Source organism: Paraburkholderia pallida (assembly GCF_004524855.1).
GTDB classification, from domain to species: Bacteria; Pseudomonadota; Gammaproteobacteria; order Burkholderiales; family Burkholderiaceae; genus Paraburkholderia; species Paraburkholderia oxyphila.
Map to the genome: position 1 here is coordinate 343,507 of NZ_CP038148.1, position 113,221 is coordinate 456,727.

The 113,221-nt window shown below is 66.8% G+C and carries 108 protein-coding genes (2 of these 108 running past the window's edge); 37 read left to right on the forward strand and 71 right to left on the reverse strand.

Annotated features, from left to right (window positions below; genetic code table 11):
- From ptsP (E1956_RS01450) to E1956_RS01495, 10 genes are all read right to left on the reverse strand, one after another.
- Positions 1-1,659: the 5' portion of a phosphoenolpyruvate--protein phosphotransferase gene (gene ptsP, locus E1956_RS01450; RefSeq protein ID WP_134746785.1), read on the reverse strand. The gene continues 987 nt to the left of window position 1, outside the view; only the first 1,659 of its 2,646 coding nucleotides appear in the window; it begins with the start codon at positions 1,657-1,659; its stop codon lies off the left edge, out of view.
- A 12-nt stretch (positions 1,660-1,671) separates the two neighbouring features.
- Positions 1,672-2,679, reverse strand: coding sequence for an SIS domain-containing protein (locus E1956_RS01455; RefSeq protein WP_134750251.1), 1,008 nt, complete (start codon positions 2,677-2,679; stop codon positions 1,672-1,674).
- Positions 2,672-3,775, reverse strand: a complete 1,104-nt coding sequence (gene nagA, locus E1956_RS01460) for an N-acetylglucosamine-6-phosphate deacetylase (RefSeq protein ID WP_134746787.1) — start codon at positions 3,773-3,775, stop codon at positions 2,672-2,674. Before nagA ends, E1956_RS01455 begins: the two co-directional genes overlap by 8 nt.
- Before the next feature lie 118 nt (positions 3,776-3,893).
- Entirely contained in the window at positions 3,894-4,628 is a 735-nt protein-coding gene (locus E1956_RS01465; protein WP_134746789.1) for a GntR family transcriptional regulator, read from the reverse strand.
- 639 nt (positions 4,629-5,267) lie between these two features.
- Positions 5,268-6,080 carry a MetQ/NlpA family ABC transporter substrate-binding protein gene (locus E1956_RS01470; RefSeq protein ID WP_134746790.1) on the reverse strand — a complete coding sequence of 271 codons (813 nt, stop codon included), beginning with the start codon at positions 6,078-6,080 and terminating at the stop codon, positions 5,268-5,270.
- A gap of 249 nt (positions 6,081-6,329) precedes the next feature.
- A complete protein-coding gene (locus E1956_RS01475) occupies positions 6,330-6,977 on the reverse strand; it encodes an SCO family protein (RefSeq protein WP_134746792.1) in 648 nt (215 codons plus the stop codon).
- Between the two features lie 4 nt (positions 6,978-6,981).
- Entirely contained in the window at positions 6,982-7,896 is a 915-nt protein-coding gene (gene cyoE, locus E1956_RS01480) for a heme o synthase (protein ID WP_134746794.1), read from the reverse strand.
- 11 nt (positions 7,897-7,907) lie between these two features.
- A complete protein-coding gene (locus tag E1956_RS01485) occupies positions 7,908-9,017 on the reverse strand; it encodes a COX15/CtaA family protein (protein ID WP_134746796.1) in 1,110 nt (369 codons plus the stop codon).
- 38 nt (positions 9,018-9,055) lie between these two features.
- Complete coding sequence (locus E1956_RS01490; RefSeq protein ID WP_134750253.1) at positions 9,056-9,751, reverse strand: SCO family protein; 696 nt, start codon at positions 9,749-9,751, stop codon at positions 9,056-9,058.
- A 159-nt stretch (positions 9,752-9,910) separates the two neighbouring features.
- Positions 9,911-10,669, reverse strand: a complete 759-nt coding sequence (locus E1956_RS01495) for an SURF1 family protein (RefSeq protein ID WP_134746798.1) — start codon at positions 10,667-10,669, stop codon at positions 9,911-9,913.
- A 105-nt stretch (positions 10,670-10,774) separates the two neighbouring features.
- Between E1956_RS01495 and E1956_RS01500 the strand changes: the two genes are divergently transcribed.
- Positions 10,775-10,984: a twin transmembrane helix small protein gene (locus tag E1956_RS01500; RefSeq protein WP_028220007.1), complete on the forward strand. Its 210-nt coding sequence runs from the start codon at positions 10,775-10,777 to the stop codon at positions 10,982-10,984.
- A 208-nt stretch (positions 10,985-11,192) separates the two neighbouring features.
- On the opposite strand, the gene E1956_RS01505 is transcribed toward E1956_RS01500, so the two are convergent.
- From E1956_RS01505 to E1956_RS01540, 8 genes are all read right to left on the reverse strand, one after another.
- Positions 11,193-12,050 (reverse strand): cytochrome c oxidase subunit 3, encoded by an 858-nt coding sequence (locus E1956_RS01505; RefSeq protein WP_134746800.1) that lies wholly within the window; start codon positions 12,048-12,050, stop codon positions 11,193-11,195.
- A 123-nt stretch (positions 12,051-12,173) separates the two neighbouring features.
- Complete coding sequence (locus E1956_RS01510; RefSeq protein WP_134746802.1) at positions 12,174-12,425, reverse strand: DUF2970 domain-containing protein; 252 nt, start codon at positions 12,423-12,425, stop codon at positions 12,174-12,176.
- Between the two features lie 35 nt (positions 12,426-12,460).
- Entirely contained in the window at positions 12,461-13,042 is a 582-nt protein-coding gene (locus E1956_RS01515; RefSeq protein WP_134746804.1) for a cytochrome c oxidase assembly protein, read from the reverse strand.
- Positions 13,043-13,104: 62 nt separating this feature from the next.
- On the reverse strand, positions 13,105-13,251 hold the full coding sequence (locus E1956_RS46780) for a cytochrome oxidase small assembly protein (protein ID WP_028220011.1): 147 nt from the start codon (positions 13,249-13,251) through the stop codon (positions 13,105-13,107).
- A 158-nt stretch (positions 13,252-13,409) separates the two neighbouring features.
- The gene (gene ctaD / locus E1956_RS01525) at positions 13,410-15,023 is read right to left on the reverse strand and encodes a cytochrome c oxidase subunit I (RefSeq protein ID WP_134746806.1); all 1,614 of its coding nucleotides are present in this window, start codon (positions 15,021-15,023) and stop codon (positions 13,410-13,412) included.
- A 129-nt stretch (positions 15,024-15,152) separates the two neighbouring features.
- Positions 15,153-16,817: a cytochrome c oxidase subunit II gene (gene coxB / locus E1956_RS01530; protein ID WP_134746808.1), complete on the reverse strand. Its 1,665-nt coding sequence runs from the start codon at positions 16,815-16,817 to the stop codon at positions 15,153-15,155.
- A 108-nt stretch (positions 16,818-16,925) separates the two neighbouring features.
- Positions 16,926-17,402: a DUF2244 domain-containing protein gene (locus E1956_RS01535; protein WP_134746810.1), complete on the reverse strand. Its 477-nt coding sequence runs from the start codon at positions 17,400-17,402 to the stop codon at positions 16,926-16,928.
- A 265-nt stretch (positions 17,403-17,667) separates the two neighbouring features.
- On the reverse strand, positions 17,668-18,672 hold the full coding sequence (locus tag E1956_RS01540) for a methyltransferase domain-containing protein (protein WP_134746812.1): 1,005 nt from the start codon (positions 18,670-18,672) through the stop codon (positions 17,668-17,670).
- A gap of 192 nt (positions 18,673-18,864) precedes the next feature.
- Here E1956_RS01540 and E1956_RS01545 point away from each other — a divergent pair, with 192 nt between their 5' ends.
- Together E1956_RS01545 and trmL are read left to right on the forward strand one after the other, a co-directional pair.
- Positions 18,865-19,668 (forward strand): ComF family protein, encoded by an 804-nt coding sequence (locus E1956_RS01545; RefSeq protein ID WP_134746814.1) that lies wholly within the window; start codon positions 18,865-18,867, stop codon positions 19,666-19,668.
- Positions 19,669-19,713: 45 nt separating this feature from the next.
- Complete coding sequence (trmL, locus tag E1956_RS01550) at positions 19,714-20,184, forward strand: tRNA (uridine(34)/cytosine(34)/5-carboxymethylaminomethyluridine(34)-2'-O)-methyltransferase TrmL (protein WP_134746816.1); 471 nt, start codon at positions 19,714-19,716, stop codon at positions 20,182-20,184.
- A gap of 35 nt (positions 20,185-20,219) precedes the next feature.
- Here trmL and E1956_RS01555 read toward each other — a convergent pair whose 3' ends face one another.
- The 5 genes from E1956_RS01555 to E1956_RS01575 form a co-directional block, all read right to left on the reverse strand.
- Positions 20,220-20,753, reverse strand: coding sequence for an O-acetyl-ADP-ribose deacetylase (locus tag E1956_RS01555; protein WP_134746818.1), 534 nt, complete (start codon positions 20,751-20,753; stop codon positions 20,220-20,222).
- 173 nt (positions 20,754-20,926) lie between these two features.
- A complete protein-coding gene (locus E1956_RS01560) occupies positions 20,927-21,925 on the reverse strand; it encodes an NAD(P)H-dependent glycerol-3-phosphate dehydrogenase (RefSeq protein ID WP_134746820.1) in 999 nt (332 codons plus the stop codon).
- 39 nt (positions 21,926-21,964) lie between these two features.
- Entirely contained in the window at positions 21,965-22,432 is a 468-nt protein-coding gene (gene secB, locus E1956_RS01565; RefSeq protein WP_134746822.1) for a protein-export chaperone SecB, read from the reverse strand.
- Positions 22,433-22,670: 238 nt separating this feature from the next.
- A complete protein-coding gene (gene grxC, locus E1956_RS01570) occupies positions 22,671-22,934 on the reverse strand; it encodes a glutaredoxin 3 (RefSeq protein WP_028220021.1) in 264 nt (87 codons plus the stop codon).
- On the reverse strand, positions 22,931-23,356 hold the full coding sequence (locus E1956_RS01575; RefSeq protein WP_028220022.1) for a rhodanese-like domain-containing protein: 426 nt from the start codon (positions 23,354-23,356) through the stop codon (positions 22,931-22,933). The genes grxC and E1956_RS01575 overlap by 4 nt, the downstream gene beginning before the upstream one ends.
- A gap of 237 nt (positions 23,357-23,593) precedes the next feature.
- Between E1956_RS01575 and gpmA the strand changes: the two genes are divergently transcribed.
- The 3 genes from gpmA to E1956_RS01590 all read left to right on the forward strand — a co-directional run bounded on the left by gpmA (position 23,594) and on the right by E1956_RS01590 (position 27,326).
- Positions 23,594-24,343 (forward strand): 2,3-diphosphoglycerate-dependent phosphoglycerate mutase, encoded by a 750-nt coding sequence (gene gpmA / locus E1956_RS01580; protein WP_134746824.1) that lies wholly within the window; start codon positions 23,594-23,596, stop codon positions 24,341-24,343.
- Between the two features lie 441 nt (positions 24,344-24,784).
- On the forward strand, positions 24,785-26,362 hold the full coding sequence (locus E1956_RS01585) for a S41 family peptidase (protein WP_134746826.1): 1,578 nt from the start codon (positions 24,785-24,787) through the stop codon (positions 26,360-26,362).
- Positions 26,363-26,570: 208 nt separating this feature from the next.
- Complete coding sequence (locus E1956_RS01590) at positions 26,571-27,326, forward strand: HesA/MoeB/ThiF family protein (RefSeq protein ID WP_134746828.1); 756 nt, start codon at positions 26,571-26,573, stop codon at positions 27,324-27,326.
- A gap of 110 nt (positions 27,327-27,436) precedes the next feature.
- On the opposite strand, the gene ptsP (E1956_RS01595) is transcribed toward E1956_RS01590, so the two are convergent.
- The 8 genes from ptsP (E1956_RS01595) to E1956_RS46015 all read right to left on the reverse strand — a co-directional run bounded on the left by ptsP (E1956_RS01595) (position 27,437) and on the right by E1956_RS46015 (position 35,870).
- Positions 27,437-29,176 (reverse strand): phosphoenolpyruvate--protein phosphotransferase, encoded by a 1,740-nt coding sequence (gene ptsP, locus E1956_RS01595; protein WP_134746830.1) that lies wholly within the window; start codon positions 29,174-29,176, stop codon positions 27,437-27,439.
- Between the two features lie 329 nt (positions 29,177-29,505).
- Entirely contained in the window at positions 29,506-29,775 is a 270-nt protein-coding gene (locus E1956_RS01600; protein WP_028220027.1) for an HPr family phosphocarrier protein, read from the reverse strand.
- 216 nt (positions 29,776-29,991) lie between these two features.
- A complete protein-coding gene (locus tag E1956_RS01605) occupies positions 29,992-30,531 on the reverse strand; it encodes a PTS sugar transporter subunit IIA (protein WP_134746832.1) in 540 nt (179 codons plus the stop codon).
- Between the two features lie 424 nt (positions 30,532-30,955).
- Positions 30,956-31,909 carry a glutathione synthase gene (gene gshB / locus E1956_RS01610; RefSeq protein ID WP_134746834.1) on the reverse strand — a complete coding sequence of 318 codons (954 nt, stop codon included), beginning with the start codon at positions 31,907-31,909 and terminating at the stop codon, positions 30,956-30,958.
- A 103-nt stretch (positions 31,910-32,012) separates the two neighbouring features.
- Positions 32,013-33,302, reverse strand: a complete 1,290-nt coding sequence (gshA, locus tag E1956_RS01615) for a glutamate--cysteine ligase (RefSeq protein ID WP_134746836.1) — start codon at positions 33,300-33,302, stop codon at positions 32,013-32,015.
- Between the two features lie 492 nt (positions 33,303-33,794).
- A complete protein-coding gene (locus E1956_RS01620) occupies positions 33,795-35,318 on the reverse strand; it encodes an ammonium transporter (protein WP_167759957.1) in 1,524 nt (507 codons plus the stop codon).
- 54 nt (positions 35,319-35,372) lie between these two features.
- Entirely contained in the window at positions 35,373-35,711 is a 339-nt protein-coding gene (locus E1956_RS01625; RefSeq protein ID WP_028217122.1) for a P-II family nitrogen regulator, read from the reverse strand.
- Complete coding sequence (locus E1956_RS46015; protein WP_167759958.1) at positions 35,712-35,870, reverse strand: hypothetical protein; 159 nt, start codon at positions 35,868-35,870, stop codon at positions 35,712-35,714.
- Between the two features lie 418 nt (positions 35,871-36,288).
- On the opposite strand from E1956_RS46015, the gene E1956_RS01630 reads away from it, so the two are divergent.
- Entirely contained in the window at positions 36,289-36,546 is a 258-nt protein-coding gene (locus tag E1956_RS01630; RefSeq protein WP_028217123.1) for an accessory factor UbiK family protein, read from the forward strand.
- A 180-nt stretch (positions 36,547-36,726) separates the two neighbouring features.
- Entirely contained in the window at positions 36,727-38,340 is a 1,614-nt protein-coding gene (locus tag E1956_RS01635) for a YifB family Mg chelatase-like AAA ATPase (protein ID WP_134746838.1), read from the forward strand.
- Positions 38,341-38,773: 433 nt separating this feature from the next.
- Here the strand turns inward: E1956_RS01635 and E1956_RS01640 are convergent, their stop codons facing one another.
- On the reverse strand, positions 38,774-39,367 hold the full coding sequence (locus tag E1956_RS01640) for a hypothetical protein (RefSeq protein ID WP_134746840.1): 594 nt from the start codon (positions 39,365-39,367) through the stop codon (positions 38,774-38,776).
- Positions 39,368-39,527: 160 nt separating this feature from the next.
- On the opposite strand from E1956_RS01640, the gene E1956_RS01645 reads away from it, so the two are divergent.
- Positions 39,528-40,058: a TlpA family protein disulfide reductase gene (locus E1956_RS01645; protein WP_134746842.1), complete on the forward strand. Its 531-nt coding sequence runs from the start codon at positions 39,528-39,530 to the stop codon at positions 40,056-40,058.
- A gap of 106 nt (positions 40,059-40,164) precedes the next feature.
- Here the strand turns inward: E1956_RS01645 and E1956_RS01650 are convergent, their stop codons facing one another.
- The 9 genes from E1956_RS01650 to E1956_RS01690 all read right to left on the reverse strand — a co-directional run bounded on the left by E1956_RS01650 (position 40,165) and on the right by E1956_RS01690 (position 50,975).
- The gene (locus E1956_RS01650; protein WP_134746844.1) at positions 40,165-41,526 is read right to left on the reverse strand and encodes a sigma-54-dependent transcriptional regulator; all 1,362 of its coding nucleotides are present in this window, start codon (positions 41,524-41,526) and stop codon (positions 40,165-40,167) included.
- A gap of 20 nt (positions 41,527-41,546) precedes the next feature.
- Complete coding sequence (locus E1956_RS01655) at positions 41,547-43,568, reverse strand: sensor histidine kinase (protein WP_472802073.1); 2,022 nt, start codon at positions 43,566-43,568, stop codon at positions 41,547-41,549.
- 394 nt (positions 43,569-43,962) lie between these two features.
- Positions 43,963-45,249, reverse strand: coding sequence for a dicarboxylate/amino acid:cation symporter (locus tag E1956_RS01660; RefSeq protein WP_134750259.1), 1,287 nt, complete (start codon positions 45,247-45,249; stop codon positions 43,963-43,965).
- A gap of 291 nt (positions 45,250-45,540) precedes the next feature.
- On the reverse strand, positions 45,541-46,317 hold the full coding sequence (locus E1956_RS01665) for an ABC transporter permease subunit (RefSeq protein WP_232071334.1): 777 nt from the start codon (positions 46,315-46,317) through the stop codon (positions 45,541-45,543).
- Between the two features lie 264 nt (positions 46,318-46,581).
- Positions 46,582-47,382 (reverse strand): taurine ABC transporter ATP-binding protein, encoded by an 801-nt coding sequence (locus E1956_RS01670; protein ID WP_134746847.1) that lies wholly within the window; start codon positions 47,380-47,382, stop codon positions 46,582-46,584.
- A gap of 33 nt (positions 47,383-47,415) precedes the next feature.
- Positions 47,416-48,513, reverse strand: coding sequence for a taurine ABC transporter substrate-binding protein (gene tauA, locus E1956_RS01675; RefSeq protein ID WP_134746849.1), 1,098 nt, complete (start codon positions 48,511-48,513; stop codon positions 47,416-47,418).
- A 196-nt stretch (positions 48,514-48,709) separates the two neighbouring features.
- Positions 48,710-49,714, reverse strand: coding sequence for a lipoyl synthase (gene lipA, locus E1956_RS01680; protein WP_134746851.1), 1,005 nt, complete (start codon positions 49,712-49,714; stop codon positions 48,710-48,712).
- 14 nt (positions 49,715-49,728) lie between these two features.
- Positions 49,729-50,589, reverse strand: a complete 861-nt coding sequence (lipB, locus tag E1956_RS01685) for a lipoyl(octanoyl) transferase LipB (RefSeq protein WP_134746853.1) — start codon at positions 50,587-50,589, stop codon at positions 49,729-49,731.
- 59 nt (positions 50,590-50,648) lie between these two features.
- Complete coding sequence (locus E1956_RS01690; protein ID WP_134746855.1) at positions 50,649-50,975, reverse strand: DUF2917 domain-containing protein; 327 nt, start codon at positions 50,973-50,975, stop codon at positions 50,649-50,651.
- Positions 50,976-51,074: 99 nt separating this feature from the next.
- On the opposite strand from E1956_RS01690, the gene E1956_RS01695 reads away from it, so the two are divergent.
- Positions 51,075-52,052 carry a transcriptional regulator GcvA gene (locus E1956_RS01695; RefSeq protein WP_134746857.1) on the forward strand — a complete coding sequence of 326 codons (978 nt, stop codon included), beginning with the start codon at positions 51,075-51,077 and terminating at the stop codon, positions 52,050-52,052.
- A 157-nt stretch (positions 52,053-52,209) separates the two neighbouring features.
- Here E1956_RS01695 and E1956_RS01700 read toward each other — a convergent pair whose 3' ends face one another.
- From E1956_RS01700 to E1956_RS01745, 10 genes are all read right to left on the reverse strand, one after another.
- A complete protein-coding gene (locus tag E1956_RS01700) occupies positions 52,210-52,509 on the reverse strand; it encodes a DUF493 family protein (protein ID WP_134746859.1) in 300 nt (99 codons plus the stop codon).
- A 29-nt stretch (positions 52,510-52,538) separates the two neighbouring features.
- A complete protein-coding gene (locus E1956_RS01705) occupies positions 52,539-53,534 on the reverse strand; it encodes a D-amino acid aminotransferase (RefSeq protein WP_134746861.1) in 996 nt (331 codons plus the stop codon).
- Complete coding sequence (locus tag E1956_RS01710) at positions 53,535-54,749, reverse strand: D-alanyl-D-alanine carboxypeptidase family protein (RefSeq protein ID WP_134746863.1); 1,215 nt, start codon at positions 54,747-54,749, stop codon at positions 53,535-53,537.
- A 374-nt stretch (positions 54,750-55,123) separates the two neighbouring features.
- Positions 55,124-55,756, reverse strand: coding sequence for an alpha/beta hydrolase (locus E1956_RS01715; RefSeq protein WP_028217136.1), 633 nt, complete (start codon positions 55,754-55,756; stop codon positions 55,124-55,126).
- 55 nt (positions 55,757-55,811) lie between these two features.
- Positions 55,812-56,138, reverse strand: a complete 327-nt coding sequence (locus E1956_RS01720; RefSeq protein WP_035524047.1) for a (2Fe-2S) ferredoxin domain-containing protein — start codon at positions 56,136-56,138, stop codon at positions 55,812-55,814.
- Positions 56,139-56,416: 278 nt separating this feature from the next.
- Positions 56,417-57,643, reverse strand: coding sequence for a VanZ family protein (locus E1956_RS01725; protein WP_134746865.1), 1,227 nt, complete (start codon positions 57,641-57,643; stop codon positions 56,417-56,419).
- 49 nt (positions 57,644-57,692) lie between these two features.
- Entirely contained in the window at positions 57,693-58,325 is a 633-nt protein-coding gene (locus E1956_RS01730; RefSeq protein WP_134746867.1) for an ABC-type transport auxiliary lipoprotein family protein, read from the reverse strand.
- Positions 58,326-58,409: 84 nt separating this feature from the next.
- Complete coding sequence (locus E1956_RS01735) at positions 58,410-59,375, reverse strand: MlaD family protein (protein ID WP_134746869.1); 966 nt, start codon at positions 59,373-59,375, stop codon at positions 58,410-58,412.
- Between the two features lie 241 nt (positions 59,376-59,616).
- A complete protein-coding gene (locus E1956_RS01740) occupies positions 59,617-60,498 on the reverse strand; it encodes an ABC transporter ATP-binding protein (protein ID WP_418789239.1) in 882 nt (293 codons plus the stop codon).
- A 35-nt stretch (positions 60,499-60,533) separates the two neighbouring features.
- The gene (locus E1956_RS01745) at positions 60,534-61,655 is read right to left on the reverse strand and encodes an MlaE family ABC transporter permease (RefSeq protein WP_418789240.1); all 1,122 of its coding nucleotides are present in this window, start codon (positions 61,653-61,655) and stop codon (positions 60,534-60,536) included.
- 457 nt (positions 61,656-62,112) lie between these two features.
- On the opposite strand from E1956_RS01745, the gene E1956_RS01750 reads away from it, so the two are divergent.
- The 3 genes from E1956_RS01750 (at position 62,113) to E1956_RS01760 (ending at position 64,299) form a co-directional block, all read left to right on the forward strand.
- On the forward strand, positions 62,113-63,033 hold the full coding sequence (locus E1956_RS01750; protein ID WP_418789241.1) for a biotin--[acetyl-CoA-carboxylase] ligase: 921 nt from the start codon (positions 62,113-62,115) through the stop codon (positions 63,031-63,033).
- The gene (locus E1956_RS01755; protein WP_134746875.1) at positions 63,030-63,986 is read left to right on the forward strand and encodes a type III pantothenate kinase; all 957 of its coding nucleotides are present in this window, start codon (positions 63,030-63,032) and stop codon (positions 63,984-63,986) included. The genes E1956_RS01750 and E1956_RS01755 overlap by 4 nt, the downstream gene beginning before the upstream one ends.
- 73 nt (positions 63,987-64,059) lie before the next feature.
- Complete coding sequence (locus E1956_RS01760; protein WP_134746877.1) at positions 64,060-64,299, forward strand: hypothetical protein; 240 nt, start codon at positions 64,060-64,062, stop codon at positions 64,297-64,299.
- Between the two features lie 106 nt (positions 64,300-64,405).
- Here the strand turns inward: E1956_RS01760 and rfaE2 are convergent, their stop codons facing one another.
- The 7 genes from rfaE2 to E1956_RS01795 all read right to left on the reverse strand — a co-directional run bounded on the left by rfaE2 (position 64,406) and on the right by E1956_RS01795 (position 71,995).
- Positions 64,406-64,891: a D-glycero-beta-D-manno-heptose 1-phosphate adenylyltransferase gene (gene rfaE2 / locus E1956_RS01765; RefSeq protein WP_134746879.1), complete on the reverse strand. Its 486-nt coding sequence runs from the start codon at positions 64,889-64,891 to the stop codon at positions 64,406-64,408.
- Positions 64,892-65,037: 146 nt separating this feature from the next.
- Entirely contained in the window at positions 65,038-65,907 is an 870-nt protein-coding gene (locus E1956_RS01770) for a ferritin family protein (protein ID WP_134746881.1), read from the reverse strand.
- A gap of 487 nt (positions 65,908-66,394) precedes the next feature.
- Positions 66,395-67,612, reverse strand: a complete 1,218-nt coding sequence (locus E1956_RS01775) for a patatin-like phospholipase family protein (protein WP_134746883.1) — start codon at positions 67,610-67,612, stop codon at positions 66,395-66,397.
- Between the two features lie 109 nt (positions 67,613-67,721).
- Complete coding sequence (locus tag E1956_RS01780; protein ID WP_134746885.1) at positions 67,722-68,459, reverse strand: PhaM family polyhydroxyalkanoate granule multifunctional regulatory protein; 738 nt, start codon at positions 68,457-68,459, stop codon at positions 67,722-67,724.
- A gap of 289 nt (positions 68,460-68,748) precedes the next feature.
- Positions 68,749-69,573: an enoyl-CoA hydratase/isomerase family protein gene (locus E1956_RS01785; protein ID WP_134746887.1), complete on the reverse strand. Its 825-nt coding sequence runs from the start codon at positions 69,571-69,573 to the stop codon at positions 68,749-68,751.
- 58 nt (positions 69,574-69,631) lie between these two features.
- Positions 69,632-70,822 carry an ABC transporter substrate-binding protein gene (locus tag E1956_RS01790; RefSeq protein WP_134746889.1) on the reverse strand — a complete coding sequence of 397 codons (1,191 nt, stop codon included), beginning with the start codon at positions 70,820-70,822 and terminating at the stop codon, positions 69,632-69,634.
- Between the two features lie 186 nt (positions 70,823-71,008).
- Positions 71,009-71,995, reverse strand: coding sequence for a fumarylacetoacetate hydrolase family protein (locus E1956_RS01795; RefSeq protein ID WP_134746891.1), 987 nt, complete (start codon positions 71,993-71,995; stop codon positions 71,009-71,011).
- Positions 71,996-72,077: 82 nt separating this feature from the next.
- On the opposite strand from E1956_RS01795, the gene E1956_RS01800 reads away from it, so the two are divergent.
- The 7 genes from E1956_RS01800 to E1956_RS01830 all read left to right on the forward strand — a co-directional run bounded on the left by E1956_RS01800 (position 72,078) and on the right by E1956_RS01830 (position 80,923).
- Entirely contained in the window at positions 72,078-73,004 is a 927-nt protein-coding gene (locus tag E1956_RS01800) for an IclR family transcriptional regulator (protein WP_134746893.1), read from the forward strand.
- 103 nt (positions 73,005-73,107) lie between these two features.
- Positions 73,108-74,610 (forward strand): DUF3108 domain-containing protein, encoded by a 1,503-nt coding sequence (locus E1956_RS01805; protein ID WP_134746895.1) that lies wholly within the window; start codon positions 73,108-73,110, stop codon positions 74,608-74,610.
- Between the two features lie 436 nt (positions 74,611-75,046).
- Positions 75,047-75,874 carry an alpha/beta fold hydrolase gene (locus E1956_RS01810; protein WP_134746897.1) on the forward strand — a complete coding sequence of 276 codons (828 nt, stop codon included), beginning with the start codon at positions 75,047-75,049 and terminating at the stop codon, positions 75,872-75,874.
- A gap of 162 nt (positions 75,875-76,036) precedes the next feature.
- A complete protein-coding gene (locus E1956_RS01815) occupies positions 76,037-76,294 on the forward strand; it encodes a BTH_I0359 family protein (RefSeq protein ID WP_134746899.1) in 258 nt (85 codons plus the stop codon).
- A gap of 264 nt (positions 76,295-76,558) precedes the next feature.
- Complete coding sequence (locus E1956_RS01820) at positions 76,559-77,641, forward strand: homocysteine S-methyltransferase family protein (RefSeq protein WP_134746901.1); 1,083 nt, start codon at positions 76,559-76,561, stop codon at positions 77,639-77,641.
- Between the two features lie 55 nt (positions 77,642-77,696).
- Positions 77,697-80,429 carry a methionine synthase gene (gene metH, locus E1956_RS01825; protein ID WP_256377768.1) on the forward strand — a complete coding sequence of 911 codons (2,733 nt, stop codon included), beginning with the start codon at positions 77,697-77,699 and terminating at the stop codon, positions 80,427-80,429.
- A gap of 266 nt (positions 80,430-80,695) precedes the next feature.
- Positions 80,696-80,923, forward strand: a complete 228-nt coding sequence (locus E1956_RS01830; RefSeq protein ID WP_134746905.1) for an acid-shock protein — start codon at positions 80,696-80,698, stop codon at positions 80,921-80,923.
- Between the two features lie 168 nt (positions 80,924-81,091).
- On the opposite strand, the gene E1956_RS01835 is transcribed toward E1956_RS01830, so the two are convergent.
- Entirely contained in the window at positions 81,092-81,418 is a 327-nt protein-coding gene (locus tag E1956_RS01835; RefSeq protein WP_043284148.1) for a DUF1840 domain-containing protein, read from the reverse strand.
- 416 nt (positions 81,419-81,834) lie between these two features.
- Here E1956_RS01835 and argS point away from each other — a divergent pair, with 416 nt between their 5' ends.
- The 5 genes from argS (at position 81,835) to E1956_RS01860 (ending at position 88,161) form a co-directional block, all read left to right on the forward strand.
- Positions 81,835-83,619: an arginine--tRNA ligase gene (argS, locus tag E1956_RS01840; RefSeq protein WP_134746907.1), complete on the forward strand. Its 1,785-nt coding sequence runs from the start codon at positions 81,835-81,837 to the stop codon at positions 83,617-83,619.
- A 186-nt stretch (positions 83,620-83,805) separates the two neighbouring features.
- Entirely contained in the window at positions 83,806-84,684 is an 879-nt protein-coding gene (locus E1956_RS01845) for an SPOR domain-containing protein (protein WP_134746909.1), read from the forward strand.
- Positions 84,685-84,889: 205 nt separating this feature from the next.
- The gene (locus tag E1956_RS01850; protein WP_134746910.1) at positions 84,890-85,528 is read left to right on the forward strand and encodes a thiol:disulfide interchange protein DsbA/DsbL; all 639 of its coding nucleotides are present in this window, start codon (positions 84,890-84,892) and stop codon (positions 85,526-85,528) included.
- Positions 85,529-85,542: 14 nt separating this feature from the next.
- Positions 85,543-86,328, forward strand: coding sequence for an SDR family oxidoreductase (locus E1956_RS01855; RefSeq protein ID WP_134746912.1), 786 nt, complete (start codon positions 85,543-85,545; stop codon positions 86,326-86,328).
- A gap of 237 nt (positions 86,329-86,565) precedes the next feature.
- Positions 86,566-88,161, forward strand: coding sequence for an ABC transporter substrate-binding protein (locus tag E1956_RS01860; RefSeq protein ID WP_134746914.1), 1,596 nt, complete (start codon positions 86,566-86,568; stop codon positions 88,159-88,161).
- A gap of 70 nt (positions 88,162-88,231) precedes the next feature.
- Here the strand turns inward: E1956_RS01860 and E1956_RS01865 are convergent, their stop codons facing one another.
- The 3 genes from E1956_RS01865 to E1956_RS01875 all read right to left on the reverse strand — a co-directional run bounded on the left by E1956_RS01865 (position 88,232) and on the right by E1956_RS01875 (position 90,825).
- Positions 88,232-89,371 carry a glycosyltransferase family protein gene (locus tag E1956_RS01865; protein WP_134746916.1) on the reverse strand — a complete coding sequence of 380 codons (1,140 nt, stop codon included), beginning with the start codon at positions 89,369-89,371 and terminating at the stop codon, positions 88,232-88,234.
- Positions 89,372-89,398: 27 nt separating this feature from the next.
- Complete coding sequence (locus E1956_RS01870) at positions 89,399-90,532, reverse strand: hypothetical protein (protein WP_134746917.1); 1,134 nt, start codon at positions 90,530-90,532, stop codon at positions 89,399-89,401.
- Positions 90,533-90,645: 113 nt separating this feature from the next.
- A complete protein-coding gene (locus E1956_RS01875) occupies positions 90,646-90,825 on the reverse strand; it encodes a hypothetical protein (protein ID WP_134746919.1) in 180 nt (59 codons plus the stop codon).
- A gap of 105 nt (positions 90,826-90,930) precedes the next feature.
- On the opposite strand from E1956_RS01875, the gene E1956_RS01880 reads away from it, so the two are divergent.
- Positions 90,931-91,215 carry a hypothetical protein gene (locus tag E1956_RS01880; RefSeq protein WP_134746921.1) on the forward strand — a complete coding sequence of 95 codons (285 nt, stop codon included), beginning with the start codon at positions 90,931-90,933 and terminating at the stop codon, positions 91,213-91,215.
- Between the two features lie 123 nt (positions 91,216-91,338).
- Here the strand turns inward: E1956_RS01880 and fabI are convergent, their stop codons facing one another.
- Together fabI and E1956_RS01890 are read right to left on the reverse strand one after the other, a co-directional pair.
- Positions 91,339-92,118 (reverse strand): enoyl-ACP reductase FabI, encoded by a 780-nt coding sequence (fabI, locus tag E1956_RS01885; RefSeq protein ID WP_134746923.1) that lies wholly within the window; start codon positions 92,116-92,118, stop codon positions 91,339-91,341.
- A gap of 187 nt (positions 92,119-92,305) precedes the next feature.
- Positions 92,306-95,353, reverse strand: coding sequence for a DUF3141 domain-containing protein (locus E1956_RS01890; protein ID WP_232071212.1), 3,048 nt, complete (start codon positions 95,351-95,353; stop codon positions 92,306-92,308).
- A gap of 593 nt (positions 95,354-95,946) precedes the next feature.
- Here E1956_RS01890 and E1956_RS01895 point away from each other — a divergent pair.
- Positions 95,947-96,888 carry a bifunctional enoyl-CoA hydratase/phosphate acetyltransferase gene (locus E1956_RS01895; RefSeq protein WP_134746925.1) on the forward strand — a complete coding sequence of 314 codons (942 nt, stop codon included), beginning with the start codon at positions 95,947-95,949 and terminating at the stop codon, positions 96,886-96,888.
- The gene (locus E1956_RS01900) at positions 96,885-98,147 is read left to right on the forward strand and encodes an acetate/propionate family kinase (protein ID WP_134746927.1); all 1,263 of its coding nucleotides are present in this window, start codon (positions 96,885-96,887) and stop codon (positions 98,145-98,147) included. The genes E1956_RS01895 and E1956_RS01900 overlap by 4 nt, the downstream gene beginning before the upstream one ends.
- Before the next feature lie 144 nt (positions 98,148-98,291).
- Here E1956_RS01900 and E1956_RS01905 read toward each other — a convergent pair whose 3' ends face one another.
- Positions 98,292-98,942 (reverse strand): RBBP9/YdeN family alpha/beta hydrolase, encoded by a 651-nt coding sequence (locus E1956_RS01905; RefSeq protein ID WP_134746929.1) that lies wholly within the window; start codon positions 98,940-98,942, stop codon positions 98,292-98,294.
- A gap of 213 nt (positions 98,943-99,155) precedes the next feature.
- On the opposite strand from E1956_RS01905, the gene E1956_RS01910 reads away from it, so the two are divergent.
- The 6 genes from E1956_RS01910 to E1956_RS01935 all read left to right on the forward strand — a co-directional run bounded on the left by E1956_RS01910 (position 99,156) and on the right by E1956_RS01935 (position 103,382).
- Positions 99,156-100,106, forward strand: coding sequence for a 2-hydroxyacid dehydrogenase (locus tag E1956_RS01910; protein WP_134746931.1), 951 nt, complete (start codon positions 99,156-99,158; stop codon positions 100,104-100,106).
- 66 nt (positions 100,107-100,172) lie between these two features.
- Positions 100,173-101,099 (forward strand): hydroxymethylglutaryl-CoA lyase, encoded by a 927-nt coding sequence (locus E1956_RS01915; RefSeq protein WP_134746933.1) that lies wholly within the window; start codon positions 100,173-100,175, stop codon positions 101,097-101,099.
- Between the two features lie 51 nt (positions 101,100-101,150).
- The gene (locus tag E1956_RS01920) at positions 101,151-101,672 is read left to right on the forward strand and encodes a YbaK/EbsC family protein (RefSeq protein ID WP_134746935.1); all 522 of its coding nucleotides are present in this window, start codon (positions 101,151-101,153) and stop codon (positions 101,670-101,672) included.
- The gene (locus E1956_RS01925; RefSeq protein WP_134746937.1) at positions 101,669-101,962 is read left to right on the forward strand and encodes a DUF1289 domain-containing protein; all 294 of its coding nucleotides are present in this window, start codon (positions 101,669-101,671) and stop codon (positions 101,960-101,962) included. Before E1956_RS01920 ends, E1956_RS01925 begins: the two co-directional genes overlap by 4 nt.
- Entirely contained in the window at positions 101,959-102,426 is a 468-nt protein-coding gene (locus tag E1956_RS01930) for a MaoC family dehydratase (protein ID WP_134746939.1), read from the forward strand. The genes E1956_RS01925 and E1956_RS01930 overlap by 4 nt, the downstream gene beginning before the upstream one ends.
- Positions 102,423-103,382 carry an MBL fold metallo-hydrolase gene (locus tag E1956_RS01935; RefSeq protein WP_134746941.1) on the forward strand — a complete coding sequence of 320 codons (960 nt, stop codon included), beginning with the start codon at positions 102,423-102,425 and terminating at the stop codon, positions 103,380-103,382. Before E1956_RS01930 ends, E1956_RS01935 begins: the two co-directional genes overlap by 4 nt.
- Positions 103,383-103,707: 325 nt before the next feature.
- On the opposite strand, the gene E1956_RS01940 is transcribed toward E1956_RS01935, so the two are convergent.
- On the reverse strand, positions 103,708-105,009 hold the full coding sequence (locus E1956_RS01940) for a DUF445 domain-containing protein (RefSeq protein ID WP_134746943.1): 1,302 nt from the start codon (positions 105,007-105,009) through the stop codon (positions 103,708-103,710).
- 322 nt (positions 105,010-105,331) lie between these two features.
- The gene (locus tag E1956_RS01945) at positions 105,332-106,231 is read right to left on the reverse strand and encodes a DMT family transporter (protein ID WP_134746945.1); all 900 of its coding nucleotides are present in this window, start codon (positions 106,229-106,231) and stop codon (positions 105,332-105,334) included.
- 133 nt (positions 106,232-106,364) lie between these two features.
- Here E1956_RS01945 and E1956_RS01950 point away from each other — a divergent pair, with 133 nt between their 5' ends.
- On the forward strand, positions 106,365-106,835 hold the full coding sequence (locus E1956_RS01950; protein ID WP_133195048.1) for an Lrp/AsnC family transcriptional regulator: 471 nt from the start codon (positions 106,365-106,367) through the stop codon (positions 106,833-106,835).
- Between the two features lie 83 nt (positions 106,836-106,918).
- On the opposite strand, the gene E1956_RS01955 is transcribed toward E1956_RS01950, so the two are convergent.
- Positions 106,919-107,818, reverse strand: a complete 900-nt coding sequence (locus E1956_RS01955) for an alpha/beta fold hydrolase (protein WP_134746947.1) — start codon at positions 107,816-107,818, stop codon at positions 106,919-106,921.
- Between the two features lie 260 nt (positions 107,819-108,078).
- On the opposite strand from E1956_RS01955, the gene E1956_RS01960 reads away from it, so the two are divergent.
- On the forward strand, positions 108,079-109,038 hold the full coding sequence (locus E1956_RS01960; protein WP_134746949.1) for an NAD(P)H-dependent flavin oxidoreductase: 960 nt from the start codon (positions 108,079-108,081) through the stop codon (positions 109,036-109,038).
- A 172-nt stretch (positions 109,039-109,210) separates the two neighbouring features.
- Here E1956_RS01960 and E1956_RS01965 read toward each other — a convergent pair whose 3' ends face one another.
- The 3 genes from E1956_RS01965 to E1956_RS01975 form a co-directional block, all read right to left on the reverse strand.
- Positions 109,211-110,188 (reverse strand): LysR family transcriptional regulator, encoded by a 978-nt coding sequence (locus E1956_RS01965; protein ID WP_134746951.1) that lies wholly within the window; start codon positions 110,186-110,188, stop codon positions 109,211-109,213.
- A 187-nt stretch (positions 110,189-110,375) separates the two neighbouring features.
- On the reverse strand, positions 110,376-111,473 hold the full coding sequence (locus tag E1956_RS01970; protein WP_134746953.1) for a porin: 1,098 nt from the start codon (positions 111,471-111,473) through the stop codon (positions 110,376-110,378).
- Positions 111,474-112,025: 552 nt separating this feature from the next.
- Positions 112,026-112,628 (reverse strand): hypothetical protein, encoded by a 603-nt coding sequence (locus tag E1956_RS01975; RefSeq protein ID WP_134746955.1) that lies wholly within the window; start codon positions 112,626-112,628, stop codon positions 112,026-112,028.
- A gap of 547 nt (positions 112,629-113,175) precedes the next feature.
- On the opposite strand from E1956_RS01975, the gene E1956_RS01980 reads away from it, so the two are divergent.
- Positions 113,176-113,221: the 5' portion of a bile acid:sodium symporter family protein gene (locus E1956_RS01980; RefSeq protein ID WP_134746957.1), read on the forward strand. Its footprint extends 998 nt past the window's final position; 46 of the gene's 1,044 nt are visible here — the first part of the coding sequence; it begins with the start codon at positions 113,176-113,178; its stop codon lies off the right edge, out of view.

A 113,221-nucleotide genomic window follows, 5' to 3' on the forward strand; every position in this document is an offset into this window, starting at 1 on the left:
GGCGCGTTCGACGTCCTGCGGGCTCGGCGCGAAAGCGAGGCTGCCAGCGCCCGCGTCCACCACCACCTGGGTGCCTTCTTCGATCTTGTGCAAGGCATCGCCGAGCGCGACGAGCGCCGGAATGCCCGCCTGGCGCGCGATGATCGCGGCGTGCGAGGTCGCGCCGCCGCGCGCCATCACGAGCGCGGTCACGCGCTTGCGGTCGAGCGAGGCGAGGTCGGAGGGCGTGAACTCGTCGGCGGCGAGCACGGCTTCTTCGGGCAGCTCGCGCTGGGCCGCACCCATCGCGTTGCCTGTGCCGTTCGCGTTCGCAAGCGCGCGCAGCACACGCTTTTCGAGGTCTCGCAGATCGGCGGCGCGCTCCGCGAGCAGCGGGTCGTCCACCTTGCCTAGCACTGCGATCTGCTCGCGGATCGAGGCGCGCCACGCAAAGCCCGCGCTCTTGCCGAGGCTGATGAGGTCACGCGCGGCGTCGATGAGCGTCGGGTCTTCGAGCAGCACGCGATGCATCTGGAAGATGCCCGCTTCGCCGATCGCGCCGCGCTGCGAGGCTGCGCGCACGGAGGCATCCAGCTCGCCGTCGACGGACGCAACAGCCTTGTCGAGCAAGCGGCTCTCCGCCGACGAGGGACCGCTCGCGAGCTCGGACGGCTCGAGTTCGGCGTCGTCCCAGCGCACCAGCTTGCCGACGGCCACACCAGGCGCCGCACATACGCCGATCAGCGTACCGGGCGCGCTTCGCGGGGCCTGCTGCGCGGCAACGCCAGCGCCAGCCGCGCTAGCCACGGGGGCAACCACCGGCGCCGGCGACAGTTGCCGCGCGGGCGCCTCGCCGCCTTCGCCCGGCGCTTCGCGCAGGAGCTCGTTAGCAACGGCATCGACAGCCTTCTGCGCCTCGTGGCCCAAGCCGACCAGTTCGATGGTCGCGCCCTCGCCCGCACCCAGCCCGAGCAGGCCCACCACGCTTTCGATCGCGGCCTTGCGCTCGCCGTAGCGCACTTCCACGCGCGCATCGATCCCGCGCACCGCTTCGCGCGCGCGCGCCGCGGGGCGCGCATGGAGGCCGCCCGCATGCGTGAGCGTCACGCTGCGGCGCACTTCGTTGGTCACCACCTCGGCGACGCTAGTGGCGGCCACGGCGCCCTCACGCGCACGCAACACGAGGAGCGGCGTCTCGCCGGCCTCGGCATGGCTTGCGTAGCCCGCGCGCTCGACCACTTCGAACGCATCGGAGTTCGCCACCGCGATCACGGAGACGAGGCTGGGCGCGTTGCACGCCACCACGTCGAGATCGAATTCGATCAGCAGGTCGCCGCGACGCACCTGGGCGCCCTGCTCGACCTTCGGCGTAAAGCCCTTGCCGTTCAGCTCGACCGTGTCGATGCCGATATGCACGAGCACCTGCGCGCCTTCGGCGGTCTGCAACGTGACGGCGTGACCGGTGCGCGCGAGGTGCATGACCGTGCCGTCGCACGGCGAAACGAGCCGGCCGACCAGCGGATCGACGGCGATGCCGTCGCCGAACAGGCCTTCCGAAAACACCGGATCGGGCACGGAGGCGAGCGGCACGACCGGGCCGCTCAGCGGCGCGATCAAAACGATACGACCTTCAGTGGCATTGTCCGGGCTCATCAGGCGGGACTCCTGGATGCGTTCCATCAGCGTTCCAATCTAGTGGGTTTCGGTGACTTTGTTCAGGTAGCGCGGCTCGTCCGGGTTGCGGCCGCGCGCGGCGGCGAGACTCGCCGCCATCACGTAGAACGAAAGAATGGCGGCGATCGGATCGAGCGCCGGGTCGGCCGTCGTCACGAGCGGCAGCGTGGCCTCCGGCACGTCGGTGGGCGCCGCGAGCAGCACGCGCGCGCCGCGCTTTTGCATGTCGCGCGCGAGCTGCACGAGGCCCGCCTGCTCCGGCCCGCGCGGGGCGAACACGAGCAGCGGATAGTCGCGGTCGATCAGCTCCATCGGGCCGTGGCGCACTTCGGCGCTGGAAAACGCTTCGGCCTGTATGCCCGAGGTCTCCTTGAGCTTGAGCGCCGCTTCCTGCGCAATGGCAAGACCCGGGCCGCGGCCGATCACGATCATCTGCGAGACGTCGCGCAGCTCGTCAACGGCCCGCGACCAGTCGAGCGCGCCCGCGCGGTCGAGCGCCGCCGGCAGTGCGCGCACGGCGTCGAGGAACGCGGCGTCGCGCTGCCAGAACGCCACGAGCTGCGCCGACATCGCGAGCATCGCGATATAGCTCTTGGTGGCCGCGACGCTCAGCTCGGGACCCGCGAGCAGCGACAGTTCGTTGCCCGCGGCGTCGGCGAGCGGTGAACCGCCCACGTTGACCATGGCCGCCGTGAGCGCGCCCGCGTCGTGCAGGGCGCGCATCGTGGCGACAAGGTCAGGACTCCTGCCTGATTGGGAAAAAGCAAGGGCAAACTGGCCCTTTACGCGTAATGGCGCCTGTTGCAGCGTCGCGATCGACATGGGAATCGAGGCAACCGGCACGCCGATGCGGCTCATGGTGAGCGAGGCGAAATAGCTCGCCGCGTGGTCCGAGCTGCCGCGTGCGACCGTGAGCGCGACGTGGCGCGGCTCGGCCTCGAGCGCGCGGGCGAGCGCCTCCACACGCGAGGTGTCGGCGAGCTGCGCGGCGACGACGCCGGCCGAGGCCAGCGCTTCTTTAAGCATATTCGACAATCGATTCTCCTTCGACGTAGGTCGCGGTAAGCGTGAGTTCGCGGTCGAACACATTGGCATCGGCCCATGCGCCGCGCGCGAGGCGGCCCCGGTCTTCGATGCCGAGATAGTCGGCCGCGTAGCGCGACAGGCGCGCTGAAACATCTGCGATCGGCAGGCCGAGCGAAACGAGATTGCGCAAGGCCTGGTCCATGGTGAGGGTGCTGCCAGCGAGCGTGCCATCTGCGAGACGCACGCCGCCGAGGCATTTGGTCACGTGCTGGCTGCCGAGGCGGTATTCGCCGTCCGGCATGCCGGTGGCCGAGGTGCTGTCGGTCACGACGTAGAGGCGCGGAATGGCGCGCAGCGCCGCGCGGATCGCGCCCGGATGCACGTGCAGCAGGTCGGGGATGATCTCCGCGTATTCCGCGTGAGCGAGCGCCGCGCCGACGAGACCCGGGTTGCGGTGATGCAGCGGCGACATCGCATTGAAGAGGTGCGTGAAGCCACACGCACCGTGCTTGAGCGCGGCGACGGCATCGTCGTAGGTCGCGAGCGAGTGGCCGAGCTGCACGCGCACGCCGCGCGCCGCCATCTCGCCGATGATCTCGATATGGCCCGCGATCTCCGGGGCCACGGTCACCACGCGGATCGGCGCGATCGACAGATACTTGAGCACTTCGTCGAGCACGGCGGACACGGCCGCGTCGGGTTGCGCGCCGAGCTTGCCCGGATTGATGTACGGCCCTTCGAGATGCACACCCAGCACGCGCGCGCCGCCCGGCGTGCGCCGGCGCGCCACGTCGCCGAGACCCGCGACCACGCTCATCAGTTCGTCGCGCGGCGCGGTCATGGTGGTGGCGAGCAGGCTCGTCGTGCCATAGCGCGCGTGGGTGCGCGCGATGGTTTCGATGGCGTCGCCCGCTTCCATGACGTCGGCGCCGCCGCCGCCGTGCACGTGCAAGTCGATGAAGCCCGGCAGGATGTACGGCTCGTCGTTCTTCGCCGGATCGACGGCCTCGCCCTCGATCGACGTGATGCGTCCGTTTTCGAACGTCAGCGTGCCGTTGATCCAGCCACCAGGGGTGAGAATGTTTCCGCTCAGCATGAGATTTTTCCGATTTTGCGCACGACAGTGTGGCGTGCGCGATGAGTCGTGACGATGACGTGCGTGAGAGATTCGTGGCGCGGCGTTCCGTTCCCGCGAGCCGCCTTCGTTACTTGGTTCATTGCCTGAGCTCCGCGACGAAGTCGTAAAAGCCGTCGCGGCAATAGGTGTCGGTGAGTTCGATGGCGTGCTGGTCGCGCGAAAAACCCACGCGCGTGATCACGAGCAGCGCCGCGCGCGGCTCCACGCCCATCAGCGTCGCGATTTCGCCTGTCGCGTTGACCGCGCGGAAGTGCTGGAGCGCGCGCACGACCGGCACGCCGCGCCCCTCGAGATACGCATAGAGCGAGCCGTCGATCGCCTGCGGGTCCGGCACGATGGACGCGGGCAGCGCCGAATGCTCGACGGCCATCACGATGCCGTCCGCGCGGCGCAGGCGCCGCAGGCTCGCGACCGACGCGCCCGGCGAGAGCCCAAGCTGCACGATCTCCTCGCGATGTGCGGCGCGCAACTCGCGTTCCAGCCACACCGAGTCGGGCGTGAAGCCGCGCTGCTCCATCTTTTTCGTGAAGCCGGTCAGACGCGAGAGCGGATCTTCCACCCGCGGCGTGATGAAGCTGCCGGCGCCGCGTGCACGCCGGATCAGCCCCTGCTCGACCAGCAGCTCGATGGCCTTGCGTGCCGTGATGCGCGACACGCCGATGGCGTCGGAGAGCGTGCGCTCCGAAGGCAGCGCCTCGCCCGCCGACCACACGCCGCAATGAATGGCCGTCGCAAGATTGCGCGCCAGCTGCAGATAGAGCGGCGTGACGTTGCGCGCATCGGGCATCAGGGCAGACCAACGGGTTTCCATGGAACTCCGGCCAGCGGTTGGACAGATCGTGGGGGCTTCCAGACAAACCATCTGACACTTTCAACGTTGCCGTCGTGGTTTTTGCCCGGTGCAAATTTGAGCCCATTATATAACCACAATAATACCAGTCAACATGCGCGGCGGCCGTATCTCTATCGGCATAAATTCCATAAAAATCAATTGGTTACATGATTTTCAAAGGCCCTGCGGGCAGCACACCGGGTATCGGTATTTTCCCTGGAAAGATACCTGTGGTCTCTTCTTGAGAGACCACCAGGCCTCTCTGAGCATCATTCAGACAGACCAAAGTGATACCAGATCAGGACCACTCACCCGTTTCAGAGACATAGCGACGATATCGCTGCGCCCTGACATCCCATACAGTGGTCACTGACAGGCATCGACAACAGTTGATCGACGCCGTGGAGCTCGTGCAGAAGCTGCCGGGATGACGGCGCCGCTCCGAGGAGCGTGGCTTTAGCGGGCCTCGCACCACGCGGCACCCGTCGTAGCGCCCGCCCGGCCACTCAGCAGGCGCAAAAAAGCCGCTTACAGGAAGCGGCTTTTCTTTTGCTGGATCGGCAGCAGGCGCGGCTTGTTTGCCGCACGCTGCGATCGGGAGCGAGGACTCGGCGTCGCTTAGAACGACGGAACCATCGAGCCCTTGAACTCGCTCTTGATGAACTGGCGCACGTCTTCCGACTGATAAGCCGCGACCAGCTTCTTCACCCACGGCTTGTCCTTGTCCTGGACACGCACGGCGATCAGGTTCGCGTACGGGCTGTGGATGTCTTCCAGCGCGATCGCGTCCTTGGTCGGCTGCAGGCCCGCTGCCAGCGCGTAGTTCGTGTTGATCACGGCGGCGTCCACGTCGCCGAGCGCGCGCGGCAGTTGCGCGGCGTCCAGTTCGACGAGCTTCACCTTCTTCGGATTCTCGGCCACATCGAGCGGCGTCGCGTTGTTGCCGTTCGTGCCCGCGCCAGCGCGCAGCTTGATCACGCCCTTGTTCTGCAGGAGCAGCAGCGCGCGGTTCTCGTTCGACGGATCGTTCGGCACCGCGACCTTCGCGCCTTGCGGCAGATCGTTCAGCGACTTGAGCTTCTTCGAGTAGACGCCGATCGGCGAGATGTACGTGAGGCCCGCGTTCACGAGCTTGTAGCCGCGCTGCTTGATCTGGCTGTCGAGGTACGGTCCCGTCTGGAAGCTGTTGGCGTCGAGGTCGCCCGAATCGAGCGCCGCGTTCGGCTGCACGTAGTCGTTGAATTCGATGACCTTCACGTTCAGGCCTTCGCGCTTGGCGACCTTCTGGACCACGGCCCAAACCTGGGCGTCCGGACCGGAAACGGTACCGACCTTGATGACCTTGTCGTCGGCGTGGGCGCCGAAGCTGGCGGCGAGCGTGGTGGCGGCGACGCCGGCGAGGAGAGCTTTAATCAGATTTCTGCGCTGCATGGAGAGGATGTTCCCGCTTGTTGCGTGTTTGTTACTGTCGTGTCCCGGCTGCGGCGGCATTGTGTGCCGCCCGCCAGGCGGACATAAATGGTCTCATATGGCACCGGCCGCGCGAAATATAGAAATCGCATACGGGTATACCAGCGGAAGCCAGTGAGGGGTGGTAGCTTGGGTCGCGCCTTCGGCGGCCCGCAAAGCGCCAGTGGCCTGGCCCGACCGGCCTGAACGACTTGGCTGGCCCAGGCGGCCTCAGTCGTTCGACGCGAGCAGGATCTTCAGATCGTGCAGCCAGGGCGTCACGCCCTGCCCGTCGCGCGCAAAGAGGCGCAGCTTGCCGGTGGTGTCGAACACGTAGCTCGCGGCGGTGTGATCCATCGTGTAGCTGCCGGGCGTATTGCCGGGCACCTTCGCGTAGTAGACGCGGAAGTCCTTCGTGACCTGCTTGAGTTGCGCCTCGTCGGCGGGGCGCAGCGCAATGAAGGTGGGATTGAAGGCGCTCACGTACTGGCTCAGGATGTCGGCGCTGTCACGCTCGGGATCGACGCTCACGAAGAGCACCTGCACGCGCTTCGCGGCATCGGGGCCCAGTTGCTGGAGCGCCTGCGAAAGCTCGGCCATGGTGGTCGGGCAGACGTCCGGGCAATGCGTGTAGCCGAAGAACAGCACGACCACCTTGCCCTTGAAGTCGGCGAGCGAACGCATCTTGCCGCTCGTGTCCGGCAGCGAGAAGTCCTTGCCGAACTGCGTGTTGCCGGTGATGTCGAGGTTCGAGAACGACGGCGGCTGCTGGCCGCAGCCTTCGAGCATCAAGGTGCCGCCGAGCGCGCCCGCCGCTGCGAGGGCAATGAGAGAGACACGCGCGGCACGCGCCGCGCGCGCGAACAGGGAGCGGGCCATTCCGTTACATCCCGATGAGTGCGTGCACGTAGTGATCGACGAGCAGCGCGCCGAACAGCACCGAGAGGTAAACGATCGAATAGCGGAAAGTCTTGCGTGCGAGCGCGTCCGAATACTCGAGGTAGATCTTCCACGCGTAGGCGAGGAACACCGCGCCGAGCAGGACCGCCGCGACGAGAAACAGCATGCCGCTCATGCCCGAGATATAGGGCATCAGCGTGACCGCGAACAGGATCACGGTATAGAGCAGGATGTGCAGGCGCGTGTACTTCTCGCCGTGCGTGTTGGGCAGCATCGGCAGGCCGGCGTTTTCGTAGTCCTTGCGGCGATAGAGCGCGAGCGACCAGAAATGCGGCGGCGTCCACACGAAGATGATGAGCACCAGAATCCAGGCGTCGCCGGGCACGTGGCCCGTGACGGCGGCCCAGCCGAGCGCCGGCGGCATCGCGCCCGAGGCGCCGCCGATCACGATGTTCTGGGGCGTGGCGGGCTTGAGCAGCAGCGTGTAGATGATCGCGTAGCCGATGAAGGTCGCGAACGTGAGCCACATGGTGAGCGGGTTGGTGAACGTGTAGAGCGTCCACATGCCGATGCCACCGATCACCGCGGAGAACAGCAGGATCTGCACGCTGGTGATCTCGCCGCGCGCCGATGGACGCCACGCCGTGCGACGCATGCGCGCATCCACCTTCTGCTCGACGAGGCAGTTGATCGCGAAGGCTGCGCCGGACGTCAGCCAGATGCCAACGGTGCCGCCGATCAGCTGCTTCCAGGGCACCATGCCCGGCACGGCGAGGAACATGCCGATGACCGCGCAAAACACGGCCAATTGGGTGACGCGGGGCTTCGTGAGCGCGAGATACTGCGAAATCCGGCTGCCGGGCCTGCCAGGATTTTGGGAGAGGGTTGTACTTTCCATAGGGGGCGGGATCACACCGCAGCGGTGTCGCGCGCAGGGAGGACGGCGCGGCCGGGGCGGCTACAAGCAATTCGAAAGTTTAGCACGACGACCAGAAGCAACAGGATCGCCGCGCCACCGTTGTGTGCAACTGCCACAGGCAGCGGCCACTGCAGCACGATGTTCGATAGTCCGGTCAAAAACTGGATCGCGATCACGATCAGGACCCAGTTAGCGGGGCGCCGCAGCGACGCATAGCGGCGCAACTTGAGGGCGAACCATACCAGATATGCGATCACGGCGAACGCAAACGTGCGGTGCGTCCAATGGATCGCAACGAGTGCGTCCTGGGTGATCACCTCGCCGTTGCCATCCATGCCGAGCGCGCGCCAGAGGTGGAAACCGTGGTGGAAATCCATCGGCGGGATCCACGCGCCATTGCAGGTCGGGAAGTCCGTGCAGGCGAGCACCGCGTAGTTCGTGCTGACCCAGCCGCCCAGCGCGATCTGCACGACGAGCAGCACGAGCGCCGCAAGCGCGGCCACGCGCCAGCGCGCGGCGTCGGGCTCGAACGTGGGCAGCGGCGTCATGCGCGCAGCGAGCCACGCGAGCGCGCCGAGCAGCGTGAGGCCAAGCATCAGGTGCGTGGTGACGATGATCGGCTGCAGCTTCATCGTGACCGTCCATGCGCCGAACACGCCCTGCACGACGATCAGGCCGAGCAGCGCCGTGGGCCACCACGGCGAGACGTGCAGCGGCATGCGCTTGATGCGCGCGCGCCAGGCGATGGCCGTCTGCGCGATGATCAAGACACCGATGGCCATCGCGAAATAGCGGTGAATCATCTCGATCCACGCCTTCGACATGCTCACGGGGCCGCTCGGCATGGCGAGATGCGCGGCCGCGATCTGTGCATGCGCAATGAACGGCGACGAAGTCCCATAGCAGCCCGGCCAATCGGGGCAGCCGAGGCCCGAATCGGTGAGGCGCGTGAAGCCGCCGAACATCACGAGGTCGAGCGTCATGAAGGTCGTGAGCCACACGAGCTTGCGGAACTTGTCGTCGTCGGCCTTCACCCAGACCCACGACAGCGGCAGCAACGCGATGCACAGGCCGATCAGGCCCAGCTCCAGGATAAACATCTCTCGTACTCTTTTCTGTCAGACTCGCGCTGCGCACCTTAACCGATACGCGACCACTTGAGGAGTTTGGTCACGTCTTGTTTGATCCTGGACGGATCTGGCTGCGTCGGGAACCGCATCATCAGGTTGCCGTTGGGATCGACCAGGTAGATGTGATCGGTGTCCTTCGTCGTGTTGGTGGCGGGCAGCCAGGCGCTTACCGAGGCCGGATCGGCGCGCAGCATGCGCGTATCCGGATAGGCGGTCTTCAAGGCAGCCGGCACGCTGGCGTCGTCGGTGCGCAGCCAGACCATGACGATGCGCTCGCGCTCCTGGCCCTGCGTCGCGCGCACCTGGCGCATGAAGTAGAGCTTCTTCGCACAGGCCTCGTCGCACGCGCCGCCGTCCACCGAGATCATGAGCCAGCGGCCCTTGAGCGCCGCGAGCGGGACTTCGCGGCCGTCGTCGCCGGTCACCATCAGCGCGGACGGAATCGTGCGCTGCGGCTCGATCAGCGTGCCGTAGCTCGTCGTGCCGCCCTTCGGCTTGATCACGTAGTACGTGAAATAGGAGATCGCGATCGGCGCGGCGCACATCAGCGCGATCAGCAGCAACATCCAGCGGCCGCGCTGCCATGAGCCCTTTGGCGCTGCGCCGTTTTGTGGCGCGCCCTTCGGCGGAGCGCCCTTCGGCGGAGCGCCGTTCTGGGGCGCGCCTTTGGGCGGAGCGCTGCGGGCCGTAGCGCCCTTCTGCAGCGGTGCGCTGCGCGAAACCTGCGATGAATCGGGAGAATGCGTCGACACTGCGTGAACCTCGTTTCTGTCGCTTCCAGTTATCCATGCGCTGCCATGTCGCAGCGAATCCTTGCGCCTGATGAACCGCCCGGCGGCGATCGGCCAAAAGCCGATCGATCGTCAGGCGTCCTTCGTGCTGGGCGCCGGCTCCTGCCCACGCCCTGTGCTGCGCTCTTTTGTCGCAGCCCGGCGAGCCGCGTAGAGGCCGAATCCGAGCGCCGCGGCCGCCATGCCCCACCACTGGAGCATGTAGCCGTAGTTGCGTTCGACGTCCGCGACCGGCACGGGCCAGTCGCGCACGAGGCCGTCCTTGTAGGCCGGCACGAAGCCCGTTTGCTGGATCACGAAGGACTGCAGCGGCAGCCCGGTTTCCGCTGCGTAGGAAGCGACGCCGAGATTCTGCCGTATCTTCTGATGCGCTGCAGAGCCGCCCGCACCCAGCTCGAAGGCACGCGAGGCGTCCGCGCGTGCAATGCCCTCCACTTCGACCGGCCCCGTGGGTGTCAGATAGGGCGCGATCCGCTCCCGGTCCTCGATGTTGCGCGGCAGCCAGCCGCGGTTCACGAGCACATAGCCGCCGCCTTCCAGTTTAAGCGGCATCACCACGTAAAAGCCTGGCTGGTCGTTATAGGGACGATTGTCGAGATACACCACGCGCTCGGGCATGAACGTGCCTCGCGCCCGCACGCGATGAAACTCGATGTCCTCGAGCGCGACCGGCGCGGCGCCCACCGGCTGCGGGTTCGCGTTCTCGTAGCGCGTGATCTGCGCCTGCAGCGCTTCCTTTTGATGGGCGCGATCGCGTTGCCAGAAGCCGAGGCGAATCGTTACGGCCATCACGATCAGGATGAGCAGCGCGGGAACGAGCCGGATCTTCATTGCGCCCATCCGATGCGGCGCATTCGAATGACCAAACCCCGTGCCAGGGAGCACGGTGCGATAATGAGACAGGCGTTTTCAGGCGTGCCAACTTCCGTGAACTTCATGCACATACTTGTCCCCATTGCGTTTGCGCTGATCATCACGAGCATGATCTCGGCGCTCTACTTCATGATGCACGACCGGGGCCGCACCAAGCGGATGGTCTGGTCGCTCGCGACACGCGTCGGGCTGTCCATCTCGCTGTTCCTCTTCATCCTCTTTGCGCACTGGATGGGCTGGATCCAGTCCACCGGGATTCCTTACGGCCGCTGAGCGCGGCGTCCGCAATCGAGCCGCCCGGCGCTCTGCCTTTCGCAACACCGCCGGGCCGCTTCGCCCCCTGCATCGTCCAATCGCGCAAAAGCCAAGGCGCCGCGCCGACAATGTCGGAGCGGCGCCCTGGTTTTTATTGTGCCCGCTGCGCTGCGGTGATCGTGCGCCGCGCGAATGGCCGGCGCTGTGCAGACCCTTCGCGGCCGCTTTACAGCCAGTACACGACCACGTAGAGGCCGAGCCAGACCACGTCCACGAAGTGCCAGTACCACGCCGCGCCTTCGAATGCGAAGTGGTGCTCCGCCGTGAAGTGGCCGCGAATCAACCGGATCATCACCACGGTCAGCATCGTGCCGCCGAGGAACACGTGAAAGCCGTGGAAGCCGGTGAGCAGGAAGAACGTCGAGCCGTAGATGCCCGATGCCAGCGTGAGATTCAGTTCGTTGTACGCGTGAACGTACTCGAAAACCTGCAGGCACAGGAAGCACAGGCCCAACGCGATCGTCGCCGCAAGCCACGCAATGGCCTTTTTCCGGTGATCGTCGCGCAGTGCGTGGTGGGCGACCGTGAGCGTCGCGCCCGAAGAGAGCAGCAGCGCCGTGTTGATGGTCGGCACGGGCCAGGGCGTCATCGAGCGGAAGTGCGAGACGAGCGCCGCCGGGCCGTTGTTCGGCCACACCGCCGTGAAGTCCGGCCAGATCAGCTTGTAGTCGAGGCTGCCGAGCTGATGCAGTGCGATTTGCCGCGCGTAGAAGAGCGCACCGAAGAACGCGCCGAAGAACATCACTTCGGAGAAGATGAACCAGCTCATGCTCCAGCGATACGACGCGTCGACGCGCTTGCCATACATGCCGCCTTCCGATTCGGAGATGGCGTCGCCGAACCAGTGCCAGAGCGTGAAGAGCAGCCACAGCAGACCCGCGGCCACGCCGATCGGCCCCCACGATTCGCCGTTGATCCACGAGGCGAGCGACGAGAGCATGACCAGCAGCCCAATGGACGCACTGATCGGATGCCGCGACGGGTGCGGAATGAAGTAGTACGGGCTATCGTTTTGGCCGCTCATGCCTGATTCTCCAATTTCCAGTTGCTCCGGACAGTGCCGGCTTTTGCCGACTTCTGCCGGCGGTCTGTCTTCGTTATTCGTTCTGCGTTCCCGGACGCAAGCGTCCTCATCGCTGCGCCCCGCTTATCCCACCACCGCGTGCACGATCAAGAGCAGCACGACGATGAACAGCACCGCGCCGATGAGACCCGCCGCGATCAGCGCCAGCGGATGCAACTGCGCGGCGTCCGCTTCGAGGTCGGCACGCTTGCGTATGCCGAAGAACGACCACGCCACAGCTTTCGCCAGTTGCAGCACGCCGCTCTTCTTTTGCTTCGCCGCGCCGGCGCCTTCTTTGGCGCCGCCGCTCTCATCGTTCCTGTCGTTGCCGCTCATGCGCGTCGTCTCACTGGCGTCACGCCTCACTCATCTCACGCGCCGGCCGACTGCTTCGGCGCCGTCTGTGTCGCAGGCTTGTTCAGCTCGAAGAACGTGTACGACAACGTGATCGTCTTGACGTCCTTCGGCAGCTTCGGATCGATCACGAACACCACCGGCATGCGCTTCGTCTCGTTCGCCTTCAAGGTCTGCTGCGTGAAGCAGAAGCACTCGATCTTGCGGAAGTACTCCGTTGCCTGCTTCGGCGCGTAGCTCGGAATCGCCTGCGCGTCGATCGTGCGTCCTTCGTTGTTCGAAATGTCGTACATCACCGTCATGACTTCGCCCGGATGCACGTCGAGGCTCGTCTGCTCGGGCTTGAAACCCAGCAGCCCGCGCGCGTTCGCGTCGAACTCCACCGAGATCGTGCGCGTCATGTCCACCTGCGTGTTGCGCACCTCGCTCTCGGAGGCGTCGCGCTTCACGAGGTTGTTGACGCCGCTGAACTGGCAGATCGCGCGATACATCGGGATGAGCGCAAAACCAAAACCGAACATCAAGAACGCGACCACGACGAGCTTGATGAGCATCGAGCGGTTGAACGCGCGATCGCTGCGAGAGTGCTGCGTAGACATCGGACTTCCTCGTACGAACAGCAGCGCTCACGCCGTTGCGTTGCGCCTCGCTGCCAATGGCTTCAATGCGCCAGGCCGCCGAAATACACCTGCTTCACAACGGCACCCAGAAAAAAGACGGCGACGATGGCCAGCAGAATCAGGCCGAGCCGCAGGTTGCCCGCGCGGATCTGTTCGGGCGTACGTCTTTTTTGTGGATTCCGGGTCATGCTTGCGTTGCCAGTGTTGCCTGTGGTGCCAGTGGCCGCGGGTTGCGTGCTCATGCTCGTGATCGCCTTCATGTCTACAACACCATGCTGAACAAAACGCGCAGCCGCGGCTTTCATCGGTGTCCGGCCGGTGTGGCCGGACACCCGGGACCGATGGCTTATTCGACCGTCGGCGGATTTTCGAACGTGTGGAACGGCGCCGGGCTCGGCACGGTCCACTCGAGGCCGGTTGCGCCATCCCACGGCTTGTCGCTGGCCTTTTCGAGCTCGCCGCCACCACGGTAGGCCGGCAGCGCCACGAAGAACAGGAAGTACACCTGCGAGAGGCCGAAACCGAATGCGCCGATCGTGATCACCTGGTTCCAGTCGGTGAACTGGGCCGGATAGTCGGCATAGCGACGCGGCATCCCGGCGAGACCGACGAAGTGCATCGGCAGGAACGCGAGGTTGAAGAAGAACAGCGAGCACCAGAAGTGGATCTTGCCGCGCATCTCGTTGTACATCCAGCCGGTCCATTTGGGTGACCAGTAGTACCACCCTGAGAACAAGGCAAAGAGCGACCCCGCCACTAGCACGTAATGGAAGTGCGCAACCACGAAGTAGGTGCCGTGGTACTGGATGTCGAGCGGCGCCATTGCGAGCATCAGGCCCGACAGACCGCCGAACGTGAACACGATCAGGAAGCCCACCGCCCACAGCATCGGCGTTTCGAACGAGAGCGAGCCGCGCCACATCGTGGCCACCCAGTTGAACACCTTCACGCCCGTCGGCACGGCGATCAGCATGGTCGCGTACATGAAGAACAGCTGGCCCGTGACTGGCATGCCGGTCGCGAACATGTGGTGCGCCCAGACCATGAACGAGAGAATCGCGATCGACGCCGTGGCGTACACCATCGAGCTATAGCCGAACAGCGGCTTGCGCGAGAACGCCGGAATCACCTGCGAAACGATCCCGAACGCCGGCAAGATCATGATGTAGACCTCGGGGTGGCCGAAGAACCAGAAGATGTGCTGGTACATGACCGGGTCGCCGCCGCCTGCCGCGTTGAAGAAGCTCGTGCCGAAGTGGCGGTCGAACAGCAGCATCGTGATCGCGCCCGCGAGCACCGGCATCACGGCAATCAGCAGGTAGGCGGTGATCAGCCACGTCCATGCGAACATCGGCATCTTCATGAGCGTCATGCCGGGCGCGCGCATGTTCAGGATCGTCACGACGATGTTGATGCCGCCCATGATCGACGACGCCCCCATCATGTGCAGCGCGAAGATCGCCAGGTCCATGCCCGGGCCCATCTGCGTGGAAAGCGGCGCGTAGAGCGTCCAGCCCGCGGCGGTCGCGCCGCCGGGCGAGAAGAACGAGCCGACCAGCAGGCACGCGGCAGCCGGCAGCAGCCAGAAGCTGAAGTTGTTCATGCGCGCGAAGGCCATGTCCGATGCGCCGACCTGCAGCGGCACCATCCAGTTCGCGAAGCCCACGAAGGCCGGCATGATCGCGCCGAACACCATGATCAGGCCGTGCATCGTGGTGAGCTGATTGAAGAACTCGGGGCGCATGATCTGCAGCCCGGGCTCGAACAGCTCGGCACGGATGGCGAGCGCCATCACACCGCCCGAAAGGAACATCACGAACGAAAAAATCAGATACAGCGTTCCGATGTCCTTGTGATTGGTGGCGAACAGCCAGCGCCGCCAGCCGTGGGGGGTCTCGTGGGCGTGATCGCCGTGAACGTGGCCGTGCCCACCGGCTACATCGTGTCCGATGCTAGACATGAGTCTCTCCTGAAGCGAATTGCTTTGCGTCTCTTACTGCAGCGTTGGCCTGCTCGACTGCCTGTTTTTCTTGCCTGCTCGTTGCGCGCCTCTTGCCTGCTTCGCGCGCAACGGCTCCGTTCAACCTGCTCAGGCTGCCGGACTGATCTCCACGCGCCGTGCTTCCTTCGCATCGGCGCCACCGGTGACCGTCTCCGGCTTCTTCAGAATGATGTGATCCTCGGCGATGCCCGCCGCCTTCAGCGCGTCGCGCACAGCTTGCGCACGATGCTTGGCGAGCTCCGCATTGGCGTCGGCCTTGCCGCTCGCGTCGGTGAAGCCCGAGAGCTCGAACTTCGCGTCCGGATGTGCCTTCGCATAGTCGGCTGCGGCCTGGATTGCGTCCTTCGCGTCAGCGGGCAGCGTGCTCTTGCCGACTTCGAAATAGATGCTGGCCGGCAGCGCCGCTGCGGCAGGCGCAGCAGCCGCTGTGCTTTGCGCAGCGCCCGAAGCCTGCTCGGCGCCGCTGGCCGCGGCGGGCGCCGCCGCGCTCGTGTCGCTGGCCGCGCCTGCCTGATCGGCGCCGCTTGCCGGCGCAGCGCCCGCGCCTGCCGTGTGGTCGCCGCCCTCCGGCATCTTGCCGTTGCGCGCATCGGTCACCTGGCGCGGTTGCAGCACGTCGCCGGTATGGTTGCCCCATGCGTTGCGCTCGTACGTGATGACCGATGCGATCTCGACGTCATTCAGCGTCGGCGCCCACGAAGGCATCGCGGCCTTGCCGTGCAGGACGATGCTCACGTGCTCGGCGATCGGGCCATTGGCGATCTTGCTGCCGTCGAGCGCCGGGAACGCGCCCGCACCCTTGCCGTTGGGCTGGTGGCACACCGCGCAGTTCGAGGTGTACACCTTCTCGCCGCGCTCCTTGAGCTCAACCAGCGTGTAGGTCTTGTTGGGGTCGTCGTTGGCAGCGGCCATCTTCGCCTTCTGCGTGTCCACCCACTTCGCATAGTCGTCGTCGGAGAGCACCTCGACCACGACCGGCATGAACGCGTGCTCCTTGCCGCACAGCTCGGTACAGAAGCCGCGATACGTGCCCACCTTCTCGGCCTTGAACCACGTGTCGCGCACGAAGCCCGGAATCGCATCCTGCTTCACGCCGAACGCGGGCACGTACCACGAGTGCACCACATCGTTGGCCGTGGTGATGATGCGAATCTTCTTGTTGACCGGCACGACGAGCGGGTTATCGACTTCCTGCAGATAGGTGTCGGTGATCGGCGCCTGGCCGTTCACTTCCGCGCGCGGCGTCGTCAGCGTCGAGAGGAAGCTGATGCCCTCGCCCGGCCCCTTCACGTAGTCGTAGCCCCATTTCCACTGGTAGCCCGTGACTTTCACGGTGAGGTCGGCGTTGGTCGTGTCCTTCATGGCGACGACAGCCTTGGTGGCCGGCAGCGCCATCAGCACGACGATGATGAACGGCACGATCGTCCAGATGATTTCGACGGTCGTGCTTTCGTGGAAATGCGCGGCCTTGTGGCCCTTCGATTTACGGTGCGCGTAGATCGAATAGAACATGACGCCGAATACACCGATGAAAATCACGGTGCACAACAACAGCATCATCATGTGCAGGTTGTAAAGCTCTTCTGCGATGCGCGTGACGGGCGGCTGAAAATTGATTTCATTCACCGCGGGGCCGCCCGGACTGTCTCCGACTGCGAGTGCCGCGCCGGCGACGAGGAGTCCGCTGCACGCCAGCACGCCCTGTAGGGCTCGCTTGATTGTTTTCATAGCTTCCTTACCCATAATTTCCATTCAAACCCTCGACCCCGCAGGAAGGTTCTGCAACCAGGTGACGCCCTGGGTGCGCGTCGAATGATGACGCGCACTTTGTTTGAACCACATCCTGCCACGCGCCGAGATTCAACCGGCGCGCGCGAGCCACGTGCGCAGTTCCCGCGCGAACTGCGCACGCCGATACTGCGGCAAATGCAAACCGACTGCGACCGTCTGGCCGCGGGCCACGAGACACACCGGGTCGCGTGGGGTCGCGCCCGGTTCGACCCGGACCCAGCGGGGATTGAATTCGAACTGCGTGAGCGCGTCGGCGCTCATCTGCTCGATCACCAGCCGGTTCGGATAAAGCTTGATACGTTCGTAATCGACAGCATGGCGCGCGTATATGACAAAGGCGCCCCCTACTACCAACAGATCGATGCCAGTGAACGGCAATACCAGCCAGGCGCCGCGGATCAACAACAGAACGGCGATCGCGATGGATACCAGCGCCAGCGATACATAGAACAACACGAATTGCCTGGGCGAAACCGAACAGTTGCGCTTCATGATCCAGTCTTTCAGGACCGGCTCCGGACTCGCCAGCAGATCAGGCGTCTGCATCGCTCGCTCCCCCCACCGCAACTTGCTCAGACTATCGCCGCTTCACGTCTTGCACAACTGCGGGAGATCTGGACTTGCTGCGTCAGATTTAGGGACGGCAATCACTGCAGCAACCGACGCATTATAGGCGCGATCTCAAGCACTCACAAGCAAGCTGCAAACTGCCTAAAACCCAATACCGGCGTGGCTTTGCGCGATTTTTCGATAATTTTTCGAGGGCTTTTCAGGCGCTAATTTCAGGCATAACGAAAGCCCCCTTACCACGTTAGCGATTCCTTGCCGGACCGTGCCCGATATCTTCGATGCGCACGATGCCGTGGCCTTCCGCCGTCGTGCGCGGCACGGCTTTCCACGCATGGCCATAGATGATTTCGAAGGTGAGAGGAATCGTACCGGCGTTCGGCCCGTCCTTCAAACGGCGTGCCTCGAGCGCGGCCGCGAGCGCGCGATAGAGGCGCCGCGATGCGAGCCCATCGGCCTCATCGCCTTCATTGCCTTCGTGTGAGAACGCGCGGTTGAACGGGTAAGCGCCCCAGCGGCGTACATCGGCGAGCAGCTTCTCGGGCGTCTTGTAGGTGACGGTGAGCGTCTCCTGGTCCATCACGGGAATCTCGAAGCCGTTCTCGACGAGCATGTCGCCGAGATCGTGCATGTCGACGAAATCGATTACGTGAGGCCGCGTGGGTACGCCGTGCGCCGCATCGACTTCGGCCCATGCGCCGCGCAACTCCTTGAGCGTGTCGGGGCCGAGCGTGCTGAACATGAGCAGGCCATTCACCTTGAGCACGCGCTGCCACTCGCCGAACACGAGGTCGGGACGCGGATGCCAATGCAAGGCGAGATTGGACCAGAGCAACTCGAACGCGCCGTGCGCAAACGGCAACTCGGCGAAGTCGGCCTGCGCGAAACGCGGACCGCGTGCGCCGAGCGCACGGCCGATGGAGGCAGGAAGAAAGCGCCGCCAGCTCGTGTCGCCGGCGTCGTGCGCACGGGCGCGCTCGAGCATGGCGAAAGAGAGATCAGTGCCGAATACGGGCGCTTCGGGAAAGCGCTCGCGCAGGGTGGGGAGATCGTCGCCGGGTCCGCAGCCCATGTCGAGCACGCTCGCTGGGCTCACCTTGATGTACTCGAGGCGCTCGCGCATGCGTTGCGCGATTTCGCGCGGCAGGAACGCGACCTCGTCGAACGTCGCCGCGCGACGGTCGAAAATCCGTCGCAGATAGCGGGAATCATAGGCCGGACGGCCGGGTCTTGGGTGAGACGGAGACATGTCGGTCGTATTGGCGAAGTCTGCGAAGTATACTCGCTCACTCCCATCCTTTCAGTCGCGAGCCCCGAACCCGCTTCGGGCCGTCCTTCAATGCCGCAGCAGAGCGCACCGCCCCCCACTTCGGCGTCAAGCCAGTCGTCCGCCTCGCGACGCGCAAATCTTGCGGCCAAGCCCCTGGCAAGTCTGCACGTCATGCGGCACGCAGCGGCGCGTGTCCACCGCAGCGTGCGAGCCCACTGGCCCCGGCTCGCCCAGTTCGTGCTGCCTGATCTGTGCCCATTATGCGGCAATTTGTCGCGCCAAAGTTGCAACGTGCGCAACGACGCGCGCGTCGTGCTCTGTGCGGCTTGCGATGCGGCGTACTGGAACGAGGCGCGCCTGCGTTGCAGCGTTTGCGCGCTGCCGCTCTCGGGCATGCGCCGCGCGATGCGGCACGCGCGCGATCGCTACCGATGTGACGCTTGCGTGAAAGCGCCACCGGCGTTCGACGCGACGTTCGCGCTTGCGGACTATCGCGCACCGCTCGATGCGCTCGTGCTCGGTTTGAAGTTTCGCGCCCGGCTCGCGCTCGGCGAGGAGTTCGCGCGGCGTCTCGCGCAAGCCGCTGCCGACGTTCTCGATGCCGCCGACGCGCCGCAACTGATCGTGCCGGTGCCGCTCTCGCGCGAGCGCTTGATCGAGCGCGGCTACAACCAGGCGTGGGAGATCGCGCGGCCGCTCGCCCGCGCACTCGGCACGCGCGCCGACGTCACGCTGGTGCGCCGCACGCTGCATACGGCGGCGCAATCGAAGCTCGACCGCGAGACGCGCCGCCGCAACGTGGGCCGCGCGTTCGCGCTCACGCGCGCGAGCCATAGTCTTTGCGGCCTGCATATTGGCGTAGTCGACGACGTGATGACCTCGGGCGCGACGCTCGACGCCCTCGCGCACACGCTAAAGGCAGCGGGCGCACGGCGCGTGACGAATTTCGTCGCGCTGCGCACGCCGAAGGACTGAACGCCTCTTTCTCGTTTTTACTGTTTTTTCAGGACTTTCATCGCCATGTTCAACGTCGTTCTCGTCGAACCGGAAATTCCGCCGAACACCGGCAACGTGATCCGCCTGTGCGCGAACACGGGCGCGCGGCTGCATCTGATCGAGCCGCTCGGGTTCCCGCTCGACGACACGAAAATGCGCCGCGCGGGCCTCGACTATCACGAATACGCGCAGATGCACGTGCATCGCGACTGGGATGCCTTCATCGCCGCCGAGACGCCCGATCCATTGCGCATGTTCGCGTTCACGACGCGCGGCTCGGGAAGCTTTCACGATCACGCGTTCTTGCCGGGCGACTGGTTCGTGTTCGGCGCGGAAACGCGCGGGCTGCCCGACGCGGTGCTCGAGCGCTTCGCGCCCACGCAGCGCGTGCGCCTGCCGATGCGGCCGGGCAACCGCAGCCTGAATCTGTCCAACACGGTGGCCGTCGTGGTGTTCGAGGCGTGGCGGCAAGCCGGCTTCGAAGGGGGCGCGTGAAAGACTAACGAGATGTGAATGGACGGGCGGACGCCTCAGCCGGAAGCGCGCGCACTCAACTCGCGTGCGTAGCGCGCGAGCATCGCCTCGTCGAAACAGGCGAACACGACGCGCTCGAGCGACGCATCGGCATTCAACTCATCGATCACGGTCTGCACCGCGATCTTCACGGCCTCGTCGGGCGGAAAGCGATAGACGCCGCAACTGATCGCCGGAAACGCGATGCTCTTCACTGCGGCCTCGCGCGCACATTCGAGCGAGCGCCGGTAGCACGACGCGAGCAAGAACGCCTCGTCGCGGCCGCCGCCGTTCCAGACGGGCCCGACGGTGTGAATCACGTGCTTTGCGGGAAGCCGGTAGCCGGCGGTGCGCTTCGCGTCGCCAGTCGGGCAGCCGTTCAGCGTCTCGCATTCGCGCAGCAGATCCGGGCCGGCCGCGCGATGGATCGCGCCGTCCACGCCGCCGCCGCCGAGCAGCGAGGTATTCGCGGCGTTCACGATGGCATCGACGTGCAGCGTCGTGATGTCGACGACTTGCGCTTCGATGCGGCAGTTTCCGATGGTTAGCATGACAGTCCTCCTGTCGACCGGAGTTAGCGCTAAAGCGCTTAATCCGGTCCCACGCACGGCGAGTCGATCCAGAGTAAGTGCTTCAGCACTTACTCCGGTCCCACACAAAACGAACGCTGGTCCGCAGGCGGCGGCGCACCGCCCTCCCACCGGAAGGCCGGCAGCTCTGCGCGCTACTCCGCCTTCGCGTCGCGCCTGAGCAGGGCGCTCACGGCGTCGCGCGCGGCCACGCCGTCGAACAGCACAGCGCATACCGCCTGGGTGATCGGCATGTCGATATTGTGCTCGCGCGCGATGGCGAGCACAGCGCGTGCGCAGCGCACGCCTTCTGCCACATGGCCGAGCGCGCCGAGGATATCGTCGAGCGTGCGCCCGCTCGCGAGCTGCTTGCCCACGGTGCGGTTGCGCGAGAGGTCGCCCGTGGCGGTAAGGATGAGGTCGCCCAGGCCCGTGAGACCCGTGAAGGTCTCCGCGCGCCCGCCGAGCGTCACGCCGAGGCGCGTCATCTCCGCGAGGCCGCGCGTGATGAGCGCGGCGCGCGCGTTCAGGCCGAGGCCGAGTCCATCGGAGATGCCAGTCGCGATCGCGAGCACGTTCTTGACCGCGCCGCCCACTTCCACGCCCACGACGTCGTCGCCGGTATAGATGCGCATCGCACGGTGATGGAAGGCGGCGAGCGTGCGCTCGCGGCAGTCGGCCGAGGCGCTCGCAATGGTGAGCGCGACGGGCAAGCCCTCGCCCACCTCGCGCGCGAAGCTCGGCCCCGAGAGCACGCCGTTGCTCTTGTGCTCGGGCAGCTCGGCCGCCACGACCTGATGCGGCATCCGTTGCGAGTCGGCTTCGAAGCCCTTGCAGAGCCACACGAAGTGCGCGGGCGCGCGGTTCATGCCGCGCATCGTGCGCAGCATGTCGCGCAGGCCCGCCACCGGCGTGCCGAGCACGACGAGATCCGCCTCGCCCGACGCATGGTCGAGCGCGGCGGCCAGATCCGTTTCGTAGTGGAGTTTTTTCGGCAGCGAGACGCCCGCGAGATAGCGGGCGTTCTCGTGCGTCTGGCGCATGGCGTTGACGAGCGCGGCATCGCGCGCCCACAACACCGTGTCGTGCGCCTGGGCCAGGTGCCCTGCCAGCGCGGTGCCCCACGCTCCGGCGCCGAGAACGGCGACTTTCATTCCGATACTCCGCACCGGTGGTTTCGTTTCAGCGCTCAATCAGTGCGTTGCGCTGCTGGCGCCTTCCTGCTGCTGCGCGATTTGCTGCAGACGTTGCTCGTAGAGCGCCTGGAAGTTGATCTCGGCCAGATGGATCGGCGGGAAGCCCGCGCGCGTGATGGCGTCGGCGATGTTCGAGCGCAGGTACGGGAACAGGATGGTCGGGCAGGCGATGCCGACGAGCGGATCGACCTGTTCGGCCGGAATGTTGCGGATGTCGAAGATGCCAGCTTGCTTGGCTTCGATCAGGAACGCGATCTTTTCCTTGACCTTTGCGGTGACCGTGCCGGTCACGAGAATCTCGAACACCGATTCCGCGAGACGCTCGGCCTTCACGTCGACTTCCACTTCCACCGAGGGCATGTCCTGCTCGAGGAAGATGGCCGGCGAGTGCGGCTGCTCGAGCGACAGATCCTTGAGATAGATGCGCTGGATGTTGAAGAACGGCTGGTTGTTCTCGTCAGACATGGTGTTTGGCTTCCTGATTAAATTGAGTTGCAACCGCACAGTATCGCGTCGTCTCGCAATGTCGAGACAACGCGATGCAGCCGCAATGAGCAGCAACAGACGACAACACGCCCGCGCGGGCCTTACCGGCTCGCGCGGGCGAAAAAACTGCGGCGCAGCGACGCGCCGCCAAAATCTACGTCAAAGCACGACGACCAGGCGCAACATCAAAGCGCGGCGTCAAGCTAGCCAGGACCGCTCAGGCTGCCGCTTCGAGCAGCGGCATCAGGCCGCCCGCGCGATCGAGCGCGGAGAGGTCATCGTAGCCGCCCACGTGCGTCTCGCCGATGAAAACCTGCGGCACGGTCCGGCGACCGGTGCGCGTCATCATCTCTTCGCGCCGCGCGGGATCCCGGTCGATCAGCACCTTCTCGACATGGTCGACGCCGCGCGACTTTAAAAGACGTTCGGCCATCTGGCAATACGGGCACACCTGGGTGCTGTACATGACTACCTTGCTCACTTCGAAGCTCCTTGTTTCACGACCGGCATGCCGGCCTGCTGCCAGGCGTTCACGCCGCCGTCCAGCACGTGGACCTCGGCAAAACCGGCATCCTTCACGACGCGCAGCGCCTTGTGCGACTGCTGGCCCGTCTGGCAGACCAGCAATACCGGGTTGCTCTTGTTCTTCACGAACTGGGCGACCTTGGCCTGCAGCTCGCCGAATTCCAGATGGCGTGCGGCGGGCAGATGGCCCTTCGCAAAGTCGTCCGCGGAACGCAGATCGATCACCACCGCGTTGCGGCGATTGATGAGCTGCGTCGCCTCGGCGGCGGAAACGCCGCCGCGCCCGCCGCGCTTGAGCGTCGGCCACAGTAGCAACCCTCCAGAGATGAGGACGATCGCGATGAGTACAAGGTTGATGTAATTGGTAAAGAACGTCACGGATGATCCGCCGGGAAAAAGAGAAATCGGGGGAAAACGGATTCAGGCAATCCGCTCATTATAAAATAACCGTTTGTCGCAGGGTTGCCGCCCCCCAGCCCGGGTGTGCAGCCGGGCATGCGACCCCGGGGCCGGACCGTCGCCGCGAGGCAGCCGCATGAGATGCGCGCCTGTGGCCGTATGCCAGACGGACCCCGTCCCCGATTACCGCTTCCTTCACTACCGACCGTCATCTTCATGTTCAAACTCGTACTCATCCGCCACGGCGAATCGACGTGGAACAAGGAAAACCGCTTCACCGGCTGGGTCGACGTCGATCTGACCGAGCAGGGCAACCGCGAGGCCCAGCAGGCCGGCCAGTTGCTCAAGGCGTCCGGCTATTCGTTCGACATCGCTTACACGTCGGTGCTCAAGCGCGCGATCCGCACGCTCTGGCACGTGCAGGACCAGATGGACCAGATGTACCTGCCGGTGGTGCACTCGTGGCGCCTGAACGAGCGTCACTACGGTGCGCTCTCGGGCCTGAACAAGGCGGAAACCGCCGCGAAGTACGGCGATGAGCAGGTGCTGGTCTGGCGCCGCAGCTACGACACGCCGCCGCCCGCGCTCGAGCCCACCGACTCGCGCACGGCCTACGACGACCCGCGCTACGCGAAGGTGCCGCGCGCAGAGCTGCCGCTCACCGAGTGCCTGAAGGACACGGTCGCGCGCGTGCTGCCGCTCTGGAACGAGTCGATCGCGCCGGCCATCAAGTCGGGCAAGAACATCGTGATCGCCGCGCACGGCAACTCGATTCGCGCGCTCGTGAAGTATCTCGACGGCATCTCGGATTCGGACATCGTCGGCCTGAACATCCCGAACGGCGTGCCGCTCGTCTATGAACTCGACGAGAACCTCAAGCCCATCAAGCATTACTATCTGGGCGACGCCGATGCCATCGCGAAGGCCGAGGCCGCCGTCGCGAACCAGGGCAAGAAGGCGGGCTAAGCCCTTCCTCATCCCGTTTTGCATCCCGAGCACCCGCCCCTGCAGCTGCACGGGGCCGGCGCCCGGGTCGCGGATCAGGCGCACGATGCGCGTGATCCGCGCAGCAATTGCGCTAAAAGCGTATCCATCCTTCCGCCTTTCCACCTTCGCTGACAAATCTGCCAACTCGCCGCCAACCCGCGGCCAGCGCAGCGTCAGTTTCGCGCCAGCCCCGCGCCCAGCAAGGCTTCGCGGCACGCAACGTGCGAACCCCGGCAGGTTCGGACTGTCGAACCCGCAACGTTCGTCCCCGCATCGCCGCTCGAATCGCCCTCGTGGGCGCCTGCTCCATCGGGATCGATCGCGCCTTATACACAGACGCGGCAGGTGTGCAGTTATACTTGTCCGTCGCTTTTCCATTAGACGCTGCCACGCGCCTTTCGACCGCACGCAACAACCTCTATGCGAAAGAACCTCAAAAACATCGGCCTGATCGCTGCTGGCCTCGCGACCGGCGTATTTGCCACCCTGCAGATTTCCGCTTCGGCGCAACAAACCCAGCAAACCGTGATCGAGCCGCTGCCGCTCGACCAGCTCCGGCTCTTCGCCGAGGTGTTCGGCCAGATCAAGCATGAGTACGTCACGCCGGTCGACGACAAGAAGCTCCTCACCGCCGCCATCAAGGGCATGGTCTCGAGCCTCGACCCGCACTCGTCGTATCTCGACAAGACCGACTATCAAGAGCTCCAGGAACAGACCAAGGGCCGCTTCGCGGGCCTCGGCATCGAGATTTCGTCGGAAGACGGCTTGATCAAGGTCATTTCGCCGATCGAGGACACGCCCGCGTTCCGCGCCGGCATCCGTCCGGGCGACCTCATCACGCGTATCAACGACAAGCCCGTGCGCGGCATGACGCTCGACCAGGCCGTCAAGCAGATGCGCGGCGACCCGGGCACGAAGGTCACGCTCACGATCTTCCGCAAGACCGACGACCGCACCTTCCCGCTCACCATCACGCGCGCCATCATCAAGGTGCAGAGCGTGAAGTCGAAGATCCTGGCGCCAGGCTATGCCTACGTGCGCATCACGAGCTTCCAGGAGCGCACGGTCCCCGACCTCGCCGCGAAGCTGCAAGACATCGCGCGCCAGGAGCCGAACCTGAAGGGCTTCATTCTCGACCTGCGCAATAACGGCGGCGGCCTCCTGCAGAGCGCCGTGGGCGTGGCGGGCGCGTTCCTGCCGCCGGACTCGGTCGTGGTCTCCACGAACGGCCAGATCCCGGACTCCAAGCAGGTCTATCGCGACACCTATGAGAACTACCGCCTGCCGTCGTTCGACGGCGATCCGCTCAAGGGCGAGGCGGCCGAGTTCAAGACCGTGCCGATGGTCGTGCTGACCAACGCCTATTCGGCGTCGGCGTCGGAAATCGTGGCCGGCGCGCTGCAGGACCAGAAGCGTGCGCTTATCGTCGGCAAGACGACCTTCGGCAAGGGCTCGGTGCAGACCGTGCGCCCGATGACGGCCGACACGGCGCTGCGCCTGACCACGGCGTACTACTACACGCCGAGCGGCCGCTCGATCCAGAACAAGGGCATCCGTCCTGACATCGCGGTCGACCAGTACGCCGACGGCGATCCGGACGACGCACTCGTCACGCGCGAAGTGGACTACCAGAACCACCTCGCGAACACGCAGGATCCGGACGAGAAGAAGGAGCAGGACGTGCGCGAGCAGGAGCGCATGGACATGCTGCGCCAGCTCGAGGAGCAGAACGACAAGAAGACGCCGGAGCAGCGCCAGAAGGACCGCGACCGCAAGCCGGTCGAGTTCGGCACGCCCGACGACTTCATGCTCCAGCAGGCGCTGAACAAGCTCGAGGGCAAGCCGGTGACGGAATCGAAGTCGCCGATGGAGCGCCGTCTCGCGCAGGAGAAGCCGCCTACCTCGGCTTCCGCGCCGATCGCCGTGAAGCCGTCTGCCTCGACGGTGCCTGGCGCTGCGGCCTCCGCTCCCGCTGCGGCTTCCGCACCGGCGAAGTAACGCGGGTAGCCGGCAAGCTGCCTGAGCGCAGCTTGCCCCGCCGCTTGCTCGCGGCTTGCTCGCTATTACCTGCCCCCTGCCTCGCGGCCCGCGCAACATGGGCCGCGAGAACGAAGCGCCCCGCGCCAGTACAATAAGCACTCTGTACTCACGGCGCGCGTCACGGCTCTTACGCCCGTCGCCGCGCCCAAGCCCCGTGCGCATCGCGATGAACGACGACCAACTCCTCCGCTATTCCCGCCATATCCTCGTCGACGAGATCGGCATCGAGGCGCAACAGCGCTTTCTCGACGCGCATGCGCTCGTGATCGGCGCCGGCGGCCTCGGCTCGCCCGCGGCCATGTATCTCGCGGCCTCGGGCGTAGGCACGCTCACCCTCGTCGACAACGACACCGTCGACCTCACCAACCTGCAGCGGCAGATCATGCACGAGACGGCGTCGGTGGGTCACGCGAAGGTCGAGTCGGGCCGCGATGCGATCGCGCGCCTGAATCCCGAGGTGAAGGTCAACGCCGTGCAGGCGCGCATTGACGATGCATGGCTCGACGCGCACGTGCCGGGCGCGAGCGTCGTGCTCGATTGCACCGACAACTTCGCCACGCGCCACGCCATCAACCGCGCATGCGTGAAGCACGGCGTGCCGCTCGTCTCGGGCGCGGCGCTGCGCTTTGACGGGCAGATCAGCACCTTCGATTTCCGCGATGCGGCCTCGCCCTGCTACGCCTGCGTGTTCCCCGAGGATCAGCCCTTCGAGGAAGTGGCATGCGCGACGATGGGCGTCTTCGCGCCCACGGTGGGGATCATTGGCGCGATGCAGGCGGCCGAGGCGCTGCGCGTGATCGGCGGCATCGGCACGCCGCTCATTGGCCGGCTGATGATGCTCGACTCGCTGCGCATGGAGTGGAACACGATGCGCGTCGCGCGTCAGCCCGATTGCCCGGTCTGCGGCGAGCGGCACGCCTGAGCACGCCTTGCTGGCGATAAATAACAAAAAGCCCCGGCTGAACTGCACCGGGGCTTTTTCTTGTCGAGCGTTGCAAGCTGACTGCGGCTCTTGCCAATGCTAAGGGTGAGCTAAGCGTGCGCGAGCCGCCCGAGCGCCGCCTCCAGCTCCTCCGGCTCATAGGCGGCCAGCACGTCGGCCACGGGCTTGTCCAGCGCCTTGAGCTGCGAGCGCAGGATCTCCTGTTTCACCACGAGCAGCTGGCTCGGATGCATCGAGAACTCGGTGAGCCCCATGCCGAGCAGCAAGCGCGTGAGCTGCGGATCGCCCGCCATCTCTCCGCACACCGAAACCGGCACGCCAACGCGCTTCGCCTCGCGCAGCGTATGCGAGATCAACTGCAGCACGGCAGGATGCAGCGGGTCGTAGAGATCGGCCACGGCGTTGTCGGCGCGGTCGATCGCGAGCGTGTACTGGATCAGGTCGTTGGTGCCGATCGAGAGGAAATCGAGGCGCCGCAGGAACATCGGCAGCGCGAGCGCCGCCGCCGGGATCTCGATCATCGCGCCCACCTGCACGTTCGGATCGTAGGCGAGCCCCGCGTCGTCGAGCTGACGCTTGGCTTCGCGGATCAGGTCGAGCGTCTGGTCGATCTGCTGCGCGTGCGCGAGCATCGGGATCAGGATCTTGACCGTGCCGAACGCCGATGCGCGCAGGATCGCGCGCAACTGCGTGAGGAACATCTGCGGCTCGGAAAGGCTCCAGCGGATCGCGCGCAGGCCGAGCGCCGGGTTTGCGGCGGTCTCGTAGCCGTCGCCGGCAGTCATCGCGTCGAGCGGCTTGTCCGCGCCCACGTCGATCGTGCGGATCGTCACCGGCAGCCCGTTCATCAGCTCGGCGGCGCGGCGATACGCGATGAACTGCTCCTCTTCCTCCGGCAACTGGTCCTTGTGGTTCATGAACAGGAACTCGGTGCGAAACAGGCCCACGCCCGTCGCGCCCGCGTCGAGCGCCGCCTGGGCGTCCTCGGGCAGCTCGATGTTCGCGTAGAGCTGGATCTTCGCGCCGCACAAGGTTTGCGTTGGCGAGAACTTCAGGCGCTGCAGCTTGCGCCGCTCGAGCGCCATCTCGCTTTGCCGGTAGGTGTACTCCTCGAGCACGATGGGCGCGGGGTCGACGATCACCACGCCGTGGTCGCCATCGACGATGATGAGGTCGTCCTGGCGAATCAGCGCGCTCGCCTGCTGCACGCCCACGGCGGCCGGAATGCCGAGGCTGCGCGCGACGATCGCCGTGTGCGAGGTGCGCCCGCCCAGATCGGTGACGAAGCCCTGAAACGTCTGCCCCTTGAACTGCAGCATGTCGGCGGGCGCGATGTCGTGCGCGACCACGATCATCTCGTCGCAGCCGCCGTGCAGCGTGGGCGGCATGGCCCCCGCGAGCGCCTTCAGCACGCGTTCGACCACTTGCTCGATGTCGGCCTTGCGCTCGCGCAGGTAGGCGTCCTCGATGTCGTCGAAGTGGCGCGTGAGGCGCTCGAGCTGCTCGGTGAGCGCCCACTCCACGTTGAAGCGCCGCGTGCGGATGAGGTCGATGGTCTCCTGAACGAGCATGACGTCGTTCAGGATCATCAGGTGCACGTCGATGAAGGCGCCCATTTCGGTGGGCGCGTCGGCGGCGAGGTCGGCGCGCAGCGTATCGAGCTCGCGCTCGACGAGCGCGAGCCCGGCGCGAAAGCGCTCGATTTCGCCTTCGATCTGCGGCGGCTCGATCAGGTAATGGTCGACGTCGAGCGCAGCCGGGGCGATCAGATACGCTCGCCCGATGGCAATACCGCGTGATACGGGAATTCCATGCAGCGTGAACGGCACGCGCACCTCCTCTGGTTATGTGATGCCGCGGCAAACCGCTGCAATGCGCTCTCTCAGACCCCGGGTTTCATTATAAATTCCGCAGCGTTCCGATGTTGCCCAACAGCCCTTGCCATAAGGGATTGCGAGCTTTCGCGCCGCCGCACTGCGCCTTACGCTTCGCGCACGGTATCCAGCAACGAAAACGCCGCGCGTAAGCGCGGCGTCATGGAGGTCGGGTGCGGCAGTCGATGCCGCGGCCGTTACCAGTCAGTAATGGTCAGTGACGCGAAATAAGCGTCAGGCCGGCGGCCAGCGCCGGGACGCCATGGCGCGCCGAAGCGCGCAGCTCACTGGCCTTCGCCGAATTTATCGGCGATGAGCTTGAGCAGCGCGCTCATGGCGTCGCCCTCGTCCGGGCCTTCGGTTTCGATCAGCACCGTGCTGCCGATGCCCGCCGCCAGCATCATCACGCCCATGATGCTCTTGGCGTTGATGCGGCGGCCATTGCGGCTCATCCAGATTTCCGACTGATAGTTGCCCGCCAGCTGCGTCAGCTTCGCCGACGCGCGCGCATGCAGGCCGAGTTTGTTCACGATGGTCGTTTCTTGTTGCAGCATAGTTCGTCGATCCAGGCGCAGTGTGTTGATGTGATGCTCAGTGATTGTGCGTCGCACGCGCGGGACACGCGCGCTGCATGTCCCTTCGCGTCGATGCGTTGATGATGCCAGTGGTGCCAACGGTGCGTTTTACCGTACGAGGGCGCTGCGCGCAGCCGCGGGCGGCGAAATCGCCGCGTTCCGCCCATGCGTCGGCTTGGCCCACTCAGCGCCCGCTCAAGCCGCGCCAGCGGGCTTGAGTGCGCCAAGCGGCAGGCAGGCCGCGGCCTGGCCGCTCTCCACCCCGCCTGCCGCGGCCTTGGCCAAGGCATCGGCGGCCGCTTCGGCGCACGGCGTAGGCGCGCAAGCGCATTCGGCGGGTGCCGGCGTGCTCGGCCCGATCGCCTGAACGCCCTTGCTCGCGCCTGCGAGCGCCTTTTCCACCAACACGTCGAGCGGCGTCGTACGGTAGCAGACGGCGCGCACGAGCATCGGCAGGTTGACGCCCGCCAGCACGCGTACCTCAGGCACGGTAGCAAGCCGGGCGGCGATATTCGAAGGCGTGGCGCCGAACATGTCGGTGAGCACGAGCGCGCCGTTCTCCTCGCGCAGACGCTCGATTTCGGCCGTGGCCTCGGCAACCACCTGGACGGGATCGCTATCGGGCAGCACGTCGAGCGCGCCGATGCGCGCAGGGCAGCCGCCATAGATGTGGGCGATGCACTCGCGCAGCGCGGTGGCGAGCGGTGCGTGGGCGATGATCAGAATTCCTGCCATGTCAGTACTCGCCGGGCCGCCCCAGGACGACTGACACCCCCTCGGGGGGCAGCGACCAAAAGGAGCATGAAGGTAGTTTCATTTCAGCCTGACTGCAATTAGCGGCTTCGGTTGATGCCGGACGCTTCCCGGCCGGCGCCGATCCCATCGATCCCATCGATCGTGTCCGGCAGCGCCGAGCCTGCGGCCAGCCGTGGGCCAGCAGGGTCGGAACCCGCGCCGCGCGGCCGTTCCGGCATGCCTCGCGGCACACTGGACAGCCAGCCCGGAACGCAGGCTCGCGGCATTGTAGCAGGGTCATTTTCGCGCAGACCATGCGATTTTGCTCACTGGATTTGCGCGTTCACATCGGCTAAATGCTGCCACAGCGGCTCGAATCAAGCGTGGCAAGCCGTGATTCGAGCCCACCCTCCACCCGTGGCGCTCAGGCCGCCGCGCGCTCCAGCGCGTCGACGAACATCGCGGCCACGTCGAAACCGGTCTGCTCCATGATCTCGCGAAAGCACGTCGGGCTCGTGACGTTGACCTCGGTGAGCCAGTCGCCGATCGCATCGAGCCCCACGAGCAGCAGGCCGCGTGCCGCGAGCGTCGGCCCGAGCGCCCTGGCGATCTCCAGGTCGCGCGCGGTGAGCGGCTGCGCGACGCCCAGCCCGCCCGCCGCCAGGTTGCCGCGCACCTCGTTGCCCTGCGGAATGCGCGCGAGCGAATACGGCACCGGCTCGCCGCCGATCAGCAGGATGCGCTTGTCGCCCGCCTTGATCTCAGGGATGAACTTCTGCGCCATCACGCTGCGCGCGCCGTCGTGGCTCAGCATCTCGATGATCGAGCCGAGGTTCATGCCATCCGCCTTCACGCGGAACACGCCCATGCCGCCCATGCCGTCGAGCGGCTTGAGGATCACGTCCTGATGCTCTTCGTGGAACTTGCGCAGGCGCGCCGCGCTGCGCGTGACGAGCGTGGGCGCGACGAACTGCGGAAATTCGCCGATGGCGAGCTTTTCCGAGTGATCGCGAATCGACTGGGGCTTGTTGAAGATCTTCGCGCCCGCGCGCTCGGCGATTTCGAGCAGCCACGTGGAGGTCACATACTCCATGTCGAACGGCGGGTCCTTGCGCATGATGACCGCGTCGAAGCCGGTGAGCTCGCGCGCGTCGGGCGTGGCCTTGAACCAGGTCTCGCGATGCAGGTCCGCCGTGTCGCCGACGATCTCGAAGCGCCGCACGTCGGCCTCGACGCGGCCGTTCACCCAGGCCAGATGCTGCGGCTCGCACGCGAACAGCGTGTGGCCGCGCTTCGCGGCCTCGGCCATCATCGCGTAGGTCGAGTCCTTGTAGATCTTGAACCGCTCGAGCGGATCGGCGATGAAGAGAATATCCATATCGTCCCTGCCTTGTCCCTGCTGGATGCCTGGTGTTATGACGGCAACGCCCGCTCGGGGCGGGCGCTGCGTTGAATTGTCCGAAAAGCGGTGCGCGCGGTGCTTACACCTGGATCGCCTCGGGGTCGGTCTTCTCCAGCTCGACCGACGCCGCAAGCAGCCCGAGACGCGCGACCACGCCGTACATGTAGAAGCGGTTGGGCGGCGCGGCGCCCGGCTTCGCGCGCGTGTCCGGCAGCGCGGTGTGCTCGAAGCCGAGCGGCACGTAGTGCATACCCGGCGCGTTCAGGTTCTGGTCGCGCTCGCGGCTGCCGTGCGCGCGGTAGAAGCCGCCCACCACGTAACGGTCGATCATGTAGACGACCGGCTCGGCTACTTCGTCGCCGATATGCTCGAACGTGTAGACGCCCTCCTGCACGATCACGTCGCGCACTTCCAGCCCGTCCTTCGTGGCCGACATCTTCGCACGTTCGCGCTTCGTGAGCGCGGCGACCTCGGAGGCGTCGTGCACGGTCATTACGCCACGGCCGTCGGTGCCGGCATCGGACTTGATGACCACGTAGGGCTTTTCGGTGATGCCGTACTCGCGGTACTTCTTCGCGATCTTCTTGAGCACCGCGTCGATGGAGGCGGCGAGCTTCTCCTCGCCCGTGCGCGCCTCGAAATCGACGCCTTCCACGTGCGCGAAGTACGGATTGATCATCCACGGATCGACACCGACCATCTTCGCGAACTTCTTCGCCACGTCGTCATAGCAAGAGAAGTGCGTGGACTTGCGGCGCACCGCCCAGCCCGCGTGCAGCGGCGGCAGCAGGTATTGCTCGTGCAGGTTCTCGAGCACCGGCGGAATGCCGCCCGAGAGGTCATTGTTCAGCAGAATCGAGCACGGGTCGAAGTTCTTGAGCCCCAGGCGCCGCTGCGAGCGCTCGAGCGGCTCGAGCACGATCTTCTGGCAGTCCGCGAGCGAGATCGTGACCGGCCCGGCGATGGTTTCGTCGAGCGTGCCAAAGCGCACGTTCAGACCGGCCTGGCGCATGATGGTGGCCAGCCGCGCGACGTTCTCCAGATAGAACGCGTTGCGCGTGTGCATCTCGGGAATCACGAGCAGGTTCTTGGCATCCGGGCAGATTTTTTCGATGGCCGCCATGGCGGCCTGCACGGCGAGCGGCAGCACTTCCTGCGGCAGGCAGTTGAAGGCGCCGGGAAACAGATTGGTGTCGACCGGCGCGAGCTTGAACCCCGCGTTGCGCAGGTCCACAGAACAATAGAACGGCGGCGTGTGCTCCATCCATTCAAGGCGGAACCAGCGCTCGATGGACGGCGTCGCGTCGAGGATGCGCTGCTCGAGCTCGAGAAGCGGACCGTTCAACGCCGTAACCAGATGCGGGACCATAAGGTAATACTCGCGGACAAAAGCTGATTGAGGGTAGGGAAACCGGGAGCTTATCTGGGGACGACTGCGGCGTTTGCAAGTCGGCTTTTCCCTTACTGGCCATAGGGTTACTCGACGTCCCGCCGGCCCCGGCTACGGGTCCCTCGCCGGGCGTCCCTCGCCGGGCGCCCCTGACCGGGCGTCCCGCACTATCCATATCGAATACCCATTCTGGACCGCGCGCGTGGTCCCGCGCAATGGAGACACACGAAAAGAAGGGACACTAAAGCTAACGCAGACGAAACCGGGGCTATTCCCGCAAGCCCGACGCCTGTGCCCGGAAAAAGAAAGGGCCCGCCATAAAGGCGGGCCCAAGTCGCTGTACTCCGTGCTACTCGTTACTGCTTGCCACTTCAAACTGGCTGCAAACCTGCGTCATGCGCTGCCAGACGTACGGTAAAGCGCACTGTGAATCGTACTGCGAACCGCGCGCCGGAGCGCGCGGCACGCTTGTTACTCCACGCGCTCGCCATGCAGCACCACGTCGAGGCCTTCGCGCTCTTCTTCTTCGGAGACGCGCAGACCCATCACCATGTCGATGACCTTGAGCAGGATGAAGCTCACCACGCCGCTGTAGACGAGAGTCGTCAGCACGCCCTTGGCCTGGAGGATGAGGCTGCCGTCGGCGCCGCCGATGTCCTTCACCGCGAACACGCCGGTCAGGAGCGCACCGATGATGCCGCCGATGCCGTGCACGCCGAATGCGTCGAGCGAGTCGTCATAGTTGAACTTGTGCTTGAGCCAGGTGGCCGACCAGAAGCAGACCACGCCCGCCACCACGCCGATCACGATCGCGCCCATCACGCCGACGAAGCCCGATGCCGGCGTCACCGCCACGAGACCCGCCACGGCGCCCGAAGCGATGCCGAGCACCGAAGGCTTGCCCTTGGCGATCCACTCCGCGAACATCCAGCCGAGCGCCGCGCAGGCGGTGGCGATCTGGGTCGTGAGCATCGCGAAGCCGGCACGGCCGTCTGCCGCGACTGCCGAGCCCGCGTTGAAGCCGAACCAGCCCACCCACAGCATGGCCGCGCCGATCAGCGTGAGCACGAGGTTGTGCGGCGCCATCACTTCACGGCCATAGCCCACGCGCTTGCCGAGCACGAGGCAGCACACGAGACCCGCGATGCCGGCGTTGATGTGCACCACCGTGCCGCCCGCGAAGTCGAGGATGCCCGCGCTCGCGAGCCAGCCGGTCGGCTCCCACACCATGTGCGCGATCGGCGAGTAGACGATGATCGACCACAGGGACATGAACACGAGCATCGCCGAGAACTTCATGCGGTCGGCGAACGCGCCGGTGATGAGCGCCGGCGTGATGATCGCGAACGTCATCTGATAGACGAAGTACACGGTCTCGGGGATGGTCGGCGCGAGGTGGCTCACGGTGAGCGTCGTCGCCTTGTCGCCGTGGATGTAGTTCATGCCGGCGAGGAAGACGCGCGAGAAGCCGCCGATGAACGAGCCGCCCGGCGTGAACGCGAGGCTATAGCCGACCACCGTCCAGATCACCGTCACGACGCAGGTGATCGCAAAGCTCTGCATGAGCGTCGCGAGCACGTTCTTCTTGCGGACCATGCCGCCGTAGAAGAGCGCGAGGCCCGGGATCGTCATGAACAGCACGAGGGCGGTGGAGGTGAGCATCCACGCGGTGTCGCCCGAATTGATCTTCGACGAGTCGACCGAGAACGGCGCGGTCGGCGCCGCGGGCGCGGCGGCGGCGGCTGCAGCCGAGGCGTCGGCCGGCGCGCTTGCGGCTGCGGCGGCGGGTGCTGAGGCGGCAGCGGCAGCCGGGGCCGATGCGGCGGCGGCTTCGGGTGCGGAGGCCGCGGCAGCGGCGGAAGCGTCAGGGGCGGACGCGGACGCAGTGGGCGCGGAAGCGGCGGCGGGCGCGGACGCATCGTCGGCCAGCGCCGCGCCGACGCCGCCGGCCATCAGCGAGCCGGCCATCAGCAGGGACATCAAATATTTGCGCATCTCGGTTTCCTCTTGTCTCTCTCGTATCGCTGTCTCAGGGACGCCGTCAGGCGATCACAGGGCGTCCGCGCCGGTCTCGCCGGTGCGGATGCGAATGACTTGTTCGATGGGGGTGACGAAAATCTTGCCGTCGCCAATCTTGCCGGTGCGGGCGGCGCGCTCGAGCGACTCGATGGCCTGCTCGACGATGTCGTCTGATACGGCCGCTTCGATCTTGACCTTGGGCAAGAAGTCCACGACATACTCCGCACCGCGATACAACTCGGTGTGGCCCTTCTGACGGCCGAAGCCCTTGACTTCGGTGACCGTGATTCCCGAGACGCCGATGGCCGATAGGGCCTCGCGCGCCTCATCGAGCTTGAACGGCTTGATGATGGCGGTGATCAGTTTCATTTAGTCCTCGCTGCGGTTGCTATTAATTGCTTTCATCCCGTTTTCAATCTTGCGACGGGCGCCGGCGGCGCGGGTCTCGCCCCGCTGGCGCACCGCGAGCCAGCCGTTTTTCGGTGCGCCCGGAGTATTAGCAACACGCGTGCCAGTTTGTTCCGGCATCTTTTCTGACGCGCCTCGATGCACGATCCGCACAAGCCGTGGACAATGCCGGTCCACGCGCGCCAACCCGCGCCACGCGGGCATGAGCGGCCGCCAGCGAAGTCCTGGCCGAACGGCCAGCGCTGGCGTTGCGCGGTGGCGGCGCCTGTCGATCGTTGCTAGAGTGTTTTCAGGCAGGCAAGCCCGGCGCTCAGGCATCGCACGCGCACACAAGGGCATGTGGGACAGGTGGCGGCCCGTGCGCGCGTGTTGCGGCGCCGCAGGCACGTGGCAGCCGCATCGTGCACCAGTTGCGTTCACGGGCAATACAAGCCTCGCGGGTCTCGCACCAAGATCGGTCACGATTCGAAGCGAGGCACAATCGAAACGAAGTCTGCACATCTTTTGTGCAGCGAATTGATGTAGTAAGGGGAACCGAATGAAACAGCCGAACGATGTGTTCAACGATCTGCAATCGAAGGTCAGCGAGCTTCTGAAGAATTCGCCGGCGCGCGACGTCGAGCGCAACGTGCGCGCCATGCTCTCGCAAGGCTTTTCGAAGCTCGAACTCGTCACGCGCGAGGAATTCGACGCGCAAACACAAGTGCTCGTGCGCACGCGCCAGCGCCTCGAAGAGCTCGAGCGCCGCGTGGCCGAGCTCGAACAGAAGCTGCCGGTGACTGGCCAGTCGTCCTGAACAATCCCATGCGCACCTGGAGCCCGTTCGCGCGAATGAGCGGCCCCGAGGCAAGCGAGCCGTAACCGTTCCGCAATGGAACCGTAAAGGGGCACGCGCCTCACCAGCCTGGCGCATGAAGGTTGTCCGCGGCAACCACCCGCCGCTGACCGTTCATGCGCCCCCTTTCCGGAGATCTCCATGTCGCTTGCCGTGGTGCGCAGCCGCGCGCCGGCTGCTGGCCGCGCGCCTGATGTAACCGTCGAAGTTCATCTCGCCAACGGGCTGCCGTCGTTCTCTATCGTCGGCCTGCCCGATCTCGAAGTCCGCGAAAGCCGCGAGCGCGTGCGCGCCGCGCTGTCGAATTGCGGCTTCGAGTTTCCCGTGCGCCGTATCACCGTCAATCTCGCGCCGGCCGACCTGCCGAAAGAGTCGGGCCGCTTCGATTTGCCCATCGCACTCGGCATTCTCGCGGCGAGCGGGCAGATTCCTGCCACGGCGCTCACGCATGCGCGCGAGTTCGCGGGCGAGCTCTCGCTTTCGGGCGCCGTGCGCCCGATGCGTGGCGCGTTCGCGATGGCGTGCGGCACGGCGCGCGCGCATGGCGGCGCCGATTGTGTATTGCATGCGCCTGAATCGCATGGCTCGCAGTCGGCACACACGCAAGCAAGCGCTGTTGCCCCTTGCCTGCGCACGCCCGAGCTCTACCTCCCCGCCGACAACGCCGCCGAGGCCGCGCTCGTGCCAGGCGTCGATGTCTATGGCGTCGCCGACCTGCGCGCGCTCTGCGCTCACCTCGCGGGCGAGGCGGACGCGCGGCTTGCGCCCATGCGCGCCCCGGCACTCGGCGCGGCGCCCGGCATGCCGCAGCCCGACATGGCTGACGTCATCGGCCAGCGCGGCGCGCGCCGCGCGCTCGAAGTCGCGGCGGCCGGCGGCCATCATTTGTTGATGGTCGGGCCGCCCGGCGCGGGCAAGTCGATGCTCGCCGCACGCCTGCCCGGGCTCCTGCCGCCGATGACCGACGCCGAGGCGCTCGCCAGCGCCGCGCTGCTGTCCTCCAGCGCGCTGGGGTTCTCGCCCCAGCAATGGCGCCGGCGGCCGTTTCGCGCACCGCACCACTCGTCCAGCGCGGCGGCGCTGATCGGCGGACGCAATCCGCCCCAGCCCGGCGAGATCACCCTCGCGCATTCAGGCGTCCTATTTCTCGACGAGCTGCCCGAGTTCAACCGTCACGTGCTGGAAACCTTGCGCGAGCCCCTCGAAACGGGCGCCATCACCATTTCGCGCGCGGCATGGCAAACCGACTTTCCCGCCGCTTGCCAACTCGTCGCCGCGATGAATCCGTGCCCGTGCGGCTGGCGCGGCGATCCCTCCGGGCGCTGCCGCTGCACGCCCGAAGCCGCGGCGCGCTACCGACGCAAGCTCTCCGGACCGCTGCTCGACCGCATCGACATCCAGATCGAGATTCCCGCACTGCCGCCCGTCGAGATCGCGTCGCGCGCGAGCGCGCCCGGCGAGCCGAGCGCGGTTATCGCCGCGCGCGTGGCGGCGGCGCGCGAGCGCCAGATCGCCCGCCAGGGCAAGACTAACCGGGAGCTGAGTGGCCGCGAAACCGACGCGGTCTGCCACCCCGACGCCGCGGGCGAAGCCCTGCTGCGCGAGGCTGGCGAGCGTTTCGGCTGGTCGGCCCGGGCGTACTACCGCGCGCTCAAGGTGGCACGCACGATCGCCGACCTCGCAGGTGCGCCCACGCCCGAGGCCGCGCACGTCGCGGAAGCCGTGCAGTACCGGCGTGCGTTCAGTGATCAGTAGTGCGCACTAGCGGCGCGGATCGACCGTTTCACGACGGCTGATGCTCGCCATGGCCACGCATTGCGCGCGGCCACCGCCGAATCCCGAATTCCAACCTTCAGACGGATCAAAAAAAGGATGTCAAGACTTGACTTATGCACACATCGTCGTGTTGGCGTCTTTTTCATGCACGATTGGCATTTAGCTTTGACCCAAAACGCAAGTCATTGATTTTTATACATTTAACGATTTGCCGGGAAACACGCCAAACTAACAAAAAGCCCACAGCGCCGCCATTTGCGGGCGACGAAGCCTCTTTTTCCACAAAGTTACCCACAGGACCTGTGGGTAACCGGCAAACCCTCAATGAAATCCGGGTTTTAGCCCGTAAACCCAGGAGAGCACATTCACTTCCAGCCGTAATCGGCTGTCGCTCCGTAATCCTAAGAGGCACTCAATAGAGCTTGAACGATTGGAAGAACTGATCGACTTGCTCAGGCGCCGGCTGCTCGCGGCCCACGATCGCCAGCTGGTAGACATGGGGCCCTTTGGCGACGAGCCGCGCGTGGATCGTGCGCGGCTCGTCCTTCGCACCGGCCTTGCCGGCGAGCTGCATGTCGACGCCCTCGACGGAGCCCCCAGCCTCGAGCGGCACGGCCACCGTGCGCGCCTCGGGCGCCGCGCCCACGTTGCGCGCGAGCCCCGCGCGCAGGAACGCCAGCGCTTTTTGCTGCGTGGCCGGCTGCGCGTCGGGCAGGTCGAGCGTGCCGATCACGAACACCGCGCCGCTCACCTCGGCGGTCTGGACCCGCATGCGCATCGGAGTGCCGTCCACGTCGATGCGGCGCTCGTCGGCGCCGGGCTTGGCCGGCAAATCGACGCTATAGCCGCTCGCGCTATTCGAAATCGTGCGCCAGTCGTAAGTGGGCGAACAGGCGATGAGCAGGCCCGCAAGCAGGCCCGCGGCCGCCGCGCGCGCGAGGGGCGAGCGCCGGGACGACGGCAGAATCTGCGAAAGATGGGCGCGGGAGAGAAAGTTGAAGAGCATGGGGCGCGAGCGTGGCGGCTGAAAAGTGTGAGGAATTGGCTGCGCGGGACATTATCCTTTGCTTATGCCCGGCCGTGCCGCCACAACCGCTATGCCGGGAAATTCGGCGCTACAATACTCCAGCTCATTTCCGCGCCCTGAGGCGCCCGAGGCTTCATCCATGTCCGCATCCCCGACTCCCCCGAAGGCGCGCTCCGGTGCGATCCGCACTATCGGCACCCTGGTCGTTGTCGCCGCGTTGGCGATTGCCGGCTACTTCGCGTTCTTCGGCAGCCAGCAGCGCGTGCCCGATGCCACCTTCACGCTGCTCTCCGGCCAGAAGGTCTCGACCGCCGATCTGAAGGGCAAGGTCTATCTCATCAACTTCTGGGCGACGAGCTGCGCCACCTGCATGCAGGAAATGCCGCAGATGATCCAGACCTATAACCGCTTCAAGGGCGAAGGCCTCGAATTCGTCGCGGTGGCGATGAACTACGACGCGCCCATGTACGTCGCCAATTACGCGCAAACGCGCCAGCTGCCGTTCAAGGTGGCGATGGACGACGGCTCGGCGGCCAAGCAGTTCGGCAACGTCCAGCTCACGCCCACCACCTTCGTGGTCGACCGCAACGGCAAGATTCTCAAGCGCTATGTAGGCGAGCCGACGTTCGCGGAGCTCGACGCGCTGCTGCAGAAGGCGCTTGCGACCTGACGCCAATTAAGAGCCGCGCCTCACCACACCAGGCGGCGCCTCAAAAGCAAACGGCAGCGGACAATCCGCTGCCGTTTTTGTTTGCCCCGCCTCACCGCATGGGTCATCACCCACGCGCGTCGCTCTCCCCTCGCGCCACCAGCCCGTAGCGGCGCATCTTCTCGTAGAGCGTGGCCTTCGCCATCTGTAACCGCTCGGCGGCCTGGGCGACCGCACCGTGCGTCTGCTGCAGCGCATCGGCAATCAGCGCGCGCTCGTACTGCTCCACACGCTCCTTGAGCGGCAGGGACTCGTCGGCGCCGCTTGCGGCCTGCGGCGCGACATCGTCGGGAATGCCAAGCACATAGCGGTCCGCTGCGTTGCGCAGCTCGCGCACGTTGCCTGGCCAGTCGCGCTGCGCGAGGCGCATGCGGTCGCGCTCGGTCAACAGCGGCGCGGGTCGCTGATAGCGCACCGCCGCGTCCAGCAGGAAGTGCTCGAACAGCGGCACGATGTCTTCGCGGCGCTCGGCGAGCGGCGGCAGCGCGATCGTCACCACGTTGAGCCGGTACAGCAGGTCGCGCCGGAAGGTGCCCGCCGCGACGTGCTCCAGCATGTCGCCCTTGGCCGCCGCGACCACGCGCAGGTCGACGCGCACCGGCTGATTCGAGCCGAGGCGCTCGAGCACGCCGTCCTGCAGCACGCGCAAGAGCTTCACCTGGAGCGCGAGCGGCATGCTCTCGATCTCGTCGAGAAAGAGCGTGCCACCTGCCGCGTGCTCGAGCTTGCCGATGCGCCGCTTGGCTGCGCCCGTGAACGCTCCGCTCTCATAGCCGAACATCTCCGATTCGAACATCGGCTCGGGCAGCGCGCCGCAATTCACGGCCACAAACGGCTTGTCGCGGCGCGGCGAGAGCTCGTGCAGGCTGCGCGCGATCAGCTCCTTGCCCGCGCCGGTGTCGCCGTTGATGAGCACGGATGCGTCGGTGGGCGCGACGTTCGCGATCAGCCGCCGCACCTGCTCGATCGCCGGGCTCTTGCCGATGATGCGCGGCGCGAGCGTGTTCTGCCCCGCCAGTTCGCGGCGCAGCGCGAGGTTTTCGAGCATCAGCGTGCGACGCTCCAGCGCGCGCCGCACCGTCTCGATCAGGCGCTCGGAGGCGAACGGCTTTTCGATGAAGTCGTAGGCGCCGTCGCGCATCGCCTGCACGGCCATCGAGATGTCGCCGTGGCCCGTGACGAGGATCACGGGCACGTCGGGCGCGCGCTCGTGGCATTGCGCGAGCAGATCGAGTCCGCTCATGCCGGGCAGGCGGATGTCGCTCACCACGATGCCGGCGAACTCGGCGTCCACGAGCGGCAGCGCGGCCTCGGCGTTCGCGAAACCGGCCGCGTCGAAGCCCGCGAGTTGCAGGCTCTGGACGCCGGCGCGCCGCACCAGTTCGTCGTCCTCTACGTAGAGCACCCGGCCGGGCATCGAGCTGACCATATTCGTTCGTCTTCCTTATTTCAGTGGTGTGCGTCATTCGCGGGCGGTGTCGGATTTCCCGCCGACGGATTTCCCGCCGCCGCCGTGTTTCCTGCCGCATTCGCCTCGGCGGGCGACATCGCGCTTCCGTTGGTGGCCGCGAGCGCTGCATTCACACGCGTGCGCCGCAGCGTCAGCACGAAACAGGCGCCGCCATCCGCCACATTGTGCGCCGCGAGCGTGCCGCCGCAATCGCGTGCGATCGACGAGGAGATCGCAAGCCCAAGGCCCAGCCCCTGCCCCATCTCCTTCGTCGTGAAGAAGGGCTCGAAAAGTCGTGGCATGACATCGGCGGGGATGCCAGGCCCGTTGTCGCCCACTGAGATCTCGATCGTCGCGGGCAGCGCGCGCACGTCGATCGCGATGCGCGGCGCGCTCATCCCCGCCACCGCGTCGAGCGCATTGCCGATCAGGTTGATGAGCACCTGCTCGAGCCGCAGATCTTCGCACTGCGCAACCAGCTCGGGATACTCGCCGTGCGGGTCGAGCGGCGCGCTCGCGGCGTCGCCATCGGTGATGGTGAGCGCGATGCCCACGCCTTCGAGGCGCTTGCCGAGCAGCGCGAGTGCGTTGCGCAACGCGCGCGCCACGGGCGAGCGCTGGCTCTTCGGCTTCGCGCGGCCCACGAAGAGCTTGAGCTGATTGACGATCTTGCCCATGCGCTCGGTGAGCGAGCCGATCGCCTCCAGATTCTCGTGCGCCGCATCGTACTGGCCGCGCTCAAGAAACACACGGGTGTTGTCGGAAAAGCTGCGCAGCGCCGCGAGCGGCTGGTTCAGCTCGTGCGTGATGCCGGCCGCCATCTGCCCGAGCGCCGCCAGCTTGCTCGCCTGAATCAGCTCGTCCTGGGTCGCGCGCAGCTCCGCTTCCGTGCGCGTGCGCTCGGCCACCTCGCGCTGCAGCCGCTCGTTGGCCTGCGAGAGATCGGCGGTGCGCTCGGCCACGCGGTCGTTGAGCATCGCATAGGCCTTTTGCAGCATCGCGCGGCTGCGCAGCACCTCCCGCACGCGCGCGCGGCGCATGCGCCAGTAAAACGCCAGCAGGCACACCGAGACGTAGCCGAAGCCCGTCATGATCGTCACGTTGCGCGCGGCGTCCAGCACCGGATCGACCGGCGACATCGTCACGAGATGCCAGTCCGGTTCGCCTAGCCCGCGGCGCGTCTCCAGGTAACGCGGGGCGCGCAGGCCGCTGCCGATGCGCACGATATCGGCGCCGCCCTCCAGCACGCGCTCCACGCTCACGGGCAAGGGCGCGATGTCCTGGCGCGCGTACTGACGCGTCTCGTCGATGGACGCCACCACGTCCGCTTGCAGCGGGCGCACCGTGCGGTACTTCCATGCAGGCACCGAGGAGAGAAAAATCACGCCGTGATCATCGGTGACGAGCAGCGGCTCGGACGCATCCGAGCCCGGAAACCATTCGAGATTGAGCTTCACCACGGCCACGCCGACGATCTTGCCGTTGCGCCGCACCGGTTGCGAAATGTAGTAGCCCGGATCGTGCGAGATCGTGCCGATGCCGAAGAAACGCCCCACGCCGCCTTTCGCCGCCTCGATGAAGTACGGCCGGAAGCGGTACTCCACGCCCACGAAGCTGTCCGACCCGCGCCAGTTGCTCGCGGCGATGCACAAGCCATCGGCGCGGATGATGTAGGTCGTGGTGGCGCGCGCGTGGCGATTCACGTCCTCGAGATAGCGGTTCGCCTGCGCCACCCAGTCGGCTTTCGGATCGGCGAGCACGTCCTGCACGAGCGGATGCGCGCCCACCAGATACGGCAGCGACTCGTAACGCTCGAGCGTGCTCTTGAGCGCGGCGGTCGTGCGGTCGTTGCGCACGGCGGCGTTGCGGCGCAGCGCGTCGACGCCGGTCTGCCACGAGAGCGACCACGCGAGCATGCACACCGCCGCGAGCCCGACGGCGAGCGCGAACAACAGGATGAGGCGACGCGTCACGAATGAGGCTTCCGGATGATCGTGCGGGGATGGCTGGAATTGTGGCACACGCTTACCGTGCGAGGCGGCCTACGGTGAGAAACGGACAGTGCCGGGGAACAGGGCTGGGAAAAACGGGAAGGTCCTGGCGGGCGGATCGCCACGGCAGACGCAGAGAAAGCCGCGGGCGCCGCCCAGTGGCGCGCGCCGCGAAAGCTGGTACGGCGGAGCTTGCGAGCGGCGGCGGCACGGCACGGCACGGCACGGCACGGCGCGGCGGCGGCGGGCGGGCGGTGCGGTGCGGTGCGGCGCGGCGCGGCTCGGCTCGGCCCGGTGCGGCGCGGCGCGGCTCGGCCTGGTGCGCCGGCAACGCGGTGCGGTGCGGCGGCCACCGCCACCTTGCACACCGCGCCGCCTGCGCTTAATCACACGGGCTTAAGTGCGTCGCCTTGAACGCACGGGCTTACGCGCCCGCGCTCTCCTTCATTTCCTCGGCCTGGCCCGAAAGCGCGGCGCGCAGCTTGTTGCGGTCGAGCTCCTTCTCCCATGCCGAGACCACGACCGTCGCCACGCCGTTGCCGACGATGTTGGTCAGCGCGCGGCACTCGCTCATGAAGCGGTCGATGCCGAGGATCAGCACCATGCCCGAGAGCGGGATGGTCGGCACCACGGCGAGCGTGGCCGCGAGCGTGATGAAGCCCGCGCCGGTCACGCCGCTCGCGCCCTTCGAGGTCAGCATGGTCACCGCGAGCAGCGTGAGCTGCTGGGTCCACGTGAGGTCGGTGTTGGTCGCCTGGGCGATGAAGAGCACCGCCATCGTCATGTAGATGTTGGTGCCGTCAAGGTTGAACGAGTAGCCCGTGGGCACCACGAGACCCACCACCGAGCGCGAGCAGCCGAGGCGCTCGAGCTTCTGCATGAGCTGCGGCAGCGCCGACTCCGACGAGCTCGTGCCCAGCACGATCAGCAGCTCTTCCTTGATGTAGGAAACGAAGCGGATGATCGAGAAGCCCGTGAAGCGCGCGATCGCACCGAGCACCACCAGCACGAACACGATCGACGTGAGATAGAACGTGCCGATCAGCTTGAGCATCGGCACGAGCGAGCCCACGCCGTACTTGCCGATCGTGAAGGCCATCGCGCCGAACGCGCCGATCGGTGCAAGCTTCGTGACGATCTTGACGACGCCGAACAGCACGCCCGAGACGCTGTCGATGAACTCGGTCACCACGCGGCCGCGCTCGCCCAGCTGCGCGAGCACTGCGCCGAACAGCAGCGCGATCAACAGGATCTGCAGGATCTCGCCTTGCGCGAATGCCGAGAACATCGTGTCCGGAATGATGTGCATCAGGAAATCGACCGTGCTCTGGCCGTGCGCCTTCTCCGCGTAGCTGGCCACGGCCTTGGCGTCGAGCGTGTGAACGTCGACGTTGAAGCCCGCGCCCGGCTTGAGCACGTGCGTGGCGATCAGGCCGAGCAGCAGCGCGAAGCTCGAGACAATCTCGAAGTAGAGCAGCGCCTTGCCGCCCACGCGGCCCACCTTCTTCATGTCCTCCATGCCGGCGATACCGGTCACGACGGTACAGAAGATGATCGGCCCGATCACCATCTTGATGAGCTTGATGAAGGCATCGCCGAGCGGCTTCATGTCGATGCCGATGGCCGGCCAGTAGTGGCCGAGCACCACGCCGATGACGATCGCCACGATCACCTGGACGTAAAGGACTTTGTGCAGAGGTTTCTTCACGATGGAATCCCGCAAATAGGTTGAGCCGATGGCCGTGCAAGGCCGCGACAGGTCGAAACGGGGGGATCAGCGAAACCGGGAATAGGGATCGGACATCGGCTGTCTCCTTACTGTTTTTTTGTCGCGGCTGGGGTTGCCGCGCGCTTTCTATTTCGCAAGGTTGATGCCAGCGACGCACAACGCCAACAGCCTTGATTTACAAGGCTTTTTTGTCTCAGCAACGTGCGGTGAATCTGGGTTTCCAGAAATCCGGCCCGGGTGGTGTCCGGGTTTCCGGATTCTGGACGCGCAACGTCAGCCGCGCCCCTTCCACGGCACGAGGCGACGCTCGAGCGCGCGCATGCCGAGATCGAAGCCCCAGGCGATCAGCCCGATCAGCACAATGCCCATCACGACGACGTCGGTGCGCAGGAAGCTCGACGCGTTGAGCACCAGCTGGCCGAGGCCCGCCGTGGCGGCCACCATCTCCGCGGCGACAAGCGTGGTCCAGCCAAAGCCGATGGCGATGCGCAGGCCCGTGAGGATCTCAGGCAGCGCGGCGGGCAGCACGACAAAACGGACGATCTGCGTGAAGCTGCCGCCGAGCGAGGCCGCCGCGCGCAGTTGCTCGACGCTGGCGCTCTTCGCACCGGCGCGCGCGGCCATCGCGATGGGCGCGAAGCAGGCAAGCCAGATCACGACGAGCTTGGCGGTCTCGTCGATGCCGAACCAGATCACCACGAGCGGCAGGTAGGCGAGCGGCGGCAGCGGCCGGTAGAACTCCAGCGGCGGATCGAGCAAGCCGCGCGCGACGCGCGACACGCCCATCAGGATGCCGACGGGAATCGCCGTCACCGCCGCGAGCGCGAACGCGCCGAACACGCGCAGCGTGCTCCAGAACAGGTGCTCGGAGAGCGGCAGGCCGCCCTGGATGCGGCCGTGCCAGGCGTCGACGAAAGCCTGCCAGACCGCCTCGGGCGTGGGCAGGAACAACGGCGGCAGCCAGTGCAGATGCGTGGCCAGCCACCATAGCAGCGCGAGCGCGGCCACCGAGGCGGCGCTCAAGCCCGCTGTCGGGCCTTCGCCGGGCATGCGGCGGATGCTCGCGCGCCGGGCGGCGGGCGCGGTCCGCGGGCGATCAATGGACGTGCCCCGGCCGGCGGATGCCAGCCGCGCACGATCCGAAGACCCTGCCAGCGCTTCGGCCTGGACTGCGGCCACTGCGGCATCGAAGGCCCCAACCCCGCTCGCCGCCAACGCGACGTCCCCATGCGCCTCCTGCGGCACGCTCATGATTTCACCTTTCCCTTCAACATATTCAGCAAGTTCGCGGCCCCTGCGCACGTCGCGCCAAGGTCACGAGAGCGCCGGCTCGCCGGCATCGGCATGAAGCAACCGCACGAGCCGCTCGCGCCATTCGATGAAATCGGGCGACGACTTCACCGCACGCGCATCGCGCGTGCGCAGATAGCGCCGCGCGAACGGCACTTCGTACTCGTGCTCGATGCGGCCGGGCCCCGGCGTCATCACCACCACGCGCGTCGCGAGAAAGAGCGCCTCCTCGACGCTGTGCGTGATGAAGAACACCGTCTTGCGCGTGCGCGCCCAGACGTCGAGCACGAGCGTCTGCACCGACTCGCGCGTCATGGCGTCGAGCGCGCCCATCGGCTCGTCCATCAGCAGCACTTCGGGGTCGCTCGCGAGCGCGCGCGCAATGCCCACGCGCTGCTGCATGCCGCCCGAGAGCGCATAGACGCGCGAGCGCGCGTGGTCCTCGAGCCCAACGAGCGCGAGTTGCTCGCGCGCGATGCGCTCGCGCTCGGCCTTCGCCACGCGCCGAAAGTGCAAGCCGAGCGCGACGTTATCGAGCACGTCGAGCCACGGCAGCAGCGCGTGCTTCTGGAACACGACGCCGCGCTCCGCCCCAGGGCCGACCACGCGCGCGCCGTTCACGCGCACTTCGCCCTGCGCCGGGTCGACAAAGCCCGCGATGCAGTTCAACAGCGTGGTCTTGCCGCAGCCCGAGGCGCCAAGCGCGACCACGAACTCGCCGCTCGCCACCTCGAGATTGACGTTGGCGAGCGCCACGTTCGGCGCGTCGCCCCGGTGCGCGCCCTCATAGACGACGCTCAGATCGCGGATCTCCAGCGTGCTCATCGTTGCTCCTCCTTCGCGTATCCGGCCGATGCGTCAGTGCGCGGCGGCGCGCTGCACGAATTGCGGATCGACGCCCACCGAGTAGTCGGGCAGCACGGTCTGGATCGTGCCCTGCGCCTTGAGGAAGGTCGCGGTCGCGAGCAGCGACTGCGCCGCGCCCGATTGCGCGCCGCCGCCGAGCCAGGTTTTCGAGGCCTGCTCGGCGGGCGTCGGGAAGGCATAGAGCGCGAGGCTCGCCGGCACGTCCTGCGCGTCCGCGCCCGACACCTTCGCCACGGCCTGCACCTGCGGCGACGCCGCGTTCCAGGCGGCCCGGTGCGCGCTGTAGTCGGCATCGGCGGCGGCCAGCACCTGCACGAACTTCGCGACAAATGCTTCGTTATCCTTTGCAAAGCGCCGGTCGACCACGAAACCGTCGAAGGTCGCCTTGCCCGTGGCTCTCGCCACCTGCCCCGACGTGATCAGCACCTTGCCGTTCTTCTTCACCTTCGCGAGCACGGGGTCCCAGATATAGGTCGCGTCGATGTCGCCGCGCTGCCACGCCGCCGCGACCTCGGGCGGACGCAGGTTGACGATCTTCACCGCGGCGGGATCCACGCCCGCGTTTTGCAGCGCAACGAGCGTGTGAAAGTGCGACGTCGACACGTACGGCACGCCGATAGTCTTGCCCTTGAGGCCCGCGACGCTCGTCACGCCCGAGCCGTCCCGCGCGACGAGCGCTTCGGCGTCGTTGATGTTGTCGAGGATCCAGAACAGCGAGAGGTTCACGCCCTGCGAAAGGCCCGCTGCGATGGGGCTCGAACCGGCCTCGCCGAGCTGCACGGAGCCCGAGGCGAGCGCGCGGACCACATCGGCGCCGCTTGCGAGCTTGCGGTAGGTGACCTTGTAGCCCGTTGCCTGCTCGAGCGCACCGGTGGCCTGCGCATAGCGCCAGGGCACCACCATGTCCTGATACGCGATCACGACCTCGTGCGTTTCGGCGTGCGCGCGCGGCGCGGCGAACGCGGCGGCCAGCAGGGCCGAAGCCGCGGCAAGCGCGGGGATGAGCGCACGGGAACGGCGCGCGGCGCTCACGCGCTCGAAGGCGTGGGCGCGCGTACGGTGCAGTGAGGAAAGGACGCGATGGCTCATCGGGAGACTCCGGCGGAACGACGTTCGAGTGATAGAAGGTTCCGACTATAGGGAGTCTGGCGGCGCGCGGTTCTAATTTATCCGCGATAGCTAATGACGCCGCTGGAGCATTGCTTTTCGTGCGGGAGTGGATGCAACGGACGAAAAAAAGCCCGCTTTTCAGCGGGCTCTTTATGTGCGATACGGCGGCGGCTAATCAGACCACGCCAGCCCCATGCGCCTGCACGTCGGCGTGATAGCTCGAGCGCACCATCGCGCCCACGGCCGCGTGCGTGAAGCCCATCTTGTAGGCCTCTTCCTCGTACATCTTGAACGTGTCGGGATGCACGTACTCGCGCACCGGCAGGTGATGCTCGGAAGGCTGGAGATACTGGCCGATCGTCAGCATGTCGACGTCGTGCTCGCGCAGGTCGCGCATGACCTGAAGAATCTCTTCCGGCGTCTCGCCCAGGCCCACCATCAGGCCCGACTTGGTCGCAACCTCGGGATGCAGCGCCTTGAAGTCCTTCAGGAGCTTGAGCGAGTGCGCATAGTCCGAACCGGGGCGCGCTTCCTTGTAGAGGCGCGGCACCGTTTCGAGGTTGTGGTTCATCACGTCGGGCGGCGCGGCGTTGAGGATCGAAATCGCGCGATCCAGACGGCCGCGGAAATCGGGCGTGAGAATCTCGATGCGCGTTTCCGGCGACTGCTCGCGCACCTGGCGGATACATTCGACGAAGTGGCCGGCGCCGCCGTCACGCAGGTCGTCGCGGTCCACGCTCGTGATCACGACGTACTTGAGCTTGAGCGCGCCGATGGTGCGCGCGAGGTTCGCCGGTTCGTCCGGGTCGAGCGGATCGGGACGGCCGTGGCCGACGTCGCAGAACGGGCAGCGGCGCGTGCACTTGTCGCCCATGATCATGAACGTCGCGGTGCCCTTGCCGAAGCATTCGCCGATGTTCGGGCAGCTCGCCTCTTCGCACACCGTATGCAGGTTGTGCTCGCGCAGGATGTTCTTGATCTCGTAGAAGCGCGAGTTGCCGGTGGCCGCCTTCACGCGGATCCACTCGGGCTTCTTGAGCTTCTCGATGGGGATGACCTTGATCGGAATGCGCGAGGTCTTGGCCTGCGCCTTCTGTTTCGCGGTGGCGTCGTAGGGAACGGCGTCGGCGGGAGTGCCTGCAGCAGGATTAGCAGCGGTGTTCGCGGTTACGTCAGTCATTCGTTTCGATCCAGTCAGGCCGCCGGGGTAACGCCGGCCTGCGGTTGATGCGGTTGCCCGCTTACTGCCGCGTCAGCGGCCGTTTCCCTTTCAGCCGCTTCGGCTAAAGGGTCTGAGGCAGCCGCTTCGGCCACCGAAAGCGTTGCTGCAAGGGTCGAATCCCAATGTGCCGCGAGATTCGCCTCGAGTCGGGCCGCCAGCGTGGCGGCCACGTCGTGCCAGGGCGCCTGAGCGCCCAGCGTGGCCATGTCGACGGTTTCGAGGCCAGCGTAGCCGCACGGATTGATCGCGAGGAACGGGCTCAAGTCCATCGAGACGTTCAGGCTCACGCCGTGGTAGCTGCAGCCGTGGCTGATCTTCAGGCCGAGCGCCGCGACCTTGGCGCCCACATGCGCTGCGCTGAGCCCGGATGCGCCTTCTGGCACGTAAATCCCGGGGGCTCCCGCCTTGCGCTCGCCCGCGAGATTATACGCCGCCAATGTTTCGATCACGGCCTGCTCGATGAGCGTGACGAGCTCGCGCACCATCAGCTTGCGGCGCCTGAGGTCGAGCAGCAGATAGGCCACCACCTGGCCCGGCCCGTGATAGGTGATCTGGCCGCCGCGGTCGATCTGCACGAGCGGAATGCCGCTGTCGGCAATGAGCAGATGCTCGGGCTTGCCGGCCTGGCCGAGCGTGAAGACGGGGGGATGTTCGACGAGCCAGAGTTCGTCAGGCGTTTGCGCGTCGCGCTGCGCGGTGAATTCGCGCATGGCGTCGAAGCTCGCCTGGTAGGGCTCGTTGCCGCGCCAGCGCACGATGGGCGGCGCGAAGCGCTCACCCGGCAAGGCGGGGTCGGATGAAACTGGGGGGACTGAAACCGGGGTGGCGCACATGATCCCCGAAGTTTACCTAATTCAGGACAAGCGCGCCGAGCCCCTTGAGCGACCTTCGCTCAAACGGTCCGCCACCCGTCGCGCGCATGAATCCCCCAGCGCGCCGCGAGACGCGTGGCCCAATCGACGATGCGCTCGCTCACGCGCGCCGGCGCCGCGAACGCCACCCAGGCCGCGCCGCCCTGCTCCGCGCCGATCCACAGGCGCTCGCCGCGCCGCAGCCGCAGCGTGTGGCCCGGCTCGAGCCAGTAGTCGGCGGTGTCGTCGCTGCGCGTGACCCATACCGCGCCGCAGCGCACGGTCAGACGCGTGCTGCGCGCCACGAGCACCGAAGCGACCTGATCCGCCGCCACCTCAAAGGTGATATCCGAAGAAATCTCTCTCATTTTCGCCTCCGAAAGTCCTGCACCAATGGCTACAATCGTAGGCGCAGCAAGGGATCGGGCAAAACGATCAATTTTCACGGCTATGTGAGAAAAACTACGATGGATCTGCGCCAGCTTCCGGCGCTCAACGCCCTCAAGGCGTTCGAGGCCGCCGCCCGCCACGAAAGCTTCTCGCGCGCCGCCGACGAGTTGTTCGTCACGCACGGCGCGGTCAGCCACCAGATTCGCGCCCTCGAAGGCGAGCTCGGCATCGCCCTGTTCGCCCGCGACGGCAAGCGCGTGCGCCTCACCGACACGGGCCGCCGCTACGCGGGCCAGGTGCGCGACGCGCTCACGCAACTGGCGCTCGCCACCCATGAGATCCGCGCGGGCGACCGCGACCGGCGCCTCGTGGTGTCGATGCTCTCGTCGTTTGCCGCGCGCTGGGTCACGCCGCGCATCGGCCGCTTCATCGAGGCCCATCCGCAATGGGACGTCGAGCTGCAATCGACGAACTCGCTCGTCGACTTCGCGCGCGACGACGTGGACGTGGCCGTGCGCTTCGGCTATGGCCATTATCCGGGGCTGCACGCCGAGCTGCTGCTCGACGAGATTTTCTTTCCCGCGTGCTCGCCGGATTTCAACGGCGGCAAGCTGCCCGAGGATCCGCGCGAGCTCACGAAACTGACGCTCTTGCGCTCCGACGACGAGCTCTGGCGCCCGTGGTTCGACGCCGCCGGCATGCAGGACATACCCGAGCCCAAGCGCGGCGTGCTCTACCAGGATTCGTCGAATCTGCTGCAAGCCGCCATGGACGGCCAGGGCATCGCGCTCGTGCGGCGCTCGCTTGCGATGCACGAGATCACGCGCGGCCGGCTCGTGCGGCTCTTCAAGGACGTCGACGGGCCGAGCCCCTGGCGCTACTACTTCATCTGCACGCCGCAGCGCCTCGAGACCGAACGCGTGCAGGCATTTCGCAATTGGGTGTTCGACGAGGTCGCGCGCTTTCGCAGGCTCTACGAAGACGCCTGCGAGGCGGGCCCGCTCATGACGGCGGCCGCAGCGGCGCTGCGCGTGCGCGAAGACGACACGCTTTGATTGCGCCGCTCTGATTGCGCCGATCGGATCACGCCGGGCGTCGCGCGAAGGCGCGCTAGCGAGCGAAGCGCACCAACGCGTACCGACGTTCAAACGCAACAAGGGCCGCCCGAAAGCAGCCCTTGTGAGAACACGCGCGCACAACCCTCGGCGAGCGTTACAGCACGATCTTCACCATCGGATGCCCGGTGAGCGCGCGATAGATATCGTCGAGATGCGCCTGGCTCGTCGTGCGCACGGTCACGGTCAGGCCCGTGTAGTTGCCGCCGCTCGACGGACGCGATTCAATCGTCGCCGCGTCGAAGGTGCCATCGAATTCGCGCAGCACCGCGACGATGGTGTCCTGAAACTCCGGATGCGTCTTGCCCATCACCTTGATGGGGAAATCGCAGGGGAATTCGATCAGGGACTCTTTTGCGGGCGCCTGAGCGCCGCCATTCAGTTCAGATGCAGTCATAGTTTCACTTCCTGTAGCGAGGCCCGAGTTTACTTGCAAGCCGCTACCTGATCACGCGCCGCGAACACCGCGCGCGCCTCGCGCGCTTTCGCGCGCTGATAAGCCTCGTAGAGCGCGGCATAGACCGGGCCCGGCTTGCCGCTGCCCACCACCTGTCCGTCGAGCTCGACCACCGGCAGGATCTCCTTGGTCGCCGAAGTCACGAGCAGCTCGTCGGCGGCGCGCAGCGCCGCTTCGTCGATCTCGCGCGCTTCGAAGCGAATCCCGCATTCCTGCGCCAGCTCCTCGACGAGCCCGTAACGGATGCCTTCGAGAATCCTGTTGCTGCGCGGCGGCGCGTAGAGCGCGCCGTCCTTCACGACCCAGACGTTCGACGACGACGCTTCCGTGAGCCAGCCATCGCGCAACTGGATCGTCTCGAACACGCCGTGGTCCGCCGCGTTCTGCGCCATCAGCACGTTGCCGAGCAGCGAGGTCGACTTGATGTCGCAATTGAGCCAGCGGCGGTCCTCGGCCGTGACGCAGGCCACGCCGCTCGCGCGCTGCGCGGCGCCCGGCATCACGAGCGGATTGACCATCACGAACACGGTGGGCGTCACGCCCACCGGGAACGCGTGGCCGCGCTTCGCGACGCCGCGCGTCACCTGCAGATAGACGTTCGCGTGCGCGTCGCGCGCGAGCGTCCCGGCCGCCTCGTTGGCCTCGATCACGCGCGCAATGAGCGCGCGCCAGCCGGCCTCGTCAAACGGATTCGCAATGCCGACCTTGTCCAGCGAACGCGCGAGCCGCGCGAGGTGCTGCGCGATGCGAAACGGCACGCGCAGCGTGCCCGCGCCGGGCTCGGCGCCCTCGGCTTCGAGCGCATAGACGGGCACCACTTCGTAGATGCCGTCGCCGAAGATGAAACCACGGTCGAGCACCGGCACGCGCGCTTCGGAAAGCGGCGTGAGCTCGCCATTGAGCCAGACGATGGGCTCCGCGGCTTCACCCGCATGCGGATTCGAAGTCGAGGTCGGTGCGTTCATTTACTTCTTCTTGTTGAACATGAGCATGAGCGAATCCCACACGCGGCCCGCGATGCCCGCTTGCGGCACCGGCTCGAGCGCGACGAGCGGGAATTGCGTGAGCACCTTGCCGTCCGCGCCGACGAACTTCGCCGTGCCGACCTGCTGGCCGTCCGCAAGCGGCGCGATCAACGGGCTGGTGAGCTCGATCTGCGGCTTGGCCTTGTCGGCGGCGCCCTTGGGCAGCGTCACGTACTGATCCTTCTTCACGCCCACCTTCACGGCGTCCAGCGCACCCTTGTAGACGCGCGGCGTGGCCACGACCTGGTTGGCCCCATAGATGCGCGTGCTGTCGTAAGCGCTATAGCCGTAGCTCAGCAATTTCATGCTGTCCGCCGTGCGATCGCGCTCCTTTTGCTCGCCCATCACCACAGACACAAGACGGCGGTTGCCGCCGCCCGCGAGCGGACGCTTGGCCGAGGCGATCAGGCAGTAGCCCGCCGCCTGGGTGTGGCCGGTCTTCAGGCCATCGACGGTCGGGTCGATCCACAGCAGGCGGTTGCGGTTCGGCTGCTTGATCTTGTTATACGTGAACTCCTTCTCCGAGAAGATGCTGTAGTACTCGGGATAGTCACGGATCAGGTGCGCGGAGAGCGTGGCAAGGTCGCCGGCCGTCGTGTAGTGATTCGGGTCGGGCATGCCGTTCACGTCGGCGAAGTGCGTATGCGCCATGCCGAGCTTCTGCGCCTCGGCGTTCATCATGTTGACGAAGTTCGCCTCGCTGCCGCCCACGAGCTCCGCCAGCGCGATGGCCGCGTCGTTGCCCGACTGGATGATCATGCCGTAGACGAGATCGTGCACCGAGACCGGCTTCTCCGCCTCGATGAACATGCGCGATTCGTCGTTCTTCACGCGGCGCACGGCAACGCTCGGCGTGACGATCTGGTCCATCGAGATCTTCTTCGTCTGCAGCGCCTCGAAGACGAGATACGCGGTCATCAGCTTCGTGAGCGAGGCCGGCTCGACGCGCTCGTCGGCGTTGCCCGAGGCGAGCACCTGGTTCGCGGTGGCGTCCACGAGCACCCACGAGCGCGCGTTCACCGCGGGCGGGGGCACCTGCGCGAAAGCCGTCGCGCTCGCGAGGAGCGTGGCGGGCAGCAGTGCGCCGAGCGTGACGTTGCGGACGATGGAGGAAGAAACGAAAGAGGATTGCTGGCCGGAGGAGAGAAAACGCATAGGTTCAGGTCGAGCGAATTGGGGTCGGGAGAACGTTGTGCGCCATCGGGCGCACGTGTCGGGAGGCCGAACTGCGGCGCCTCGCTCACACGCCAGAACACAACGAAAACAGGCGCGGCGATGCGCAAAAAAGACCGCCCATTATACGCATCACGTGATGGCGTTTTTCGAACTGGGTACACGTTTGCGCCTACCTGTCGCGCATTTTTCACGTATGCCGCGCGGAAGACACGTGTTTTTGGCTTGTTTTGGCCGCGCGCTTGCCTCGCGTTTACGTATTGCTTCGTCTGGCTCGCGATCGTCCGACACAGAGCTTGCAGTGGACCACGCGGGCGACGCGGACACCGCGTGCGCGCCCGCCCCGCGTGCACCGTTCAGCGCCAGGCGTCGACGATGATGCGCTTGAGGATATGCAGCTTGCGATGCAGGAAGTGCTCCGCCCCCGGAATCACGACGACGGGCAGCTCCTGCGGCCGCGCCCAGTCGTACACCGAGAGAATCGGCACGGTCTCGTCGAGCTCGCCGTGGATCACGAGCGTGTCCTCGCGCACGGGCGCGACTTCCCAGCGGCTAGCCGCGGTACCGACGAACACCATGCGCTCGATCGCGCCGCCCGCTTCCTGATAGCGCTTCGCGACATGCGAGAGCACGAAGGTGCCGAACGAGAAGCCCGCGAGCACGAGCGGCATGTCGGCCTGGCCCGGCTGCGCGCGCATGTAGCCCAGGAGCTCGAGCAGGTCGTCCTGCTCGCCGATGCCGTTGTCGTGCGTGCCCGACGTCGTGCCGACGCCGCGAAAGTTCGAACGGTAGGTCACGTAGCCGAGCTGCACGAGCGTGCGCGCGAGCGTCTGCGCGACCTTGTTGTCCATCGTGCCGCCAAAGAGCGGATGCGGATGCGCGACGAGCGCGATGCCGCGCACCGGTGTGCCTGCGTCGGGCCTGTCGAGTGCGCATTCGATCTGGCCCACGGGACCATCGATGTGGAATTTTTCGGTTTGTGCGTTCATCGTTGCGGCTCTTGCGGGTCCTTGCGTGGTTCTTTCGAGGTGCCTGAGTGGCGCTTTAGCGGTCGATCTTCAGGCGCTCGACCACCTGGCCGTTCTGCAGATGCGAGACGACGATCTCCTCGATGTCGCTCTCGTCGACATAGGTGTACCAGGTGCCCTCGGGGTACACGACGACGGTGGGGCCTTCCTCGCAGCGGTCGAGGCAGCCGGCCTTGTTGATGCGCACCTTGCCCGGGCCCGCGAGGCCCAGCTCCTTCACGCGCTTTTTCGCGTATTCCTGCATCGCCTGCGCGTTGCAGTTCGCGCAGCTCGGACGATCGGCGCCGGGGTCGCGCTGGTTCAGGCAGAAAAAGACATGGTGTTGATAGAACGAATCGGTCATGGCGGGAGATACCGGTGAAGTGTCGGGCGCGGCGCGCAGGCCGTACGGCTCGCGTTTCTCGCGGCGCGGTCGATGCAAGGCGGTTGAGGGGATGCTGTCAGTGCAATGCGGTCGATTATAGCGAGCGTGGCGTGAACGCTCCGTGTGCTAGCGGAGGCCGGTACGGCGTCCGCTGCGATCCGCTGCGCCCGCATAGCGAGCCGTATCGCAGCATTTGCCGGTCGCATGTGTCGGCCGCATGTGTCGGCCGCATGTGTCGGTCGCATGTGTCGGTCGCATCAGCGGCCCAATCGCATCCGGCTGCGCGCGCGCCGCGCTAGCCACGCGCGCTCCAGCGAGAACGCCGTCCAGCCGAGCGCCGCCCATGGCCACGTCCAAGCGAGCCAGCGCGCCAACCCGTTGAAGTGCAGATAGCGGCCCTGGCGCCAGTCGGCGAGCAGGACATCGAAATAGGGACTCACCGGCAGCACGTTCACGAGCACTAGCGAGACGGCCAGCGCCACCGTCGCGGCGGCGGCGCGCGCCGTGCGCGGCAGACGCAGCGCGACGAAAGCCGCCAGCGTGCCCCATGCGAGACCCGCAAGCGCGCCGGGCGTCGCCCAGTCGAACAGGAGGCCGCTTTGCGATTGCAGGAAAGTCGCGCCGGCTTTCACCGCGAGCGTCGTCACGATCAGCAGCACGATGAGCCGCGCACGCGGCGCGCGAGCGCGCATCGGCAGCGAGGCGAACGCGGCCGCGGCGAACAGGTTGAGCGCGGTCACGAGCGCCTCCCAGTCGGTCTCCGGCAGCCGCGCGGCCAGCGCGCCGGGCCACGCGCTCAACTGCCAGGCGGCGGGTGCCCAGGCGAGCACGGCGCCCTGCATCGATGCGTCGAAGCGCTCCCAGAGCGCGCGCGGCCAGTCGCCCATGCCGAACAGGCGCGGCACGGGAAACATCGTCGCGAACGGCCAGAGCGCGGCGAGCACCATCAGCGTGCCGGCGTCGCGTTCGAACCAGCGAAAGCGCAGACGCCGCAGGAAGCCGCGTTCGAGCAGCGCTCCCGTGGCGGGCGCCGCGATGGCCGCGCCCAGCAGCGCGCCAAGTACGTTGGTGGCGAGGTCGAGATTCGAGGCGACGCGCGTGGGCAAATACGTCTGCACCGCCTCCATCACGCCCGAGAGCAGCGTGCCGCCCAGCGTGGCGAGCGCGATCGCCAGCAAGCCGCGGCAGCGCGGCCAGACGGCGAGCACGGCCAGCGCGCCAAACGGCATATAGCCGAGCACGTTGGTGACGACGTCAAAGACCGTCCAGTATTTCGGAAAGGGATCGCCGAGATAGTCGAAGGGGCCGAGCCCGAGCGAGCGCCAGCCCGAGAACGGATACCACGAAGCGTAGACGATCAGCGCGGTGTAGAGCGCAAACGCCTGGCGAGAGAGCGTGGAAGGCTGGCGCAGCGGCGATTCGGGTGTGGGAGGCGTGGCGCCGCGCTCCGCCTCGTCCGAATCACCCTTGCCTGCGCCACTCATGCCGCCAGTCCCGCCTCTGCTGCGTCCGAAGCGCCGGGCGCCGCGTGGCTCAAGGCGTGCCGGCGAACGCCTGCGCGCCCAGCCACGCGCCAATCTGGCCCGCGAAGTCGTCGCTCGCCGCACGCAGCGCCGCTACGCCGCCTGCGGCGTCGGGCGTGCTCGCGGGTGCGCGCGCCACGAAGGAGCGCTGCGCGATGACCTTGCCGCCCTGCATGAGGGTCGCGCGCGCGGCCAGCACGCCGGCGCTTTGCGTTGACGTATCGAAAACCTGCTCGAACTCCGTGAGCTCGACTTTCAGCATCGGCGCCGGCACGGCGTCGGCGCCCGAGAGCACGGTGGCGCGCGCGGCGAGCGCGGTGCGCAGGCGCTGCGTGAGCAGGCGCGCGGGCGACATCGTCCAGCGGCTCTCCGCGTAGCGCCCCGAGCGCTGCGAGTCGCCGTTCAGGCGATAGAGGATGCCGTCGTGGTCGAGCGTCGGGGGCGCGCTCACTTCGAGCACCTTGAGCGGCGGCAGCGACGCCGATGCGCTCGCCGCCTCCTGCTGCGGCCCGAGGTCGTAGCGGATATCGGAGAGCGCGGCGGACCTGCCGGCGCACGCCGCCAGCGAGCCGATGGCGAGCGCCGCAAGCGCGGCGCAGCAGAGCCTCTGGAGCGAGCGTGACGAAGTGGCTTGGCGTGACATTGCGGTTCCTTCCTGCGATTCCTTCCAGTTGATGCGACTCATGCGGCGCTTGGTGCCTACGTTGGTGCCTGGCCGGCAGCGGCGCTACTTCGTGCCCGCGCCGGCGGGCCAGGCGAAGCCCGGCTCGCCCGGCCCCGGCGCGGGCAGCGGCGCGCCGCCGAACAGCAGGCTGCTCGGGCTCGTGCTGAAAGCGCCCGCGGCCTTGTCGACCGAACGCATCGCCGAGCGCACGTCGTCGGTCAGAGAGTCGACGCGCGGCAGCGTGTCGTAGCCCACGCGCGCCGAAAGGTCCTGAATCGACGCATCGATCGAAGTCAGCGCCTGCCCGGCCTGGGCCGCCGCCGTGCCGGCCTTGTTCAGATTGGTCTGGAACGGACCGTCCGGCCGGTTCATGCTCGTGATCAGCTGATTGGTCGATTGCAGCGTCTTCTGCAGTTCGGCGACCGCGCCCGGCAGGCGCTGGGTGGTCGGCTGCAACTGCTGCGCGAGCGCGTTCGCGCTGCTCGCGGCCTGCTGCAGGCTCGACACGGTCGCCATGATCTGCTTGCGGTTCTCCTCGTTCAGCATCTCGTCGACGTCGCCGGCGATGTTGTCGAGCTTGCGCAGCAGCGCATCGCCGCGCCGCTGCAACTGGTCGAGCAGGCCCGGGCGCAGCGGAATCTCGGCCACGTGCTTCTCGGAAGAAGGCAGCGGCGAAAGATCGAGTCCGTTGTCGTCGAGCTGCACGAACGCGATGCCCGTCACGCCCTGCAGTGCGAGCGTGCCGAAGGTGGAGCGCGTCATCGGCGCTTTCTGGTCGACCACCACGCGGATGCGGATCTGCCCCGGGTGGCTCGGATCGAACCGGATCGACTGCACCTTGCCGACGTCGAGCCCGCGATAGCGCACGGCGGCATCGGGGTAGAGCCCCGTCACGTTGCTGCGCGAGATGAGGTCGTACGGCACGCGCACGGTATGGTCGGCGCTGAAGAAGACGACCGCGAACGCGATCACGGCCAGCAGACCGATCGTGAAGGCACCCGCCCAGAACGCATGCGCTTTGTTTTCCATCGTCAGATTCCCTCGTTGGCGGCCACGGATGTGGCCACACGGGCGGCTACGAATGCGGCCACAGGCGCGACCCCGAATGCGGCCGCAAGCGCGGCTGCACGCCCCGCCACAAGCGCGGCCGCAGACGCGGCTACACGCCCGACCACAAGCGCCGACGCAGACGCGGCTACACGCCCGGCCACAAGCGCGGCCGCAGACGCGGCGGCGCGGCGCTCGCGCGCGCAGTCTCGCGTGGCGCGCATCAACACGGCTTCGCGCCCACCGAAGCCGGCGCGAGCGCCGCCGGCGGCAGCTTCGCGCGCCGCTCGGGCGGCAGCGCCTGCAGCGCACGCCGGCCGCGCATGCCCAAAAAATATTCGCGGATGAACGGATCGTCCACGCACGCGGCCTCCTCCACGGGGGCCGCCACCAGCACCTTGCGCTCGGCGAGCACGGCCACGCGCGTGGAGAGCGCGACCATCGCGTCGAGGTCGTGCGTGATCAGCACGACGGTGAGGCCTAGCGCGCGGTGCAGCGTGCTGATGAGCTCCACCACTTCGTCCGACGAGCGCGGGTCGAGCCCGGCGGTAGGCTCGTCGAGAAAGAGCAGCTCCGGCTCCAGCACGATCGCGCGCGCGAGGCCCACGCGCTTGACCATGCCGCCCGAGAGCGCGGCCGGCATCTTCGAGGCGTGCTTGCACGGCAGGCCCACCATCTCGAGCTTGAGCATCACGATGTCGCGCAACAGGTCGCCCGGCACCTTGCCGAGCTCGCGCACCGGCTGCGCGACGTTGTCGAACACCGAGAGCGACGAGAACAGCGCGCCGTGCTGAAACAGCATGCCCGTGCGCGTGCGCATGAGGCGGGCGCGCTCGGGCTCGATCGTCGAGATGTCTTCGCCGAACAGCTTGATCGTGCCCGATGTCGGTTTTTCGAGGCCGAGAATCTGGCGCACGAGCGTGGTCTTGCCCGAGCCCGAGCCGCCCACGATCGTGACAATCTCGCCGCGGCGGATGTCCAGGTTCAGATGCTGATGGACGATGTTGCGCCCATAGCGCTTGCTGAGATTGCGCACTTCGATGATGGGCTCGCCGATGGCGGGCAGCGGCAGGTCCTCGGCCACCTCCTTGAGCGGCGTGGTCAGGGTGCCCGTCGTGGTCATCGTGCCGGTCGTCGTACTCATGACAGCCCCACGTTCTGAAACAGGATGGCGAACACGGCGTCGGCGAGGATCACGATGGTGATGGAGGTCACGACCGAGGTGGTCGTGCCTTCGCCGAGGCTTTGCGAGTTCGCCTTGATGCGAAAGCCGAAGTGACAGCCGACGATCGCTACCAGCATACCGAATGCCACGCCCTTGCCGAGCCCGATCCACAGGTTCGCGATCGGCACCACGCTCGGCAGCGAGCGGATGAAGTACGAGATGTCGATGCCGAGCACGGCCTTGGCCGCGAGCGCGCCGCCCAGCAGCGCGATGATGTCGGTCCACATCACGAGCAGCGGCATGGCCACGCCCAGCGCGATCACGCGCGGCAGGATCAGGCGCAGGCCGTGCGAGATGCCCATAACACGCATCGCGTCGAGCTCTTCGGTCACGCGCATCACGCCGATCTGCGCGGTGATGGCCGAGCCCGAGCGCCCCGCGACCAGGATGGCCGAGAGCACCGGCCCGAGCTCGCGAATCACCGCGAGGCCCAGAATGTTCACGATGAACTGGTTCGCGCCGAACAGCCGCAACTGCTGCGCCGACAAATACGACAGCACGATGCCGATCAGAAACGCGACGAGCGCCGTGATCGGCAGCGCGCGCGTACCTGCGTTATAGACGTTGGCGGAGATCTCCACCCAGGGCGTGACCTTCGGCTTGCGCAGCACGAGCAGCAGATCGAGCATCACGCGGCCGAGCATCGCCAGCCCGCCGTACAGATGGTCGCCAAACGAGAAGATCGCGAGGCCCAGCCGGGTGACGGGATCGACACGCACCACGCGCTCGGCCGGCTCGCGCGCCGAATCGAGCAGCGCGATGCGCTCGAAGATGTCGCGCTGCGTGTCGGAGAGCGCCACCAGGTCGGCGGGCAGCTTGTGGCCCCAGACGCGCCAGAGCGCCTGGCCGCCCACGTGATCCATGCGCTCGACGCGCGAGAGGTCCCATTGGCCGATGCGCTCGTCAACGAGCGCGCGCAGGCGCCGCGCCGCGCCGCCGTTGTCGCGGTCGCGCGCGAGGGCCAGCGCGGTCCATTGACCGGACAGGCGCACGATCTTTCCATGGGTGCCGGCCGCAATTTCGAGGCCGGGCGGCATCTCTTGAGTCAAGGCGGGGCGCTCGGACGGGAGGAATGATCAATCATTGTAACGAACGCGCCCCGTTTCGGCGGTCCGGGCGCGCACCAATTCGTCTGCTGGAGCAAAGCCCAGGTTGCGCCCTGGCGCGCTGTGGATAATTCTGTGGATGACCTGTTGGCAGCCTGTGGGCGCGCTGTGGAATGCGTAAGCCCCGAATACGGATCGGCGCAATGCCGTCTGCATCCGCCATGCTGGCGCCTGTGGATGATTCCGTGGATAACCTGTGGGCCAGCTGTGGGTTAGCTGTGAATTGCCTAAAGAACAGGCAAAATTTGGACGACTTCCGCGCAAGCGCCACCCCGGAGAGCCCATCGAAAAAACCGGGGAGCCACGCGGAACGGACAGGCTCCACGCCGATGGCAGCACGCGGCGGCCTGCCGATTTGCGCCCGTCAGCGCCAGTGGCAGCCACTACAATACGAGACATGAATACTCCTACCCCAGATACCCCGAGCGCCGACGACTGGCGCATCGACCGCGCGCGCGCGGTGACGCTGTTCGGCCCGGCCGCGCACGACTGGCCCATCGAGATCGTCGAGGAAACCGGCTCGACCAACGCCGACCTGATGGCGCACCTGAAGGCATTGCCGCATCGCGCCGACGCCCTCGCGCGTCCGATCGTGCGCGTGGCCTATCTGCAGACCGCGGGCCGCGGCCGGCGCGGGCGCAGCTGGATCGCCCAGCCCGGCGACGCGCTGCTGTTCTCCATCGGCTGCGTGCTGCCGCGCCCGGTCGAGGGGCTTGCGGGCTTGAGCCTCGCCGTTGGCTCGGCGCTCGTGGACGGGCTGCGCACGCTGCCCGTGGCCGCGCCCGGCCAGATCGCGCTCAAGTGGCCCAACGACGTGCTGCTCGAAGGCGACAAGCTGGTGGGGATCCTGGTGGAGAGCGCGTGGAGCACGGCCGACGCCTCGGCGGTGGTGATCGGCATCGGCACGAATGTGCGCCATCCGGAAGCGCTCGCCGCGAAGGTCGAGGCGCTCAACGCCGACCCGGCGAATCAACAGGCGGCGCCCGTGCCCGGTACGGCACCCACCGCGCTCTCGCGCGTGTGGCCCGCCGCCAATCTCACCGACGTGCTGGCCGCCGAGCTCAATGCGCTCGAAGGCGCGCTGCAGCGCTTCGGCACGGCGGGCTTCGCGCCGTTCCAGGCGCGCTGGAACGCGTGCCACGCCTACGCGGGTCGCGAAGTCGCGCTCTATGAACAAGGCGCCGAGCTGCTGCGCGGCGTGGCCGTGGGGGTGGACGAGCGCGGCCAGTTGCTCCTCGACACCGCGAGCGGCCGCGAGGCCGTCACGACCGGCGACATCTCGCTGCGGCTCGCAGGCAACGGCGCATGAGCCACACGAGCAGCGCCCAGCGCGCTTGCCCGCCGCCGTTTCTGCTGATCGACGCCGGCAATAGCCGGATCAAGTGGGCGCTCGTGGCCGCCGATGGCACGCGTTTGCACGCCGGCGCGTCGAGCCACGACACCGCCCCAGGCAACGCGGCGCCCGACACGGCCGCCGCGATCCCCCCCGCTGCTGCCGCACGCGACTTCGCCGACTGGTCGGCGCTGCCCGTGCCCGGCAGCGCATGGATCTCGAACGTCGCGGGCGCGGCCGTGGCGCAGCGCATCGACGCCGCGCTCGACGCCCACTGGCCCGGCCTCGCGCGCTCGGTGATCCGCGCGAGCCGGCAGCAATGCGGCGTGACGAACGGCTATACGACCCCCGACGCACTCGGCAGCGACCGCTGGGCCGGCATGATCGGCGCGCGCGCGGCGTTTCCGGACGAGCCGCTGCTCATCGCCACGTTCGGCACCGCGACGACGCTGGAGGCGCTGCGCGCCGACGGCACCTTCGTGGGCGGCCTGATCGCACCGGGCTGGACGCTCATGATGCGCTCGCTCGGCGAGCATACGGCGCAGTTGCCCGTGCTCGACGCGCAGCACGCGCGCGGCCTGATCGGCACGGCGCACGGCGAACGCAATGCCGGGCAAGACGCGGAATCGACGATGGGAACGGCGCTGGGAACGATGGTGGGAACCGCGGCGGAATCGGCGGGAGCGTTGGGATTAGGCCCGCTCTTTGCCACCGACACGAAGCGCTCGATCTCGACGGGCTGCGCGCTCGCCCAGGCGGGACTGATCGAGCGCGCGTGGGCCGATTTGCAAGATGCGTGGAAAATGCCGGTGCGGCTGGTGGTGAGCGGCGGTGCAGCCGCCGAAGTGACAGCGGCGCTGAAGGTGCCGCATACTCGCCACGACGCATTGGTGCTCGCGGGCCTCGCACTGATCGCGACGCAATCCTGAGCGCGCCTTGGGCGCGTGCCGCCGCACGGCGCGGCGGCGAACCTCACGAACGATATCGACGGAGTCTCACACGATGCTGCGCGGGCTGATCGCCATCCTGATTCTCGCCAACCTGCTCGCCTTCGGGGCGATCCGCGGCCTGTTCGGCCCCGCTCCCCTGACGGGCACGAACGGGCACAAGCAACTGAACCGGCAGATCCATCCGGAAGGCCTCATGGTGCGGCCGATCAAACCCTCGGAGTCCGTGGACGTGCCCGTGGTGGGCGGCCCGGTCGCCGATCCGGCCATTCAGGCCTCTACGCTCGCGCAGTAATAGCGGCAGGCCGCGCGAGCGTTGCGAGTTGCGCGGCGCGTGCGCGACGCCTGAACGCTCGATTGCCGCGCGGGTCGAGCGCAGCGCTCCGGGTCGAAGAAACCGCTCAGCCCTGCTGGTCGCGCACCTTCTGCAGCAGCTTCGTGGTCGAGCGATCGTGCTCGAACGCGATCGCGAGCGCGCGGCCGCCCCAGCTGCGCACGAGCGCCGACTCGGGCAACGCATCCATGTCGTAGTCGCCGCCCTTCACGAGAATGTCCGGGCGCACGGCCTCGATCAGCTCGATCGGCGTGCGCTCCCCGAACTGCACCACCCAGTCCACGCTTTCGAGCGCCGCCAGCAGCGCCATGCGGTCGTTCTCGTTGTTGATCGGACGATCGTCGCCCTTGCCGAGCATCTTCACCGAAGCGTCGCTGTTCACGCCGACGATCAACGTCGCGCCCAGCGCCTTCGCGTCGGCGAGATAGGTGACATGCCCGCGATGCAGGATGTCGAAGACACCGTTGGTGAACACCACCGGGCCGCTCAGCGAGGCGCGCCGTTGCGCGAGCGCTTCGCGGGTCGTGATCTTGCGTTCGAAGGAAGCGGGCATGGAATGAGGCTCGAGTGAATCGCGGCGGACGGTGTCGTCGGAAGCGCCGCCGATGAAAAAACAGCCCGTCACGCGCGAGCGCTCCGGGCCGTCGGGTTCGCCTCAGCGCCGCGAGGGGCGCGAGACGAACGAGCGGTGGACGGGCATCAGGCCGGCTGCTGCGCGCCCTGTTCGCCCTGCAGACGCTGCACCACTTCCTTGCGGTAGCGGTTGAGCTCCTGCGCGGTGGTGAAGGTGCGCTCGAACAGGATCGACAAGTTGTGCAGAATGCGCTCGACCACCTTCTTTTCCCAGCCGTCGTCGAAGCGGATCTGCTCGTCGAGCCAGCGCTCGAGCCATTCCGGATCGGGCAGGCGCGACTGCACGGTGTCGCGCGGGAACAGCGCCTGGTTCACGTGCAGGTTCGTGGGGTGCAGCGGCTTCTCGGTGCGGCGCGCCGAGGCCATCAGCACGCCGATCTTCGCGAACGCCGCGCGCGCGCCGTCGCCGAAATTGTTGAGCGCCTTCTTCATGTAGCGCAGATACGCGCCGCCGTGACGGGCCTCATCGCGCGAGATGGTTTCGTAGATGGCCTTGATGACCGGCTCCGTGTGCCATTCGGCCGCGCGGCGATACCAGTGGTTCAGGCGGATCTCGCCGCAGAAGTGCAGCATGAGCGTCTCGAGCGGCGGCGCCGGATCGAACGTGAAGCGCACGGCGTGCAGCTCTTCCTCGGTGGGCACGAGCTCCGGCTTGAAGCGGCGCAGGTACTCCATCAGCACGAGCGAGTGCTTCTGCTCCTCGAAGAACCACACGCTCATGAACGCGGAGAAGTCGCTGTCATGATGGTTGTCGCGCAGGAACATCTCCGTGGCCGGCAACGCGGACCATTCGGTGATGGCGTTCATCTTGATGGTCTGAGCCTGCTCGTCGGTGAGGAGCGACGCATCGAACTTGTCCCAGGGAATATCCTTTTCCATATCCCATCGGACCGATTCGAGCGATTTGTAAAGTTCCGGATAAAGCATCGTGTTCATAGTCCCGCCCCTGTTCTGCGCATGACGACTTGTATCGTGCTGCCCGCGGCCGCGTCGGTTTGACATCTCTCTACGGCACACAGGCGAAAACATTTAATTTTACGCGGTAACCGGCCGCCCGGACGCAATTACACCCCCGCTAAACAGATTACTTCCTGTCGAGCGGCAATCTGCAATGCCGGATTGGAGGCGCCGTTGTGGATTCTGGGTAGTTGCACCATGCCTTGAATCCGGCTGCCGGATAATTCGCGGGATTCCGCCCGCGTCGTTTGGCCGCCCGTCCGCCCCGTTCACGCGAGGCGCGGCGGCCCCGACGGACCGTTCGGCGAGCATCGCGTCAAGCTGCGGCAGATTGCCGCAGCTTGCAGCCAAACCGCCGCTCGGCCGCCTCACCCGCGCCCGCCGCTGGCCCGCCCGCGTTGACGCGTCCGAGCCTCCGACAGCGGGCGGTCGGAAAAACCTTACACGATGATAGCACGCCGATCTTTCAGTTCCGGCGCGCTTCCGGGTGCCCGTGCGCCACGCCGGAAGGCTCGTCCGACGGTTGTTTGAGCCATTCCAGAAGCAGCTCGCGTTGAGCCAGCGTGTCGCGGTAACCGAGTTCGACCAGCTCGCGGGTAAAAGCGCTCTCGAACAGCAGATAGCTCGCAAATGCCGCACCCGACGCGCGATTGCCGCCCACCGCCCCCAGCAGCGTGCGCACCGAGAGCGGCAGCTGCTGCAAATGACGGGCGGCGATCAGCTCGATGCGCTCGCTCGGCCCGATCGCGAGCACGTCGATATGGCGCCAGCCGCTTTCCGGCTCGACGGTGTGCGGCAGGTGCAACACCATGCGGTTCACGTGCTCGATGCGCTCGATGTCGGCGCCGAGCGCGTCGAGAAACACGCTCGCGAGCACCTGCTGGCCGATCTGCGCGAGCGTCGGATAGACGTCGATGTCGGGGCGCGCGGCCGGCACCTCGGGCGCGCTCGCGTTCGCGCCGATCACGACGATGCGCTCCGCGCCGAAGTGGATGGCCGGCGAAAGCGGCGCGATCTGCCGGATCGAGCCATCGCCGAAATATTCGTGATGGCCGTCGAGCTCGAGGCGCACGGCGGGAAACACATAGGGAATCGCCGCCGAAGCGAGCAGATGCGCGGGCGTGAGCGCGACCATCCGTGCCGTACGCTGCGCGCGGCGCCACGCGCTGATGGGCTCGCTCGCCTGATAGAAGGTCAGATGCCGCCCCGACGAATAGCTGAGCGCGGTCACGGAGAGCGCGTGCAGCAGGCGCTCGTCGAGCATCTGCTCGATGCGGTGGAAGTTGAGCGTGCCTTCGAGGAAACGGGCGAGCGGCGCGTTGTCGAACAGCGTGCGCGGCGTGCGCCGCGCCGCGAGCCCGAACGTGGCCCAGCCGAATGCGAGCGCGGCGAGCCAGCGCGCCCCCGCCGCCGCGACGCCGGGCAAGTCGGTGCGATAGACCTGGCCGGCGCTCAGATTGGACCAGATGTCGACGAGGCGCTGCGCGCCGTGCAGAAAGTGGTCGGCATGACTGGCGATCGAGGTGGCGTTGATCGCGCCCGCCGAGGTGCCGCAGATCACCGTGAACGGCATCGCGCGCCGCGCCGGCTCGGCCTGCCCGGCGAGTTCCGCGAGCGCGCGCAGCGCGCCGGCCTGGTAGGCCGCGCGTGCGCCGCCGCCCATCATCACGAGCGCAAGTCTCATGACGCCGACACTCCCCGTGTGCTGCGTCCCGCAGGACGGATTTGCCTTCGACTACCTTTAACCGTTGGCGCCGACCGCTGATCGACGCCCCTCGCCAGCAGCCCCGGCGCTACTCGGGCTGCGCCGACGAGCGCTTCGCGCTGCGCGCAGCCGGCTTGCCGCCCGCACCGCCGCCGTTCGCGCCACCGCTGCCGCCGCTGCGCTTCGCCGCCGGCTTCGCGCGCGGCGCAGCCGCTTCGGCCGCGGCCTGCGCCGCCTCGGTCGCCGCCTCGGCCGCCGCCTCGGCCGCCGCCTCGGCCGCCGCCGCGGGCTGAACCATCGCGAACTGCGCGAGCTGATTGAACTGCGACTGCAGCAGGTTCCACCACGCCGAGGCGTCGAAACCGGCCGGCGCTCCCGCTGCGGCATCGGCCGCTTCCGCCGATGCGGCGCCTGCTTGCGCGCGTGCGTCGCGCGGCTCGGGTTCCGGCGCACTCTGCGTGCTCGACGGACTGATCGACTGCGCGAACGCGCCGAACGCGCGCAAGGTGGAGAGCGTCGCGCGCTGCACTTCGAGCGCCTGGATCGCCGACTGCAGCATGCTCAGGTTCAGCTTGAGCCACTGCTCGACGGCACGCAGATCGGTGATGCGCTTGTCGAGCTCCTCGATATTGGTGAGCGGCGTCATCATGTCGGACATCATCGAAAGCGACGGCCCGAGTCCCTGCCCCGCGCCCGGCTCGCTGCCGGGAAACGCGCTGCCGAACGGCGTGAGGCGCATCATCCCCCACATGCGGTCGAGCATCTCGGCGGGCGGAAAGCCGGGAAAGCCCGGGAACGGCGGCACGGTGCCTGCTGAATCGGTCATGCGGATTCTCCCTCGCAAAGTGGGTCGGCCACGCTGAGCGGCCGGCTGGATCGCCGGCTACCCGGATCAGGCGGGCCTCAGGATTTGGCTTGCGCCGGCTTGCGGCTCGCAGCGACATGGCGTGTGCCGCTGCAGGCCGCGCGCACAAAAGCGCAGATGATTACGCTTCGATCATACCGCGCGGGCCGAGCCACCGGGCGCGCGAAGTTCAGGGCTCGCGCACACAGCCAAAGCGCGGCGCGCATGCGGTTGCCGGCGCGCTCGAGCAACGCGCGCCGCCACGGACCCGTTAGAACGGATCGCCGCCCGGAAATTCCGGCGCGCGCCGCTCGCGCAGCGACTTCACGCCCTCATGCACGTCGGGCCCGGCAAAGCCCATGAATTCGAGCGCGAGCGAGGTATCGAAATTCGGCCCCGCCTGGCGCAGCCAGTTGTTGAGCGCGTACTTGGTCCAGCGCAGCGCGGTCTGCGAGCCGTTGGCGAGGCGCTTCGCGACTTCGAACGCCTTGGGCAGCAAGTCGTTCTCGTCCACCGCGAGCGAGACGAGGCCGATGCGCTCGGCCTCCTCGCCGCTCACCGGCTCGCACAGCAGCAGGTAGTACTTCGCCTTCGCCATGCCGCACAGGAGCGGCCAGACGATCGCCGCGTGGTCGCCCGCCGCGACGCCCAGGCGCGTGTGCCCGTCGATGATGCGCGCCGACTTCGCCGCGATCGAGATATCGGCGAGCAGGCCCGCCACGAGCCCCGCGCCCACCGCCGGGCCGTGCATCGCCGAAACGATGGGCTTGCTGCAGTTGATCACGTTGTAGACGAGGTCGCGCGCCTCGCGCCAGACGCGCGCGCGCACGTCGAAGTGCGTGGCCATGTCCTCGACGAGCGCAAGATCGCCGCCCGCCGAAAAGCCCTTGCCCTCGCCGCGGATTACCGCGACGCGCGCGTCGGGGTCGCGGTCCACGTCGCGCCAGATTTCGGCAAGCTCGCGGTGCATATTGGCGTCGGCCGTGGCGAGGCCGCTCTTGTTCGCGCCCTCGCCGCTCATCACGATCTCGACGATGCCGTGCTCGTGCCGCCGCACGCGCAGCGCGTCATAGTGGGCGTAAAAAGGATCGTTCATGGGCGGCTCCTAAATTGCTTCGGATTGCAGAATCATTGGGCGGTACATCAAGGAAACATCAATGCGGCTGGTAAACCCATTTGCCGTCCTGGATCTCGACCATCACGCGTGCACGCGCGTCGAGCCCCAGGTGGTCCGTGGCACTCATGTTGACGATGCCGTTGGTGGTGTGCAGCCCGCGCGTCGATTCGATGGCATCGCGCAGCGCGTGACGAAACTCCTTCGTGCCCGGCGCCGCCGACTGGAGCGCAATGGGAATCGCGCTGCCGAGCAACAGGCCCGCGTCCCACGTATAGGCGCCGAACGCCGAAACGGAACCGGCGCCGTAACGTGCTTCGTAGCGCGAAATATAGTCGAGCGCGAGGCGCCGCTCCGGCTCGCCGTCGGGCAGCTGCGAGGCCACGAGCACGGGACTCGCGGGCAGGAAGGTGCCGTTGCAGTCGGCGCCGCACACGCGCAGGAAGTCGCGGTTGCCCACGCCGTGGTTGTGATAGATGAGGCCCTTGTAGCCGCGCTCCTTGAGCGCCTTGGGCGGCAGCGCGGCGGGCGTCCCGGCCGCGCCCACCACGACGGCGTCGGGATTCGCGGCGACGATCTTCAGCGCCTGCCCCGTCACGCTCGGATCAGTGCGATTGAAGCGCTCGCTCGCGACGATCTTGATGCCGCGCGCCTGCGCGGCCTTGGCGACTTCGGCGTAGAAGGCCTCGCCGAGCGCGTCGGCCTGGCCGATATAGGCGATGGTCTTCACGTTGTGCGCGGCCGCGTGCTCGGCGATCGCGCTGGCCATCATCGCGTCGGTCTGCGGCGTCTTGAACATCCAGTGGCGTTTGTCGTCCACGGGCTCGATGATCTTCGCCGACGACGCCAGCGAGATCGTGGGCGTCTCGCCCTGCGCGACCACGTCGAGCATCGCGAGCGTGTTGGGTGTGATCGACGAGCCAATGATGGCGTCCACGTGCTGCTCGTCGATCAGCTTTCTCGTGTCCTGCACTGCCTGGGTGGTATCGGAGGCGTCGTCGAGCACGATGTACTGCACCTGTTGGCCCGCGATCTGCGTAGGGAACATCGCCGCGGTGTCGCGTGCCGGAATGCCGAGCGACGCGGCCGGGCCGGTGAGCGAAAGCACGAGGCCGATCTTGATTTGTGCGAGGGCGAAAGTGGGCGCCAGGATGCCGGCAAGTGCCGCACACGGGGCGGCCGCTCTGGATGCGAGCGAGCAGGCAAAACGACGTGGGCGAAAGGGCTTCACGGTGTCTCCAGACTATTGGTATGTCGAGCGTATTCTGCGTACGGCTTCGATGCGGTCCGTGTACTGCCCATGATGCGCGGACCGCCTGCGCGCGGCGTGAGCGCTTGAAGGCGCCACGCGCACGCGCGTTCGCCAGTGTAGCCGCACGCGGCGCATGCGGCATCCGGCGAAACCCTCTCGGATGGCTCAGCTGGCGCCGGGCGCCACAGCCTGATCGATCGCGCCGAAGATCGAGTGGCCGGCTTCGTCGAGCATCTCGATCTTCACGCTGTCGCCGAACTTCATGAACTCGGTGCGGGCCTCGCCGTGCTCGATCGTCTCGAGGCAGCGCTTCTCGGCGATGCAGCAGTAGCCGCGCTTCGCATCCTTGTTCGAGACCGTGCCCGACCCGACGATCGCGCCGGCGCGCAGGTTGCGCGTCTTCGCCGCGTGCGCAATCAGCTGGCCGAAGTGGAACACCATGTCGGTGCCCGCGTCGGGCTGGCCGACCTTCTTGCCGTTCCAGTACACGAGCATCGGCAGGTGCACGCGCCCTTCGCGCCAGTGCTCGCCGAGTTCGTCGGGCGTCACGACGACGGGCGCGAACGACGTGGCCGGCTTGCTCTGGAAGAAGCCGAAGCCCTTCGCGAGCTCGGCGGGAATGAGGTTGCGCAGCGAGACATCGTTCGCGAGCGTGATGAGGCGCACGGCCTTGAGCGCGTCCTCGGCGCTCGCGCCCATCGGCACGTCGCCGGTGATGACGGCGACTTCGGCCTCGAAGTCGATGCCCCAGGCCTCCGATGCGCAGACGATGTCGTCGGTCGGGCCGATGAAGTCGTCGCTGCCGCCCTGGTACATGAGCGGGTCGGTCCAGAACTCGGGCGGCATGGGCGCGCCGCGCGCGCGCCGCACGAGCTCGACGTGATTCACATACGAGGAGCCGTCCGCCCACTGATAGGCGCGCGGCAGCGGCGCCATGCACGCGCTGGCGTCGAAGCTGAAGGCGTTGCGCGCGCGGCCATAGTTGAGCGTCTCGTAGAGATCGAGCAGTTGCGGCGCGTAGAAGCGCCAGTCGTCGAGCACGCGCTGCAGCGTGGGCGCGATCGCGTCGGCCATGGCGGCACTGCGCAGGTCGCGGGAAACGACGATCAGCTGACCGTCGCGGGTGCCGTCCTTCAGCGTGGCGAGTTTCATGTAGTGAGACGTGGATGACGATAGAGGAAATGTATTCTACGATGGTGAATCGAAATCCGAACGCCAGGACCCGCACGACTCCATGCCGCCTTCCCGATCCGCCCGCTCCGCCACTACACCGGCCGCACTGTCCGCGGCTGCCGCCCGCGACGCCGAGGACGCCGCCGACCTCGATGACGCCCACGAGAGCGGCGACACCGGCGAGAGTAGCGACAGCGGCGAAGAAAAGCTGCGCTCGGGCATCCAGTCGATCGAAGTGGGCTTCCGGCTGCTCGAAGTGCTGACCAATGAGCCGCGCGCGATGATGCTGCGCGACCTCGCGCAGCGCGCCGGCATGAGCCCGGCCAAGGCGCACCGCTATCTCGTGAGCTTCATGCGTCTCGGCATGGTCGCGCAGGACGCGCTCTCGGGCCGCTATGAGCTCGGCGGCTTCGCGTTGCAGCTCGGGCTCGCGCGCCTCGCGCGCGTGGACGGCGTGAAGCTCGCGCGCATCGCGCTTGCCGAGCTGCGCGACGCGCTCGACATCACCGTGGGCATCGCCGTCTGGGGCAATCAGGGGCCGACCGTCGTGCACTGGATGGAATCGAGCCATCCGGCCAAGGCTTCGCTCAAGCTCGGCGACGTCATGCCGATGCTCAGCTCCGCCACGGGCCTGCTGTTCGCCGCTTACCTGCCGCGCAGCAAGACCGGGCCGATGATCGAGCGCGAGCTTGGCAGCGCGCAGCACTATTCCTCGGGCTCGACGCCGCGGACCGCCGAGGAACTCGAGCGCGCGCTCTCCGAGGTCCGCGAGCATGGCGCCGCGCGCGTGGAAGGCATGCTGCTGGCAACCATCCACGCGTTCTGCACGCCCGTCTTCGATGCGACAGGCGACCTCGCGCTCGGACTCATCGCGCTCGGCCACGAAGGCGCATTCGATATCGCCTGGAACGGCGCCGTCGATTGCGCGCTGCGCGCGTGCGCACAGAAACTCTCCTATGAATTGGGGTACAGCCCTGTTGAACGCTGACGCGTCACGGCAGTCGAGGCTTTCTGCAGGCAAGGCGCGTGTCGTGTCACAGTAACGGTCTCCCACGCGCAAGCGCCTTCGCTTTAAGTCTTATTTGAGCCCGATGTCCACTTCCGCCGCCGACCACCAGGCCGATCGTGCCCGCCTCGCGCCACCGCGCCGCTCGCGCGCGTGGCGCTGGGTGGCCGTGTTCGTCGCGGTGAGCGCGCTGCACTGGGTCGCGGCGGAATGGTTCGCGCGTCATCACGGCGCGCCGCCGCCGCTCGCTCAGGTGCGCGTGCCCGTGCAGGTGGCGCTGCTCAAGCCCGAGCGCATCGAGCAGCAGGCGCGGCCCGCTGCGAGCGCGCCGGCAAAATCAAAGCCCGCGGCACCCGCGCGGCCAAAGCGCGCGACGAGCGCGCCGCACACGCTGCAGGCCGTGGCGCCGCCCGCGCCGCATCCCAAGGCCCCCGCTGCGCCTGAAGCAGCGCAGGCCGCATCGAGTCCTTCTACTGAAACTGCGTCGGCAAGCACCGCGAATGGTGCAAGCGGCACAACGGCCGCTGCCGCGCCCGGCAACGGCAGCCATCCGTCCGCACAGGCCCAGCAAGCCTCGCATGGCGTGAAATTCTCCGTGCCGCCTTCGGGCGAGCTCCAGTACGACACCTTCTTCAACGGCGCGCGCAATCAGCCTGGCACGATCCACTGGAAGAGCGACGGCAAGCGCTACGAGATGGTGGTGTCGATACCGCTGCCCTTCGTCGGCACGTTCAGCTGGACGAGCCGCGGCCACGTGGATGCCTTCGGCCTCGCGCCCGAGCAGTACATCGAAAAACGCGGCCGTCGCCCCGAAGACTTCACGATCTTCAATCGCAATGAGAAGCAGATCGTTTTCACGCGCACGCCCAACTCGCTCGCGTTGCCCGATGGTGCCCAGGACCGCTTCAGCATGGTGATGCAGCTCGCGAGCCTCGTGCGCGGCGACCCCGATGCCTACAAGCCCGGCGTCACGCGCGAGTTCTACGTGGCCGACAACGACAGCGGCGAGACCTGGCCCATCACCACCATCGGCGACGAAACTGTGAGCACGGATCACGGCTACGTCACGGCGCGCCACTTCATGCGGTTGCCGCGCCACGCAGGCGACAAGCGCCGCATCGACGTGTGGCTCGCGCCCTCGCTCGGCTGGCTGCCGGTACGGCTCGTGCAGACCGAGCCGAACGGCACCGAGGTCGAACTGCTGTGGCGCGGCGCGCTCAGCGTGCCGACTGCGTCGAACGATATGAGCGATGCGGCACCGGGCGCGAGCGGTGCTGCGAATGGTGCTGCGAGCGGTGGCGCGAACGGCGCTGCAAATGGTGGCGCGAACGGCGCAGCGAACGATACGGCACAGGGCACGCCCAATAACGCCATGACGTCCTCGCCGGCACCGCTCGAAGCGGCGCCGGCCCCCACAAGCGCAGCACCGGCCGATGGCAATGGCGGCATGCCGCCAGCGGCATCGCCGTCCGCAACGCCTTCGCCCACGTCGCCATCGTCGGCACAATCGACACAGTCATCGGCACCTCAAATGGAGCCGCAACCGGCGCAGCCAACGCCTGCCGCCGACACGCCGATGCATCCCTGAGCGCCCTGGCGCACACACGCCCACAACAACAAAGTCGCCCACGCGCGACGATGGCGGCCCTTCTCCCTACACGTTTGCGTGAAATGGCGCATACTCAAAATCATCGAAGCGCCGCGCATCGAACACACTTGAAGGCGGCGATGCACCATTCTTCGAAGCGGGACGGAACACCCGTGGCAACACGCTGCAGGCGGCAAAGAACGAAACAACGAATCCACTGAGGAAAAGCTTCGAACGAATCCGCTGATGCGCCCGCCACGAGACACCGCGCGCAGACAGCCCGGCAGCACATGACGATGCAACACGGATAGCGCCACGAACGTCGCGCGCCGGCACTCACGGCCCCTTCGGGCGTGCCGTTTGCGATGCAGGAACGACGTTCACGCAGGAACTCGCAATCGCCTGGACTCCCGACCCCAAGGTCAAGGAGGAACGCATGCAAGCGACTGTCAACGGCATCGATACGCGCTACGTCTTCGAAGACCGCAGCGGCGGCCCCGTGTTGACGTTCATCCATCAACTCGGCGGCGACCTCACCGTATGGGACACCCTCGCGGGACATTTCCGGCATCGCTATAGCGTGCTGCGCTACGACGTGCGCGGTCATGGCGCGAGCGCCGTCTCGCGCGTCGCGTTCGGCCTTCGCGATCTCGCCGCCGATCTCGCCGCGCTACTCGACGCGCAAGGCATCGACCAGACGCATCTCGTCGGCATGTCGATGGGCGGCATGATCGCGCAACAGTTCGCACTCGACCATGCAACGCCCGACACGACATCCGGTACTGCAGCAGGCACGCACTCGCGCGCGCGCTCGCTCACGCTGTGCGATACCGCGAGCCGCACGGCGCCCGACGCTCGCGCGACCTGGAACGAACGCGCCGAACTGGTACGCCGCGAAGGTCTCGCGGCACTCGCCGATACGACACTGGCGCGCTGGTTGACCGCTGGCTTCCGTCTTACGCATCGCGATACCGCCGCACAAATATGTGACGTTTTATTACGGACGCCTGCGGAAGGTTACGCACGCGCATGCGAAGCGCTGCGCGATTTCGACGTTCACGAACAACTCGCGCAGTTGCGCGTGCCGACGCTCGCCGTGGCTGGACGCCACGACAGCGGCACGCCGCCCGCGCTGACCGAGGCGCTGGCGCAAGCGATCCCCGGCGCACGCTTTGAATTACTCGATGCCGCACATCTGGCCCCGGTAGAGGAATCTCACAGTTTCGCGGCCCTGCTTGAAACGTTTCTTGGGCAGCATGTCTAAATGTTGCACCCGGTTTGTTGCACCCTGAAAAAAGGAGAAAAACGGAAATAGGGAAGGCAGTCGGAAAAAGAGGTGATGTGGGACCCACCCCTTGAATTCCCGAACGAACGCTCCATGTATCGATACAAGCAGTGAGGGAGCACAGGAAAAAGGAGTGTCGCCATGCAAATGATCTACAACAGTCCCAACTATTGCGTCGTCGAGTTTCCCCCGCAGGATGGCCACGTCGCCATGCGCTCGGGAGGCTACGAGATCGTCGATAAAAATGCGCGGCGTGAAATTTTCATCGACGGCGCGATGGCGGCACGTTTTCGCGAAGACGTGCAGAAGTTGATGGATGAAGAACAGTCGCTGGACGAGGTGGATGAATTCCTCGGACAGTTCGACAGCCTCATGCAGCAACCCGTAGTGCTCCACTGACGCTGCCCGGCTCACGTTGCAGCGCAAGGAGCCACGCAAGCAGCACCTCACCGTCAAACAGGCAACACCCCACTCAGGGAACCCCGTCCGGCCACAAGCCGCGCGGGGTTTTCATTTTGCGGGTCCGGCCAGATCGGCGAGCGCGGCGATCGCACGCCATGCACCCGCGCCGCCACGTCAAGCTGCACGCCAGCGCTGCGCCCCGGCTGCCGCTACAATAACGGGTTTCCCAGTCCAATCGGCGCTTTTGCCCGCCCGCCATCCATGAACCAGCCTGCCGAACACGCTTCGCGCCCCGCCGGGGCCGTCCCGGGCGCCACCCCGTACACGCGCGGCGCCGCGCTCCCCGCGCTGCTCGCTTCGCGCATCCTGATCCTCGACGGCGCGATGGGCACGATGATCCAGCGCTACAAGCTCGACGAAGCCGCCTACCGGGGCGAGCGCTTCAAGGACTATGGGCGCGACATCAAGGGCAACAACGAGCTGCTCTCGATCACGCAGCCGCAGATCATCAGCGAGATTCACGAGCAGTATCTCGCCGCGGGCGCGGACATCATCGAGACCAACACGTTCGGCGCGACCACCGTCGCCCAGGACGACTACGGCATGGGCGAGCTCGCCATCGAGATGAACCTCGAATCGGCCAGGCTCGCACGCGCCGCGTGCGACAAGTACTCGACGCCGGATAAGCCTCGCTTCGTCGCGGGCGCCATCGGACCGACACCGAAGACCGCGAGCATCTCGCCCGACGTGAACGATCCGGGCGCGCGCAACGTTACGTTCGAAGAGTTGCGCCGCGCGTATTACGAGCAGGCCAAGGCGCTGATGGACGGCGGCTGCGATTTGTTCCTCGTCGAGACGATCTTCGACACGCTCAACGCCAAGGCCGCGCTCTTCGCGCTCGATCAGTTGTTCGAAGATACGGGCGAGAATCTGCCCATCATGATCTCGGGCACCGTCACCGACGCCTCGGGCCGCATTCTCTCGGGGCAGACCGTCGAGGCGTTCTGGAATTCGCTGCGCCATGCGAAGCCGCTCACGTTCGGCCTGAACTGCGCGCTCGGTGCGGCGCTCATGCGCCCGTATATCGCCGAGCTCGCGAAGCTGTGCGATACCTACGTGTCGTGCTATCCGAACGCGGGCCTGCCCAATCCGATGAGCGACACGGGCTTTGACGAGACGCCCGCGGATACGTCCGGTCTCCTGAAGGAATTCGCGACCGCCGGCCTCGTGAACGTGGCGGGCGGCTGCTGCGGCACCACGCCCGAGCACATTGCCGCGATCGCGAAAGCGCTCGCCGAGATCAAGCCGCGCCGCTGGCCGGGGCAGTATCGCGACGCGGCGTAACGCCATATCGCCATAACGAAACGCCCACACGCCGACTCACCCCGACACTCAGACGATCCGGTCCCACGCCATGACTGACCATACCCTGCGACTCTCCGGCCTCGAACCCTTCAACGTGAACGAAGGGTCGCTCTTCATCAACGTGGGCGAGCGCACCAACGTGACCGGCTCGAAGGCCTTCGCGCGCATGATCCTCAACGGCCAGTTCGACGAGGCGCTCGCCGTCGCGCGCCAGCAGGTCGAGAACGGCGCGCAGATCATCGACGTCAACATGGACGAGGCGATGCTCGACTCGAAAGCGGCGATGGTGCGCTTCATGAACCTGATCGCCTCCGAGCCCGATATCGCGCGCGTGCCGATCATGATCGACTCGTCGAAGTGGGACGTGATCGAGGCGGGCCTGCAGTGTGTGCAGGGCAAGGCGATCGTCAACTCGATCTCGCTCAAGGAAGGCAAGGAGCCGTTCATCCATCACGCGAAGCTGATCCGCCGCTACGGCGCGGCGGCCGTCGTGATGGCCTTCGACGAGCAGGGTCAGGCCGACACCTTCCAGCGCAAGACCGAGATCTGCAAGCGCTCGTACGACGTGCTCGTGAACGAGGTGGGCTTCCTGCCCGAAGACATCATCTTCGACCCGAACATCTTCGCGGTGGCCACGGGCATCGAGGAGCACAACAACTACGCGGTCGACTTCATCGAAGCCACGCGCTGGATCAAGCAGAACCTCCCGCACGCGAAGGTGAGCGGCGGCGTCTCGAACGTCTCGTTCTCGTTCCGCGGCAACGACCCGGTGCGCGAAGCCATCCACACCGTGTTCCTCTACTACGCCATTCAGGCGGGCATGGACATGGGCATCGTGAACGCGGGGCAGCTCGGCGTCTACGCCGATCTCGACCCCGAGCTGCGCGAGCGCGTGGAAGACGTGGTGCTCAACCGCCGCCCTGACTCCACCGACCGTCTGCTCGAGATTGCCGACAAGTTCAAGACCGGTGCCGCGAAGAAGGAAGAGAACCTCGAGTGGCGCAACCAGGAGGTCGAGAAGCGACTCGCGCACGCACTCGTGCTTGGCATCACGAACTTCATTGTCGAGGACACCGAAGAAGCGCGCCAGAAGATCATGGGTGGCGGCGGCCGCCCGATCAACGTGATCGAAGGCCCGCTCATGGACGGCATGAACATCGTCGGCGACCTGTTCGGCCAGGGCAAGATGTTCCTGCCGCAGGTCGTGAAGTCGGCGCGCGTGATGAAGCAGGCCGTCGCGCACCTGATTCCGTTCATCGAGGAAGAAAAGCGTCTGATGGCCGAATCGGGCGCCGACGTGCGCGCGAAGGGCAAGATCGTCATCGCCACGGTGAAGGGCGACGTGCACGACATCGGCAAGAACATCGTTTCTGTCGTGCTCCAGTGCAACAACTTCGAAGTGGTCAACATGGGCGTGATGGTCCCGTGCAACGAGATCCTCGCGAAGGCGAAGGTCGAAGGCGCGGACATCATCGGCCTCTCAGGCCTCATCACGCCGTCGCTCGAAGAGATGGCCTACGTGGCCTCCGAAATGCAGCGCGACGACTACTTCCGCGTGAAGAAGATTCCGCTCCTGATCGGCGGCGCGACCACCTCGCGCGTGCACACGGCCGTGAAGATCGCGCCGAACTACGAGGGCCCGGTGGTGTACGTGCCGGATGCTTCGCGCTCGGTGTCGGTGGCCTCGAGCCTGCTCTCCGACGAAGGCGCGACGAAGTACATCGAAGAACTCAAGACCGATTACGACCGCGTTCGCGAGCAGCACGCCAACAAGAAGGCGCAGCCGATGGTGACGCTCGAAGAAGCGCGCGCGAACAAGACGAAGATCGACTGGGCGAACTTCCAGCCCGTGAAGCCGAAGTTCATCGGCCGCCGCGTGTTCAAGAACTACGACCTGAACGACCTCGCGCAGTACATCGACTGGGGCCCGTTCTTCCAGACCTGGGACCTGGCCGGTCCGTACCCGCAGATCCTCAACGACGAGATCGTCGGCGAGTCGGCGCGCAAGGTGTTCTCCGACGCCAAGTCGATGCTCGCGCGCCTGATCCAGGGCCGCTGGCTCCAGGCCAACGGCGTGATCGCGCTCTTGCCGGCGAACACCGTCAACGACGACGACATCGAGATCTACACCGACGAGTCGCGCACCGAAGTCGCGCTCACGTGGCGCAATCTGCGCCAGCAGTCGGTGCGTCCGGTGGTCGATGGCGTGATGCGCCCGAACCGCTCGCTCGCCGATTTCATCGCGCCGAAGGAGTCGGGCGTGGCCGACTACATCGGCATGTTCGCGGTCACGGCCGGCATTGGCGTCGACGTGAAAGAAGCGCAGTTCCAGAAGGATCTCGACGACTACAGCGCGATCATGCTCAAGGCGCTGGCCGACCGCTTCGCTGAAGCGTTCGCCGAGGCAATGCACGCGCGCGTGCGCCGCGACCTGTGGGGCTACGCGGCCAGCGAAACGCTCGACAACGACGCGCTGATCGCCGAGAAGTATTCGGGCATCCGCCCGGCGCCGGGCTATCCGGCCTGCCCGGACCACCTCGTGAAGCGCGATATGTTCGAGGTCCTGCAGGCCGGCGAGATCGGCATGAGCGTGACCGAATCGCTCGCGATGCTACCGGCGGCGAGCGTCTCGGGCTTCTATCTCGCGCACCCGGACAGCACGTACTTCACGCTGGGCAAGATCGGCCAGGACCAGCTCGCCGACTTTGCGCGCCGCATGTCGCTCTCCGACCAGGATGCGCGGCGCGCGCTCGCGCCGCTGCTCTAAGGCACCGGCAGGCACAGGCCGGGCGCGCCGGAGCGCCCGCCCGGCCCCTGCTCGCGCCGCGCCGGCCCATCGCAAGCATCGCCGGCACGGCCTGACATACGGAAATCGATAGCCTGAATATTTGGCGCACGCGAATTCTCGGCGTTTTTTCGGCTTTGTAAGATGGCCGCGCAGCACCCAAGGCCCAACGCGGCACGCATCGTCCGGCGCCGCGCCGGCTTCATCAGCAAGTCCTTAATAAATTGCCGTCCTCCGGAGAAAATCGTATGAAGAAGCTGATGTTGATGTTGACCGCATTCGGCGTCGCGGCGCTCGCCCAGACGTCGTTCGCCCAGCCGGCATCCCAGCCCGCCGTCGTCCATCAGGAAGCAAGCGCCGTGTCGTCGTATTCGGCGCCCACCCAGAAGCACGTGAAGAAGCCGAAGAAACAAAAGGTCAAGAAGGGCGCCGCCTCGGCTGCGTCCATGGCCGAGCCGGCTGCCGCCAGCCAGTAAGCTGCGCGACGGCGCGCGCCGCAGGGCGCGTGGATCGTGAGCATCAAAGCAAAGAGCCCGCACAGCTAACCGTGCGGGCTCTTTGTTTTTCGGCATGCCGGCCTGGGGGCGCGCTGCCGCCACGCAGAGCCAGCGCGCGACAACGCGCGCTACCTGCTCCGCTACGACTCAAACGCCCCAGAGGACGTCGTTATCTTCCTGCTTCGCGAGGCGCAGCATATCGAGGAACGGAAACGCGCGTTGCGCGAGGCCCGGGGGCAATTCGTGATGGTCGTGGCCTTCCTCGCCTTCGTGGAAATGACCCTCGTGCTCGGCGCGTTCCTTCTTGTCGGTGGCGATGGCGGCTTCGAGCTTGCTGATGGCCGTGTCGAGCTCTTCGTGCGTGATGACGCCGCGCGGACCGAGCCGCTTGCCGATGATGCCGAGGAGGTACTGAGCGAGGTTTTCCAGCATCGTCACGTCTGGCGACGCATGACATTTGAATGTAACCAGCATGTCTGTTTCCCTTTCTGTTTTTTGAGGTCCGCTTTCACTCTCGAGCCCACCACGCGCCGTTGCGGACCGTGCCGCAACCATGACGGGCGCCAGTGGCATCGGCGGCACACCGTGGCGTGCGGCCCAGGCGGGCTTCTCATTGCACATATTAGCACCTGCTAAAATCCGTCTGGACGGAATTACCCGCAGGGCGCGGCGGCGCGCCGGGTGTGCAAAAAACGGTGCCAGGCGCGATGCCGAAACGTCGCCGCCGGCCTTTGCCCGCCTTGCGCGCCGAGGCGCCCGGCAACGCCCGCGCGTGGCCCCGCCCATGAAACGGCTAACCGCACGACAACGCGCACGACGGCGCGCACGCCGGCCACGCCGCCACGGCTGCCAGCCCGCCCCCCATTACCCGCACAGGACCTGCAACAAGCATGCTGCCCGCACAGAAACTCACCCTGGAGACCCTGCTCGCCGACGCCGTCGCCCAGGTCGCCAACGCCACCGAAGGCGCCGCCGAAGCCGCATTCGTCGTGCCCGCCATCGCGCTCGAGCGCCCGAAGGTCGCCGCGCACGGTGACGTCGCCTGCAACGTGGCGATGCAGCTCGCCAAGCCGCTGCGCGCCAACCCGCGCGCGCTCGCGACGCAAATCGTCGATGCGCTCAAGGCGCTGCCCGCCGCCGCCGGCCTGATCGCCGACGCCGAAGTGGCCGGCCCCGGCTTCATCAATCTGCGCCTCACCGCCGACGCCAAGCGCGCCGTGCTCGGCGCCGTGTTTGCCGAAGGCGCCGCGTTCGGCCAATCGCAGCGCGAAGCCGGCAGGCACGTGCTGGTCGAGTTCGTCTCGGCCAACCCCACCGGCCCGCTGCACGTCGGCCACGGTCGCCAAGCCGCGCTCGGCGACGCCATCTCGAACGTGCTCGCCTCGCAGGGCTACGACGTGCACCGCGAGTTCTACTACAACGACGCGGGCGTGCAGATCGGCAATCTCGCGATCTCCACGCAGGCGCGCGTGCGGGGCCTGAAGCCCGGCGACGCGGGCTGGCCCGAAGCGGCCTATAACGGCGAATACATCGCCGACATCGCGCGCGACTACCTCGCGGGCGAGACCGTCGCGGCGAAGGACGGCGAGCCCGTGAAGGGCGCGCAGGATCCCGAGGACCTCGAAGCGATCCGCCGCTTCGCCGTGGCGTATCTGCGCCACGAGCAGGATCTCGACCTGCAGGCGTTCGGCGTGAAGTTCGACCGCTACTACCTCGAATCGTCGCTATACACGGAAGGCCGCGTCGAGAAGACCGTCGAGGCGCTCATCGCCTCGGGCCAGACCTACGAGCAGGACGGCGCGCTGTGGCTCAAGACCACCGACTACGGCGACGACAAGGACCGCGTGATGCGCAAGTCCGACGGCACCTACACGTACTTCCTGCCCGATGTCGCCTATCACGTGACCAAGTGGGAGCGCGGCTTCACCAAGGTCATCAACATCCAGGGCTCGGACCACCACGGCACCATCGCGCGCGTGCGCGCGGGCCTGCAGGCGCTCGGCGTGGGCATTCCGAAGGGCTACCCCGACTACGTGCTGCACAAGATGGTCACCGTGATGCGCGATGGCCAGGAAGTGAAGATCTCCAAGCGCGCGGGCAGCTACGTGACGGTGCGCGACCTGATCGAATGGTCGGGCGGCGCGAACCCGGGCAGCGAAGTCGCGCCCGACCTGCTCGACGAGGCGACCATCCGCCGCGGCCGCGACGCCGTGCGGTTTTTCCTCATCTCGCGCAAGGCCGACACCGAATTCGTGTTCGACATCGACCTCGCGCTGAAGGAAAACGACGAAAACCCGGTCTATTACGTGCAGTACGCACATGCGCGCATTTCGTCGATTCTCGGCGACTGGCAAGGCAAGCACGGCGGCAAGCTGGCCGCGCTGCCCAAGGTCGACCTCGCGCCGCTCGATAGCGAGCGCGCGCTCGCGCTCATCGCGAAACTCGCCGAATTCCCCGACATGCTCACGCATGCCGCCACGGAGCTCGCGCCGCACGCCGTGGCGTTCTATCTGCGCGAACTCGCGGCTGAGTTTCACTCGTTCTACAATGCCGAACGCGTTCTCGTCGACGATGCCGCCGTGCGCGACGCACGCGTCGCGCTGCTCGCGGCCACGCGCCAGGTGCTCGCGAACGGCCTCGCCGTGATCGGCGTTTCGGCGCCCGAGCGCATGTAACACGACTCGCGTGCCGCACGGTGCGCCGGGCGCGCAAGCGCTCCGGTGCGCCGTGTGCGGCAGCACGAGTCAGCGCACGCAGCGACTTACGCAACTGAGCACAAAACCGCGCACGAAGCAGCGCGCGAAGCGACATGTTTGGGGCGCGTCCGCACGCGGACACGCGCCGTTCCAGAATTCTCTTGTTTGCAGGTGATTCAGACGATGGCAAAACCGCGCCGCACTACAAAGCAGCAGTCGAAACAGTCCGGGGGTACCTTTCTCGGTGTCGTGCTGGGCCTGATTGTCGGCCTCGCGATCGCGGTGGTCGTGGCGCTCTACATCACGCGCTCGCCCACGCCGTTCGTCTCGAAGGTCGCGCCGCCCACCGACGCCAGCCAGAGCGAGCAGTACGATCCGAACCGTGTCCTGCAAGGCAAGACGCCGGGCCAGCCCGTGACGCCGCAGGCCGCGCAAAGCACGCCGCCGAATACGGCGCCGGGCCAGACCACGAACCAGTCGCAGTCCTCGGGCATGCTCGAAGAGCCGCAGATCGTCGAAGTGCCGCCGTCGGGCTCCACCGACAACGGTGCGGGCAATGAGGCCAACACTGGGGCCAACAGCGGTGCCAACAGCGCGAACAACAACGCCGGCGCCAACAACGGCGTCGCTGTCGCGCCGCGGCCCTCGACCAACAGCAACGCAACGCCCGCCGCGCCGAAGCCGCAGGCCCCCGCGCAGCAGCTCGCCAACAATCAGCCGCAGAAGGCCCCCAACGCCATCCCGGCGCCCAGCGCGAGCAACATGAAGCCCGCGCAGCCCGGCGCACCCACGGCCACCGACGCCAACACCGGCTACTTCCTGCAAGTGGGCGCGTACAAGACCTCGGCGGACGCCGAGCAGCAACGCGCGCGTCTCGCGTTCCAAGGCTTCGAGTCGAAGGTGACGCAGCGCGACGCAGGCGGCATCACGTATTACCGCGTGCGCATCGGGCCGTTTTCGAAATTCGACGACATGAACTCGACCCGCCAGCGTCTGTCTGACGCCGGTATCGACACCGCTGTCATCCGTTTCACGAAGCAGTAACCGTCGTTCGCCTCGCCTGCGCTGCGCGTGCTGCCCGCCTCGAGCGGCGGCCCGCGGGCACAGGCCTGGCCCGCGGCGCGAGTCCGCACACAACGCAACACGAAGACGCATCCCCAGGACGCAACCTCCGCGCGAGCGCGCACACGACGTACTCGCGCATTGCCAGGCCGGACGCCGCCGGCCCCGTACATTGGAATAACACGCTATGAAACGACTTCTCGGAACGCTTTTGGTCTCGCTCTCGATGCTGGCCGGCGCGGCCCACGCCTCGCCCGCCGCACCCGTCGCCGGCAAGGACTACACGGTCCTCCAGGCCGCACAGCCGCTCGACGTGCCCGCGGGCAAGATCGAAGTCATCGAGTTCATGTGGTACGGCTGCCCGCACTGCAACGAGTTCGACCCGTACCTCGAAGACTGGCTCAAGAAGCAGGGTCCGGACGTCGTGTTCAAGCGCGTGCCCGTGGCGTTCCGCGACGACTTCATCCCGCATTCGAAGATGCTCTACGCGCTCGACGCGCTCGGCCTGACGCAGAAGCTCACGCCGGCCGTCTTCCATGAGATTCACGTGAACAAGGACTACCTGCTCACGCCGGAAGACCAGGCGAAGTTCCTCGCGACGCAAGGCGTCGATCCGAAGAAGTACATGGATGCGTACAACTCGTTCTCGACGCAGAGCTCACTCCAGCGCGGCAAGGCCATGATGGACGCATACAAGATCGAAGGCGTGCCGACCATCGCCATCCAGGGCAAGTACGAGACGGGCCCGGCCGCGACCAACAGCCTGCCGGGCACGCTCCAGGTGATGGATTTCATCATTTCGCAGATCCGCGCCAAAAAGATGTGAGCCCGCGCGCCGGAATGACACAGCCCCTGAAGGTCTTCATCACCGGCGCGTCGAGCGGCATCGGCGCCGCACTCGCCGCCGAGTACGCGCGGCGCGGCGCCATCCTCGGGCTCGTCGCGCGCCGCGCCGACGCGCTCGAGGCCCTTGTCGAGACCCTCAGCCAGTCCCACCCGCAGCCCCCCGTTTCCCTCTATTGCGCCGACGTGCGCGACGCCGATGCACTCGCGGCCGCCGCGCGCGCCTTCATCGCCGAGCACGGCCTGCCCGACGTGGTGATCGCCAACGCCGGCGTGAGCCGCGGTGCGGTGACCGGCCATGGCGACCTCGCGACGTTCCGCGACGTGATGGACACCAACTACTTCGGCATGGTCGCCACCTTCGAGCCGTTCGCCGAAGCGATGGCGCAAGCGCGGCGCGGCACGCTGGTGGGCATCGCGAGCGTGGCCGGCGTGCGCGGGCTGCCGGGCTCGGGCGCCTACAGCGCCTCGAAGGCGGCGGCGTTCGCGTATCTGGAGTCGCTGCGCGTGGAGATGCGGCCATTCAAGGTGAGCGTCGTGACGATCGCGCCCGGCTACATCCGTACGCCCATGACCGCGAAGAACCCGTACCGCATGCCGTTCCTCATGGACGCCGACCGCTTCGCGGCCAAGACCGCCGACGCCATCGCGCGCGGCACGGCCTTCGCGGTGTTCCCGTGGCCGATGCGCGTGGTCGCGGCGCTGCTCGGCGCCCTGCCGCGCTGGCTCTACGACCGCGCGTTCGAGCGCGCCCCGCGCAAGCCGCGCGCCGCCCAGCATTGATCCGCGGACGTTGAGCCGCCGCCGGCTGATCCACCGTAGTTGAGCCACCTCCACTGATCCACCCCGGCGCCCCACTCGGGCGCCGCCCCCACCTGCCGCCCCCCTCGCACGCCTTTGCCCAGAGCCGCCGCGGCGGCTCGCCCGATCGCGCCCTCATATGGGTATGCCGATTATGTTGTTGTCTGCGCAATGTCCCTTCGATAAGCTTGGCCGGCTATAAGGCCAATCGGAGACCCCATGCGCTTCTTCTCGCCCGCTCCCGTGCTCGCCGCCGCGCTCGCCTGCGCGGCCCTGCCCGTGCTCGCGAAACCGCTCACGGTGTGCACGGAATCGAGCCCGGACGGCTTCGACGTCGTGCAGTTCAACTCGCTCGTGACCACCAACGCGTCCGCCGACGTGATCTTCAACTCGCTCGTCACCTACGACGAAGCGCAGAAAAAGGTCGTGCCCGCACTCGCGCAGTCGTGGGACGTGAGCGCCGACGGCCTGACCTACACGTTCCATCTGCGTCCGAACGTGCAGTTCCAGACCACCGAATGGTTCAAGCCCACGCGGCCGCTCACCGCCGACGACGTGGTCTTCACCTTCGGCCGCATGCTCGACCCCGACAACCCGTGGCACAAGGTGGCGGGCGCGAGCGGCTTCCCGCACGCGCAGTCGATGGGGCTCGCGAAGCTCATCAAGTCGGTCGAGAAGGTCGACGCGAACACCGTGAAGATCGAGCTCAACGAGCCGAACGCCACCTTCCTGCCGATCCTCACGATGGGCTTTGCGTCGATCTACTCGTCCGAGTACGCCGACCAGTTGCTCAAGGCCGGCAAGCAGGTCGACCTGAACGCGAAGCCCGTGGGCACCGGCCCGTTCGTGCTCAAGAGCTACACGAAAGACGCCGTGATCCGCTACGACGTCAACCCCACGTACTGGGGCCCCAAGCCCAAGGTGGACCGCCTCATCTACGCGATCACGCCCGACGCCACGGTGCGCGCGCAAAAGGTGAAGGCCGGCGAATGCCAGATCGCGCTCTCGCCCAAGCCCCAGGACGTGGCCGATGCGAAGACCGACAAGGCGCTCAAGGTCGTTCAGACGCCCGCGTTCATGACCGCCTTCGTCGCGCTCAACACGCAGAAGAAGCCGCTGGATAACCCGAAGGTGCGCCTGGCGTTGAACATGGCGTTCGACCGCACGACCTATCTGAAGACGGTGTTCGACAACACGGCCACGCCGGCGACCAACCCGTGGCCGCCCATCACCTGGGGCTACGACAAGTCGATCCAGGCGTATCCGTACGACATCGCGAAAGCGAAGCAACTGCTCGCCGAGGCGGGCGTGCCCAACGGCTTCGCCACGACGATCTGGGTGCGCCCGAACGGCAGCGTCCTGAACCCGAATCCGCGCGCGGGCGCGGAGCTGCTGCAGGCCGATTTCGCGAAGATCGGCGTGAAGGCGGACATCAAGGTGATCGAGTGGGGCGAGCTCATCAAGGAAGCGAAGCAGGGCCAGCACGACACGCTGTTCATGGGCTGGGCCGGCGACAATGGCGACCCCGACAATTACCTCTCGCCGCTCTTTAGCTGCAACGCGGTGAAGTCGGGCATCAACTTCGCGCGCTTTTGCGACCCGCAGCTCGACAAGCTGATCGCCGACGGCAAAGCGACCGCCGACCAGGCGCAACGCGCGAAGGACTATGAGGCCGCGCAGAAGATCATCCACGATCAGGCGCTGTGGATTCCGCTCGGCTATCCCACGGCCGCGGCCATCACGCGTACGAACGTGAGCGGCTATCAGGTGAGCCCGTTCGGGCGGCAGAACTTTGGGAGCGTTGCGGTGCAGTAGTACGGGCAAACTGCACACTTCGCGCTGCACGCGAAAAAATGCCGGGGCATGTCCCCGGCTTTTTTTCGTCTCAAGGCAAGACCGACGTCCCCTTCACAAACCGCTTGAGCGCATCCGCGGCGTGCTGCCACCACAGCATGCCCATGCGCCGGCGCTCGCGCCAGGCGTGATCGTGCAGCGCCACGGCCCGCCATTGCTCCGCATGCGTGCGAAAGCGCGGCACGCCGAAGGTCTCCGGCGCCTCGTACAGATCGAGATACGCGCGCCGGTAATGTGCGACGAGCGTGCGTTCGTCGTAGTGCGTCTCCATCCAGCGGCGCGAAGCCAGCCCGATCTCGTCGCGCAGACGCTTGTCCGCGAGCAGCCCGCGCAGCACGGGCTCCGCTTCCTCGAGCCGCACGTCCACCCAGGGCAGCTCCACCGCGCCCGTCATCGCGCGCAGTTGCGCCTCTACGCGCGCATCGAGATGCCCGATGGTCGGCTTGCCCTGCGAGAGCGATTCGAGCCCGCTCAGGTGGTAGTTGCCGGTCACGCATTCGTCGACGGCCAGCGCCGCGCGCTGCTTCAGACGCAAGCACGCGTCGTGCGGCGTGTTCATGATCGTCTGCACGCGGCACAAGCCACGGCGTTCGAGACGGCGCAGCAGCGCCAGCGTCTGCGGCGCGCCCTTGGTCTCCCAGCGCGTCTTCCAGGCGCTCCGGCCGCCGCTCGGCGCGTAGACGACGATGGGCGGGCCGTCGTCGGCTTCGGGCGCGGGCAGGTAGCGCGCGTCGTGGATCGGCACGAGGTTCGGCACCACGCGCGCGAGCGGATAGTAGCGCTCCGGCCCCTGCGCGATCACGAGCTGCGGCACCGGGTCGGTGATGATGCGCGTGAGCAGATCGGGATCGTGCCGCGCCCACAGCGAGGGCGCGGAGTGATATTGCCGGATGAGCTTGCGCGTGCCGAAGCGGCGCGGCAGATCGGCGCCGAAGGTCGCGTCGAACGAGAAGTACTGGTGCAGGTGGATGACATCGGCGGCGTCGATGGCGGCTAGCGCCTCGTCGCGCTGCGTGCGCCAGTCGATATCGACCGCGAACGTGCGCGCGCCGTAGGCCGACGCGTCGAACACCACGTGGCGCGCCTCGATGTCGGTGTGCCGGTTCAGCGCCGCGACGATGTTGCCGGGGCTGCCCGCCACGGGTGTGTTCGAAATGTGGACGACGCGCATGAGGGTACGGGAACGGTTGCGTGGCGCTCAGGCGAGCGCGGACGCGCGAGCCGGCGTTGGGGCCAGTGTTGCGGCGGCCGCGAAGCCCGGCATGGCTGCGCACGAAGATTCGGGCGCGCAAGCTCGCGCGGGCTCGCCCGCGCACGCGGCGTCTCGCACGAGCGTCTGCCAGCGCAGCTTGCGAAAGATGTCTTCGCCAAGCGCGCTTTCCATCGAGAGGTTGCGCACGTCCACGCCGCGGCGGCCCAGCAGCGCGGATGCGTGCCGAAACGACGGCTCGATGAAGTCGCGGAAGTTTTCGTCGAGATAGCTCGGCTGCATGTTTGACGCCTCCTCGTAAAAGCGCGGCGTGCGCTTTGCGTCGGCCAGGTCGACGCCATGCAGATACAGACGCCTGAAGCCGAGCGAAGCGAGCACCTGCAAGCCCGTATAGGCGACCGTGCGGCCGTCGAAGACGCCGTGCCGGAGGTCGAGGCTGAAGCCGAGCGGCCGCGGCGCATCGAAGAGCGCTAGCGCGCGTGCGTCGTACGCCGCGCGCAGCTCGCCCATGCGCGGCGCGCGGTGGCCGGCGGGAAACAGCATGTCGTCGACGAGAAACACGCGGCAGCGGACGCGTTCGAGGCCGATGCGCTCGGCGATGTGCCAGAGCACGAGCGGCGTGGCGAACAGCGTGAGCGGCTCGCGCACGACGCGCTCGACGAGATCGGGCCGGCTGCGCACGAACCCCGTGTCGACGATGCAGTAGTAGTCGAAGCGCACGCCTTGCCGCTCGGTGAGCGCAATGGCGCCGTTCACGCCGAGCACGCGCGGCATGTGCAGCGCGCGGTAATCGATGAGGTTCACCGAAGGCCCGGTGGCGATGAGGTGGCATTCCTGCCCCGCATCGTGCAGGTCGGGCGCCAGCGCCATCTGGGCGTTGACGCACGCGAGACGGTGCCCGCGTATGCACATGCCGGTGAGCCGCCCCGCTGCGTCGCGTTCGAGCGCCACCCCATGCGCGAAGCGCTCGTTGTGTCGCCACGCGCGCGTATGCGTGTAGCGGTAGAGCAGCTTGAAAAAGGTGTTGCCGGCACGCCTGACCGGCGATGTCGATGCACGCGCACCTTGCTCCGCCTCGACGACAGCACACGACGAGTGGATGGCGTTGCCTTCGGAAACCATCGCTGAACCTTGCAACGAAGCGAAGCCGAAGCTTCGCGTTACGGTAAAGCGCGAGTCTATGTTTTTAACTCGTTACACAGGTTACATACTCTGCAAAACAATATTACCGATACTTACAGGCTGTCTTTCGGCACGCTCGTGCAGCACACGTTACGCGTGCCGGAAATGCGCAACATCTTGCGTCCGGTGAGGACACACATGTTTTTTTCATGAAGCGTTTTTAATTTGTTTTCTGCCCTGTTTTCAGGGCTTTTTCGCTTTTTCGCAATGGCACGCGACAGCGCGACATGCACGCACCGCCTCGTGAGACCGAGACGATTGTTGCAGTTTCGTAATTCATCGCGCCACGGCTCGAATTAGATTGGAGGCGTCCATTCAACGAGCCAAAGGAGACTCGAATGAACGCGAAACTCATTGCCGCACTGGGTGCGGGCGCAACGATTCTCGCCGTCTCGCAAACCGCCACGGCCGGTGTCTCCGTGGGACTCGCGGTTGGCGCGCCGGTGCCGGTCTACGCGGCACCCGCTCCGGTCTATGCTGCGCCGGCCTATGTCGGCTGGCGCGACGACGACCGCCGCTGGGCGTACCACCGCTGGGAAGAACACCGCTGGGACGAGCATCGTTGGGGCCACGACCGCCGCTGGGACGACCGTGATCGCGACTACGGCTATCGCCGCTGGTAAGCGGGTGCATCGAGCGTGTTGAACGCGCGAAACAGCCCGAAAGATGCGCGAACATGCGCGAATGGCCAGCGCGCCCCGTCACCAGGTGACGAGGCGCGTGCGGCTTTGCGCACGAGTGCGCGCTCAAGCCATGATGTGCGCGCCGCCGTCGATATAGACCGTGTTGCCGGTCAGGCGCCGCGCGTAGCGCGTCGCGAGATACGCCGTTGCATAGCCGACGTCCATGATGTCGACCAGCTCACCTAACGGCGCGCGCTCGACCGCGTCCGCGAGCATGCGGTCGAAGTCGGGCAGTCCCGAAGCGGCCCGCGTCTTGAGCGGCCCCGGCGAGATCGCATGCACGCGGATGCCGAGCGGCCCGAGCTCATAAGCGAGATAGCGGCACGATGCTTCGAGTGCCGCCTTCACCGGTCCCATCAGGTTGTAGTTCGGCACCACGCGATTCGCGCCGTCGTAGCTCATCGCGAAGAGCGTGCCGCCGCGCGGCATGAGCGGCGCGGCGCGCTTCGCCATGCGGATGAACGAGTGGCACGAAACATCCATTGCATAGGCGAAGCCCTGCGCCGACGATTCGAGCAGGCCGCCCTGCAGATCGGCCTTCGGTGCGTAGGCGATGGAATGCAGCACGATATCGAGCGAGCCCCAGCGCTCGCGCACGGTGTCGAAGACGGCGTCGAGCTGCGCGTCGTCCTCGACATTGAGCGGCAGCAGCAGCGCCGCACCGAGCTCGTTCGCGAGCGGCTCGACATGGGGCTTGGCCTTGTCGTTGAGGTAGGTGAGCGCGAGTTCGGCGCCCAGCTCGGAGAAGGCGCGCGCGCAACCATAGGCAATCGATTCGGCGTTGGCCACGCCCGTCACGAGGGCGCGCATTCCGGCGAGCGGCCGGTCCGGAAGAGTCTGCATGGTTTGCCTCGACGATGTGGCGCGAATCGGTCCGGGTTCGATGCCCTCCCGATTCGCGCTTCGATGCGCGCACACGCGCTTTATAGACAACGACGACGCGCGCGGCACGCTCTCTCAGGTTCTTTTGTTCATCTGCAATGCTGCGGCCTGCGCACAATGCAAGCGCGCAAGCCGCGGCCTGTCTGCCTCACTTGCCCGTCGCGGGCGACGCGCGGCGCCGAGCCGCCGCCGGACGCGCAGCGCGCGTCGAAGAAGGTGCGCTCGCTGCGGTGCGGGCGCGCCGTGCGGGCGACGCCTTCGCTGCGGCTTTCGCTTCCGGCGCCTCTGCGCCATGCGCCGCCGCTGCCGCGCTCACCTTCGCGGGCGGACGAGCCGCGCGCCTGGGCTTCGCAACCGGCGCGGGCGAAGGCGGCTCTGCTACGGCGGGCTTTGCGGCTTTCGTCTTTGCCGATGTCTTTTTCACCGTGGTTGTCTTCGTCGGCGTCGCGACCTTGGGCGCCTTCGTGCGGCTGCGCACCGTCGCAGGCTCTGCGGCAGGTTGGGCGGGTGATGCCGAAACCGGGGCCTCAACAGGCTGCGCTGCGCTCGCCGCTGCCGCCCCCTGCTCGCCATCCGCCGCCTCGCCAGGCCCAGCGGCAGCGCTCGCTGCCACGCCCGTTTCCGGCGTCCCACCCGCATTGCCAGCGCTGCCCGAGGCATTGCCAGCACTGCCCGAACCGCCTGCACCGCCCGCGTTGCCGCTGCCCGGCGGCGGCAACGGTTCCTTCTCACTGCCCGGCTCGACGCCCAGCACGCGCTGGACCTCGGCGAAACGTTCGGCGCGCCCACCCTCTAGCGGCGCATAGGCCGTCGCGACCTGATACACCACCGAAAGCAGCAGGCGGCGCGTGCGTGTGTCCGGCACCAGTTTGGGCAGCGCTTCGATAGCGGCATTGGCGTCGAGCTGCACGATCGCGCCCTGGCGGCGCGCCGACTCCTTGAGCTCGGCGATGCTCGGCTGGCGATCGCCCATGTATTCGCGCGCAAGCTCGCGCATGCGCTGGAACGGGCGATACTGCACCACGTGCATCTCGTCGGCGAGGTAGGCCATGATGCGCATGAACGCGTCAACGAGCGTGCCCTTGTGCACGTGCTCGCGCGCGGCGCGCAGGCGCTGCTGCGCCAGCTCCTTGCGCAACGCCGTGAGCGGCGGCGCGACCGGTTCCAGCGGTGTATTGGGCGTGACGCCCACCCACGCCTGCACCCAGGGCGCCGTGTAGACGCCGTAGAACGTGCGTTCGACCCAGGCATCGCGCGCGTCGCGCCAGGCATCCCATGCACCTTCGATGCTTGCCGAGACCTGCTTCTCGATCAGCGTGAACGGATTGTCGGGCGCGGCGGGCAAGCGGTGCGCGCGCACCGCCTCAGCCAAGGCGGGTAGCACGCCGAGCGCCGGATTGGCGTCGCTGAATACGCTGCGCTCCACGCGTGACGGATGCGTCTCGCGCAGCAAATGCGCCGAAAGCGCATTGCTCGACGCGCGCACGAACGGCGAGACATACAGGTCGTAGAGCCGCTGATTGTTCTCCGCGAAGCGGCGCACGACTTCGAACGGCTGCTCGTCGTCGCGGCCGTCGTCGAGCGCGAGAATATCGTCGATGGTGCGGCGCTCGAAGTGGATCTGGTAGCGTCCTTCGAGCGCCTCGAGCCGCCCGGCTTCCGGCGTCGAATCGGTGATCTTCGCTTCGTAGAGGCCCGGCGGCAGCACGTCGATCAGATCGAGCGCCGAAAATAGTTCGGTGTGCTCCTTATTCGCCACGCTCGCCGAAACGAAGATGCCCAGGTGCCCCACCTTGTCGTGCAGGCAGTAGACGATCACCTGCTCGTTGGCGACGATCTCGTCCACGCTCGCGTAGAGATCGGGGATCCAGTTCAGCGCCTGCTGCGGCGGCGTGATGTTGTCGCCCCACGAGGCCAGCACGACGATCGGCGTGCGGATGTTGCGCAGGTCCACGGGCGCGCGCGCATGCTTCGCGTAGACCTCGTTGCGCGTGAGGTGATTGCCGACGAACAGGTTCTGCACGATCCAGTCGATCTCGGCGCGGTTCAGCTGGTAGTGGCCGCCCCACCAGCGCTCGAATTCGAGAAAGCGCCCGCGCTCCGTATCGACCTTCGCGTAGAGGTTGTAGAGCTTGCCCCAAAACGTGTTCGCGGGATTGAGGTTCTCGAAGTTCGTGACGAGATGCGCGCCGTCGAAGTGGCCATCGCCGAGATCGGCGGCGAGCGACGACATCCACGAGCCGCCCAGCATGCCGCCCGAATAGCGCATGGGGTTCTTGCCGAGCACGCCGGCCCAATACGAGAGCGGCGAACCCGCGAGCATGAGCGGGCCGACCAGCGCGGGCGCGGACGCCGCAACGAGCGCCGCGGCCCAGCCGCCCTGGCAGTTGCCGATCACGAAGGGCAGCCCGTCCGCGTCGGGGTGCAGCTCGCGAACCTTGCGCAGGAACACGATTTCCGCCTCGCCGACCGACTGGATCGTCTGCGTTTCGGTCGGCAGCGGGAAGAAGGTCACGAAGTAGCACGGATGGCCCTTGCGCAACGCGATGCCCACCTCGCTGTCCATCTTGAAGCCCGCGATGCCGGGGCCATGGCCCGCGCGCGGATCGATCACGACGAACGGGCGCATGCGCGCATCGGTGCTCACGCCCGCCTCGGGCTTGATGCGCAGGAGCGCGTAGTTGCAGGGATCCTTCAGCTCGCGGCCATCGACGATCACTTCGTAGTCGAACGCGAGCACCGGCGGCATGCCGGCCTTCTCGTGCATGTAGGTCTGGTTGCCGCGCTCGCGCAGCACGTCGAGGAACAGGACGCCGCGCTGCCAGGCGTCGAACAGGTAGTCGAACAGCGGCTGGATCGCGGCGGGCGCCGACGCAGGCAGCGCGGGGACGGCGGGCATGGAGGCCAACGCAGAGGGCTCGCGCGTCACGTTGAACGCGGCGAACGGAGCGGCCGCCGACGAGAACGCCTTGTTCAGGGCCGAATTAAGCGCCGAGCTAAACGACGAACTGAGCGACGATTGCGCGGCCCCGGTGGATTCGGCGAATGCATCTGCCAGAGGCTGAAAGGGCTGGAACGGCTGGAAAGACTGAAAGCCCTGGAATGCCTGCAGCGGCCAGAGGGGCCAGAGCGGGGAAGGGTCGGAAGTCGGCGTGGAATCGGACGAGAGCGCAGGCGAGAAGGCGGATACTGCCACGAGACGAATCTCCTTTAACGGGGCGCGCGGCCACGCGGGAAGCGCGACCGCGCGGCCAGCGCGGATGGCGTACGCGCGATGCATGGCGCGCATCGCGGGAACGGCACGCGGGACGCGCGGCTGCAGCAACCGCCGTCATGCACAACGGTGGGCCGCAGCAAGAAATAATGGGCGAAAGCGCGGCATGAAGGCGCCGCACGCGCGCAGCACGCTGGTGGCAAGCGAACGCGCGCGGCAGGCATGCTGCACTGCGGTATTCCAATCTATGCAGGGCTGGACGCAATGTCAAGGCGGGCCGGATCGCGCTAACGCGTGATGGCGCCATGATCGCGCGTCGGCGTGAAGCCGGCGTGACAGAAAAGGCGCCTGCGCCCCGCCCCTGGCCGATGCGTGAGCGATGCATCCCGAATGATTTTGGCCGGCCGGCACAGGCAGCCAGTGAGGCTGCGCACTTTACGGCCGGCGCCAAACGCGCTGGACTACACTGTTAGCGCTTTGCGCGCCGCAGCATGACGGGATGACGACATAACGACGCAGAGGCGCGCCGCAGTGCCCCACGGTTCAGCTTGCCTTGCATGGAATGGACGACTGACATGACTGCAACGCCCGACAAATACTCTGCCCTGCTGGCCCGCTGCGCGGGTCTCGCGCCCGTGCCCACCGCCGTCGCGCATCCGTGCGATGTCTCGTCGCTGACGGGCGCGCTCGACGCCGCCAACCTCGGCCTCATCACGCCGATCCTGGTCGGCCCCGAGGCGAAGATCCGCTCGGTGGCGCAGGAAGCCAGGCTCTCGCTCGAAAACGTCACGATCGTGGACGCGCCGCATAGCCACGCCGCCGCCGAGCGCGCCGTGCTGGCCGTGCGCGAGGGCGAGGCCGAGCTGCTCATGAAAGGCAGCCTGCACACCGACGAGCTGCTGCACGAAGTGGCCCTGGGCGCGAACGGACTGCGCACGGAGCGCCGCCTCTCGCACGTGTTCGCGATGGACGTGCCCACGTATCACAAGCCGATCTTCATCACCGACGCCGCCGTCAACATCTTCCCGAAGCTCGCCGACAAGGCCGACATCGTGCGCAACGCCATCGATCTCGTGCAGGCGCTCGGCATCGCCACGCCGAAGGTGGCGATCCTCGCGGCGGTCGAGACGGTCTCCGATAAAATGCCCTCGACCATCGATGCGGCCGCGCTGTGCAAGATGGCCGACCGCGGCCAGATCACCGGCGGCCTGCTCGACGGCCCGCTCGCCTTCGACAACGCGATCAGCACCGAGGCCGCGCACATCAAGGGCATCGTCTCGCAGGTCGCGGGTGACCCCGACATCCTGCTGGTGCCCGACCTCGAAGCGGGCAACATGCTCGCCAAGCAGCTGACCTTTCTCGCCGGCGCGGAAGCGGCCGGCATCGTGCTCGGCGCGCGCGTGCCCATCATCCTGACGAGCCGCGCCGACACGGTGCGCGCACGCATCGGCAGCTGCGCGATCGCCGTGCTGCTCGCCCACGCGCGGCGTGCGCGCAAGATCGCGGAGGCCCTGTGACTGCAACCCCGGCTGTCCCCTCCTTTCCGGCTCACGGCCAGGACGAAGGCCATATCGTGCTCGTCGTGAATGCAGGCTCGTCGAGCATCAAGTGCTCGGTGTACCGCGTGGTCGACGATCCTCACGTGGAAGGCGGCGCGCGCGCGATTCATGGCGCGGGCGGCCAGATCGAAGGCATCGGCGTGGCGCCGCGCGTGGTGGCGCACATGGCCGATGGCCGCTTGATCGTCGACGAGAAGTTTCCGGTCGCGCAGGTCGCCGACCACGACGCCGCGTTCCGCCTCCTGCGCCTCGTGCTCGCAGTGGGTCTGCGCGACACGCCGCCCGCCGCGATCGGCCACCGCGTGGTGCATGGCGGCGCGCAATTCAAGGACGCGGTGCTCATCGACGACAAGGTGATCGAAGCACTCGACGCGCTCACGCCGCTCGCGCCGCTGCACCAGCCGCACAATCTCTCGGCGATCCGCGCGGTGCGCACGGCCGCGCCCGAGCTGCCGCAGGTGGCCTGCTTCGACACGGCCTTTCACGCGGGCAACGACATCATGGCGCAGCTCTTCGCGCTGCCGTACCGCTACTACGAAGAGGGCATCCGCCGTTACGGCTTTCACGGCCTCTCCTATGAATACATCGCGCGCCACCTGCACGTGGCCGCGCCCGACGTTGCGCGCGGCCGCGTGGTTGTCGCGCATCTGGGCAACGGCGCGAGCCTGTGCGCGATGAAAGACGGCAAGAGCGTGGAAACGACGATGGGCCTCACCGCGCTCGACGGCCTGCCCATGGGCACACGCTGCGGCGCGCTCGACGCGGGCGCGGTGCTGTGGATGATGGCGCACGACATGGGCCACGACGAGATCGAGAAGCTGCTCTATCACGAGTCCGGGCTCAAGGGCCTCTCGGGCGTGAGCAGCGACATGCGCGAGCTGCTCGCGAGCGATAGCGCGCGCGCGAAGCTCGCCATCGACTTCTACACGTACCGCATCGCGCAGGAAGTGGGCAAGCTCGCCGTGGTGCTGGGCGGGCTCGATGCGCTGGTGTTGACGGGCGGGATTGGCGAGCACGCCGCGCCCGTTCGCGCGCAGGTGTGCGAGCGGCTCGCGCCGCTTTTCGGCATCGCGCTCGATGCAGCGGCCAACGAGGCCGGCAAGGAGCGCGTGAGCTCGCGCGAGAGCCGCGTGCCGGTCTTCGCGATCCGCACCGATGAAGAAGGGATGATCGCGCTGCATACGGCGCGGCTGCTGCGCGAGGCGTTGCGGCATTGAGATGGCTGCGGCGCCGCATCGACCTTGCGGCGCTGCCTGCGTGCGACCAGAGCAGGCAAATGCGAAGCGAACCCGAGTCGAGGTCCGGTGAAACGCGCGTGAGGCTTTAGCCTCGAGTGAGCCTTCAGCCTTCAGCCTTCAGCCTCAGGCGAACTTCAGGCGATCGTTCACGCTGAACGGCACGTCTTCCGCCGCTTCGTTCGCCGTGTGCGCGTCCTGCTGCGTATCGTCGCGCAAGCGCCTTGGCGCTTCGCAATGCACGAGCGTATCGATGAAATACTTCGCACGCGGCCACGGTCCGAAGCCGGCCGACGTGTTGATGTGCCCCGCGTCGCCGAGATTCACGAATGCGCTGCCCAATTGCTGCGCGAGGCGCTGCGCGCCCGCCAGCGGCATCCACGGATCGGTCTCGCTGCCGACCAGGATCGACGGCACAGGAAGACGCCGCGCCTCGAAAGCACCGGCGAAGCGGAATTTTTCCGGGCTCGCGGGCGCGACCAGCAGCACGCCCGCCACGTCGGCGGCAACGAGCCCCTGCTGGAGCGCATGCGCCGCCACGAGGCAGCCGAAGCTGTGCGCCGCGAGCAGGAACGGCCCGCGCTCGTGCGCGAGCAGCCGCCCGAGCGCACGGCTCCAGAGCGCCAGATCGGGGGCGTCCCAGTCGTCCTGCTCCACGCGCAGCGAGCGCGCGAACTGGCGCTCGAGCCAGCTCTGCCAATGCGCACCTTCACTGCCGTGCAGGCCCGGCACGGTGACGAGTCTGGGCGGCCAGCGGGAAGAGGCGCACGAAAGCATGATTTTTTCCTCGCTTCGACGGGACGTGAACGGATTGTGATCCGCGGCCCGCGCGCGCCGAACCAATTTTTTTTGCTTTGCTTTTTCGCGCCCGTCCAGGTTGCCGCGCTGCACCATCATGGCCGGGCTCGCGCGGAGAAAGCCCGGCGGCCTCGGGCATGAAAACGTAGAATGTGCCGAACATGCTTTCAATCCGCAGGGAAACGCCGCACGATGAAAATTCTGTTCTGGCTCCCGCAAGCCGACGCCTCCGCCTGGCTCCACGGTCTCGCCCGCGCCTTGCCCGGCGCCGAGCTGCGCGAATGGCAGCCCGGCGATACGGCCCCCGCCGATTACGCCGTGGTCTGGCATCCGCCGCGCGAGCTCTTCGCCGCGCGCAAGGGCCTGCGCGCGGTCTTCAATCTGGGCGCGGGCGTCGATGCGATCCTCGCGCTCGAACGCGACCATCCGGGCACGCTGCCCCAGGACGCGCTGCTCGTGCGCCTCGAAGATTCGGGCATGGCCCCGCAGATGGCCGAATACGTGCAGCACGCGGTGCTGCGCTATCTGCGCCGCTTCGACGAATACGCGCTGCAGCAGGCGCGCCGCGAATGGCACGTGCTCGCGCCGCATCCGCTCGAGACCTTCACGGTGGGCGTGCTCGGCCTCGGCGTGCTGGGGGCGCAGGTCGCGCGCGCGGTGGCGTCGCTCGGCGTGCCGGTGCGCGGCTTCTCGCGCAGCGCGAAGACGCTCGACGGCATCGAGACCTTCTCGGGCGAGCTGCGCGGCCCGCAGTTCGACGCGTTTCTCGACGGCGTGAAAGTGCTCGTGAACCTGCTGCCCGCCACGCCCGACACCGAGAACGTGCTCGACGCGCGCACCTTCGGCAAGCTCGAGCGCGGCGCGTATCTCGTGAACGTCGCGCGCGGCGCGCATCTGGTGGAAGAGGACCTTATCGAAGCGCTTGCGAACGGCACGCTCGCGGCCGCCACGCTCGACGTGTTCCGCCACGAGCCGCTCGCACCCGATCACCCGTTCTGGCGCGAGCCGCGTATCACGATCACGCCGCACAGCTCCGCGCTCACGCTGCGCGATGAAGCCATCTCACAGGTCGCGGACAAGATCGAGGCGCTCGTGCGCGGCGAGACGGTCAGCGGCATCGTGCACACGGCACGCGGCTATTGAAGCGCGCGGGTTGCATCGGCACGAGTCAGGCAATCGGAAATTCAGGAATCCAGCAAGGAGACAGACATGGCAGCATTGCCCACCGCAGTCAAAATCGTTGAAGTCGGACCGCGCGACGGTCTGCAGAACGAAAAGGAATTCGTGCCCACCGCCGTGAAGATCGAGCTGATCGACCGGCTCTCGAAGGCGGGCTTTCCCAACGTCGAAGCGGCCTCGTTCGTCTCGCCGAAATGGGTCCCGCAGATGGCCGACGGCGCCGAGGTCATGGCCGGCATCGCGCGCCGTGAAGGCGCGCTCTATTCGGTGCTCACGCCGAACCTGCGCGGCCTCGAAGGCGCGCTCGCCGCGCACGCGGACGAAATCGTGATCTTCGGCGCCGCGAGCGAGGCGTTCTCGCAGCGGAACATCAACTGCTCGATTGCGGAAAGCATCGAGCGCTTCGTCCCCGTGGCCGAAGCGGCGAAGGCCGCCGGCGTGCGCATTCGCGGCAGCGTCTCGTGCTCGTTCGGCTGCCCGTACCAGGGCGAGGTGCCGGTGGCGTCGGTGGTCGACGTGGTGCAGCGCTTCGCGGCGCTCGGCTGCGACGAGATCGATATCGCCGATACGATCGGCGTGGGCACCGCGAAGCGCGTGCACGAAGTGTACGAGGCGGTCACGAAGGTGTTCCCGCGCGAGCGCCTCTCGGGCCACTTCCACGACACCTACGGCCAGGCGCTCGCCAACATCTACGCCGCGCTCGAGGAAGGCATCGCGATCTTTCACGCCTCGGTGGCGGGGCTCGGCGGCTGCCCGTACGCGAAGGGCGCAACCGGCAACGTCGCGACCGAAGACGTGCTGTACCTGATGAACGGCCTCGGCATTCACACGGGCGTCGATCTCGATCAGGTCGTGGAAGCCGGCGACTTCATTTCGAAGTCGATCGGCCGCGCCAACGCCTCGCGCGCGGGCAAGGCGCTGCTTGCGAAGAAGCAGAGCGCGGCCGAATGCGCTTGATGCTTCGGCATGTCATCTGGAATTGAATTGCAGTCCGAAGGAAAGAACGACATGACGGAAACGCTCGTCAACTCCGAAAAAGACGGCCTCGAAGCCCTGCCCGACTCCGCGCGCCGCGTCGCGCTGCTCCTGCGCGAGCGCGGCCACGCCAAGCCCGTCGTGCTCTTGCCCGAAACCGGCAAGACCTCGGCGGAAGCGGCCGCCGGGCTCGGCTGCGAAGTCGCGCAAATCGCCAAGTCGATCCTGTTTCGCCGCCGCAAGGACAATGCGCCCGTGCTCGTGATCGCGAGCGGCGCCAATCGCGTCGACGAAAAGAAGGTCGAATCGCATGTAGGCGAAGTCGGCCGCGCCGACGCGAAGTTCGTGCGCGAAATGACCGGCTATGCGATCGGCGGCGTGTGCCCGATCGGCCACGCCACCCCGCCCGTCACGCTGATCGACGCCGACCTGTTCGGGCTCGAGAGCCTTTGGGCCGCGGCGGGCCACCCGCATGCGGTGTTCAATCTTTCGCCGCAGGAGCTCGCGGCGCTCACCGGCGCGCCCGTGGTGGACGTCGCGTTGCGCGACGCATGAGCGCGAGCCCCGGTCCGGGCCCGATGCGCGTGCCTGTGGAAACGCCCTCGCCGTGCATCAACGTGTGCCGCATGGATGAAGCGAGCGGCCTGTGCGAAGGGTGCCTGCGCACGATCGACGAGATCGCCGCGTGGTCCACGCTCGACGACGCCGCAAAGCGCGCCGTGTGGGACGCAATCGAGACGCGCCACGCGCAGTGGATGAGTCGGCCCGGAGTGAGTGCCTCAGTGCTGACTCCGCCCTCGCTCGCCGCGAACCTCGATGCCGTGAAGGAGGAAAACGCACGATGACCACCGCGCCTGCTCGTGTCGTGACAATCGGCGAGACGTTGCGCTCGACGCTCGCGCTCTCGCCCGATTCGGTCAAATCGTTCGCCACGCTCGTGAATGATCTGAACCCGCTCCACCACGACGACGCCTATGCCGCGCAGAGCCGCTTCGGCGGCCTGATCGCCTCGGGCACGCAGCCCACCGCGCATTTCATGGCGCTGCTCGCCACGCACTTTTCGCAGTACGCGCAGCCGCTCGGCCTCGAGTTCGACATGAAGCTCAAGCGCGCGGCGCACGCCCATGACGTGCTCACCTTCGAGTGGCGTGTCGTGGACGCGCACTGGAAAGCGAGCCTGAACGGCGACCTCGTGAAGCTCGAGGGCACGGCCGTCAACCAGCACGGTGAGACGCTCGTGGTGGGACACTCGACGATCCTCGTGATGCCGAAGCCCCAGGAGCAAGCAAGCGGAGCAGCCGCGCGATGAGCGGAGTTTCAGCGAACCCGCCCGCGACGTTGGCCCCGACGCTGCCCGCTTCGATCCGCGTGTTCGAGCGGGGCTGGCTCTCGTCGAACAACGTGCTGCTCGTCGACGAGTCCCGCGCCGCGCTCGTCGACACGGGCTACGCCACGCATGCCGCGCAAACCGTCTCGCTCGTGCAGCACGCGCTCGCAGAGCGCGCGCTCGACACCGTCGTCAACACGCATCTGCACTCGGACCATTGCGGCGGCAACGCACGCTTGCAGGCGCAATGGCCCTGCGAGACGCTCATCCCCGCCGCCAGCGCGAGCGCCGTGCGCGCCTGGGACGAAGCGCGGCTTTCCTTTCTCGCCACCGGCCAAAGCTGCGAGCGCTTCACCTTCACGGACACGCTCGCGCCCGGCGCGCGCCTCACGCTCGGCGGCTTCGAGTGGGACGTCATCGGCGCGCCCGGTCACGACCCCGATTCGCTGATGCTCTACGCGGCCGAGCCGCGCGTGCTGATCAGCGCCGACGCGCTCTGGGAGCACGGCTTCGGCGTGATCTTCCCCGAGCTCGAAGGCGAAAGCGGTTTTGCGGAGCAGCGCGCGGTGCTGGACGCCATCGCGCAACTCGACGTGGCCGTGGTGATTCCGGGCCATGGCGCGCCGTTCGCGAACGTCGGGGCCGCGCTCGAACGCGCCTATGCGCGCCTCGCGTGGCTGAGCGCCGATCCCGCGCGCAACGCCAAGAACGCGCTCAAGGTGCTGACCGTGTTCAAGCTGCTAGACGTGCGCACGATGACGTTCGCGGCGCTGGACGCGCTGCTCGCTGAGGCGTCGGCCATGCGCGCGGCGGCGCGGCAGCTCGCGCCGGAGACCGCATGGCCCTCGCTGATGCGTGAGCTGGCCGGCGAGCTGGCGAAAAGCGGCGCGCTCGTGATGGGTGAGAACGGGGTCGAAGCGCCGGCCGGCATGGCCTGACGCTCGCCCGCTTGCCGTCCTGCATGACGGCAAGCGCGGCGCACCCAAAAAAAAACGCTCGTCCTTTTCCAGGACGAGCGTGAGTATCGTGCTCTGACGTGATCAAACTGTCGAGCCGATCATACTCGCGCGCGAATTCGCGTCGCATCGGTGATTTCCCTACAAACTGCCATCGGCGGACCGGCCGTGAAATGGCCCGGAATCCAAAACGTTTGCGCGGCGACGCGAACAATTGCTTCGTGCTCCGAATCGTTAAGTGACCGCATGCTGACGCAAAACGCATGTTCACGCGCGTGTCATATGTAACGTACAACCCCGCAACGAGTCACCCACCGAGTTGCAGACGCAACCATTCGAACACATGCGAGCACAGATACAGCCCGAGCCCGATCGTTCCGCCGATCACCGTGCCGTTCACGCGTATCATCTGCAGGTCCTTGCCGATCTTCAGCTCGATCAGGCGCGCGGTCTCGCGCGTGTCCCAGTGTCTTACCGTGTCGCGGATGTGATGCGTGAGGTAGCGCGCGAAATCGGGCGCCATCGCGCGCGCGGCGTCTTCGAGATGGCCGTTGAGTGACGCGCGCAGGTCCGCGTCGCCGGCCAGCGACTCGCCGAGCCAGCGTCCGGTCGCCGCCACTTTCGCGTGCAGCGTCGAGTCGGGACGCTCGAGGTCGTCGCGCAGCCACGTGCGCAGGCTGTCCCATAGCGCGTGCGTGTACTCGTTGAGCGCGCTGCCTTCGCGCAGGCTCGCCTTGAGCTCCTCGCCCTTGCGCTGGAACGCAGGATCGCTCTTCAACTGCACCACGAGCTTTTGCACCACCTCGTCGAACTTCTTGCGCAAGTGGTGCTCGCGGTCCTCGCTCACCTGCAGCAGCAAACGGTTCACCGCGCTTTCCAGCACGCGCGCGCCGCTGTCGCCTATCCACTCCGAGGGCAGGATCTTTTCGGTCCACGGAAACTCGCCCTTGAGCCCGTCCACGATGCGCGCCGCCACGAAGGCGCGCGTGCTCTCCTCGGCGAGCAGATGGCCGAGCTGATCGAGCATCTGGTCGAGCAGCTCCTGATGGCGGCCGTCTTTCGTGAGCGTGTCGAGAATCGCGCCCGCCGACTTCGAGAGATCGACTTTGTCGAGCGCGGCATTCAGGCCATCGCGGATGAAGCCCCGGATGCTCACGTCGTCGGTGAGGCCGAGCAGGCCCGACATCAGCCGCACCGCGTAGTCGCCCAGGTGCTGGGCGTTCTGGGGCGCAGTAAGCCAGGACGAGAGCCGCTCGACCGGATCGTGGCGACGGATCAGCCCAACGAGCGAATCGACGTTGAGAAACTTGTCATGCACGAACACGGCGAGCTCGTCGGCAATGCGGTCCTTGTTGCGCGGAATGATGCCCGTGTGGGCCGCGATGAACGGAATCGGCACCCGGCGGAACAGCGCGACCACGGCGAACCAGTCGGCGAGCGCGCCTACCATCGCCGCTTCGCTCATCGCCTTGATGCCGTCGATCACGAGGCCCGGCGGCGAAAGCGCCGTGACGACGAACACGAGCGCCGCCGCCACCAGCAAGAGGAGCGGGCGGCGCTTGGCGCGCTGGAGTTCGGCTTCGTCGTGGCTGGCGTCTGGCGGGGTCATGCGCGCTCGTGCACTGTCGTGCATCGTCGTGGTCAGGGAACCGCGACATTATGCGGCCAGCGCGTGAACGGCACGGTGTCGTCATGACGCGCCCTCGCTACCGGGCGCCAGGCATTCAGACGATTGGGTGAGCGTGTAGCCGGATTGTCGGGCAACGCGGCGGGACCGGTGCGCGCATGGCCGGACTGTCGGGCAACCAGGAGGGACCGGTGCGCGCGTGGCCGGACTGCCAGGCAACGCGGCGGGACCCACGTGCGGTCCGCCGCGCGTGCACCCGGTCCAGTCCACGACTGGGCGCGCGAGCGAGACGGCGCTCGCCAGCTCAAGCCGAAGACGTTTTCCTCCGCTGCGGCACGATCCGCCAGCCGAGGTTCACGCCCGCCGCCGCGAGCAGGATGAGCGCGGCGCCCGCCACCTGGAGCCACGCGAGGCGCTGCCCGAACGCGAAGCAGTCGACGAAGATCGCCACCACCGGGTAGATGAATGAGAGCGCGCCGGTCATTGCCGTGGGCAGCTTCTGGATCGCGCCGTAGAGCAGCACGTACATCACGCCCGTGTGCACGATGCCGAGCGTGACGATCTGCGCCCAGTGCACGGGCGTGGCGGGCAGCGTGCCGTAGTGGATGAACGGCGCGAGCGCAATTGCGCCGAAGGCCAGTTGCACGAGCGCGATCAAATGCGGCGGCGTGCCCTTGAGATGCCGCGTGATGATCGACGAGATCGCGTAGAGGAACGCCGCCCCGGCCGCGCAGGCGACGCCCTGCAGGTACTCGCCCGGCACCGCGAGTACGGCCGGCTGCACCTCCACCACGCCCACGAGCCCGACGAAGGCGAGCGCGAGCCACGCGACGGTTGAGGCGCTCACGCGCTCGCCCAGCACGAGCACGCCGAGGCCCACGAGCATGAACGGCTGCGTGTTGTAGACGGCGGTGGCCATAGAAATGGAGGCGCGCGAGTAGGCGGCGAACAGCAGCACCCAATTGGCGACAATCGCCGCGCCGCCCGCCATGGCAAGCGCGAGCGTGCGCCAGGGCAGCCTGCGCCGGAACAGGCCGAGCGCCGCGCAGACGAGCGCGAGCGTCGCGCCGCCCAGCACGCAGCGCATGAACGCCACGTTGATCGGTGATTGCTGCGAATCGACAACGAGCCAGCCAATCGTGCCGGACATCAGCATTGCGGTGACCATCTCTGCCGCGCCGCGGCGAATTTCTTGGGAAGCCATGGGAGGGCGCTCCTCGTGAGTATCTGACTGCAAGTTTACTCAGTGCGAAGCGCGCAATACATGGCTAAACTAAGGTCACATTATCTAAATGCCTTCGAATCGAAGGCGATCAGTTGGACACGCAGGTGAAATCATGACCAAACGCCCCGGAGTGCCTCTCCCCGCCCCGCTCGACGAGATCGACCGCGCCCTGCTCGCCGCGCTTGCCGACGATGGGCGCGCGAGCGTGAGCGAGCTGGCCCGCCAGATCGGGCTCTCCGCGCCGAGTACGTCGGAGCGGCTGAGGCGGCTCGAAGCTCAGGGGGTGATCGGCGGCTACACCGTGCGCATCGACCCGCGCGCGCTCGGCTACACGCTGCAGGCCATCGTGCGCGTGAAGCCCCTGCCGGGGCAGTTGCATCTGGTCGAAGAGGTGATCCGCCGGATTCCCGAATTCATCGAATGCGACAAGGTCACGGGCGACGACTGCTTCATCGCCCGGCTTTATCTGCATTCGATCGAGCAACTCGACGAAATTCTCAGCAAGGTCACCGAGCGCGCGGAAACGAGCACCGCCATCGTCAAGTCCACGCCCGTGGCACGCCGTCTGCCGCCGCTCGGCTGAGCGCGGGCCGGCGCCGTGCTGCGGGGCGCGCCCGCGTTACGGCGGGGCGCGCCGGCAGGCCGTCAGGCCGGCACGCCGCGCCGTCACTCCTGACGCTCAGTCGCCTCGAAGAACGAGAGGATTTCGCCGACGAGCGCCTCGCTCGCCTCCTCGGGAATGTAGTGGCCGCACGGCAGCGTGCGGCCGCTCACGTCGCGCGCCACCTTGCGCCACTCCGCGAGCGGGTCGAAGCAGCGCTCGACCACACCGTGCTCGCCCCACAGCACGCGCAGCGGGCAGCCCACCTTGTGGCCGCGCTCGATGTCGGCGCGGTCGTGCTCGAGGTCGATGCTCGCGGAGGCGCGGTAGTCCTCGCACATCGCGTGCACGGCGCCCGGCTGGCGCAGCGCCGCACGGTACGCGTCGAGCGCCTCGGGCGCGAAAGGCGCAAGCCCCGCGTGGCGGCTGCCCATCACACGCTCGATATAGGCATCGGGATTCGCGCCGATCAGCGCCTCGGGCAGTGGCTCGGGCTGGATCAGGAAGAACCAGTGGAAATAGAGCGTGGCGAACTCGCGGTCGGTCTGCTCGTACATCGCGAGCGTGGGCGCGATATCGAGCAGCATCAGCCGCTCCACGGCGTCCGGGTGGTCGAGCGCCATGCGGTGCGCGACGCGCGCGCCGCGGTCGTGGGCGCAGACAAGAAAGCGCTCGAAGCCGAAGTGGCGCATGAGCGCGACCTGATCGGCGGCCATCGCGCGCTTCGAGTAGGCGGCGTGGCTCGCGTCGCTCACCGGCTTGGACGAGGCGCCGTAGCCGCGCAGGTCGGTGGCGATCACGGTGAAGTGCTGCGCGAGATCCGCCGCGCAGCGATGCCAGATCATGTGGGTCTGCGGGTGGCCATGCAGGAGCAGCAGCGGCGGCCCTTCGCCACCACGGACCCCGTGAATCTCGACGCCATCCGCGGTGCGGACAGTGAAAGGCGTGTATCCCTCGAACGGCATGGCGGGTCTCCATCGTATCGTTGTTGGTCTGGCGAATATTGTAGGAGCGGTGTGTGGCGCGGCGCCCCGAATTCGGGCAGGAAAAGCTAGAAACCGAACACTCCCTCGACTCCTTCAAACCGCAGGCGCACCATGTGCCGAAAGCCACCCGCCTATAATCGAACGACCGTTTCATCGAGCGCCCAGCGTGTTATGGCCAGCCTGAAGCCGCGCTTGAACCCGGCTTGAATCCACCGTGCCGCCAGCAAGGAGACCTCGTCATGGCATTGCCCGCCGTCCTGCAGAACCTGTCGTTGCCTGTCGTCGGCTCGCCGATGTTCATCGTGAGCTACCCCGAGCTCGTGCTCGCGCAGTGCAAGGCGGGCATCGTCGGCTCTTTCCCAGCGCTCAACGCACGCCCCGCCGAACTGCTCGACGCTTGGCTCACACAGATCCAGGAACAGCTCGCCGCGCACAAGGCCGCGAACCCGGACGCCGTGATCGGGCCGATCGCCGTGAACCAGATCGTGCATCAGTCGAATGCGCGGCTCGAGCACGACGTGCGCGTGTGCGTCGAGCACAAGGTGCCGATCTTCATCACGAGCCTGCGCGCGCCGCCCAAGGAGCTGCTCGACGCCGTGCACAGCTACGGCGGCATCGTGCTGCACGACGTCATCAACCTGCGCCACGCCGGCAAGGCGCTCGAGGCGGGCGTGGACGGCCTGATTCTCGTTGCGGCGGGCGCGGGCGGCCACGCGGGCACGACCTCGCCGTTCGCGCTCGTGGGCGAGGTGCGCCGCATGTTCGACGGCCCCATCGTGCTCTCGGGCGCGATCGCCAACGGCGGCTCGATCCTCGCGGCCCAGGCCATGGGCGCCGATCTCGCGTACATGGGCACGCGCTTCATCGCCACGCGCGAGGCGCACGCCGTGGACGCCTACAAGCACGCGATCCTCGAGGCCAAGGCCGCCGACATCGTGTACACGAACCTCTTCACGGGCGTGCATGGCAACTACATCCGCGAGAGCATCGCCAACGCGGGGCTCGACCCGGACGCACTGCCCGAGTCGGACAAGTCGAAGATGAACTTCGGCGGCGATAAGGCCAAGGCTTGGAAAGACATCTGGGGCGCGGGCCAGGGCGTGGGGCTGATGGACGACGTGCCGTCCGTGGCCGAGCTGGTCGCGCGCCTGAAGAGCGAGTACGACGAAACGAAGGCGCGGCTGGGATTTGGGCGCTGACGGCGTCGTCAGGCCTGTTGGTCGGATGACGATGGCCCTGACGGCGTTATCAGGCCCGCTTGCCCGATGGCGATGACCGTGACGGCGTCGTCAGGCCTGCTTGCCGGGTGGCGATGGCCCTGCCGGCGTCGACAGGGCTGCTTGCCGGGTGGCCTCGGTGGTGCCGGCATCGTCAGGCCTGCTTACCGGGTGGCCTCGGTGGTGCCGGCGGCACCGCTCGCGCCGCCGCCTCGCGGATCTCTTCGACGCCCGGCCAGAGCGCGCGCTCGCCAAAGCGCTCGGCGAGGAAATCCACGAACGAGCGCACCTTCGCCGAAAGATGGCGTCGGCTCGCGTAAACGGCGTAAATCGGCAGCTCGCGCGGCGGCAGCTCGTCGACGAGCAGCGGCACGAGGCGGCCTTGCGCAATGTCGTCGCCGATCACTTCGGTGCCGAGCATCGAGAGCCCGCCGCCCTGCAGCAGCACCACGCGCAGCGCCTCGAGGTGATTGACGATCAGATTGCCGCCCGGCTTCGGGCGCGCGTGCCCCTCCGCGAACGGCGCGAGCTCCGCCGCCGAGGCCCCCGCGTAATGCACGAACTTGTGCTGCGCGAGCTCGGCGACGCTCTTCGGCACGCCGTGGCGGCGCAGATACTCGGGCGCGGCGCATAGCACGATGTGCGCGGTGGCGAGCGGCCGCGCAATCAGCGACGACGACTTCAGCCCCGAAGGCGACGCGCGGATCGCCACATCGAAGCCTTCGTCGATCAACTCGACCACGCGGTCCGAGAGGGTGATATCGACGGTGACCTGCGGGAAATCCGCCGCGTAGTCGGCCACCGCGCCCATCACGTGGCGCAGCCCGAACGCCGTGAGCGACGATACGCGCAGACGCCCCTGCGGCACCACGCTCGCGGCGCCCACGGCCTGGCCGGCTTCGTCGAGCTCGGTGAGCGCCTGGGCCACGCGCTCGTAGTATTCGCGGCCCGCCTCGGTGGGGGCGACGCGGCGCGTCGTGCGGTTCAACAGGCGCGCGCCGAGCTGCTGCTCGAGATGCATCACGTGCTTGCTCGCCATGGCCGCGGACATGCCCATGCGCTCGGCCGCGGCGACGAAGCTCGCCGCCTCCACCACGTGCCGGAACACTTTCATGCTGACGAGGGTATCCATCGGGCCGTTCTTTCCGCAAAAAATCGGGTTAATCAGGAAACAAGCAGGAAACAATCGCCAAGATTGTGCGCGCTTTATCAATATCGGGTAGTCAAACGCGCAGCCGCACCGTCGCTGGGGGCGCAAAAAAACCCCGCGCTGCGAATAGCGCGGGGTTTGGTGTTTGCTGCTTCAGACGGGCTGGCGCTTAGAACTTCGCGCGCAGGCCCACGCCGTAGGTCTGGCCCGACGACATGTTGTCGTAGTGGTCGTACATGTAGGCCGCGTAGACGTCGGTGCGCTTCGAGAGCGGGTAGTCGTAGCCGACCGCTGCCGTGTTGTGCGTCTGGTTCAGGCCGCCGCTGTCGCGCGAGTAGGCGTACGAGGCCATGATCGTGCCCGGGCCGGCCGGCACCGAAACGCCGCCCTGCGCCGTGTTCACGTGCCAGCTGCTGATGTCGCTGTTGTTGTTCGTGTACATGTACTGGCCGAAGAACTTCACGTACTTCAGGTCGTACGAGAGGCCCACCTGTGCGACGCCCTGGCTGCGCAGGCCGACGATGGTCGTATCGCCGCTCACGATGCTGCCGATGTCGCCCGGCGTGTTGTTGAAGTTCACGTACTGATAGACCGCCGTGGCCGCGAACGGGCCATGGAAGTACAGCGCCTGGACGCTCCACTTCTTCTTGCCGTTTTCGCCGGCCTGGTTGCCGAGCGCGTACATGGCCGTGCCCGACAGGCCGTTGAAGTTCGGCGTCGAGTACTGGATCGCGTTGTTCCAGCCCGAGTCGCCCACCACGCCCTGGTCGGTCGTGTAGGTCGGGAACGTCGAGAGCCCGAGGTACACGTGGTACACCATCGGCGAGAAGGTGTACGAATCGATGAACGGGTTGAACAGAATCGTCGAAACGAACAGCGGCGTCGTCAGGCGGCCCGCGGTGACGGTACCGTACGGCGATTCGATGCCGACGTACGCGTTGCGCGCGAAGAAAGTGTCGCCCTGGAACCGGCCGTACTGACCGTTCTGCGCGCGGAAGAAGCTTTCCAGCGTGAAGATCGCCTTGTAGCCGCCGCCCAGATCCTCAGCGCCCTTCAAGCCCCAGTAGGACGTCGACATGCCCCCACCGCCGACGTTCCAGGCCGTCTGACTGCCCGGGAAGCGCGTTGCCCCGACCCACTCGTCGACCTGACCATAGAGCTGGACGCTCGACTGCGCGAATGCCGACGACGACGCGGCGGCAAGCACGGCTGCAATGACACCCGCCTTGAGAGGCGTACGCAGCACGTGGCTGACGACTTTTTTCATGGGTTCTCCTGTCTCTTTGTCAAAAGGGATGATTGGCGGCTTTGGCGCTCGCGCAAACCGTTTGTTATCTCGTCGTTCGCAGGCGTGGCCGTTCTGGGCGGGAACCATCTTTGCGGACCATTTTCATGGACAAAAATAACGATTGTTATCGCCGGTATATCGGCCCGATTAGATTGCTCTCGACGAACCCCGGCTCGATGGATTGCAACGCCGGTTTCGCCGCAGCGCAGCATGACAGGCAACGGGCTCCCGGCCCGCATGAACTGGACCTCGGCCCGGTTTTTGCTGCTTCCCGGCCATGCCGGAAAGGCGCCAATTTAACGAAGCCGAGATTTGATGATGAAAGGACACTGTATGACGAGAGATTTCCGAAAAAGTGTGGTATCCACGCGTCAGTTTTGAGACCAGGACAGGGAGGAGCGAAGGGAAAAAAGAAGGGAGAGAGGCAAAACGCGCGCCAGAATGCGCGCGTTCTGATTGGCACGACGGACGCATCAGCATGCGCCCGCGGATCTGGCTGTGCAGTTAGTTGCTTTTGCTGGTCTAACTACATTAATTGCGATACGGCGCCGGCATCGGCGGACGGGGCACGTCGCCCCCGTTGCGCTGGAACGGGCGGTAGGCGCCGCGCTCCTCGTTATAGCGCGCGACGTCTTCGCGAATGGAACCGGCGCGGACCGGCGAATCGGCCGGCGGATGGGGCACCTGGCGCGTTTCTGCGCTCACGGGTTGGATCGGGCCGTGATAGGCCCCGAAGCCATTGCCATAGGGATCGCCATACGGGCTGCCGTTGGCATTGCCTGCGCGACGCTCCGGCTGGCGGGCGCCCTGGCGCTCGCGCCAGCCACCCTGGTCTGCCACGCGCATCGGTCCCGTGTTGTAGCGCCCGCCCGGGGCGCCGCCGTACCCGCCGCGCTGCGCGACGCCGTGCTGGCCGCCCCACTGCATGGGCATGGCCGCGCGCGGTGCCTGGTGCATCATGGGCGGGGCCTGAAAGCCGCCACCATGAAAACCACCACCGCCGCCGTGACCGACAAACGCAGGCTGGGCATGGGCGAACGCGACGAGGGCCGTCAATCCGGCCCCCACGATCCACTGTCCCATCCGTAACAACCCTGCGCGCATTGTGTCGATCACCTGCCCGACGTTCAGCATGGCTTACCGCCATTCGGGCCATGGCGGGCCGTTCCGGGAAGCGCACGTATGTCGCGCAACGATTGCTGCCGCAACGGTTTTTGAACGTTCCTTGACGGTAATTTATGGGCGTCCTGATAGGGTGTCGAGCCAAAAAGTGTTATGCCCTCGGAAGGGTTGTAACACCATGTTACCTCACGATTTTTCGGTCTTTGGGGACACTTCGTGCGGGCCTGTTTCATGCTTGAGAACAGCATCGGCTGGACTGCCGGAAGCCCGCTCGGCACGGCTTTGCGGATCGTCGGCACGCGCCGCTTTCGTCGTACCTGGTGCCCGGTCTTTTGCATGACGAATGAATCCCGCCGATGCACGTTTGCGCCGGTTGTCTCGCGCCAACCACATCGTGCCGGGGAGTCCTGAGTGCTACCGCTTCATGCGCTTGGCTCATCAATCGATTCTTCAAATGAATTTGCTTTTTCAATCGGCTTGCCGCGACAATAGAGCTCCCGATTCCCCGTGGCGCCCTGATCGAACAAAGCGTGCCGCGATGCGCACTTGAGATTCTCCGATGGCTCGTCCGAAATTCCTGCCCGATAACTTCACGCTGTGCCTTT

Coding starts and splice junctions, on each gene's coding strand:
- E1956_RS01455 (WP_134750251.1), bottom strand. CDS start 2,679: ATGCTTAAAGAAGCGCTGGCCTCGGCCGGCGTCGTCGCCGCGCAGCTC.
- nagA (WP_134746787.1), bottom strand. CDS start 3,775: ATGCTGAGCGGAAACATTCTCACCCCTGGTGGCTGGATCAACGGCACG.
- E1956_RS01465 (WP_134746789.1), bottom strand. CDS start 4,628: ATGGAAACCCGTTGGTCTGCCCTGATGCCCGATGCGCGCAACGTCACG.
- E1956_RS01470 (WP_134746790.1), bottom strand. CDS start 6,080: ATGCAGCGCAGAAATCTGATTAAAGCTCTCCTCGCCGGCGTCGCCGCC.
- E1956_RS01475 (WP_134746792.1), bottom strand. CDS start 6,977: ATGGCCCGCTCCCTGTTCGCGCGCGCGGCGCGTGCCGCGCGTGTCTCT.
- cyoE (WP_134746794.1), bottom strand. CDS start 7,896: ATGGAAAGTACAACCCTCTCCCAAAATCCTGGCAGGCCCGGCAGCCGG.
- E1956_RS01485 (WP_134746796.1), bottom strand. CDS start 9,017: ATGTTTATCCTGGAGCTGGGCCTGATCGGCCTGTGCATCGCGTTGCTG.
- E1956_RS01495 (WP_134746798.1), bottom strand. CDS start 10,669: ATGAAGATCCGGCTCGTTCCCGCGCTGCTCATCCTGATCGTGATGGCC.
- E1956_RS01500 (WP_028220007.1), top strand. CDS start 10,775: ATGCACATACTTGTCCCCATTGCGTTTGCGCTGATCATCACGAGCATG.
- E1956_RS01505 (WP_134746800.1), bottom strand. CDS start 12,050: ATGAGCGGCCAAAACGATAGCCCGTACTACTTCATTCCGCACCCGTCG.
- E1956_RS01510 (WP_134746802.1), bottom strand. CDS start 12,425: ATGAGCGGCAACGACAGGAACGATGAGAGCGGCGGCGCCAAAGAAGGC.
- E1956_RS01515 (WP_134746804.1), bottom strand. CDS start 13,042: ATGTCTACGCAGCACTCTCGCAGCGATCGCGCGTTCAACCGCTCGATG.
- E1956_RS46780 (WP_028220011.1), bottom strand. CDS start 13,251: ATGACCCGGAATCCACAAAAAAGACGTACGCCCGAACAGATCCGCGCG.
- ctaD (WP_134746806.1), bottom strand. CDS start 15,023: ATGTCTAGCATCGGACACGATGTAGCCGGTGGGCACGGCCACGTTCAC.
- coxB (WP_134746808.1), bottom strand. CDS start 16,817: ATGGAAATTATGGGTAAGGAAGCTATGAAAACAATCAAGCGAGCCCTA.
- E1956_RS01535 (WP_134746810.1), bottom strand. CDS start 17,402: ATGCAGACGCCTGATCTGCTGGCGAGTCCGGAGCCGGTCCTGAAAGAC.
- E1956_RS01540 (WP_134746812.1), bottom strand. CDS start 18,672: ATGTCTCCGTCTCACCCAAGACCCGGCCGTCCGGCCTATGATTCCCGC.
- E1956_RS01545 (WP_134746814.1), top strand. CDS start 18,865: ATGCGGCACGCAGCGGCGCGTGTCCACCGCAGCGTGCGAGCCCACTGG.
- trmL (WP_134746816.1), top strand. CDS start 19,714: ATGTTCAACGTCGTTCTCGTCGAACCGGAAATTCCGCCGAACACCGGC.
- E1956_RS01555 (WP_134746818.1), bottom strand. CDS start 20,753: ATGCTAACCATCGGAAACTGCCGCATCGAAGCGCAAGTCGTCGACATC.
- E1956_RS01560 (WP_134746820.1), bottom strand. CDS start 21,925: ATGAAAGTCGCCGTTCTCGGCGCCGGAGCGTGGGGCACCGCGCTGGCA.
- secB (WP_134746822.1), bottom strand. CDS start 22,432: ATGTCTGACGAGAACAACCAGCCGTTCTTCAACATCCAGCGCATCTAT.
- gpmA (WP_134746824.1), top strand. CDS start 23,594: ATGTTCAAACTCGTACTCATCCGCCACGGCGAATCGACGTGGAACAAG.
- E1956_RS01585 (WP_134746826.1), top strand. CDS start 24,785: ATGCGAAAGAACCTCAAAAACATCGGCCTGATCGCTGCTGGCCTCGCG.
- E1956_RS01590 (WP_134746828.1), top strand. CDS start 26,571: ATGAACGACGACCAACTCCTCCGCTATTCCCGCCATATCCTCGTCGAC.
- E1956_RS01600 (WP_028220027.1), bottom strand. CDS start 29,775: ATGCTGCAACAAGAAACGACCATCGTGAACAAACTCGGCCTGCATGCG.
- E1956_RS01605 (WP_134746832.1), bottom strand. CDS start 30,531: ATGGCAGGAATTCTGATCATCGCCCACGCACCGCTCGCCACCGCGCTG.
- gshB (WP_134746834.1), bottom strand. CDS start 31,909: ATGGATATTCTCTTCATCGCCGATCCGCTCGAGCGGTTCAAGATCTAC.
- gshA (WP_134746836.1), bottom strand. CDS start 33,302: ATGGTCCCGCATCTGGTTACGGCGTTGAACGGTCCGCTTCTCGAGCTC.
- E1956_RS01620 (WP_167759957.1), bottom strand. CDS start 35,318: ATGCGCAAATATTTGATGTCCCTGCTGATGGCCGGCTCGCTGATGGCC.
- E1956_RS01625 (WP_028217122.1), bottom strand. CDS start 35,711: ATGAAACTGATCACCGCCATCATCAAGCCGTTCAAGCTCGATGAGGCG.
- E1956_RS46015 (WP_167759958.1), bottom strand. CDS start 35,870: ATGCCGGAACAAACTGGCACGCGTGTTGCTAATACTCCGGGCGCACCG.
- E1956_RS01630 (WP_028217123.1), top strand. CDS start 36,289: ATGAAACAGCCGAACGATGTGTTCAACGATCTGCAATCGAAGGTCAGC.
- E1956_RS01635 (WP_134746838.1), top strand. CDS start 36,727: ATGTCGCTTGCCGTGGTGCGCAGCCGCGCGCCGGCTGCTGGCCGCGCG.
- E1956_RS01640 (WP_134746840.1), bottom strand. CDS start 39,367: ATGCTCTTCAACTTTCTCTCCCGCGCCCATCTTTCGCAGATTCTGCCG.
- E1956_RS01645 (WP_134746842.1), top strand. CDS start 39,528: ATGTCCGCATCCCCGACTCCCCCGAAGGCGCGCTCCGGTGCGATCCGC.
- E1956_RS01650 (WP_134746844.1), bottom strand. CDS start 41,526: ATGGTCAGCTCGATGCCCGGCCGGGTGCTCTACGTAGAGGACGACGAA.
- E1956_RS01665 (WP_232071334.1), bottom strand. CDS start 46,317: ATGCCCGGCGAAGGCCCGACAGCGGGCTTGAGCGCCGCCTCGGTGGCC.
- E1956_RS01670 (WP_134746847.1), bottom strand. CDS start 47,382: ATGAGCACGCTGGAGATCCGCGATCTGAGCGTCGTCTATGAGGGCGCG.
- tauA (WP_134746849.1), bottom strand. CDS start 48,513: ATGAGCCATCGCGTCCTTTCCTCACTGCACCGTACGCGCGCCCACGCC.
- lipA (WP_134746851.1), bottom strand. CDS start 49,714: ATGACTGACGTAACCGCGAACACCGCTGCTAATCCTGCTGCAGGCACT.
- lipB (WP_134746853.1), bottom strand. CDS start 50,589: ATGTGCGCCACCCCGGTTTCAGTCCCCCCAGTTTCATCCGACCCCGCC.
- E1956_RS01690 (WP_134746855.1), bottom strand. CDS start 50,975: ATGAGAGAGATTTCTTCGGATATCACCTTTGAGGTGGCGGCGGATCAG.
- E1956_RS01695 (WP_134746857.1), top strand. CDS start 51,075: ATGGATCTGCGCCAGCTTCCGGCGCTCAACGCCCTCAAGGCGTTCGAG.
- E1956_RS01700 (WP_134746859.1), bottom strand. CDS start 52,509: ATGACTGCATCTGAACTGAATGGCGGCGCTCAGGCGCCCGCAAAAGAG.
- E1956_RS01705 (WP_134746861.1), bottom strand. CDS start 53,534: ATGAACGCACCGACCTCGACTTCGAATCCGCATGCGGGTGAAGCCGCG.
- E1956_RS01710 (WP_134746863.1), bottom strand. CDS start 54,749: ATGCGTTTTCTCTCCTCCGGCCAGCAATCCTCTTTCGTTTCTTCCTCC.
- E1956_RS01715 (WP_028217136.1), bottom strand. CDS start 55,756: ATGAACGCACAAACCGAAAAATTCCACATCGATGGTCCCGTGGGCCAG.
- E1956_RS01720 (WP_035524047.1), bottom strand. CDS start 56,138: ATGACCGATTCGTTCTATCAACACCATGTCTTTTTCTGCCTGAACCAG.
- E1956_RS01725 (WP_134746865.1), bottom strand. CDS start 57,643: ATGAGTGGCGCAGGCAAGGGTGATTCGGACGAGGCGGAGCGCGGCGCC.
- E1956_RS01730 (WP_134746867.1), bottom strand. CDS start 58,325: ATGTCACGCCAAGCCACTTCGTCACGCTCGCTCCAGAGGCTCTGCTGC.
- E1956_RS01735 (WP_134746869.1), bottom strand. CDS start 59,375: ATGGAAAACAAAGCGCATGCGTTCTGGGCGGGTGCCTTCACGATCGGT.
- E1956_RS01745 (WP_418789240.1), bottom strand. CDS start 61,655: ATGCCGCCCGGCCTCGAAATTGCGGCCGGCACCCATGGAAAGATCGTG.
- E1956_RS01755 (WP_134746875.1), top strand. CDS start 63,030: ATGAGCCACACGAGCAGCGCCCAGCGCGCTTGCCCGCCGCCGTTTCTG.
- E1956_RS01760 (WP_134746877.1), top strand. CDS start 64,060: ATGCTGCGCGGGCTGATCGCCATCCTGATTCTCGCCAACCTGCTCGCC.
- rfaE2 (WP_134746879.1), bottom strand. CDS start 64,891: ATGCCCGCTTCCTTCGAACGCAAGATCACGACCCGCGAAGCGCTCGCG.
- E1956_RS01770 (WP_134746881.1), bottom strand. CDS start 65,907: ATGAACACGATGCTTTATCCGGAACTTTACAAATCGCTCGAATCGGTC.
- E1956_RS01775 (WP_134746883.1), bottom strand. CDS start 67,612: ATGAGACTTGCGCTCGTGATGATGGGCGGCGGCGCACGCGCGGCCTAC.
- E1956_RS01780 (WP_134746885.1), bottom strand. CDS start 68,459: ATGACCGATTCAGCAGGCACCGTGCCGCCGTTCCCGGGCTTTCCCGGC.
- E1956_RS01785 (WP_134746887.1), bottom strand. CDS start 69,573: ATGAACGATCCTTTTTACGCCCACTATGACGCGCTGCGCGTGCGGCGG.
- E1956_RS01795 (WP_134746891.1), bottom strand. CDS start 71,995: ATGAAACTCGCCACGCTGAAGGACGGCACCCGCGACGGTCAGCTGATC.
- E1956_RS01800 (WP_134746893.1), top strand. CDS start 72,078: ATGCCGCCTTCCCGATCCGCCCGCTCCGCCACTACACCGGCCGCACTG.
- E1956_RS01805 (WP_134746895.1), top strand. CDS start 73,108: ATGTCCACTTCCGCCGCCGACCACCAGGCCGATCGTGCCCGCCTCGCG.
- E1956_RS01810 (WP_134746897.1), top strand. CDS start 75,047: ATGCAAGCGACTGTCAACGGCATCGATACGCGCTACGTCTTCGAAGAC.
- E1956_RS01815 (WP_134746899.1), top strand. CDS start 76,037: ATGCAAATGATCTACAACAGTCCCAACTATTGCGTCGTCGAGTTTCCC.
- E1956_RS01820 (WP_134746901.1), top strand. CDS start 76,559: ATGAACCAGCCTGCCGAACACGCTTCGCGCCCCGCCGGGGCCGTCCCG.
- E1956_RS01830 (WP_134746905.1), top strand. CDS start 80,696: ATGAAGAAGCTGATGTTGATGTTGACCGCATTCGGCGTCGCGGCGCTC.
- E1956_RS01835 (WP_043284148.1), bottom strand. CDS start 81,418: ATGCTGGTTACATTCAAATGTCATGCGTCGCCAGACGTGACGATGCTG.
- argS (WP_134746907.1), top strand. CDS start 81,835: ATGCTGCCCGCACAGAAACTCACCCTGGAGACCCTGCTCGCCGACGCC.
- E1956_RS01850 (WP_134746910.1), top strand. CDS start 84,890: ATGAAACGACTTCTCGGAACGCTTTTGGTCTCGCTCTCGATGCTGGCC.
- E1956_RS01855 (WP_134746912.1), top strand. CDS start 85,543: ATGACACAGCCCCTGAAGGTCTTCATCACCGGCGCGTCGAGCGGCATC.
- E1956_RS01860 (WP_134746914.1), top strand. CDS start 86,566: ATGCGCTTCTTCTCGCCCGCTCCCGTGCTCGCCGCCGCGCTCGCCTGC.
- E1956_RS01865 (WP_134746916.1), bottom strand. CDS start 89,371: ATGCGCGTCGTCCACATTTCGAACACACCCGTGGCGGGCAGCCCCGGC.
- E1956_RS01870 (WP_134746917.1), bottom strand. CDS start 90,532: ATGGTTTCCGAAGGCAACGCCATCCACTCGTCGTGTGCTGTCGTCGAG.
- E1956_RS01880 (WP_134746921.1), top strand. CDS start 90,931: ATGAACGCGAAACTCATTGCCGCACTGGGTGCGGGCGCAACGATTCTC.
- fabI (WP_134746923.1), bottom strand. CDS start 92,118: ATGCAGACTCTTCCGGACCGGCCGCTCGCCGGAATGCGCGCCCTCGTG.
- E1956_RS01895 (WP_134746925.1), top strand. CDS start 95,947: ATGACTGCAACGCCCGACAAATACTCTGCCCTGCTGGCCCGCTGCGCG.
- E1956_RS01905 (WP_134746929.1), bottom strand. CDS start 98,942: ATGCTTTCGTGCGCCTCTTCCCGCTGGCCGCCCAGACTCGTCACCGTG.
- E1956_RS01910 (WP_134746931.1), top strand. CDS start 99,156: ATGAAAATTCTGTTCTGGCTCCCGCAAGCCGACGCCTCCGCCTGGCTC.
- E1956_RS01915 (WP_134746933.1), top strand. CDS start 100,173: ATGGCAGCATTGCCCACCGCAGTCAAAATCGTTGAAGTCGGACCGCGC.
- E1956_RS01920 (WP_134746935.1), top strand. CDS start 101,151: ATGACGGAAACGCTCGTCAACTCCGAAAAAGACGGCCTCGAAGCCCTG.
- E1956_RS01925 (WP_134746937.1), top strand. CDS start 101,669: ATGAGCGCGAGCCCCGGTCCGGGCCCGATGCGCGTGCCTGTGGAAACG.
- E1956_RS01930 (WP_134746939.1), top strand. CDS start 101,959: ATGACCACCGCGCCTGCTCGTGTCGTGACAATCGGCGAGACGTTGCGC.
- E1956_RS01935 (WP_134746941.1), top strand. CDS start 102,423: ATGAGCGGAGTTTCAGCGAACCCGCCCGCGACGTTGGCCCCGACGCTG.
- E1956_RS01940 (WP_134746943.1), bottom strand. CDS start 105,009: ATGACCCCGCCAGACGCCAGCCACGACGAAGCCGAACTCCAGCGCGCC.
- E1956_RS01945 (WP_134746945.1), bottom strand. CDS start 106,231: ATGGCTTCCCAAGAAATTCGCCGCGGCGCGGCAGAGATGGTCACCGCA.
- E1956_RS01950 (WP_133195048.1), top strand. CDS start 106,365: ATGACCAAACGCCCCGGAGTGCCTCTCCCCGCCCCGCTCGACGAGATC.
- E1956_RS01955 (WP_134746947.1), bottom strand. CDS start 107,818: ATGCCGTTCGAGGGATACACGCCTTTCACTGTCCGCACCGCGGATGGC.
- E1956_RS01960 (WP_134746949.1), top strand. CDS start 108,079: ATGGCATTGCCCGCCGTCCTGCAGAACCTGTCGTTGCCTGTCGTCGGC.
- E1956_RS01965 (WP_134746951.1), bottom strand. CDS start 110,188: ATGGATACCCTCGTCAGCATGAAAGTGTTCCGGCACGTGGTGGAGGCG.
- E1956_RS01970 (WP_134746953.1), bottom strand. CDS start 111,473: ATGAAAAAAGTCGTCAGCCACGTGCTGCGTACGCCTCTCAAGGCGGGT.
- E1956_RS01975 (WP_134746955.1), bottom strand. CDS start 112,628: ATGCTGAACGTCGGGCAGGTGATCGACACAATGCGCGCAGGGTTGTTA.